The organism is Candidatus Pristimantibacillus lignocellulolyticus (genome assembly GCA_023639215.1).
In the GTDB taxonomy this organism is placed as follows: domain Bacteria; phylum Bacillota; class Bacilli; order Paenibacillales; family Paenibacillaceae; genus Pristimantibacillus; species Pristimantibacillus lignocellulolyticus.
Window position 1 is genome coordinate 2,561,716 of record CP097899.1, and the last position, 115,343, is coordinate 2,677,058.

Sequence of the window (115,343 nt, forward strand, 5' to 3'; positions counted from 1 at the left end):
TTACTAACTGCACTTGAAAATGCTCGACAATTACTACAAGGTGAACCTACACAAGTAGAAATACAAGCTGCCTTATTAGATCTTAAAAATGCAATGAGTAGCCTTAAAGAAAAAGAAGAAGTTGACTCTTCGGTGGATACATCTGGATTAGTAGCTAAAATTAGCGAGATAGAAGAAAAGATCACTAAAGGTGAACTAGTACAAAGTCGCTATACAGCTGCAAGCTGGAATGTTTTACAGACTGCACTTAACAATGCCAAACAATTACTACAAGGTGAACCTACAGAAGTAAGCGTGAAAGATACTTTATTAACTCTTGAGCAAGCATTAATTGGACTACGTCTAGAAGAAAGTGGAAGTAGTGGAGGTTCAACTAATACAGGCACAAATAATCCAACCATCACGATTAATCAAAATGGTACTCAATTAGATCCAGGCAAAATTGACATAACAAAGCCTTCTGTTGTGCTTGAGGTTACTCCAAACAAAGATGGCATCGTATATGTGAATATAGCTGCTAGTACTTTAACAGATATAGAGGGTAAAAACTCTAACTTTGTCTTTGAGGTTAAAGCGCCATATAGTAGCTATCAAGTGCCTGTAAATCTTGCATCCTTGATTCTAGAGTTTGACAGCATGATTGCAGCACACCATTTAAAATCTGAGGATGTATACTTTGCCATAACCTTAACTGATAAATCAAGTGATAAAGATGTTCAAAAAGCACTAAAAGATGCATTGCCAAATGGCAAAGTTATGGGTGCTGTAGTAGACTTTTCAATCGATATCATCAATAAAAAAACAGAGAAGTCTATTGGTAAGGCAGAATCATTTGCAAAAGATATTAAAAGGGTAATAGCAATGCCAGAAGATATGAAAAACATGCCAGAAACATGGGGAGCATTTTATTACAATGAGACCTCTAAAGCTTTAGAATTTGTTCCAGCTAAAGCGACTAAGATAGATGGTGTGTGGGTTGTGACGATTAGTTCAAACACCAATAGTATGTATGTAGTGGCTGAGAATAGTATCAAATTTACAGATGTAAAAGCAGACTATTGGGGAAGGACAACTATCGAAAATGCAGCAGCTAAAGGACTTGTTAGGGGTATTGGAAATGAAATGTATCAGCCTGATAGAATAGTTACTAGGGCTGAGTTTGTACAAATGATTGTCAATGCAATAAAGTTGCCAAATGTACAAGACAATACAAAAATGTACACAGATATAACGCAAAATGCATGGTATTACAATACCATTATGAAGGCAAAATCTGCAGGACTATTGGCACATTTTGAGTACAATAACTTTATGCCCAATGCTCCTATTACTCGAGAGGAAATGGCAAGTATTTTAGCAGAGGTAATAAAGTATGAAAAGATTACTATTACCAAAGATCATATTGATTTAGGGAGTAAGTTTAGTGATTATCATACGATAGATACAAACTTACAAACAGATATTGAGTTAATTTATCAATTGAAGATTATGCAAGGTACATCTGCAACAACATTTGCTCCTAAAGGTATAGCTACAAGAGGACAGGCGGCAGCTGTACTAATTAATTTACTCAAAGCGTTAGATATGATTGATTAGCGATAATAACTTTACCAGTTTACTTGTCTTTTAATTAGAGCTTGTATCAAGTATTGGTTGGTTTCAACAAACTTTAGGGATAACCGTAAAATAACCTTGGACTTATAGTTCAAGGTTATTTTACTATTTCATTAAATTGCCGTTGTTATATTTGGATGGTGTGGATGTTCATTCTGCTCTATTTTCGTTATAATGATAGGTATGTCTGTTTTGAAGTGGCACACAAGCATTGTGGGAATAATCCTTCAATACATGAATGAACTGTTGAAAGGGGAATCATTCCTTGACTAATATAAAAGAACAAACGCTCGTCGCGGAAATCGATCATTTAGATGAAAAAGGCAATGGACTAGCTGTCATTTGGCGTGAGAGTAAAGGTTCCAATCCTAGAAAGTTGAAGTTAACAATTCCACAGACACTCATCGGAGAGTCCATTCAGGTCGTCGTCGATGATCCCGATAAAAAACGAAGAAAAGTAATGGCTGAAGAGATTTTAGTCGCAAGCCCTGAACGGACGGATGCACCTTGTCCTCATTTTGAGCTTTGCGGAGGTTGTGTATGGCAACACTGGACGTATGAAGGTCAATTGAAGCATAAGACGAACCATGTGAAGAGCGCGTTGGAACGTGAAGGAATAGATTCTGAACTGGTACTGAATACGATTGGTATGGACGATCAGTGGCATTACCGGAATAAGATGGAGTTCACATTCTCCCCTGAAGGGGATCTTGGAATGCATGAGCAAGGGAATTTCCGTAAAATTATACCACTGGAAACATGTCTCATTGCAGGGCGGAATATGGTCGATGGCATGTTGGAAGTTGGAGAATGGGTAAAAGAATTCAACCTTAATGGCTATGACAAAGATGCACATGAGGGCCTTCTTCGTCATTTAATGGTACGAGAATCGTTTGCGACTGGCGAGATGATGCTGGCATTATTTGCTACGCAAACGCCTGACAGTGAATTAGCGTCAGCAATTGAAAATCTTGTCGAGCGGATTACGAAAAAGTTCCCGAACGTGAAAAGCCTACTTTGGCTTGTGAACACAGATTGGGCGGATCGCACACAATCCGAGGATACACATTTGTTAGCGGGGCGTGATTTCATCTATGATGAAATGGCAGGTTATCGCTATCGTCTGTGGTTCGATACATTCTTCCAGACGAACCCTGTACAGGCTCAAAAGCTTGTGGATCTTGCGCTTGAGATGGGAAAACCACAAGCAGACGAGAAAATGATCGACCTGTTTTGTGGAGTCGGCACGTTCTCATTACCGTTTGCTGCACGAGTGAAGGAATTGGCAGGAATTGAACTTGTCGAGACATCGATTGAATCCGCAAAACGGAATGCTATCGATAATGATTTGCATAACACGACATTCCTTGCCCGTGATGCACGCAGGGGACTAGATGAGATGCATGAACATTTCGGATTCGCAGATATTCTGTTGATAGACCCACCACGTAGCGGAGCTGGTGGGAAAGTGATGCGTCGTATTGGACGCTCCAAACCAAAACGTATCGTCTATGTATCATGTAACCCTGACACATTCGCAACTGACGTAGCTGAGTTGCTACCATTTGGCTACACGCTTCAAACCGTGCAACCTGTGGATTTATTCCCTCATACTGTGCATGTTGAGTGTGTGGCTTTGATGTCACGGATTGATAAATAGAGGGGCTTTAAAAGCTTATAAATAAAGGGTTTCCAGACATTTCGTTTTTCTTTCAGCTGTTTTTCCGGAGGAGACGATGTCGAGAAACCCTTATTTTTATTGTTTTAGGGAACATATCAAATGCTCTAAAGTTGATAGGGTTGAGTTGACAGTTTAGATAAATTAGTCGGGTTGTGGAGATAGGATTGTTAAAGTAGCACAGTTTTTGCAATTCATATCAATTTATATTAATACCGTTGAATTTCGGGATAATATATGCTAGCAAAAGTGTTGAAAATAGGTGGAGTAGATAAAGGTGTTTATTTTGAAAGACATAAGAAAAATTAAAAGGAGCTATAAAGAAAATCTCACTCAAGAATTATCAACTAAATATATTGACGAAATCATCCTATTTGTGCCATGATATTAAATGGATTTGTAAATCTACTGAACGGAGGGCAGTTCTATGATAAAAAACAATATTGAAAAAGATATTAAAATAAAATGTGTTGAGGCTGATACAACACAAGCTGCTTTGGCTGAAAAAATAGGAAAAACCGTACAGTATGTAAATCGGATTGTAAAGAAAGATGATGGTGTTATAAATAAAACCTTTATCCAAATGATGGAGGGATTAGGTTATGACATTAGACTCACCTACGAAAAACGGGAGGATTATGACGATGAATAAACAACAATTGGCTTCTACGATTTGGCAATCAGCAAATCAGATGCGTTCAAAGATAGAAGCAAACGAATACAAGGATTACATCCTCGGTTTTATGTTTTATAAGTACCTTTCAGAACGTGAAATACAGTTTTTGAAGGACGAAGGATATAAAGATGTAGATATAAAAAAAGTCAGTGAGGAAGATGTTCAACTGGCAAAGCACATTCGCCAGAATATCGGATATTTTATCTCATATAACAATCTGTTCTCTGCATGGCTTGAGATGGGCGATGATTTTAATATCGCCAATGTTCGTGATGCTCTAAATGCATTTGACTTAAACATAGAGGAGACCTATAAGAAGATTTTTGAGAACATCTTTAAGACCCTGCAGTCTGGTCTTTCTAAATTGGGTGATACAGCTCAAAAGCAGACTAAGTCAGTAAAGAGCTTGTTAAAGCTAATTAGACGGATTCCTATGGATGGCAAGCAGGATTATGATATTCTAGGATTTATTTATGAATATCTAATCAGCATGTTTGCAGCCAATGCAGGAAAAAAGGCTGGAGAATTCTACACCCCGCATGAGGTGTCAATTCTGATGTCTGAAATTATAGCTGAAAATTTAAAGAACAAAGAGCACATTAGAATTTATGATCCAACATCTGGTTCTGGATCTCTACTCATCAATATAGGTACATCAATTAGTCGATTTATCTCTGGTGAGAATAAGGTCGATTACTATGCACAGGAGTTGAAGGAAAACACATATAACCTTACTCGTATGAATTTGGTTATGCGTGGTATCAACCCCTCAAACATTAATGTACGAAATGGCGATACCTTAGAGGATGATTGGCCTTTCTTTGAAAATGACCAAAATAGAGATCAGACTTATCGGCTAGTCAAGGTGGATGCTGTAGTTTCTAATCCACCGTACTCTCAAAAATGGGACCCAAAAGATAAAGAATATGACCCTCGTTATAAAGAGTTTGGCGTAGCTCCAAAAGCAAAAGCAGACTATGCATTTTTGCTGCATGAGCTATATCACTTAGAAGATGACGGTATTATGACCATCGTTTTACCACATGGTGTATTATTCCGTGGTGGTGAAGAAGGTAAAATCAGAGAAACGCTTATCGAAAGAAATCACATTGAGGCCATCATCGGTTTGCCTGGAAACATATTCTTTGGAACATCTATTCCTACGATTGTTATGGTGTTGAAAAGAACACGTAAGGATTCTGATGTGTTGATTATTGACGCTTCAAAAGGATTTGAAAAAGCAGGAAAAAATAACAAACTTCGTGCCTGTGATATTAAAAAGATTGCAGATGCTGTGAGACTTAGAAAGCCTATTGAAAAATATGCAGCTCTTGTGACCAAAAAGAAGATTCGTGAAAATGAATATAACCTAAATATTCCTAGATATGTGGATTCTTCTGATGAACCAGAAACTTGGGATATTCGGGCAACTATGTTTGGGGGCATTCCGATGCACGAAGCCACATTACTTAAGGAGTATTGGGATACATTCCCTGGTCTTTTTGATGCGCTATTCAAAGAGATGTCTGAAGGTTATTTAATGATTCCACACGAGGACATCCAAGCTGTCACACTAGAGGTTCCTTCCATCGAAGAATACAGACAGGCTTTTGCTGCGAGTTTTGATGGTTTTTATAAATCCTTGCATGATTCTCTCATCGAAGATATTTTAGATGTAAATGCGCGAGGCAAAAAGGATGAAGTGCGTCAAGAGATTTTTAATCGCATTTCAAAGGTCAAACTCTTGGATAAATATAAAGCCTACCAAATCTTATCGGATAATTGGGACGTTATTACGGTTGATTTGGAAATGATTCAGAGTGAAGGGTTTGAAGCAATTTTCCACGTTGACCCCAATATGGTTATTAAAAAGAAATCAGATGACGATGACGAAGTGCCAGAAGTACAGGAAGGCTGGAAAGGTCGTATTCTTCCTTTTGAATTGGTGCAGAAAGAAATACATACAGATGAACTGAATGAGATTATCGTTCTTGAAAATCGATTGCGTGAAATTGCTTCTATTTATACTGAAGTTTTAGAGTCATTGGAAGATGACGAACTGGAAGGAAGCATAGTGACTGAAGAAAAGGATTCTTTTGTTGCGAAGGAAGTCAAAACTTTTGTAGCAGAGGCATTAAAGGATGTAGATAGTCCGGAAATTGCAGCTCTTCAAAAATATCTATTGATTTCCAAAAAGAAGGATAAGTTGGATTATATAGCTGCAAATGATGCAGTTGCGTGGGATGAGATGAATACAAATAAAGATGGCACTTATGGCAAACCCGCTATTAACAGTCGCATTTCGCAATTGCAGATGGAGTACGATTTCCCTGAAGACTCTTTTGATGCAAAGATGAAGCAAGTGCTTATGTTGATGGAAGAAGAAACACAGAGCAAGCGTGAACTTCGAATCAAAAAGGATGAACTCCATCTAAAAACAAAAGAGACCATTGAACATATGGATGAAGATACTGCATTGAGACTTTTGAATTTAAAATGGATTGAACCGCTTGTAAGTGGAATATTCCAGTTGCCAGAAGACATGATTAATCAGATGATTTCAAAAATCATCACATTGCAGAATAAGTACGCCACTACATTTGCTGATATTGAAAAAGGCATAATTGATATTAGCGAATCCTTGCATAAGATGCTTGGTGATCTTAGTGGAAGTGCACCTGATATGGAAGGTTTAGCGGAATTTAGAAAGAGTTTGGAGGTTTAAGTATGGGCGAAGAAAAATTAACACCTAGAATTAGATTTTCTGAATACAATGATGTTTGGGAACAGCGTAAGCTTGGTGAGTGCTTTAGAGAACGCACCGAAAATATGCCAGACGGTGAGCTGATTTCAGTTACAATAAATGATGGTATAAAGAAATTTTCCGAACTTGGTCGCCACGACAGTTCTAATGAAGATAAGTCAAAATACAAAAAAGTATGTGTTGGAGATATAGCTTACAATTCTATGAGGATGTGGCAAGGTGCAAGTGGTTATTCACCTTATGAGGGTATTGTAAGCCCAGCATATACGGTGCTTTCACCAAATGAAAAAGTTGATTCGAAATGTGTTTCATATCTTTTTAAGAACCTGGATATGATCCATACTTTTCAAATTAATTCTCAGGGAATAACCTCTGATACCTGGAATTTGAAATATCCTGCTTTGAGTGAAATAGAAATAAATCTTGCTAAAGATATTATGGAGCAAAAGGAAATAGCCGCATATTTCTCCTACCTCGATACTCTTATCACCCTACGTCAGAAAGAGTATGATAAGTTGCTGACTGTAAAAAAAGCCATGTTGGAAAAAATGTTCCCTAAAAAAGGAATGAATGTCCCTGAAATTCGATTTAAGGGATTTACCGAACATTGGGAACGGCGTAAGGTTGGAGAAGTAACAGAAGAATTGGAGCAATATACCACGCTTCAATCGGGATTTCCGTTGCTTACATCCTCAAGACGTGGGCTGATGATGCAAAATGAATACCGTGATAATACTTCTACGGATAACCAAGAAACGTTATTTAGCATTGTACCAATGGCGGCTTGTACATATCGGCATATGAGTGACGATGATATTTTTCATTTTAATATCAATGAAATTGTTGAAAATGGACTTGTAAGCCGTGAATATCCCGTTTTTACAGCTTCAAAGGATAATAATCTGTTTGCAATCATTCAGTACTTGAATTCTAGCCCAGAATTCAGAGCTTTTTGTAGAGAGCAAAAAATGGGGGGAACTCGGACAAGGTTATATTACAAAAGCCTTTGTAGATTTGAGCTTTTGCTTCCGACGGAAAAAGAACAGGATCAAATCGCTGCCGTTCTCAAGCATCTCGACAATCTTATCACCCTTCAACAGCGTAAGCTTGAAAAGCTAAAAAATATCAAGGCTAGTTGTTTAGAAAAAATGTTTGTGTAAATCAAGGAGGTGATTGATATGTCTGAAATTATATATACAGAAGAAAAAGACTTTGAAGACGCCGTCATTAAAGCCCTGATTGAATATGGTTGGGAACCGGATATTATACGATATCCTACCGAAAAAGATTTGATTCAAAACTGGGCAGATATTCTTTTCAATAATAACAAGCAGAATACACGTTTAAATGATTGTCCTCTGACTGTAGGTGAAATGGATCAGATTATAAACCAGGTAAAGGCTTTGCAGTCACCTCTTCGCCTGAATGAATTTATCAACGGTAGAAGTATTTCGATCACTCGCGATAACCCCGAAGATCAACTTCATCTTGGTAAAGAAGTTAGTTTGAAAATTTATGACCGCCAAGAAATTGCCTTAGGTCAAAGCCGTTATCAAATTGTGCAGCAGCCACAATTCAAGACTAAGTCTCCCATTCTTAACAATAGACGCGGGGATCTTATGTTGCTTATCAACGGTATGCCAGTAATCCACCTAGAGCTAAAGCGTAGTGGTATCCCGGTCAGCGAAGCATATAACCAGATAGAGAAATATTCTCATGAAGGCGTATTCCGTGGAATCTTCTCTATGGTTCAGATTTTTGTGGCAATGCAGCCAAAGGAATCAGTTTATTTTGCCAATCCAGGTGAAGATGGTGTTTTTAATAAGGCATTCTACTTCCATTGGGCTGACTTTAATAATAACCCCATCAATGATTGGCATACTTTCGTATATAGGTTTTTGTCTATACCCATGGCACATACGTTAATTGGTTTCTATACTATCGCAGATACCGGTGATGGAATTCTTAAGGTAATGCGTAGCTATCAGTATTATGCTGCTGTTGGCATTGCTAACATTGTTGCGGAGAAGAAAAGCCACTGGGGTGATGGTAATCAGCTGGGAGGCCACATTTGGCATACAACGGGCAGTGGTAAAACACTGACCAGTTTTAAGGCGGCTCAGTTGATCGCCAGCAACCATGATGCTGAGAAGGTGGTATTCTTGGTTGACCGTAAAGAGCTAGGTATTCAATCCTTAAAAGAGTACCGTTCTTTCGCATCTGAAAGTGAGTCAGTACAGGCAACTGAAAACACCACAATTCTGACTTCTAAATTAAAAAGTGATGATCTTGATAATACACTAATTGTTACCTCTATTCAAAAACTTAGCAATATTACTGCAGAGGATATTGGTCTAAATGAAGCAGATCTCAAAGCTATACAGAGAAAACGTATGGTGATCATTATTGACGAATGCCATCGTTCTACATTTGGAGATATGCTAATTAATATCAAGAATACTTTTAAGAACGCTATTATTTTTGGTTTCACCGGAACACCAATTCAGGATTTAAATGCCAAGAAAGACAGCACCACACCTACTATTTTTGGCGATGAAATCCATAGATATACATTAGGAGATGGAATTAGAGATAAGAATGTGCTTGGCTTTGATCCATACCTTGTTCGTATCTATGATGACAATGATTTGAGGGAACAAATTGCAAAGGAAAAAGCAAAAGCATCTTCTCAGCAGGAAGCCATGAGCGACCCAAAAAAGAAGAAAATGTTTCTCAAATATATGGATTCATCACAGGTGAAAATGTACGGAGAGCTTGTTAATGGTAAATGGATTAGTGGTATAGAGGATTACATTCCAAACGAGCAGTATCAAACACCTGAATATAAGATGGGAATTATTACTGATATTAAAAAGAAATGGCCCCTTTACAGCCGAGACAGACAATTTCATGCTATTTTTGCAACCAGCAGTATTCCAGAAGCAGTAGAGTACTATCGTCTGATGGTAAAGGAAATGCCGGAACTAACGATTACGGCTATGTTCGATCCGTCTATTGATAACGAGGGTGGGGGCTCTCTTGATAAGGAAGACGGCATTGTAGAAATGTTGGATGCCTATAACAGTAAGTTCTCTCAATCTTTCACCTTTGCTTCTTACGATAAATTTCGTAAAGATGTTAGTTTGCGCATGTCACATAAAAAGCCTTATGAACGCTTGGGCAAAGATGAGCAAATTGACATTTTGATTGTTGTAAATCAAATGCTAACTGGATTTGATTCTAAGTGGGTTAATACGTTATACCTAGATAAAGTTATGGAATACGAAAATCTTATCCAGGCATTTTCTAGAACCAACCGTCTCTATGATATGGCAGAGAAACCTTTCGGAATTATAAAATACTACCGCCGTCCTAACACTATGGAGAAAAATATTGAAGCAGCGGTTAAAGCTTATTCAGGAGATGTTCCTTCTGGACTTTTTGTAGACAAGCTCCCAAACAACCTCAGACATATGAATACTCTGTTTTTGGGTATTGATCAGCTCTTCAAAAATGCTAATATTGAGAGCTTTGAAAAGTTACCAGAGGATTCAGCTACAATAGCAAAATTTGCTAAAGACTTCAAATTGTTTGTAACGCATTTGGAGGCTGCATTGATTCAGGGATTTGTATGGTCTAGAAAATTTTATCCAGACGAGAATCAGGTTGAGGATGCTATTGAAGTAGCACTTGATGAGATGACATTTTTGACCCTCCTTGCCCGATACAAAGAACTTTCTAGAGGCGGTGGCGGAGGCCGAGGCGGAGATGTTCCATACGAGGTGGATATTCATATCACTGAATATGATACTGGGAAAATTGACGCTAACTATATGAATTCCAATTTCGATAAGTATGTCACATTGATAAAGGGCGATACCGATCCCGAAATTGTGGCTGCGGCATTAAAAGAACTACATAGATCATTTTCCATGTTGTCCCAAGAGGAACAACGCTACGCTGAACGATTTGTACATGCTGTAGAGAATGGAAAAGCAGGTTTAGTTCCTGGAAAAACCTTCAGGCAGTATATTGCAGATTACATGAAGGCAGATGAATATGCCAGAATTAATCGTGTAGTTAGGCGACTTGGTTGTAGCTTTAATCTTCTTCGTGAACTGTTGGAGAGAAAAGTTAATAGTAGCACCCTTGATAATTATGGTAAATTTACGGAACTTAAAAATTCGGTGAATAAAACTAAAGCCAGAAAGTTTTTTAAGCTTGTTCTCCGAAATGAGTATGTTGAACTTAGGTTAGCATTATATAGTGAGAAATATCTTCGTTCTTTCTTGTTAAGTGGAGGTCAAGATCCATTTCTATATGTGAATGACGAAGATATGTATACGCAGCCAAAGGTTAAAGAGACAAAATCAGATGTACAAAATATTGGTGTCGCTCTTACAGAAAATGATTATGTTGGAAAAAGGACAGTTTCGACAGTAAAAAGTGAAATGCTAACCAACTGGTATTCTGAAAGTAAAGCAGTAGAAAGCATAGTAAAAACTGATTGCTTTGCCTTTGTGGAAAATAAGGTTTGTCTGGCATCTTATCAATATATTCAACGAACTGACGATGGTCACCTTGAATTAACAGAATATGCAAAAGCCCATGAGGAAGAATGTTTCCTTCAATTCATTGTGGATGAAAATGACGGGAAATTGCACTATGTGAAACTTCCCGCAGCGAAAGCAGATGTGGCATTCAATTATTATGATGAGATAAGTGAAGAATTACTTAATCAATATGGACTAGTAAATGAAATGTCTAAAGAAATGCTGAAAGCTATCGGGGAATCAGAGTTTGGAGATGCATTGACAAAGCTTATGGGTAAACATATTTGCAATTACTCGGGTAGATTGTTGAAAAGTATAACCGGCTTGGACATCAGAACCATCAGTAATATGAAAAAAGGCGAAAACCTTACCAAGCTAAATGTTATTTCTGCTTGTCTCGGAATTCATATTCCATTTAGGGTAAGTGATCGAATGCTGCAATTAGCAGATCTAGGTTTAAGTATGACTTCGCCTGGTAAAATAGGTACGGATAATGAAACTTATGATATGTTGTTACATCTTAAATGGGCTACTGATTATGGGGACGTGTATGATGAACTTAAAGAACAAAGTTTAGACTATCTTATTCATCAGCCGCCGTTATAAGTCGATATTTTACTGATTAGACCGGATTATATGTCTGGTCTTTTTTTTTTGAAATTTTTTGATGAACTTAATTCATCGGATATTTATTTGTCGTTAGTTATAAAAGCGACTTTTATTCTTAAATAAGGAACAGTGTATATGAAAATATGTACTGTTCCTTATTTTTTTGTCTCAAAAACACTATTTGCATGAAAGTGATCTTGCAAAATTAGTGGATTTTCAAAGTTAAGAAATAAAGATTGTCCGTTATTAAGGCTTTTTGATGATGAACTTTATTCAACGGGCAAAAAATCTAGAAATTATAAAATGAAATTACAAAAAAATATCAAATGCCTGATTTGCAATAAGGCAAAGGATACATATTGTTTCGCACTAATCCATCAGGATTGTTGTGTGATGCAATAGAAGTACCTTACCTTGTTGCGCTCATTTTCAGGACAAAGGGTCTGTGTACTTCTGCACAGACCTATTTTTGTGTCCTTTGCCGCCATTGCAGTCCGGCGGAGAGGATGCAAAATGAAAATTACAATTCGCTATAATGACAAGCTAACAAATTTAGAGGTACCGGACGAGGACTTCACATTAATGATTGATGCAGATTATGAGGACAGGCTATCTACTGCCGAGGATAAAGAAACGGTGGCCCGCCGTTTGCCACAGGAGATTATGGACGAGCGTTTCAACAAACCTGAGTATAACAATTTGCACAAGTTTGATAGAAACAGAGGGATGCCAAAGAAGCCATTTCGTAAGGATGCTGAAGCCAAGGATGATACCGATCATATGGACTATTTTCCTGACAAATTAGATAAAAGGGCTCGTGAGAAAAAAGAAGAGTATGAATATTGCTGTGAGATTATTCGTAGCATTCTTAAGCCAAAACATTCAGAACCCTTTATTGCTGTATATCTTGATGGCATGTCAATGACTGACTATGCAAAAAGTGTAGGTGTAAGTAAAAGTGCTATTTCACATCGCTTGGCTACCGCTAAGAAAAATTTGAAAAAAGTTTTTCCGAATTCCTCAACTTTCCCCTCTTGCCACGGCTAATAGGTAGAGGGTTGCACATAAAGGCTCTCGGAAAGAGGTGAACCAAATGCAACACAATTTGAAAATCAGTGTTTCAAAAACTCCACAGTCTGGCGGGATTGTCACTTGCCGTAATGTCACTATAAGGGAACGTTTCCTTCGTTTCTTACTTGGTGATAAGCAGAAACTGACTATCCTTGTTCCGGGTTACACGGTACAGGAACTCGCCATCAGTGAGATTAAGGAGGGGGGATTAAACCATGAGCAAAATCAAACTACTCCTTGATGTGGTTTCTGATATGCGTTCCTTGGCAGACAGCATACAAGCGGTTGCAGAAGTAATGGCGGGTAATGAACCTGTCAAAAAAGAAGAGCCGACTACATCTACAAAAGAGTCTGAGCCGAAGAAAACGGAAAAGCAAAAGAAGAAGGAAATTACGTTAGAGGAAGTCAGAGCGAAACTCGCTGAAAAGAGTCAAGCTGGCCTTACTGCCCAAGTGAGGGAGATTATTGAAAAATACGGAGGCTCTAAGTTAAGCGAAGTTGTCCCAAAACATTATGCAGATATGCTAAAAGATGCGGAGGTACTTGGCAATGAGTGATCATGCAGTACTTTCTGCATCAGGGTCGCATAGGTGGTTGAACTGCCTTCCATCTGCAAGATTGGAACTGGAGTTCGCAAATAAAGAATCCAATGCAGCGGCAGAAGGCACTGCTGCACACAATCTTTGCGAACATAAACTTAAAAAAGCACTTCATATAAGAAACAAGCGTCCTGTTTCGCCTTATAACACCGACGAGATGGAAGAACACAGCGATGCCTATGTGGAATTTGTAATGGAACAGCTTGAATTGGCGAAGCAAAGCTGTACGGACCCGTTAGTACTTATTGAACAACGTCTTGATTTTTCCCGCTATGTACCACATGGGTTCGGAACAGGTGACTGCATCATCATTGCAGATAAAAAACTCCATATTATTGATTTCAAGTATGGCTTGGGTGTGTTGGTAGATGTGGTGGATAATCCTCAGATGAAATTGTACGCACTTGGAGCTTTGGAAATCTACGATAGCCTGTATGACATCGAGGAGGTTTCCATGACTATATTCCAACCGCGTAGAGAGAATGTCAGCACATGGACAATCCCAGTAGATGAGCTAAAAGACTGGGCAGAAAATGAACTGATACCAAAGGCGAAGAAGGCCTATGATGGCGAAGGTGAATATCTTCCGGGTGAGTGGTGTACTTTTTGCCGAGCGGCTGTTAAATGTCGTGCAAGGGCTGAGGAAAAACTGAAACTAGCACAATTGGAGTTTAAATTGCCGCCCCTACTTACGGACTCAGAAATTGAGGAAGTTCTATCTAAACTAACCGACCTTACGAGGTGGGCAAATGAAATCATGGCCTATGCTACGGATGCTGCAGTCAATCACGGTAAGGAGTGGCAAGGATTTAAGATAGTTCAGGGTCGATCTATTCGCAAATATAAGGATGAAGGTGCTGTGGCTGAAGTAGCCAAGGCAAACGGATATAAGGATATTTACCGTCAGAGTCTCATTACCCTTACAGAAATGCAGAAGCTGATGGGCAAGACAAAATTTGAAGAAATCCTTGGTGGTCTCATACATAAGCCGCCAGGAAAGCCGACGCTGGTTCCACTTTCAGATAAGCGGCAAGCTATGAAACTATCAAACGTAAAAAACGAATTTAATGAAGTTATGGAGGAATTGGAAAATGAATAATCAAAATAGAACGAAGGTTGTTACAAGTATGAAAATACGTCTCAGCTACTTTCACGGATGGGAACCGGTATCCATTAATGGCGGAGCGGAAAAGTACAGTGTATCGGTATTGATTCCAAAGACAGACAAGGAAACCATCAATGCAATCAATGCAGCAGTAGATGCAGCTATTGAAGAGGGCATCGCTAAGTTCGGTGGTAAGAAACCAAATAAGGCTGCCATCAAACTGCCACTTAGAGATGGTGATGTAGAACGTGATGATGAGGCTTATAAAGGTCATTATTTTGTAAATGCCAACAGCAATACTCCACCTCAGATTGTAGACAAAGCGGTCAGACCTATCCTGGATCGTAACGAGGTTTACAGCGGTTGCTATGCCAGAGTGTCTCTAAATTTCTATGCTTTCAATTCTAACGGCAATAAGGGTGTGGCTTGCGGACTTGGCAATATACAGAAGGTAAGGGACGGAGAGCCTTTGGGCGGCAGAACCAATGCTGCGGATGATTTCACCACTGTTGAAGATGATGATTTCTTGGCATAACAGCCGAATAACTAACCAAGCGAGGTGGCGGAGGATGTTCTTCTGCCATCTTGTCTGTATTGGAAAGGACGACAATATATGAATTCTATTTCTGTTGATATAGAGACGTTTTCAAGTGTCAATCTTCAAAAGTGCGGAGTTTACCGTTATGTCGAGAGTGATGATTTTGAAATTCTGCTATTTGGATATTCCGTTGATCATGGCGAAGTACAGGTTGTTGATCTTGCATGTGGAGAGGAAATACCGGAGGAAATTATCAATGCCCTCATGGATGATTCCGTTACCAAGTGGGCTTTTAATGCGATGTTCGAGCGTGTCTGTCTATCAAAATGGTTTAACCTTACTGAATATCTTGACCCTGCATCATGGAAATGCTCCATGATATGGTCAGCATATATGGGACTACCTCTTTCTTTAGAGGGTGTTGGTGCTGTTTTAGGGTTGGAAAGACAAAAGCTAATTGGGGGTAAAGATCTTATCAGATACTTCTGTACACCTTGCTCTCCTACAAAGTCAAATGGCGGTCGAGTGCGTAATCTGCCTGAACATGACTCGGATAAATGGGAGCGTTTTAAGGCATATAACCTCCGTGACGTGGAAGCCGAAATGTCCATACAGCAGAGATTATCCAAGTTCCAGATACCGGAGAATATATGGGCGGAATATCATCTCGACCAGGAGATCAATGATCGTGGCATTGCCATTGATATGACTTTTGTCAAACAGGCTGTCGCTATAGATAAACATACTCGTGAAAAGCTAACTGCCCTTATGCAGGACATGACCAATCTAGAGAATCCAAATTCGGTGCAACAAATGAAAGGTTGGCTTTCCGAGAATGGGTTAGAAACAGACACCCTTGGTAAAAAAGCAGTTGCAGAGATGTTAAAGACAGCACCTGAACCACTAGGCAATGTTTTAGAACTTCGTCAGCAGCTTGCAAAATCATCGGTGAAGAAATACACAGCAATGGAAAATGCGGTATGTCATGACAGCCGTGCCAGAGGGATGTTTCAGTTTTATGGAGCAAATAGAACCGGCAGATTTTCTGGCAGATTAATTCAATTACAAAATCTCCCTCAAAACCATATGCCCGATTTGGAACAGGCACGTGCTTTAGTTCGTAGCGGAAACTTTGATGCCCTTATGCTGCTCTACGATTCTGTACCAGAGGTCTTATCCGAACTTATTCGTACTGCTTTCATACCCCGTGATGGAATGAAATTCATCGTTGCAGACTTTTCAGCCATTGAGGCTCGTGTCATTGCCTGGCTTGCGGGTGAAAAATGGAGAACAGAAGTTTCCCAAAAGGGTGGGGACATTTACTGTGCCAGTGCCTCTCAGATGTTTAATGTACCTGTTGAAAAACACGGTGTGAATGGACATCTCCGTCAAAAAGGGAAAATTGCAGAGCTTGCCCTTGGTTACGGCGGTTCTGTTGGAGCTTTAAAATCAATGGGTGCTTTGGAGATGGGGATTAAAGAAGATGAGTTGCAGCCGCTTGTAACCGCTTGGCGACAATCCAATCCCAATATTACAAAACTATGGTGGGATGTTGACCGTGCAGTAAAAACCTGTGTTAAGCAGAAAACTCCCACAGAGACACATGGTATTAAATTCAGATATCAAAGTGGGATGCTCTTTATTGTTCTTCCTTCTGGCAGACGGCTTGCCTATGTGAAACCTCGTATGGGGGTGAATGTGTTCGATGGTGAGTCGGTTACTTATGAAGGTATCGGTGGGACGAAGAAATGGGAAAGAATTGAAAGTTATGGGCCAAAATTTGTCGAGAATATTGTTCAAGCAATCAGCCGTGATATTTTATGTCATGCCATGCAGACATTAAAGGATTGTTCTATTGTAGCTCATGTTCATGATAAAATTATCATCGAGGCGGATATGAATATGTCACTTTCTGCTATCTGTGAACAGGTGGCTAGAACACCAAGCTGGGCAAATGGTCTGTTACTTAGCGCTGATGGCTATGAATGTCAGTTTTATCAAAAAGATTAAATGAATTAGTATTCGGATTATCGTGTGGTAAGAAGATAAAAGACCTTCAAATTTTAAATAATGAAAACGGGATAGCACTTATTTTATGATTAGTACGTGCTATCTCGTTTTTTTTTTGTAAATGTGTTAAATTGTGGAATGGGCATTATTAAATAACTTCAGGTGGTTTCCTTATATATTTGTTTTATGCATAGTGCTTTTTATTTCCCTGTTTCACCAAATTGCTTGATTCGTTCACCAATTTCGTCACGAACACGCTGAAATTCAGACCACTCTTTTCCAGCCGGATCATCGAATCCCCAGTGTTCACGTTTAACATGCGGCGGTGTGATTGGGCATTTATCCGCAGCATCTCCACATAATGTAACTACCAAATCAGCATTATTTAAGATTTCAGGATCAATTATATCTGATGTTTGATTGGAAATATCAATATCTACTTCACTCATTGCTTTAACAGCATTTGGATTTAACCCATGCGCTTCAATTCCGGCACTTTTGACTTCCCATTCAGCACCTAGATTTTTTTTAGCCCAGCCTTCTGCCATTTGGCTTCTGCAAGAGTTTCCAGTACATAAAAAGTAAATTGTTTTTTTAGACATGATGTATATCTCCTTTTAGTTAATTAATAAAGAAAAGTATAGACCTATTAAGGTAATAAGTAGAATTGGGATCGTTAAAACAATACCTGTTTTGAAATAGGTTCCCCATGAAATTTTGACTCCCTTTAGAGATAAAACATGGAGCCATACTAAAGTAGCTAACGATCCGATTGGTGTGATTTTCGGACCTAAGTCAGACCCAATTACATTTGCATAAATAAGAGCTTCCCGAATAGTACCAGATGTGTTGGTTTCAGCAATAGCCAAGGCATCAATCATCACAGTTGGCATATTATTCATCAAAGATGATAAGAAAGCCGCTATAAAGCTCATACTTATCGTGGCAACAAATAAACCTTGTTCAGCAGTTGATTGGATAACGCTAGCTAACGATTCAGTTAGCCAAGCATTTCCTAAACCATTTACGACCACATACATCCCAATCGAGAAAAATACAATATTCCACGGTGCACCTTTTACAACTGTTTTTGTATTAACTGCATTACTCCTTCTTGCCATTAATAAAAAGAAGATGGCAACGACCCCTGCAACAAGTGAAACAGGGATATGAGTGAATTCGCTAGAAAAGTAACCAATCAGTAATATCCCAAGAACATACCAAGAAAGTCGAAACATTTTAAAGTCCTTAATTGCTTCTACAGGTTTTCTTAATTTAGATAAGTCATACGTGTTTGGTATATTATTTCTAAAATAAATTAATAAGACCGTAATCGTTGCTACTATTGAGAAAAGGTTAGTAATAATCATTTTTGAAGCATACTCTACAAATCCAATGTTAAAGAAATCTGCAGATACAATGTTAACTAAGTTACTTACTACGAATGGTAAAGATGTCGTATCTGCAATAAATCCACTCGCCATAATAAATGGAAAGATCATCTTTTCTTTAAATTTCAAATTACGAACCATTGCTAAAACAATTGGCGTCAAAATTAAGGCAGCTCCATCATTTGCAAATAGTGCAGCGACGATGGCTCCTAAAATGCTAATATAGACAAACATTTTAATTCCATTTCCCTTAGCAGCTCTGGCCATATGTAGTGCTGCCCATTCAAATAACCCAATCTCGTCTAAAATCAGTGAAATAAGAATGATTGCTACAAATGATAATGTCGCATTCCAGGTAATTCCGATCACTTCAAGTACATCATTAAATCCAACTACACCTAATAATAAAGCTAAAATAGCCCCGCCACATGCACTCCAACCAATATTTAATCCTTTTGGCTGCCAGATAACGAGAATAAGTGTTGCTAAAAAAATTATTGTTGCTAATATTGCTGTAATCACTAAATTTAACCTCCATCACTCAGAAGTTTTACCTTTCATTGATAGCTTATTTAAAGCGCTTGAAATGGCTGGAGCAAAAATCGTTAGTAAATATGATGAAATACAAGTATTGTATAAAAAGTATACACTCAGTTTGAAATTTAGACTCCCTTGTAAAAAAGTCACATTATCCCCAGAGGATAAAGACTATTCACGTTACAACACATTTAAATATGTAACAATAGGAAAAATAAATGTTGAAGTAGGTTATAAGTTGTCTTGGCGTAAATGGGGCAAGCATGAAAAATTAATAAAACAAACGCAAACTATGACATCTGAAGATTTATTAAGAAAGGTGTTCTTATACATATTTTCGCTTCCGCTAATTATGGATGAAGAAGAAAAGGCACATATCCTAGAGGAAGAAAAAAGATTGATAGAAGAACGGGAGAGGGAATTACTTAGAGAACGGAGAGAAAAAGAGCGTAAAAAAACTGAGGATTTGCTGGCTAACTCAATAAACTATTTTTACTCGAAACTAATAAAGGAATACATTTCTGCCGAGCTGGATGAAACAACAGATGAATATAAATGGGCTATGGATAAGGCAAATTGGATTCAGGATTCTAGTAAACATCCGGATGATTTGTTAACAGAAAAAGACAAAGAAGAATTACTTAACATAAAAACGACGAATAAATACTTTTTATGAAAAAAGATTAATAGTAACAGTTCAAAAATTTTTGAATGGCAGTGAAGAAATGTGATAGAGGTGAATGATTTGCTTGATTTAAGGGAATTGGTAGAGGACTTTTTCCTGTACGTACAGGTTAATGCAGTTGAAATTTATAATGAATTTAGCCTTCAGCATGAGCTGGGGATATTCCTGCGTGAAAGAATTTCAGGGTATCGGATTCAATTTGAAAGGAATGTGTCATATTTCACAACAGACACCAAAACCATTAAAAAGGAAATTGATATTACTATATTTAATGGAGAAAAATCTGAAAGGTATGCTATTGAACTAAAATGTCCATTAAATGACCAGTATCCAGAGCAGATGTATTCATTCGTGAAGGATATTAAATTCATGGAAGAACTTAAAAGTCGGGGATTTACTAAAACAGCTACTGTTACCCTTGTCTCAAATAGGCCTTTCTATGAAGGCCGCAACAATGAGGGCATTTATAGGTTTTTCAGAGAAGAACATTCAGTTTATGGTAGTATTTTCAAACCAACAGGTGTAGGAAAAAATGAAGATTGCATTACCCTATCAGGTAGATATAATTTTATCTGGAAGAACTTAAGCGAGGGGCGTAAATATTACATAATTGAGATTTGAAGTAGTTAGGGGGGATTTAAGGATGGCTCTACTTCAAGATGAATTAAAAATAAAAAAGATTCATGAATTACTTAAAATGAAGTTAGCCTTACCATCATATCAACGTCCATATAGTTGGAGTGTGAAATCTACAAATACGCTTTTTCTTGATACTTTTAACGCTTATCAAGAAAGTGTACAAGAATATAGGATTGGCTCTGTAATTTTACATAAGGACAATGGAAGATACAACGTTGTGGATGGCCAACAGCGACTTACAACCCTTTCGATTCTTCTATACTGTTTAGGTTATGAGGATCAGGGGCTGTTACGAGAAAAATATAGTCAACTATCTAATGATGCAATAGTGACTAATTTTAGTATTTTATCTAAGCGGATAAATGAACTTTCGGAAGATGTACAAAGCAAATACAAAGAATATCTACTCGAACATTGTAGTGCAGTTCAAATTGTCACAGATAGCGAGCAAGAAGCTTTTCAGTTCTTTGATTCACAAAATTCCCGTGGCAAAGAGTTAAAACCACATGATTTGTTGAAATCATACCATTTGCGAGAAATGAATAGTGAAGATGAGAACCAAAAAGTGAAAATCATAAATAGCTGGGAAAACATAAACCAAGATAATTTAGAAGATTTATTTAAAAGCTATTTGTACCCGCTGACTCAATGGTATAAGGGGAAAGAAGGATTAGGTTATTCTTCAAGTAAGATAGATTCATTCAAAGGAATTAAGGGAGCAAATATCTACAATTATGCAATTTACCATAAAGCAAGTAATCTATATGTAGAACAATTTAATACTAATGGTAGTAATGAATTGCTTTCCTCAAAATTATTAAATCAATTTCAATTGACACAACCCTTGATAGCTGGGAAACGATTCTTTAATTACACTCTTAATTACGGAAAATTATTAGAAAAAATACAAAAACAAATTAATCACTTTCATGACCATGATCAAATTCCAAGCAAGCGTTCTGGTGATATTTACATTAAGCAGTTGTATGAATGCTCGTTATTATTCTTTGCGGATAGGTTTGGTCTGGAGAGCTTAACCCAATCTGTGATGCAGCAACTTTATTCATGGAGTTATTCATTACGATTGGCAATGAATGCGGTGTATCCGCAGACTATCAATAAATATGCAAAAGGTCTGCATGAACGAGCAAACTTTGGGATTGATATGTTTTCGGCAATTAGCGAAATGGAGGATCCAGAAGGATTGAAGTTGCTTGCACTTAAACAGCCAGATATTGATGACAATAATCAAGAAAAATATAAAGCAGTGTATGAATTGCTTTGTGAATGGAATGGGTGGTAGGAGATGACTAGTGATTTAAAAATAATACCGGCATCACATGTTTTCGAAAACATCAATTATCTTGTGCCGATTTATCAACGTAATTATGCTTGGACTGAAACGCAAATAGAACAATTGATTGAGGATATTGAAAGCTCTATTGATGATTCTAATAAAAACTACTTCTTAGGGAATTTGATTGTCAATCAAACAGATAACAATGTTTACGAAGTGATTGATGGGCAGCAGCGATTAACAACTTTATATCTTCTTGAGAAGTATTTGGGGCTTGCATTTGCGAAAGAAGCATTGCGATTTGAGGCACGTGAAAAATCAAATCGTACCCTTTCTTATATCAGCGATAGCAGTAATCCAGATTTAATTGAAGAATTATCATCACCAGAAATCTTGTATGGTTTTCAAATCGTTGATAACTACTTCAAGAATAAAAATATCGATAAAAGTAGCTTTGTTCAAAAGTTGAATCGAGTTTTTCTTATTCGGGTCCAAGTCCCGCAGAACATTGATTTAAACCATTACTTTGAAATAATGAATACCCGTGGAGAGCAATTGGAACTTCATGAAATCGCTAAAGCTAAGTTGTTGGAAGTACTGGAAAATGATCATGACAAAAATATAGCATCGCTGATTTGGGAAAAATGTTCTGATATGAATTCGTATGTTCAGATGAATTTTGATGTGAATGTGCGAAGAAATATCTTTACTAAGAACTGGAGCAGTCTATGTCAATCAATTAAGGGCTTTGATTCGATAAAAAGAGAAATTTCGATAGTGGATAAATCAGTAGATAAAAAATCTTTGATTGATATCTTGAGAGATAATAAAATGCTTAATATAACAATCACACAATCGGAAGATGAGAATGAACGTTTTGAATCAACTATTTCATTTCCAAACTTCTTACTACAAGTCAATGCTGTCATGAGAAAACTCGGAGAAGAAGATGCAAGCCTTGATGACAAACACTTCCTTAATAATCTATCTTGGGCATGGTCAACACCCGAAAAAGCCAAGGATTTCTTGTTCCACCTATTGAAGTGTCGGGTGCTATTTGACAAGTATGTGTTAAAACGTGAGTTTGCTAGGGATTATAAAGAAACGGGTAAATGGTCCCTGCAACGTTTAGAAAAATATCGTGATAAAAAGAAAAATAGTGATAAACCTAAATACGTTGGTACATTTGGGGATGAAGGTAATGATAATAAGAAACTAAGAACGCTTCAATCTTGTTTACGTATTACTTATACATCACCTAAAACAATGCACTGGATTACGGTTATTTTATCTAACTTGTTAGAAAACGAAGGAACTGACATTATTGCCTTGTTAGAGAACTATTGTCATAAGAAGGTTGTTGATTCTGATTACCAAAACGTGAGTGGCTTTGGAGTTGAACGAATTGTATTTTCATATCTTGATTATTTAATTTATCGAGATGGTTATTCATATAATGAGAAGGAAATCCTATCACCACTTCAAGATGATTGGCAATTTCAATTTAGAAGCTCCATCGAGCATTTTCAACCGCAAAATCCGGTGGAAGGAGAACGTTGGAAACAAGACGACTTGAACGGATTCGGTAATTTAGCGTTGATAACAGTTTCAGGGAACTCTAAGTTTTCTAACTTGCCACCGGGTGGAAAAATCAATTCATATCCGAGTATCATCAATCAAAGTTTGAAATTGAAAGTCATGGAAAAAATGACAAGACTAGGTGATGGGAAGTGGACAGAAGAAAAGTCAAGTATTCATAAAGATGAAATGTTCGACATTTTGAAAAATAAAGGGTAGAACACTTCAGATAATTAGAAGTAATAAATGGATATGTTTGCAAGAACCTCTAAAACGAGAAACTATCCGAAACACAGGAAATTGCTGAACTTCTTAAGTTTAAGACATGGGGTTAATAAAAAACATACTTGAGATAAGGAGAAAAAGTTTATGACAAAGCATATGGTTACTGAGAATGAGGTTAAGAAAGCACTAGATATCGACAGCTTCAGAAATATGTCTAAAGACAAAATCATGGAGTTCGTTTCTGCAATTCCGAATATGGATAAAGATGTTGCAATTAAAATTATTTAACAGTTTCCTGCTTACACTGAATCAGCAAATAATATGCTTGCTCAGTTAAATACCATGTGCAATAACGCAATGAAGGAAAATGGCGAAAGCCAGAAGGAAGCAATTGAGGCATATAAGAAAATACTAAATGACCTTGGTGAGCTCTTAAAAAAGGACACAATTACTGCTGAAGAAAGAGTACAAATAACTGAACAGATGATCACTGTTGCAGATCGTATTTCAGCAAAGGATACTGAAAACAAGGATTTTCTTAATGGAATAATTAAGTATGGAGTTCCTATCATAGGAGGTGCGCTTGTATTGGGGGCTACAATCTTAGGTGTGAATGTTAAGGGCACTAAGATTCCGGCCTTGAAAAAATAGCAGTAGATATGCTTCCGAGAACTATAGAATTGTTGATATGTTTCCGTCTACCGATAATGAGATAAACGCAGTGGTTATGTTTCCGAGAACGGACACACTCAAATGACATTCATTCTATCCTCTCGAGCCATGTGGAGTGTGTGGCTTTGCTAACATTGGAGGGGCAGGATTAATTCCTACGCTCCTTGCTTAAGATATGGATATATCCGCTCATCCTCAATATTGAGGTGTAGCAAATGCTTTACTTGCTTTTCGAAGACTTGGATGTTTGTGTCCAGGTCTTTTTCTTTTTTAACTTGCGTTTTTTTTGTTTTGTTTTTTCGAAGAGGCGCGTTCCAGTATACAACTCTTTGTCTATCAATTATTTGTTCTGTTCTTTTGGCTCAGCCTTACTTATAATGTCTTCAGCTAGTTTATTTTTATATTTCCTGTATTTTCGTTCTAAATAGATCATAGCGTCTTGATATAAGATAAAGTCGAAAAGCCGCATCAAACAGTCATACTGTTCATGTGGCTTTTCATCGTATGAAATTCAAGTAGAAGGAGTATGGGGACTTAAGCTCAAATTCGCAAAATCTTTAATGGACTGTCAGGTTTAAAGCACAGTGCAGCGAAAATTGCGCTCATGCCGTCTAATAAGTGGAGGTGATAATTCAGTGAAGCTGGCCGGCTCGAATAACAAGGAAAATTTCCCTAAAGATCCCTCTCAAGCTCTAGAGCAGCTGATGGAAAGCTTTGGCTCCACGATCATGCGCACCGCTTATTTTTATACAGGAGATCGGCATTTTGCCGAGGATATCAGTCAGGAGGTATTTCTTCGCGCTTATCGCAACTGGAACTCGTTTCGTGGAGATAGCGCGGTTAAAACCTGGTTGACGACGATCGCTATCAACGTTTGCAGAGACAAGATGGGCGTGCGGATGTTTACGGAACAGCCGACCGATCCAAGCCTGATGGAGCGGGAACGGATATTCAACGTGGAAGAAGAAGCGCTTAAAAGATTGCAGAAAAGCGAGATTTTGCAGCATATGCTGCGTCTGCCTCTGCCGTATCAGGAGGCTTTGTATTTATATTATTATCTGGACTTAAACACTCGGGAAATTGCGAAAGCGACGTCGTCGCCCGAAGGTACCGTGAGAAACAGACTGCACCGGGCGCGCGAGGCGTTGGCTCGGGAAATGCGCAAGGAGGAGACAACTGATGACGGACATGGAGCGTAATTTACGTCAAAATTTGCAAAAGGAGATGGATGATATGTTGTTTTCTACAATGGATTTAAGCGATAGCGATAAACAGAAGATCAGGAAACAAGCCGCAACGGAGCAGAGAAGCCGCCGCCGATTCGTTCTTCCGAAAGCCTGGCTTGGAGGAGCGGCAGCTCTGGTCGCGGCAGTCGTCATAGTGACGCGATTGCCGATGCTGCAAGATCCCGCCACAGTCCCAACTCCAACGGAAAATTCGTCGGTAATCGTGCAGCCCGGAAACGGAGGAGCTGCAGGTTCGGAGTTGTCCCAATTGATTACAACTCCATTCGGAACGGTGGAGGAAGCGAAAGCAGCTTTCGGTTCCGGTGTGCTTGTTCCTCAAGTTGCCCCGGAAGGCTTCGAGCTAGCTGAGATCGTCGGCGTGGGAATGAAGGACCAACCACTCAGAGATTTAAACTTCACATACAGCTTAGGTGATAAGACGGTGACGTTCAGCGCGAGCCGCATGCCGACGGCGTCCCCGACGGACCTGTTCACACAGACCAAAGTGGGCGGTGCGGACGGTATTATTTTCGAGCAAGCCGAGTTCACGGAGCTGTTCTGGGTGGTTGACGGCATTCAGTATGGCGTGTCCGGTCCGATTTCGGGCGATGAAGCCATGAAGGTAGCCGAATCGGTTGAGCCTTAATGAGTTGATGTGGGTATGTTGGTATGGAACGACTAATAGCTGAGAAGTGTTGGAGAGAAAAAGTTAAAGAGGGGCTGCAGCCCCTCTTTTTTGTTTCTTTAAGATGATATGTAATTTAATAAAAGATTCTCTTGCAGAAATTAACTTATGAATGGAGTTAGTTAGTGTTTTTTCTTATAAAGTATTCTCGGGCATCTGTTTGCACCTTTTCAGGTAAAGTATGAGCGAGTTCCTTATTTAACCATGCAAGTGTTTTATTACGAAGGAACTTACGCATATATTCTTCTGCTTCAAGCATCGTTATATTAATCGTACAAGTAGGATTGCCGGAAGTACAGGTACAGGAAGACCAATCTTTATCTGAATACATAAGATTAGTTTTTAATATATTTTTACATTGAAAAATTGGTTTTACTCCTTCAACTGCTTCTATTACATCCCAAAAAGAAATCTCTTCGGGAGACTTAGCTAATTTATAACCACCCTTTACCCCAGGTGTAGAACTTACAATACCTGCCTTAGACAATTTACCTAGAACTTTCGAAAGATACGTTTCTGAGAGTCCTTGAAATTCTGAAAGGTCTTTTATTCCAATGCTTTCCTCTTCAGGTATGTCTATTAAATAGACTAGGCTATGCAAAGCATATTCAACCATAACACTATACTGCATATGAAAAATCACCTACTTTCATCTTATAAAGACTTTAATAAAAATAGTATAGCACCTATTTCCTTTTTGCAAATTTACATAGATTACAACTCGAATTAGTTTGACATAAAAATGGGGGTGATGTATTATGGATTAAGTTAATCGACGATTAAGTTAATCCATAATACAACGGGAATAAATTCATTTAGGAGGATAACATCCATGAGTAAACTACTAATCATAAATGCACATCCAGAATCTGATTCTAAAACCTCAGCAAGTCTGAATGTATTTAATTATTTTTTGAAAGTATATAAAGAGAAGCACCCAAGTGATGAAGTTATTGATCAAATAAATCTATACGACGATGAAGTACCCATGTTAGATAAAACAGTCTTAAGTGCATGGAAGAAACAAACAAAAGGTGAACAATTAACGAGTCAAGAAAAAGAACTAACTGATCGCATGAATGAGATATTAAAGCAATTCAAAAGTGCTAATAAGTATGTAATTGTTTATCCTTTGCATAACTTTAATATTCCTTCAAAACTAAAGGATTATATGGATAATATTATGATTGCAAGGGAAACGTTTAAGTATACCGATACTGGTTCAGTCGGCCTTCTTAAAGATGGAAGAAGTATCGTTGCTATTCAAGCTAGTGGTGCAATTTACACCAATAATGACTGGTATACCGAAGTGGAATACTCACATAAGTATCTTAAGTCGATGTTTAATTTCTTTGGTATTGAGGATTATGAAATTGTTCGAATACAAGGGACTTCTATATTGGATAAAGACGAAGTATTACAAAAGGGATATAAAGAGGCGGAGGAATCCGCTTCTAAATTAGCATTGAAATAAGTTAGCGAAGATTTTTTCAGTGACCGACACCCAACCCGTGTGGAGTGTGTGAGAAGTTACTCTTGCCCACAGAATTGCCACATAATCATCATATACACCAAACCAGTCTTGATATACATCAGGCTGGTTTTTTTTGTTTTTCTGTACTTATCTAATTGGAAAAAAGGTTGAACACAAAAAAGTAGTAAAGAATTTCATACTTATGAACAAATGGTGAACTTAGTATGATGTAATCAGAACCAACAAATACAGAAGAGATAAAGGTGAGGATGCATGATAAACAAACCGACAACTAAGTTCGGGCAACTAGTCGATAAGATTGATGGAAGGGTTTTCTTACTTATATCCCTTATGCTAGGGCTTTTAACTTGGCAACTCGTATCGATGACAAGTGCAGGTGCAGTATTTGCTGGGCCAGTTGAAACGTTTAATGCTTTTATTAAGGAGCTTTCCAATGGGAAATTGCTTGAGCACACGTACGTAAGCTTGTATCGTGTATTAGGAGGATTTATTTTAGCGTTAATTATAGCTATTCCGGTAGCATTCCTGATGGGTTGGTACAAAATATGCCGCATGATTGTAGAACCGTGGATTCAATTTTTGAGAACGATTCCACCAATCGCTTATATCCCTCTAGTAATAGTAGCTCAAGGCGTTGGCGAAAGCGCCAAAATAACTGTAATCTTTGTTGCATCGTTTCTAGTCATGGTCGTATCGATCTATCAAGGGGTTCGCAACGTTGACGTTACTTTGATTAAAGCGTCTCGTGTACTTGGAGCAAGGGATCGAGATATCTTTTTCAGAGTCATTATTCCAGCTTCATTTCCGTTTATTCTAGTTGCGTTGCGTCTAGGTCTTAGTGCAGCATTAACGACTCTTATCGCGGCAGAGCTTACTGGAGCTCAGGTTGGCCTTGGTCAAATGATTCAGGAAGCAAGCCTGTACTTTAGAATGGAAATCGTTATTTTAGGAATTGTCGTTATTGGAATACTTGGTTTTATTTTAGATAAAACACTACTTTATTTAGAAAGGAAGCTGGCAGGATGGCAGGAAGTGCGGAGCGTATAATACTAAGTCAACCAAAGGTCATTGTCGATAAAGTAAGAAAGGTTTATCAATCTAGTCGTGGCGAGGTTATTGCGCTTAATGATACAAATCTTACGATTCATAACAATGAATTTATATGTGTGGTTGGCCCGTCCGGATGCGGAAAAACAACTTTACTTAATATATTGGCGGGGTTAGATGATCCAACTTCAGGGGAAGTCAGAATTGACGGTAAGTTAGTTCATGGACCTAGCAACGAACGCGGGGTCGTATTCCAGCAATATGCCCTTTTCCCATGGTTAACAGTGAAACAAAACGTTGAGTTTGGTTTGAAACTGAAAAAAATGGGTAAAGGCGAGCGTAAGTCGATTGCGGAGAAATATATAGAAACTGTAGGACTTAAAGATTTTGCAAATGCATTCCCAAAGGAATTGTCAGGTGGTATGAAGCAGCGTGTTGCTATTGCAAGAGCTTATGCGGTTAATCCAAAACTACTGTTGCTTGATGAGCCGTTTGGCGCATTGGATGCGCAGACGCGGACACAGCTCCAGGTTGAACTTCTCAAAACATGGGAGCAGGAGCAAAAAACATGCTTCTTCATTACTCATGATGTAGAGGAAGCAGTGCTGTTGGCAAGTAGGGTTGTCGTAATGAGCGCCCGACCAGGACGCATCAAAACGATTATTGATATTGATCTTAAGCATCCACGGACACAGGAAACACGCATGTCCAAGGAGTTTAACGATATAAAGAATGAAATTTGGAGCCAGGTGTATGAAGAGTATTTGGAAGCCAAAAAATAATCGGAATGAGGGATCGTTTTGAAAAAGTGGGTCACTATGATGTTGGCAGTAATTCTTGTGTTTACAGTAGCCGCATGCGGCAAAGCAAATGATGGATCAAGTAAACCGGAAGATGGTACTTCTTCAACAGTAAAGATGGATAAACTGCGCATTGCTTATCATCCCAATATGGGAGGCTCATCAGCCATTATTACAGGTATTAAGAAAGACTTTTTCAAAGAGCAAAATTTAGAAATTGAGCTTGTAAAGTTTACTAGTGGCCCGACGGAAGTAGCTGCAATGGTTTCTGGAGATATTGATTTGGGCTATGTTGGACATGGTGCTCATTTTCTAGCAGTAGAAGGAAAAGTGAAAATTATCTCGCTCGATGTATTGAGTAAGGCTGAAGAGTTAATGGTTCGCACTGGCTCAGATATTAAGTCTGTGAAAGATTTGAAGGGCAAAACCGTGGCGACACAGCTTGGAACATCCGGTGATATTGTACTTGATTTGGCATTGAAAAAAGAAAATATGACACGCGATGATGTGAAGCTTATTAATATGGATATGGCAGGTGCAGTTTCTGCTTTTATCGCTAATAAGGTTGATGCGGTTATTGTATGGGCTCCTTATTCCACAGAAATTAAAAAGGCAGTGGGCAAGGACGATATTACCGTTCTGGCAAACAGCGCAAGCTTCAGCGACGAATTTGTCTTCCCAGCTAGCTGGGTAGTTACACCAGAATATTTGAGTGAAAATGAAGATAAAGTTGTCCGTTTCTTAAAAGCGTTGCATAAAGCGATGGATTATCGTCTTGATAATTTGGATGAGGTCGTTTCATTTGTAGCTGAGCTAAACGATACTCCGAAGGAGTCCGTAGAGCAGGAAGTAGAAACTGGAGTATGGCTACAAGGTAAAGAAGTTCAAAAACTTTTCGAGGACGGAACAGCGAAAAAATGGTATGAACAGCAACAGAAATTGTTTATAGACAGCGGTAAGCTTGAAAAAGGCGCACCTGTTGAAGATTATGTAACGTTTGATCTTATGAAAAAAGTAATAGAATAGATAAAACTTGGAATATGCATGTTAGAATAGTAACGACAGTTACTGTCGTTACTATTCTATAAGGGGTCGGATCAGACGGATGATCATATTTATATTGGCAATCATGTTTATCACTGGAATCGTTCTCATATTGACCAGTATGAAATCGACGTCTACCTGGCTAGCGGGCAGCTTTATTGGCAGCATGCTACTTATTGTTGGGTTTATGTTTTACTTTGCTAAGACCGGTGGACTTCCCTATCGAATGGAAATTATATTTTTTCTTCATTCGGATATTCACCGGTTTTTTCAATACTCAATGATTACAATTGATCAGATGAGTCGTTTACTTAGTATAGGCAGAGCCATATTTCTGTTCTTTTCCGCCGGATTTGTCATTAATGTTAATGATCGCATCGGACAGAAGTATAAAAGACTACTATATGCAGCAGTGTTCTTATTTTCGTTATCAAACTATTTAATCTATGAGCCAGTCATTTATACTTCATTAATGGAGCATGCGACTGATGAGTTTCATTCCTCGATGGCTGTCATCGTGCGTGGATTGAACATTTTCTTTGTACTAGCAACGCTTTACGTTCTTATTCGACAATTGAAACGGATGAAGACGCCTTGGCTTAGAAATAATTTTATGATTGTGCTTATTACGGTTATTAATTTAGAACTTATTTTTTTACTGTTTGGCGTTTTTTCACCTTTACAAGTAAGCTATGCGCTTGCGAGTAATAATTTCTTTATTGGAACACTTTACTATGGACAAACGTTGTCACTTGTACAATGGTATATCATAATTGCTTGCAGTTTTTTGATGACTATCATCGGTACGATGTCTTTGTGGAAATATAACAAGCTGATTGTTCAGATCGGAAAACCTGAAATGTTACTAGAGAAAAAAATTAGCGAGAATAGTATGGGTGTACGCATATTTACTCATGGCATTAAAAATCAGCTTTTAGCTCAGCGCGTCCTTATAAGAAATATGAAGAAAAAGATACTTGAACCTGGAGAGGGAAAATCGTCGCTGGATACAATGAAGGAACAATTGGAGCAACTTTCGCAAAGCAATGATGAGATTTTGCAGCGGATGGATGAGCTATACAGCGCGTTTAAAACGAATCGAATGCAGCTTAAGCCTACAAAACTTAGCATTATTTACGAGGATGTGATGAATAAGCTGGACGATGAGCAGCTTATTCTGCTTACGACAAATGCATTCGAGGATCAGCTTTTATTGGCTGACCGTCCATACATCGTGCAAACAATCTGCAATTTGCTGTTTAATGCTTTTGATGCAGTTGCAGATAACAAGGCGAACGGTCGAGAAGGGGTAGTAGGTCTAGACTGCTATCAGGCGGGAAATCGCATCGTGTTGCAAATTACTGATAACGGTACTGGCATTGAAAAAGGGCAACGGCAGCGAATTTTTGACCCATTCTATACGAGGAAAAACTCCAAAAGCAATTGGGGGATAGGGCTCTCCTACGTACAGCAAACGGTAAAGGCTCATTTTGGATACATTCGCTTTGAAAGTAAATTAGGGGAGGGTACGACATTCTATGTTTACTTACCCATCTACAAACCAAGGCCATAAGATTGATGAGAAACAAGCTTTAATAAAAGTAATTATTGCTGAAGATAACGATATTTTACGGTTGGATTTCTCTGAAATGATTGAAGATTGCTCATCTATGATACTGCTAGGCTCCGCTTCCACTGGTGCTGAGGCGGTTGAGCTTGCACAGCAATGCGATGCGAACATTATACTGATGGACATAGAGATGGAATCGCATCAGGATGGAATAGAAGCGGCCAGCAAATTGTCAACGCTCAGGCCCGATCTGGGCGTCATATTTCTTACTGTACATGAAGATGATGAAACAATCTATCAAGCTTATACGCTTAATAATGCTAGAGATTACTTAGTGAAGTCTGCTGAGCATGAAGAGATTTTGCGTAGCATCGAGGATGCATTCGATGAACAGATATATGGTTCTTCCTCGATGGCCTCAAAGTTGCAAAGTGAATTTTCTCGTCTTAAGCAAACCGAGAGTAGCCTACTATTCTTTATGAGTATATTGTCGCAGCTTACTCAAGCAGAAAAAGAAATTATTAAGCTGCTGCTGGAAAATTACAAAGTAGATGGGATTGCAAAAATAAGGATGGTCGAGCCAGTGACGATTAAATCGCAAATCAACACGTTGCTCAAAAAATTTAATATGCGGCGTACGAGAGAAATTACTAGTTTAATCCGCAAGCTTAATATTTCTTTTTTATTCGAAATTGTCTAATGATTCAGTCATAGGAAGTACGCACAAACTATTTCTTCGAGGTGAGAAAACTTGAGTGAAAAACGCAGACCCAATATTTTATTTATTATGTCTGATGACCATGCATCCCACGCGATGAGTTGCTACGGTAGCCGCATTAACCAAACGCCACAGCTTGACAGGATAGCCAATGAAGGTATCCTATTTGACAATTGCTTTTGTACGAACTCAATCTGTTCACCTAGTCGCGCAGCTATTTTAACAGGTAAATATAATCATTTAAATGGTGTGAAATCGATTGAAGATGAACTGGACGGAAGTCAAATGACTTTCCCTAAGTTGCTTCAGGCTGACGGCTATCAGACAGCGATGATCGGAAAATGGCATCTTGGTCATGGTGGCGATGCTGATCCGACTGGTTTCGATTATTGGAACGTAGTGCCAGGTCAAGGCGAATATCATGATCCTCATTTTTATGAAATGGGTGAGTTAAAGCAATTTAAGGGCTATGCTACGGAATTAATTACTGAGTTCTCTATCGATTGGATGAACAATCGTGACAAGGAACGACCATTCTTGCTTATGTGTCATCATAAAGCGCCTCATCGTCCTTGGCAGCCAGCTGAGAAGTATGCAAATTTGTATGAGGATATCGATATTCCAGAGCCGGAAACGTTTTATGACGATTATGCGACTCGCTCTGAAGCGGTCAAAGAAGCAAAAATGCGTGTAGATACGCATATGAATGATCAGGTTGATTTGAAGGGGTTACCGCCTGCAGGGCTCACTGCACTTGAAGAGAAGAAATGGAGATACCAGCGATATATTAAAGATTATTTGAGATGTGTGGCATCAATAGATGAAAGCATTGGTAACTTGCTTGATTATTTGGAGCAAGAGGGAATAGCTGAAGATACGATCATAGTGTATACATCTGATCAAGGATTTTTCTTAGGCGATCATGGTTGGTATGATAAGCGTTTCATGTACGAGGAGTCATTGCGAATGCCGTTTATCGTTCGTTATCCACGTGCGATCAAGGGTGGATCACGTACAGATGCGATGGCACTTAACGTCGACTTTCCTGCTACCTTTTTAGATTATGCTGGTGTACCTATCCCTGAGGAAATGCAAGGCTACAGCCTACGTTCCATTTGGGAAGGAGAAACACCAACCAATTGGCGTACATCGATGTATTATCGTTATTGGATGCATTTGGATGAGCACCATAATGTCTATTCTCATTACGGTGTCCGTACAGAACGTTATAAGCTAATCTATTATTATGGAGAAGCTCTAGGCACTGCGGGTTCTGTCGAAGAAAACCGTCCACCTGAGTGGGAGCTGTTCGATCTAGAGAAAGACCCGTATGAGCTCAGCAACGTCTATAAAGACGAGCATTATGCGGAAATTGCCAGCGAGCTGAAGCAGGAGCTTCGCCGATTGCAGCAGGAAGTGCTGGATGTGCCGGTCGAGGAAATAGAGTAGCAATCAATTATTGTTACAAGAGGCAAGTCAACCAGCTTCTGGTTGGCTCAGATTGTCGAAAAAAGGCATTTGGAATGTAATATTCCAAATGCCTTTTCCTGTTTATGATGTGTTTTACTTTATGTGCTATTACGATCTCTAACTGTATTGCTCACTAATAGTGGGGAAAGATTAATAACAAGATGTAACGGTGCTCAGAACCTTCCTTTGACTGGAAGGGTTTTTCAGTTATGAGTGGAATGTTTATGTAGAGTGAAAAATGGAGGGACTGTATGGATAACGAATTACAGGTACTTATGAATAACTATCACTGCGTAGATAACACCTTTATACATAAATTGAGCGAAGAATCATTATTTGATTTTCCATTATTTTGGGATTATTACAATAGTGTGAGGAAAGTAATTAAAGGAACTCTTGATAAACCTTTAGATAGAGAAATTTCTAGAGCAATTAGCTACACGCATTCAAAAATCTTAGAACATATCATATGGGAATATTCCGATAATGATCTAGGTCAAATTAAGAACTTTCCTTTTGATAAACAGCATTTAATAATTGAGCGTCTTAGTTTCTTAGTGGATGGATATTTTCAAGGGTATCTAATTGATGAAAGCAACTTTGATGAAGAATTACAAAATCCACTTTTCAATGAAAAAGTTGAATTAGAGCCATCCATAATTCACTTAGGCTTTTTTAAGGAGGGGCTTGATATCCATGCTGTAGGATTCAAAAATAAAGATAGAACTTATGATATATTCTTAGATGAAGAAGATGACAAATTTCTTGTTGATTCAAAGTTAAGCCGTAGAGAAGTACAGGGCACGTTCATTTTTTCTGTATCTGATTCCAGTTCAGCTTATCGAGTATTTCATGAATGGGTCATGAAAAGTTACTCTCCGTATAGTTCAAATAAATTACGTAAAGGAAACTAATATGGCAAATCCATGCTGTGAATCGAGTATTATGGTTGTAAGGTCGAAGCGACTTTATTTCCTGCAAAATTATTAACGTTTCTTATAGAATTATAAAAGAGTGGTTTTTGTGGTAGACTTCACTTTAAGGGCATTCCTTCCTTAGTTGGTGATGTGCTAATTAAACACCATTCATAATTTCAAGGAGGTTTCATTATGATAGATGAAGAACAACGTGAAGGACTATTCAAAAAATTGAAAGCACGGTTTGAAAAAAACATGAACCGTCATGAAGGTTTTGAATGGGCTAAAATACAAGCAAAGTTGGAAGCTAATACTGAAAAACTGTGGTCACTTCATGAAATGGAAAGAACCGGAGGTGAACCGGATCTTGTTGCTCATAATGAAGAGACGGGGGAATATATTTTTTATGACTGCTCAGCGGAAAGCCCTAAAGGACGGAGAAGTGTTTGTTACGACGGTGAAGCCCTGAATTCAAGAAAAGAACATAAACCGGCAAATAGCGCTATTGATATGGTTACTGACATGGGCATTGAAATTTTAACGGAAGAACAGTATCGAGAGCTGCAGAAGCTTGGAAATTTCGATATGAAAACATCAAGTTGGGTGAAAACACCCACCGAGATTAGAACACTCGGTGGTGCTATCTTTTGTGATTTTCGCTATGGCAATGTCTTTGTGTATCATAACGGTGCAGAATCTTACTATGCGGCTAGGGGCTTCCGTGGCTCGCTAAAAGTCTAGATTATGACCACTTTAAGTAAAAATGAGAAGAAGCTCTCTTAGTAAATGAGAGATATTCAATCTTTATCAGCACAGCTTGGATCTAATGGCAATTTGAAAGATTTGAAGATTGTTATTAAAATTGCTAAGCCAAGCGATGAGACGGTTAAAAAAGTAGAAGATACAATTACAGCAAATGGTTTGGCTATTGTTGCGGCTCCATTATCTTTCACGATTTCTGCGAACTATGGAAATGCTTCGATAGACATTAACAATTTCAACTCTTATGTAGAGCGTACAATTACGATTCCAGAAGGTATTGATCCAACCCAAATAACTACAGGAATTGTAATTGAGGCAGATGGAAGTATCCGTCATATACCGACGAATATCGAGAAAATTGATGGTCAGTATATTGCGCGTATTAATAGTTTGACGAACGTTGTGCAAACAGCATATGCATATGGTTTAATTAATGGTTTCCAAGATGGTACATTTGGACCAGAGAAAAGCATTACACGCGAGCAAGCTATGGTTATTATTTCTAAAGCGATGTTGCTAACTGATTTGCCAGGAGTAGCACATGGTAGCAGTGCTGAAAGCATAGTAGGTGCGTATAAGGATGGTAATCAAGTCGCAAGCTGGGCTGTGGTCGGTGTAGCAGATGCGATAAGCGCGGGCATCGTTTCAGGCAAAGTGGATAATAGCTTAGCACCACAAGCAGCGATTACAAGAGCAGAAGTAGCAGTGATTATAGAACGTTTGCTACAAAACTCTGATCTTATTAACAAAGAGCCAGTGAAGTAGAGTTACAGGGAGTTAAATAGTATGTTTACCAATCGAGCACTCATCGCGAGTGCTCGGTTTTTTGTTTTTGCGTTTTAGACACTATTCGGGAAAAGAATTCTATTAAAAAAGATGGATGTAGCGAATGCTAGATCATAGTGACTTTACAGTTCTATGACTTCTATACTTTATATGGTAAAATGTTCAAAATTTTGATAAAATTAAATTTATGGAGGGGAATAAATTGAAAAATAAACTAATCTTATTCATTGTACTTTTGGGTATGTTATCATTGGTAGCCTGCTCAACGGACACTTTAAACACGTTAAGCACTTCAGGTAATTCAAGCACTCCAAAAATAACTAAAGAAGCATTTGGAAAATTAGTGACAGGGATGTCGTATGAAGAAGTGACGGAGATTATTGGATTCGAAGGTGAGTTAATCACTGAGTCTGGCTCTCCAGGAGGCACAGGACTTGATATTCATACGGTAATGTACATGTACGAAGGTAAAGGTAGTCTTGGAGCAAATGCAAATCTAATGTTTCAAGATAATAAATTACTAACGAAAGCACAAGTAGGTTTGAAATAGAAAGATAAAAGTCATGTATACTCAGAACTTTATATTATCAAATAAAACGGGCTCTTTCGAGAGCCCGTTTTATTTTTGCATCATAGATATATCTTTTTTTGATTGTTTTGTTGGTAAGAAAACCAAACACATTGCTTAAGCTGGATCTTCCGCAAGAATATGTTTACCTGCAACGACAAGCGTAACTATTGAACCAACAAGTAATAAACTTAAAATGATAATGTATGCCATTTCTGTATTCACTTCTTTCATTATGTTTTCTTTTGTCATCTAGCATAGCAATCACCCTAGATAGTATTAATTTAATCATAGCAAAATAGATAATACATTGAAATAAGCGCTAGCGCTATATAATAGGAGATATTTGAAGGTTTTATGACTTTAGTTTGACAATTTAGTTGCTTACACGCAAAAATAATAATTTTTGCTAATATTTAATGTAATGGCTAGCTTGTAATACAGAGATCTTACATCATCGAAAAATAGAGGCCAGCCAAGCTCTAGTCAAACCATACATATAATCGTAGAATAGATACTGTTCATGAAATCGTTATAATGGGAACATCACGACAGATCATAAGGGGTACTAGATGATACGTAACTTTAGGAACAGTATAAAAATGAAAATCATGGTTTCATTTCTTGTTGTATTAATTCTACCTACAGCGAGTATCAGCATAAGTTCGAACTTAATTTCCAAAGCTCTATTAAAGGATCGTGTAAGTGAATCTTTCCAGGATAACCTTTCATACCTTGGACAATCACTGGAGTTCGATATGCGGGAATGGGAGCGCATTATCGATTCGTTGCATGTGAACCATACGATTGAATCAATATTTAAACCCGATTATCAAAGTGATGTGGATTACTATTTCGATGTCAAAAATGCTGAGTTAGTGTTTGATGATTGGGCTTATGCCTCTAACATGTTTAAATATATTTCATCACTTGTTCTAATAGGAAGCAATGGAAAAATTATTCGATATGGTGAAGATGTAGGGCATCTGGATGTGGATAAACTCATCCATAAGAATTGGATGTCGCAATTGGAAAGCTCGAATGGAGAACTGGTGTGGTTAGGAATCCACGAAAACTACGCAGAATTTCATTACCGCAATCCCTACGTCATTTCACTTGCGAAACGTTTAAATTATGGGGAAAATAACGTGGTCGTGTATATGAGTTTTAAATCACAGTTCTTTTTTGATAAGTTAAATACTAAGCAAGATTCCAATAACAATTTGTTCTTGTTAGATAATCAAAATAGAATTGTTTACAATAACGAATTAGATAATATCAACCAGCCGTATGAAAATACTCTGAATATTCAAGGTAAGGATTATTCTGTACAGAGAGACAAAAGTGGTCAGGAGGATCTGGTAGCCCAGTTTTCTCTCTACAATACAGGTTGGAGCATTGTTGAGACAATACCTTTAGCAGTATTAACTGAAGGCTCATCGTTAATCTTTAAGGTGACGATCATTGTATTTCTAATATCATTCTTCATTTCAGGAATTATTTGGTTTATTATTGCTTCAAAAATTGTTAATCCGATTCAACAGCTTGCGAAAGTAATGAGAAAAGTTCAAGGGAACGAGGGATCCGTAATTACGTTGACGGATCGAAGAGATGAAATTGGCCAGTTAACCCAAAACTTCAACTATATGATGAGGCGTATCGATCGCATGCATCAAGAGCATTTGCATGAGCAAGCAGAGAAAAACGATGCTGAGTATCGCGCTCTGCAAGCGCAAATTAATCCTCACTTTTTATATAATACATTGAATTCTATTCGCTGGATGGCAATGATTCAGCAGGCGGACAACATTCGAGAAACGGTTGAAGTATTAGGTCGTTTGCTGAGGAATACAATTAAGATGAAAGAAACGATTATACCAATTCATAAAGAACTCGAGTTATTAAGAGATTATATCTATATTCAGAAAATTAGATATAATAATAAATTTGAAGTTATATTCGAAATGGAAGAGTCGATGAAAGATTATCGCTGCTTGAAATTTATATTACAGCCTATTGCTGAGAATGCTATTTTTCATGGGATTGAGCCAAAAGAAGGAAGAGGTACGATCACTATCCATGCATTTCGGGACAAAGATCGGGTCATATTTGAAGTTCATGATAATGGCGTTGGAATTCCGCAGAATATACTGGACAAGCTGTTGTCTGATCATGAAGACAACGACGGTATAGGAGTGCGAAATGTTCATGAGCGAATACAACGAACTTTTGGGTTGAACTACGGTCTGGAGCTTGAAAGTGCTATTGGAGATTATACGATAGTTCGAATCATGCAACCTGTAATTGTTATGCAACAGGAGGAGTAACGTTTTGAATAAAATAATTATTGTTGATGATGAAATGTTGGCTCGGATCGGAATCAAATCATTAATATCTGGGAATGAAAAAGAGTATGTTGTTGTCGGAGAAGCGGAAAATGGAAAAAAAGCTTTGGAAATGATTGAGGAGCTACATCCGGATATAGTAATTACCGACATGAAGATGCCTGTAATGAATGGCATTGATTTGATCAAGCAGGCAAAAGAATTACTGAATCCACCCGATTTTATCGTGCTTAGTTCTTATGATGATTTCGATTATGTGAAACAAGCCTTAGTATTGGGCGCTAAAGATTATTTTCTGAAATTGGAGCTGACACCCGAGCAACTCATATCAACGCTGGATCGGGTAAGTAAAATACGAAGCGAGATAGGTAAAGAAGAGCCGAGTACGAAACAATCTTATGTTGAGCATTTCTCTTCGAAAGATATTGAAATTGTTAAGGGCATGTTTCTAAAAGAAATTATACAAGGAAGTTATTACAAAGAAAATGAAATAGAACAAAAGCTACAAGATCTGGGGGTTACACTCCCGCAGGGTAGAATCCAAGTAGGTGTGATTCTATTGAATGGCACAGAGATTCACAAAAAATATAAAGATAAAGATATAGATTTATTCCAATTTTCAGTACAGAATATTATCTCAGAAATTGTGTCTGACTACAGGTATGCTCATACTGTGTTTACACGGTCTAATGAAATAACAGTAATTTATGGGCAAATGAAAGATGTTGAGATGTCACAAACAATAGAAGACTTGATGTCAACTATGTTGAAAGCGTTGAAAACTTATCTTAACATCACTGGTTTAATCGGAATTTCTGGCATTCATGTAGAATACAACTCGATAAAGATAGGCTATAAAGAAGCTTTGACTAATGCGAGTCAACATCAAATGTCGAATGGACTTGTTGAATCAGTCAATAACTCGGATAGTTTGTTCTTGAATATTAATGACTATATTAAGCAGTTCGATATGATTATAGAAATTTCCGACATCGTTAGAATGGAACAATGCTTAGGAAGTATTATAAAAATTATTAAGGAAAGACACAGTGTCGATAAGCATGTGCTCAAAAGCCTTTGTTCAGCGCTATTATTTTCCTTAAGTTCTTATGTTGCTGAACAGCATCCGACGTTCAAGCTAGAAGAAGAATGGGAGTCTGATCCTTATCATTCATTAGATCATTTATATACAGACTACGATTATATCGTCTGGATTCAACGTTTGATGAAAACAACGGATTTATTGTTTAATGCATTAGGCGAGTCTCGAAAAATAATACACGAGGCGAAAAAATTTATTCAATCGCACTATGCTAAAAATATTTCATTGGAAGCAATCGCAGAGGAACTCAATATTTCTCCGAATTATTTAAGCCATTTATTTCGCAAGGAGACCAAAGAAAGTGTTGTGGAATATATAACACGTTATCGTATTGATCAGGCCAAAAAAATATTGCGTACAACCCACTATAAAGTATATGAAGTTGGACAAATGGTTGGATATGAGAGTGAACAATATTTTAGCCGAGTGTTCAAGAAAGTGGTTGGGATACCACCAGCTAAATATAAAATGTAATTTGGTGATACTATAATCCACGTTGTCTAGTGACAATGTGGATTTTTTATAACTTTTCATAGAAAAGGATAAGAAAAACAATGATGATATTCTAGTTGTTTATATAATGAATTGGATAAGATAAATTTACTGAGTTTCGTGCATTAACATGAAGGAATGAATTTTTTATACTTTCTTAGTAAGCAAGATATTTTAAGTGATGGGGGAATATTGAGCAATGAAAAAACAAAGAAAAATAGTTACTTTGTTACTTGCGTTTGTGATGTTAACTGGATTACTTGCTGCATGCGGTTCAAACAGTTCTAATCAAAATGCGTCATCAGGACAAACATCGAATACAAAGGAGGATTCTGGCGATGCTAAAACTGTAAAAATCTATGTAGATGGTAATCGTGCGAAAGACAGTAACTTTTTGAATGTAGTTGAAGCATTTAAAAAAGATACTGGCATCAATGTAGAATTTAATGTTATTCCTGGGGATGGGGTAGCGATCTTTAAGAAAATCGATATCGATCTAGGAGCAAGAGACGGATCTACAGATATTATTCTTTTCAGTACTCCTATTCAGTTGGATAAATACGTGACAAGCGACTCTTTTCTACCACTTAATGATCTGATCAAAGAAGACAATTACGATGCAGAAGGTATTTATGGGGACTATCTGCAAGAAACTGATGGCAACATTTATAGCCTTCCTGCAGGCGCTGGTAAATGGGCTGTTTACTACAATAAAAAAATATTCGATGATGCAAATGTTCCATATCCTTCTGGATCTTGGACATGGGACGAATATGTTGAAACAGCAAAAAAATTAACAGACAGCAACAAAAAAATCTATGGATCTTACATGCTTGACTATGACGCATATATGTACTTTACTGCACGTCAAAAAGATGTATCAGGGTATAAAGCAGATGGCACATCAAACTTTGATGATCCAGCATTTAGTGAAGCTCTTCAATTCTTTGGAGATCTTGGAAATGTAGACAAAGTTCAACCAAGTTGGATGGAATTCAAAACTAAAAAATTGGCATGGGATGGCTTTATGTCAGGTCAATATGGTATGCACGTAATTGGAACTTGGTATACCAATATGTTCCTTGATAAAGAAAATTATCCACGTAATTGGGAATTCGGCATAACTGAGATTCCAACACCTGCTGATGCAGAAGCGAAAAATAATCTAGCAGTTATTAATGGTTTGGCAATTAATGCTTATTCGAAACAACCAAAAGAAGCATTCGAGTTTGTTAAATATTTCGCTGAAAACAACTACAAATATACAGGTGACCTACCTGCACGTGTTGATCTAACAGATGAGGACATTAATGAGATGTTCCAAAAAATTGCAGATCGTACTGACGGAGAAGTAACTGTAGAAGATCTGAACAAAGCGATTTATCAAAATGATCAAGGATTTGCAGAAGAAAAAATTGTTGGTGCAGCTGCTACTGAGTACAGCAACATTATTTTACAAGAAAGCGAACTGTATCTTATTGGACAGAAGTCGCTGGAAGATACAGTGAAAACGATTAAAGAACGTGTGGACGCAGCAATTCAGGCAGAGCAGTCCAATCAATAGTCAAACAGAACATGTTGTTAGGTTGGGCTGCCTTGGGCAGCCCAATATTATTTAGTGGGGTGAAATAAAATGACATCCATCAGAGAAATGATGAAATCGGGTGAGGCAAAGGCAGGCCTATTGTTTATCCTGCCGTTTTTATTAGGTTTTATAATTTTCAACTTGTTCCCGCTTATTTATGCCTTTTATATAAGCATGGTTGATTACAATACGTTGAAACCAAGTTATAACTTTATCGGTTTTGACAATTTTGTTCGTATTTTTAATGATAATATCGCGATTAAGGCCTATTGGAACAGTTTTCTATACACATTAGTATATGTGCCAGTCTTAATTGTTCTATCATTCTTCTTGGCGATGCTATTAAATCGCAAATTTTTCCTTCGTCCTGTCAGTCGGACAATGATTTTAATTCCTTACGTTGCGAATGTCGTTGCTATTGCAATGGTGTTCTCAGTGATTCTCGATCCTTATGATGGTCCTGTTAATGCGTTCCTTCAAATGATAGGAATCGAAACCCCACCTATGTGGCTAGCCGGAATAGGTACGGCATTACCAACGATTGCATTAATCAATGTATGGCAAAGTTTATCTTTTCAAACCATTGTTTATCTGGCAGCTTTGCAAGGAGTTCCGAATGAATTATATGAGGCAGCAGATCTAGATGGAGCAGGCAAGTGGAGAAAAATGCTAAATGTAACTCTTCCGATTGTATCTCCTACAACCTTTTTCCTTGTCATTACCAGTATTATTGGTTCCTTCCAAAACTATGCATCGGTGCGTGCATTAACAAACGGAGGACCAGGTGTTGCGTCTCGAGTCATTTCACTCAATATATATGAAGAAGCATTTACCTATAATAGATACAGCTATGCAGCAGCACAGGCTATCCTGTTATTTGCTGTCATCTTAGTGATTACAATCATCCAGTGGAAGGGGCAAAAAAGATGGGTTCACAATTAGTTAAAAAGAAATCGGAAACCGAACTTAAACCCTCCACGATTATCAGTTCGATCGTAATCTTCGTGCTGGGTTTAATGATGATTGTCCCATTCCTATTTATGATATCAGCAGCTTTGAAACCAAACGCACTTATTTTTGCTGAACCCTTAAATTTTATTCCACATGAAATTTATTGGGAAAATTTTAAAACGATTTTTCATCATGAATATTTCTTCAAATGGTATGGAAACTCAATCTATATCGTAGTCTTAACTATTATTTTCAGATTCGTAGTCGTAACGATGGCTGCTTATGCATTTGCCAGATTGAATTTTCCTTTCAAAGAGGCAATTTTCTTCCTGTTCATATCTACAATGATGATTCCCGCAGATACGACGGTTATCGCGAGATATATGTTATATAAATCATTGCATATATACAATACAGAATGGGCGTTGATCATTCCTGCCACTTTTGATGTGTTTTTCATTTTCTTGTTAAGACAGTTTTTTGCAGGCTTACCTAAGGAAATTTCTGAGGCAGCTGTTGTAGATGGATGTTCCCAATTTAAAGTTTATTACCGTATCATATTGCCGCTTGCCGTACCGGCACTGGTTACTATGTTGTTGTTCACCTTTATTTGGTCTTGGAATGATTTTGTAAATCCATTTATTTTCATTTCAAGTATAGAAAAGCAAGTTGTAACCGTAGGATTGGAATATTTCCAAGAGCAAGCAGGGACCAACTACGGACTACAGATGGCTGGTGCATGTATTATCGTTATTATTCCTATTATATTATTCGCATTCTCCCAAAGATATTTTGTTGAAGGAATTGCAAGCTCAGGTGTTAAAGGTTAATTCCTATTTCATATAAAAGGAGATGAGAAAAAATGTTGATTTGTATTAAAAACTCGTTGCAACCTCAGTTCTTGGAAGGGCTACACATTCTACAAGAAGAGCTTGGCTACACTTTATCAAAAGATGGGTTATGTATTGAAGTCACGCAAAGACCGGGAAACCTAGTGGTTAGCTTAGAGAATAAGCAAGGGATCATTCAGTTTGAACAACCTGTCCATCTTTATCGTGCCATGGGACTTTTTCTTGAACATGCCAAGGTAGAAGATGCTTTTTATATAGAAGAAACACCTCACTTCCAGACTAGCGGTACTATGGTTGATAACTCCCGAAATGCAGTTATGTCGGTTGATAGCGTTAAGAGGCTTATTCGCATTATGGCAACGATGGGTTTAAATCAACTGATGTTGTATACCGAGGACACGTATGAAATCTCATCGCGGCCGTACTTTGGCTACTTGCGAGGGAGATATAGCTTTGAAGAATTAAAAGAATGCGATGATTACGCTGCAATATTTGGAATTGAGATGGTTGCTTGCATACAGACGCTTGGACATTTGCGTCAGGCACTACAATGGCAACATACAGATGATTATAAAGATACAGATGATATTTTGCTTATCGGATCTGAAGAGACCTATCAATTCATTGATGAGATGATACAGGCTGCAACGGCGCCGCTTCGTAGTAAAAGAATTCATATCGGAATGGATGAAGCCCATACACTTGGTCTAGGGAACTATATCAAGAAAAATGGATATCGTCCTCGATTTGAATTGATGAATGAGCATTTACACCGGGTTCTTCAAATTACCGCTAAGTATCGTTTGCAACCGATGATATGGAGCGACATGTACTTCCGTCTTGGTTCTGAAGTGGGAGACTACTACGATACAACATCAGTCGTCCCAGAGCATGTTATTTCAGAAATGCCGAAAAATGTACAATATGTTTATTGGGATTATTATCATAGCGATCCTGAGTTTTATAGAGATTATGTAAGGAAACATCAACAATTTGGCTCATCACCAATCTTTGCAGGAGGGGCTTGGACTTGGAATGGAATTATTCCAAATCATGGAAAATCATTCCGAACAACAGATGCAGCTCTATCTGTTTGCAAGGAAGAAGGAGTATCCGAGGTTATCGCTACAATATGGGGAGACAATGGTAACGAAGGTAATGTATTTTCAGGATTGCCAACACTCCAGTTGTATGCGGAACATGCCTATTCGAAAGAGTTGGATGAGCAGAAGCTGAAGCGAAGATTTAATACATGTACGGGCGGAGAATGGGATCAATTCATTCAAGCTAAATACATCGATGAGCTTCCTGAAACAGAGGCGGATAATTTAATAGAGGCTAATCCATCAAGGTATTTATTATGGCAAGATCTGTTACTAGGTTTATTCGATAAGCACGTAGATGGACGCAATCTACCGAAACATTATGAGGCTATGGCAGATCAGATGAGGGCAAACGCCAACAATAATCCGAATTGGTCAATGTTATTCAATGTATATGAAAAATTATGTACCGTTCTATCGAGCAAATGCGATATAGGAATTCGTATTAAAAATAGCTATGATTTACAAGATCGGAACGAACTTTATCGCATCGCGAGTGAGGAATTGACTCAGCTGAGGGCTAATGTGAAAGAATTGCATGAAGCACACCGTGCACAATGGATGGCAACTTATAAAATATTCGGCTGGGAGATTATTGATCTTCGGTATGGAGGGCTACTTGCACGTATTGAATCAGCAAAGCAACGCCTTATCGCTTATTTATCTGGAGAAATTCCCAATTTAGAAGAATTAGATATAGCTAAACTTAGCTTTGACGGTGGACCAAGCTGGAATGATAATCAGCTAGGTTTCGTCAATTTATATCATCGTATGATCTCAACCAGTACTACCTTACTATAAATTAGATAATTAAACAGATTGAGTGTTGAGGTGAATATATTGACTATTTTTAGTTACGAGAATGATCAATTTTTATATAATGGGCAACCCACCCACATCATTTCAGGTGCTATTCATTATTTTCGAGTTGTGCCACAATATTGGGAAGATCGACTGAAGAAGTTGCTAGCCTGCGGCTTCAATACGGTGGAAACCTATATTCCATGGAATTTTCACGAGCCTAAGAAAGGACAATTCCAATTTAATGGGATGGCTGATGTCGTTCACTTTATTGAGATTGCTGGGAATTTGGGGCTTCATGTTATCGTACGACCGTCACCCTATATTTGTGCAGAATGGGAATTCGGAGGATTACCAGCCTGGCTACTAGCAGAACAGGGTCTACGTTTGAGATGTGCAGATCCCAACTATTTGAATCATGTAGATGAATACTATGAAGAACTTCTTCCAAAATTAAAGCCATTATTATGCACAAATGGTGGTCCAATAATTGCTATGCAGATCGAGAATGAGTATGGTAGCTACGGGAATGATAAGAAGTACTTGAATCATATCAAGCAGAAGATGCTAGAGCAGGGAATGAATGTACTACTATTCACTTCAGATGGAGCAGAGGATGCAATGCTACAAGGAGGAATGGTACCTGGTGCATTGGCTACGGCTAATTTCGGTTCACGTGCGGAGGAGTCTTTTCTCAAACTTGGTGAATATCAACCTAATGCTCCATACATGTGCATGGAGTATTGGAATGGATGGTTCGATCATTGGGGTAAGCCACATCACTGTCGAGATGCAGATGATGTAGCCAATGTATTAGAGGATATGTTAAAGCTTAACGGATCAGTTAACTTCTATATGTTCCATGGTGGGACGAATTTCGGGTTTTATAATGGAGCCAATTGTATGACAGATCGGTATGATTATCAACCAACCGTAACTAGTTATGATTATGATTCGCTTCTGAACGAATCTGGCGATCCTACTGAAAAGTATTGGAAAGTTCGCGAAGTATTAAGTAAGTTCGGATTTGCTAGTAATGAACTACCGGTTGCAATGCCTAAAAAAAGCTACGGAAAAATACAGATGACTGGACAAGCACTGTTGAGGGATCAATTACTTCAAGTTTCTTCACCGATCGATACGATCTATCCCGAAACGATGGAAAAGCTTGGTCAAGAATACGGCTACTGCCTATATTCGACACATATTAGTGGTCCACGCCCGAGTAAAGAGTTTGTAGTACAGGAAGTACACGATCGAGCACAAGTGTTTGTTAATGGTGAAGATATTGGCATTATTGAGAGATGGAAACCTGAGCAGACACTTTCCTTTGAAGTTCCAGCGGAAGGCGCCCTAATTGAAATATTAGTTGAGAATATGGGGCGTATCAACTACGGTCCTTATCTCGAAGATCGAAAAGGAATAACAGAGGGAGTTCGTCACGGCTTCCAGTTTTTATCGGAATGGACAAGCTATACTTTGCCACTCGATAATTTGTCTGAACTTACGTTTAAACCGATCGAATCAAAACTTACTAATGCTCCTTGCTTCTACCAAGGGAATTTATGCATTGAAGAAATAGCGGATACCTTTGTTCACCTAGAAGGCTGGCAAAAAGGAGTAATCTTCATCAATGGATTTAACCTTGGTCGTTATTGGAATATTGGTCCGCAGCAAACATTATATGTTCCTGCTCCATTATTGAAATTAGGAAATAATGAAATTATCATTTTTGAGCAGCACGGCACGGAAACAAACGAGATCAATTTTAAGGAACATGCAATCTTAGGTTAATCATGTTAAGCAGCTTCTTAGGTTAAGAGAACCTTAAGAGGCTGTTTTTTTGTTTCATAGGATTGAATACATTTATCGATCTCTACTTCAAATGTCACAAGATATTGCCTATTGAGATCGTTTTTCATTTGTTATCTATTATTCATATTCTGTTCAAGAGGAATGCCTGCGGTTGAAACTCTGATTGTATCCTTTTATTCTGGTTGGCATCATAGGTAAGTGGACAGCATGTGGTCAGAATATTATCAGGTTTTCCTGCTTCGCGCTCACCAGCATCAGCCTTGCCCTCGATCCATTGAATTAATCTTGTTTTATCTACAGTAATACGGGAAGTTTGGAACTGAGAAGCATAAGTACAATAAAGATAGTAATAGCAATGGTTTAGGATTATCTATTGTGAAAAAGATTGTTGATTTGCACGCTGGAACGATTAATCTTTCTAGCGAAGTACATAAAGGAACAAGCGTTACTATCCAGTTGCCGCAGCGACTTGCGCATGATCATCGAGTTCTCTTGTTGAAGAGCTTAGTTATACATAGGGAAAAGCTGGAAAGATTGCAAATAAGCTAAATCATATAGAACCACTCACTTACGTTCAATCTTTCTTAAGAATATGTTTGCCTGCAACGAGAAGTAGTACGATTGTACCCACAAGTAATAAACCTAATACTATAATGTATGCCATTTCTTTATTCACTCCGTTCATTATTTTTCTTGATATAAAATTCCAAGCAAGCTATGGGAGTACATGTAATTATCATTTACAACAATTTAGATTTTACTCTGTTAATCATAGTTAAACCGTAAAAAATATCGGATGGTTGATTCTATAATAGAAAAATGGTGATACAGGAGTAGCTCCTTGTATCACCATTTTTTCATGTTTTACAACAATTTTTCAAGAGTGAGCTAGCCCTCTTGCGAAATCTACGTTTGTGATAGCCTCTTTTTGTTTATTTACAATCGTTATTAGGTACTATCTTGCAACAGTTTCTAATGCTACTTCGATCATGTCGTTGAAAGTGGTTTGTCTTTCTTGGGCTGTTGTTTGTTCACCAGTAAGAATATGATCGCTAACTGTTATAAGACTCAAAGCATTAACACCGAATTTGCAGGCCAAATAATATAAAGCTGCTGTCTCCATCTCTACAGCCAATACACCATGCTCACCAAGCTTGTTGACCCCATCTAAATTCTCTGTGTAGAAAATATCAGAAGAAAGTACATTACCAACACGAAGGCTAAGTCCTTTATCTGTTCCAATTTCATAAGCCTTTTTAATTAAATTAAAGGTTCCAATCTGCGGGAAATCAAACCCTGGGAATTGGTTTCGAATGATAGCGGAATCAGTCGCCGCTGCTTGTGCAATAATGACATCACGGATGTTTACCTCATGCTGGATGGCTCCGCATGTGCCAATACGAACGAGATTTTTGACTCCATAATCTTTGATCAATTCATGGATATAAATAGAGGCTGAAGGCATGCCCATTCCTGTTCCTTGAATAGACACGCGATTTCCTTTATAAGTTCCAGTAAAGCCTAACATGCCACGTACATTGTTGTAACAAACAGCATCTTCTAGGAAAGTCTCGGCAATATATTTTGCGCGTAATGGATCTCCTGGCAGTAAAACTGATTCAGCAATTTCGCCAACTTTGGCTTCGATATGAAAACTCATATAATTCCCTCCATTAGTTCGAATGTGACTTCGAGTTAGTTTCACCAAAGATCATAGCACAATACATATTTACAAAATGTATCAAGGATTACTTCAAAAATGTGAAGTAGTTCACACAATATTAGTAAGCTCAGTAACGGAAATAAAGCGCTATCATTTGTTATATTTGATGCATGAATTACCTAACGATTCCACTTGCGAAGAGTTGGGAACTCTTCTGTCTCATTACAAATCGATTCTAGTTTACCCATATCGAGGAGGTATAAAAATTTGTCGCGAATATCGATCAGTCCTTCGCTTTGAAATTCACCTAGTGTCTTGGATATCGATTCTCTAGTGACTCCTAGCATGTTGGCGATCAAGGTTTGACTAATTTTAAGATCAATTTTGTAAACGTTATCAAAAGGGACTCCAAAATTATAATAGAGATCCATAACAATATTAGCAACTTTTCCACGAACGTCATAAAAGGTTAAATAACGAATCATACGATTGAGCATTCTAGTTCGATCTACAAGAATTTTGTAAGCGTTTCGCATTACAGAGGGATATTTATCAACAATGGATAAGAAATCTTGTTTTTGCATAAGCCATACTGACACGTTTTCTAGCGCTTCAATGGATGAGATTCGATGATTGTCGTTAGACAAGGCTTCAACTTCTCCAATGATGTCGCCTGCCATTGTGATGCTTAGAACAATCTCCTTGTCTTCGTATATACGATAAATCTTAACCATACCTGAACGAATGAGATACACTTCATCACTCTCGTCATTCTCGAACATAAGGATGTGATTTTTTTTGAAGTGACGTTCCTTGAGTAAAGGGGTTATATATTGAAATTCATCATTAGGAATATCAGTAAAAATTTTGATATCAGCTAGGTTTGTAATCATTAACATACATCCTTTCAAGGATTATTGTTGCATGATATCACGGGAACAAATGCTTTGCAACATTAGAGCTTACTCTGAAGAATCGAGGAAATGAGATGAAATTCGAACGTATTTGTGTAATTGTGCTAGATAGCGTTGGCATTGGTTCTTTACCGGACGCTCATTATTTTGGCGATGAAGGTAGTCATACGTTAGCCCATATAAGTGAAGCAGTACCTAATATGAAATTGCCGAATTTGTCTGCCCTTGGGCTAGGGAATATTGCACGACTTCCTACAATACCCCCTGTCGAGAGCCCTTTAGCTTTTTATGGAAAGATGGCAGAGATATCGGTAGGAAAAGATACGATGACCGGTCATTGGGAGTTAATGGGACTAAAGGTAGAAGTACCTTTTCAAGTCTATCCAGATGGTTTTCCAGAGGAGTTAATTAAGAAGTTCGAAAATATAACGGGTCGCAAGGTAATTGGAAACAAGCCATCATCGGGAACTGAAATACTTGATGAGTTTGGAGAGGAGCAGCTTCGAACAGGTGCTTGGATTGTTTATACTTCTGCAGATAGTGTCATGCAAATTGCAGCTCATGAGGACATTATTCCGTTAGAGGAATTGTATAGAGCTTGTGAAATCGCTCGGGAAATAACATTAAAAGATCCTTATGTGGTGGGGCGTATTATTGCTAGACCTTACATCGGTAACCCAGGTGCATATATACGAACACCTAATCGACATGACTATGCACTTGAACCTATTGGGAAGACAGTGCTCGATCACATTAAAAATAATGGTTACGATGTCATCTCCGTTGGAAAAATAAATGATATCTTCACAGGTCAAGGAATTAATGAATCCCATCCCACGAAGAGCAATTTGGATGGCATTAAAACAACGATTGATTTGCTTAAAAGACCCTTTAATGGGGTTCTGTTTACCAACTTGGTGGACTTCGATTCTCTGTACGGACACCGTCGTGATCCAAAGGGGTACGCATCTTGTCTTGAAGAATTTGATCATTACCTGCCAGAGCTGATGAATCTTACAGGTGATAAAGATTTATTAATTATTACGGCAGACCATGGTAATGATCCTACATGGCAGGGAACGGATCATACCCGTGAGTATGTACCAATATTGATCTATAATCCATTACTCACTAATAACGCTTGCTCCATCGGTATAAGAGAAACATTCGCGGATGTTGCAGCAACTCTTGCTCATAATTTTAAGGTTACTGAGCCCAAAATTGGGGCAAGCTTTTTAGAAATGATACATGTATAAAGGTAGTAAAAGAATAACAAAAACCATAACAACATTAGGAGGATCTACAATGAAAAAATGGATGAAAACAGCATTACCTTTATTACTAATCTTTACACTAGTTCTAACAGCTTGTGGTCAAACAGGTAACAAAAATAATGCCGGGACTGAAGGTACGAATAACGGTACTTCTACAGGTGAAAATCTAAAGAAGCTTAAAGTCGGGATGGTAACAGACTTAGGTAGTGTAAATGACAAATCATTTAACCAAAGTGCATGGGAAGCATTACAGAAATTAAAAACAGACTATGGTTTTGAAGTGAAATATCAAGAACCGAAAACAGATGCAGATGTTATGCCAAGTCTAAATCAATTTGTAAAAGCAAAGTATGATTTAACTTGGGCAACTGCGTTTACTTTAGCAGATGCGATAACACAACTATCTAAGGAAAATCCTGATTCTAAATTTGGTATTGTTGACTCTGATCTCGTGTTACCTAATGTAGCGTCAGTATCCTTTAAGGAGCAAGAAGGGGCATATCTCGTTGGCGTAATCGCTGGTTTGACAACTAAAACGAACAAAATCGGCTTTGTAGGCGGAATGGATATTCCGGTAATAAAAAGATTTGAAGTTGGTTTCCGTGAAGGCATTAAGGCTGTAAATCCAGATGCAAAATTAATCGTTAACTATACAGGGTTATTCAACCGCGTAGATATGGGAAAATCAGCAGCATCTACCATGTATAACGACGGTGCAGATATTATATTCCATGCAGCTGGCTTAACGGGTAATGGCGTATTCAATGAAGCTAAGGAACGTAATAGCAAGGGCGGAAAAGTATGGGTTATTGGTGTCGATAAAGACCAATCCTTAACCTTTGGTGATGATGTAACGCTTACGTCTATGATCAAAAAAGTAGATGAAGCAGTTTATCAAATTTCTAAGAGCTTAGCTGAAGATAAGTTCCCGGCTGGAGAAGTCACTTGGATGGGACTTAAAGAAAAAGGCGTAGATATTGCACCAACATCTAATAAGAATGTAGCACCTGAGGTGCTTGCCAAAGTGGAAGAATATCGTACGAAAATTATTAATGGGGACATCGTCGTACCTGAAAAATAAATAATGATAATTTCATCTCCCATCATATCTTATGGTTTTGATGGGGGTTGAAATTTTGGGAGGCGTACGCGTGATTAATCAAGATATCGCATTGGAGCTGAAAGGAATAACGAAGCTATTTCCTGGAGTAGTAGCCAACGATTCTATTAGTTTTCAATTAAAGCGCGGAGAAATTCATGCATTGCTTGGAGAAAACGGTGCAGGCAAGTCAACTTTGATGAGCATTGTTTTCGGCTTGTATCAGCCTGATGAAGGTGAAATTTATGTGAATGGTAAACGCGAATTGATAGATAGTCCAAACAAAGCCATAGAGCTAGGTATTGGGATGGTTCACCAGCATTTTAAGTTAGTTGAGCCCTTTACAGTGACGGAAAACATCATTCTTGGGATGGAACCTAAGAAAGGGTTAAAGGTTGATATTAAAGGGGGAAGTAAAAAGGTAAAGGAATTATCCGAACAATATAAGTTGGATGTAGATCCAATGGCTACAATAGAATCGATAAGTGTTGGGATGCAACAACGAGTAGAGATTATTAAAACACTTTATCGCGGTGCAGACATTCTTATTTTCGATGAACCGACAGCGGTTCTTACTCCACAAGAGATTAGCGAATTATTGGAGATCATGAAGCGTCTTGTAGCGGAAGGTAAGTCGATCATTCTTATTACTCATAAACTTAAAGAAATTATGGAGATAGCGGACACTTGTACGATTATTCGTCGAGGTAAAGTAATTGAAAGTGTTGAAGTTGCAAAGACTAATCCACAGGAACTTGCTGAAAAGATGGTGGGGAAAACTGTTAACTTTAAGACTGAAAAGCAAGTTTCTAACCCTGAAGATGTTTTATTAGAAGTGAAAGATTTAATAGTTGCAGGAGCCAATGGCAACAATGCAGTGAATAAGCTCTCTTTCACTGTTCGTGCAGGAGAAATTGTCGGTATAGCGGGTGTAGATGGTAATGGTCAATCGGAGCTAATAGAAGCTATAACGGGCTTGCATAACATTCGTTCAGGAGAAATTTTGTTAAAAGGAAAAAGCATAACAAATCAGTCACCACGTTTCATATCTGAATCCGGAGTTTCACATATACCGCAGGATCGGCACAAACATGGACTAGTATTGGACTTTACGGTTAGTGAAAATACAATACTAAATACGTATTATCAGTCTGATATTAATAAACATGGATTTATTAATATGAAGGCAATGGATGATATGGCGACACGTCTGGTTGAACAGTTCGATATACGCACATCAGGAATTGATACAACAGTTCGCTCCATGTCAGGAGGGAATCAACAAAAGATTATTATCGCACGAGAAATCGATAAGAATCCTCAAGTTATGATAGCGGCCCAACCTACACGTGGACTAGACGTAGGAGCAATAGAATTTGTACATCAACAATTAATAGCGCAGAGAAATCAAGGGAAAGCAGTGCTTTTAGTGTCATTTGAACTGGATGAAATTCTAAATGTAGCGGATCGTATTATTGTACTTTTCGGTGGACGGATTGTTGGAGAGACTACACCTGAGACCACCACTGATCGGGAATTAGGATTAATGATGGCAGGCAAACATGAAGGAGCTGACACGAATGAATAGAATGATGGTGATTTTCAAACGTGAATCTGCGATTATCCCCTTTGTGGCTGTTATTTTAGGGCTTTTATTGGGAGCTCTCATTATGTGGATCGGTGGTTATAATGCCTTGTTAGCCTACCAATCATTAATTTCGAAAATTTTCGGGAGTAGTTATGATATAGGAGAAGCAATCCTTACAATCATACCTCTCATTATGAGTGGTTTAGCTGTAGCAATCGCTTTCCGATCAGGGTTGTTTAATATCGGGGTAGATGGTCAAATTATTATGGGATCATTGGGTGCACTAATCGTAGGTACTCAATTAAATCTTCCTCCCTTCATACATGGCCTAGTAGCTATGATATTTGGGGCATTACTTGGAGGATTTTGGGGTGCACTGGTTGGTTATATTAAGGCGGTTAGAGGGATCAATGAAGTTATTACTAGTATTATGTTAAACTTCATTGCGCTTTATATAAGTCACTATGCTATTAGAAATTTTATGCCACAAGCAGGCACACAACGATCTGCGATGATTAATGACTCTGCAAGTATTCAGATTGGGTGGCTGTCGGATCTAATGGGGGGCGCACGTATCCACTGGGGATTTTTAGTAGCGATCCTTGCCGTGATTTTTTACTACATCTATATGAAGAAGACCAAGTGGGGCTATGAGTTACGTGCGGTAGGGTTTAATAATGATGCTGCAAAATATGCGGGTATGAAAGTGCCAAAGGTTATTATACGTACGATGTTCATCTCAGGAGTATTTGGTGGATTGATTGGTACCTTTGAAGTACTAGGCGTATTCAAATATATCGCAATTAACTCTGTCACCTCTGGAATTGGATTTGACGGAATAGCGGTTGCTCTACTTGGAGCAAATTCTGCAATCGGTGTATTTTTCTCTGCAACGCTAATTGGGGCTCTTACCTATGGTTCACAAGGGATGAGCTTTGGTGCTGATGTACCAGGTGAAATTATTCGAATGGTGATCGCATTCATTATCTTTTTTGTTGCAGCACCAGGTATTGTGAAGTTAATCATTAAACCCATCCTACAAAAGATGAAGAAGAAGGTGTAAGTATGGATCTTATTGGAAATCTACTTAACGGGACGCTCGTATTTTCTACAGCGCTTATCTTTGCTGCACTTGGTGGGCTTATATCTGAACGTTCTGGGGTTATTAATATTGGACTTGAAGGATTTATGATTTCAGGGGCCTTCTTTTCTGCGATCACTGCTTATTATGCGGAATCTGCAGGTTTAAGTTCTTTGTCGCCGTGGATTGGATTAATTGGAGCGTTCGTGTTTACGATAATCTTTTCGAGTATTCATGCTATTGCTTCTATAAAATTTAAAGCGAATCAGGTAGTAAGTGGTGTTGTCATCAATATTCTTGCAGCAAGCTCTACATTTTTTCTAGTGAAAATGATTTTTAATGGATCAGCTGAAACACCAATATTAGTTAATGTTTTTCATAAGATAAGAATTCCATATCTAAGTGACATTCCATTGATAGGTAAAGTATTCTTTAATGCGTATCCAACCACTTATATTGCTATTGCGCTAGTTATTTTGCTTTACTTTATTTTATTTAGGACGTCAACCGGACTTAGATTGCGTGCAGTAGGAGAACATCCAAGTGCTGCTGATACGGTTGGAATCAAAGTAAATCGCACACGCTATATCGCCGTCATTCTTAGTGGTTCAATTGCTGCGATCGGAGGAGCAACTATCGTGCTTACCTCCAACAGTAACTTTGCCTTCAATACAATTTCAGGACAAGGGTATATTGCACTTGCAGCCGTTATATTCGGAAAATGGAATCCAGTAGGTGCGATGCTTGCAGCAATGTTCTTTGGTTTGGCACAAGCAGTAAAGGATCAATTGCAGATCTTTGAATTTGCAGCAAAGATACCTAATGAATTCTTCTATATGCTACCGTATCTTTTAACTCTATTGGTATTAATTGGCGCAGTAGGAAAAGCCCGATCACCTAAAGCATTAGGAGAACCGTATGAGGTAGGGAAAAGATAAGAGGATGAAGCTATATGTTTAAAGGTTTATTTAAGTTATTTCATCTTAAAGAAGAAAAAACAACGATACGTACAGAGGTTGTTGCGGGTCTGACCTCATTTATGACCGTAGCCTATATTATTGCTGTCAACGGGGCTATTTTAAGCTTAGCAGGTATGCCTTACGAAGCTGCAACGATCGTTACCGTAATTTGTTCATTTATCGGTTGTATGTTAATGGCACTATGGGCAAACTCACCTTTAATTCTTGTACCAGGCATGGGAGATAACGCATTTTTTGTTTTTACGTTAGTATTCTCGTTAGGGCTAACTTGGCAGCAAGCACTCGCAGCAGTTTTTATTGCAGGGTTGGTATTTATAGTGACTTCGATAACAAAAGGTGCAGATTATTTATCACGTTCAATTCCGAAGTCTATGATTCATGCCATTACAGCTGGAATTGGTCTCTTTATTGCTTTTTTGGGGCTGAAAAATGGCGGGCTGATTGTTGCCAGTGAAGGTACATTTGTTACGTTAGCAAAGCTAAGTGACCCCTATGCATTAACGACTATATTAACACTTCTTATTTCCTTACCTTTATTCATGCGGCAAGTAAAAGGTAGCTTTCTAATCACTATTATTGTAGGAACTGGAATTGGTGCACTCTTGGGAATAGTTGATTTTTCAGCTTTAAGTGATTTAAGTATCTCCTTAAAAGGATACGGGGAGTTATTTTTCGCACTCGATTTTAGTGGAATAGGTACTCTTAATTTTTGGACCGCTGTTTTTTCATTATCGATGGTTATTATATTTCAGAATATGGGTGCACAGCTTGGGATGCTTCCTAATAAATCGAAATTTAAAAAATCATTTCAGGCAAACGCTATCTCCGTTATCAGTGCGGGTCTTTTGGGTTGTAGTCCAATGACGACAGCCGCTGAATCAGCAACTGGAATAGCATCAGGAGGAAGAACGGGGCTTACCTCTTTTACAACGGGGCTTTTATTTGTTCCAGCATTGTTTCTCATTCCTCTTTTCAAAATCATACCTAATAGTGCGATTGCCCCTGTGCTGATCATTGTAGGTTGTTTGATGGTCACAAGCATTAAGGAAATTTCCTTCAGTGACTTTACTGAAGCTTTTCCAGCTTATTTGATGCTGGCGATCATGCCGTTAAGCTTTAGCATAGCTAATGGAATTGCTTTTGGATTCATTGCATACCCTATTCTGAAAATTGCTGTAGGTCGAAGGAAAGAGATATCTCTCACGATGTACTTCATCGCTTTTTTCTTTATCTTATACTTTATTTTGGGTTCGATATAATTAGGTTTAAAAACCAGCCCTACTTTGACGACAGTTGAAGTAGGGCTGGTTTTATTGTTCATGCGTGTGAATAAATCAATCTAATTAGACTGATGAACATTTTTGTATTCTTTTTGCAATTTTTTTGGGGAAAGATTGTATTCCTTTTTAAAGAGTCTATAGAAACTAGAATAATCAAGAAATCCGCATTTCAAGGCGATTTTTTCTATAGAAATTTGATTTTGTTTAATCATAGTTACTGCATAAGCTAGTCGCTTTAATGATACATAACGGTAAAAGGATAGGTTCATGTTCTTCTTGAAATAATGAGAGAAATAGTATTTATTCAAATGAAAATGATTAGAGACGGATACTAAGCTTAGTTCAGGCTCTGTTAAATATAACTCAATATGTTCCAATATAGATAAGAATCTTTGATCATGTTCATTAGTGTTATTAAGGTTTGGCATGCTACTCGTAGGATCGAAAATTATTTGAATCAACTGATAAAATAAGTACGTTGTTGAGAAGGATAAGTTATCTTTTTCATTTGTTATTTTATCATTAAGTTGCTCAAGTAAAGAAAGAATATCTTGGAATTTTTTGGAGTGTAGATGCAGTACATAAGAGCCCAGTGTTTTTTGATGAACAATATGCTCATTCATAGATGGTGAACTAGAAATAAAGTCATCTAATAAATGTTTGCTAATATTAATAATAATTCGCTCATAGTTATCAAAATCTTTTACAGTAGCTTGATGAACAGCATAAGGAGGGATGATAACTACATCACCTTTTCGGAGTGAATAGGACTTTCCTTCACAAAAAAAATCACACTCCCCCTCTAAAAATACAAGAATCTCCATAACATCATGCCGATGTAATCGAAATAAATTCTCTATTTGAGAGAAGTCATCCCATGTAACGTCTTCTGATTTAAGCCAATTTCGATAAGGATTTTTTTTGATGAAGTAGTTAATTTCAAACCCATTATTTATTACTGGGATTAGAATAGATTGCTTCATATTGGTCATCTCCTTTCAAACAGCAACTTTTACAATATTTTTAGCAATATGCGTCATTTATTTTAGAATTTTTGTTGTTATGATAACAGTATACAGCAACTTAATAAGCGATACCAAATGGCAATATTCAAAACTACAATTCTCAGTCATAAGAGAGAATAAAATGGAAACCTTATGTATAACAGCTAGAAGGAAAATTCAATATTATTCTATAGTTTTATGTGGATGTACATTTAACGGAAGATCAAGTTTGGGAGGCGTATATAATGTTATCAAACAGAGAACAACCTCATTTGGAAGTCAGATCTAAAAACATTATTGATGTTGATGGATTAAAATTTAAAGATTTGAATAACGATGGAAAGCTGGATCCATATGAAGATTGGCGTCTAAGTCCGAAAGAGCGTGCCGAGAATTTAGTCTCCTTGATGAATATCGATGAAAAGGTCGGCATGATGCTTATTAATACACGAGGAATGGGTCTTTCACAAAAAGATAAGAGCAAAACAAGCTTCAATGGTGTTTTAGATGAAGGTATTGTTGAGAAGGGCGAAAGTATTTTTGCTATTACTAAAGTTATGGGTACAACACATACGATAGAGAAAATGAATTTAAGACACTTCATTTTGCGAGATAATTGGAGTCCAGCTCAAATGGCAGAGTGGATTAATGCCATGAATGAAGTATGTGAGGGGACACGACTAGGTATTCCTTGTTTAATCGCATCTAATTCTAGAAATGAAAATACAGAATTCATCTTTGGGATGAATGATGCTGCTGGAATTTTCTCTACATGGCCAGGAACTTTAGGTCTTGCAGCAGCAGCTAAAGGTGATATTAAAAATGGAGGAGATGCATCGCTTATTAGTCAATTTGCTCAAATTGCACATGATGAGTGGGATGCAACTGGTATAAGAAAAGGTTACATGTATATGGCCGATACAGTTACCGATCCTAGATGGCAACGTACTTATGGTACGTTTGGAGAAGATCCAGAGTTTATAGCTGATGCCATCGGACGTATTATCGACGCTTTCCAAGGTGAGAGCATAGGTAACCACAGCATTGCGATGACTACAAAGCATTTCCCTGGTGGAGGTGCACGGGAAAATGGATTCGATCCTCATTATGTGGAAGGGAAATGGAACTTATATCCTACGCCAGGTAGCTTAGAAAAGTATCATTTACCACCATTCCAAGCAGCTGTAGATCATGGTACATCATCGATTATGCCTTATTATTCAATGCCTAGCATCAAAAAGAGTGTGGTCCAACAGTTTGAGGGTGAAGATATCCCATATGAAGAGGTTGGTTTTACATTCAATCATTATTTCCTTAATCATATCCTTAGAGAAAGAATGGGATTTAAAGGTTATGTGAATAGCGATAGTGGTATTACAAGTAAAATGAGCTGGGGCGTTGAAGAGCTAAGTGAGGCGGAACGTTTTGCTAAAGCAATTAATGCTGGTACAGATATGGTTGCTGATACCAATGATGTTGAGAACCTTAAAATTGCGATTAACAGTGGATGGATAAGTGAACAACGTATCGATCAAGCGAATGTACGACTACTTACGGAAATGTTTGCTTTAGGTCTATTCGATGATCGTACGTATGTTTCAACCGAAAAAGCAGCAACAACGGTTAGTAATCCAGATAGCTGGGCAGCTGCTTATGAAGCACATAAAAAATCAGTTACGGTACTTAAAAATCATAATGAGACATTACCTTTAACAGCTGAGAAAATGACAGGTAAGAAGGTCTATGTGGAAGTATTCCACAAGAATGAAGAACGAGCAACTTCTTATACTGAAAAAGCGAGAAAAGAATGTCAACAATTTGGAAAGTTTTCTTTAACAGAAAACTATGAAGAAGCTGATGTAGCTATATTGTTCTTGAATCCACAATCTGGATCATACTTTAATGCGACACCGGGATTGTTGGAACTTGAAATATGCGAGGACAAAACAGAAACTGCTTTAGATGGTTCGACATATCAAGAAACTACGTTGCTTCGTATGGAACATCTTAAGGAAATTACAGAAAGCATTCATACTCGCGGAGGAAAAGCTATTATAAGCGTTAATGTTACGTTGCCGTGGATAGTTGGGAACGTAGAGCCGTTGGCAGATGCATTAATTGCCGGATACGATACCTTCTATAAGGCACAGTTCGAGGTTATGGCAGGCAATAGCCGACCAGTAGGCGTATTACCATTGACATTACCAGCGAGTGAAGCTGTTATCGCAGTTGATGCCAATGGGGATTGTGTATCGAGAAATGATGTTGCTGGCTATGACAAGGACAAATATATGCCTGAAGGATTGCGATATGCATACAAGGATAGTGATGGAAATATCTATACTCTTGGTCATGGACTAACTTACTAAGAAGACAATTCTAATATAGCTTTGCTTTAGTTAACAACGTATTACCACTAAAACCGGAAGGTTTTAGTGGTAATACGTTGTTTTTTTCTATATTTAATAGTTTTGTCTAGTAGTGAGTGAGAGATGGGATCGCTTACAATTATCTCAAATGTTAAGAAGTATATATGGGATTGGAGTTATTATTAATTTTTGTTAACAAAGATGGAGGTGCTCAATGTCTAGCCAGCTAGAGAATAATGTATTGCCAGTGCAGAAGAGAAAATCAGATTCCAAGTTACTTAGATTTTTGGGACAATGGCAAGTCCAGCTTATGATATTTCCAGGGTTACTATTTATTTTTGTATTTAACTATATTCCGATGTATGGAGTATTGATGTCTTTCCAGGATTACAACATTTTCAAAGGGTTTTTCGCTAGTGAGTGGGTTGGATTCAAACACTTCGATGCATTTTTTCATTCTAGAGATTTTGTAACTGTTATTCGTAATACGTTAGTCATTAGTGGTCTTAAGCTATTAATTTGCTTTCCTGCGCCGATCATTTTGGCGTTAATGCTTAATGAGGTTAATAAAATGTTCTTTAAGCGAATCGTACAAACGATAAGCTACTTACCTCACTTTTTGTCTTGGGTTATCGTTGTTGGCTTTGTGAATTCAATTCTTTCTGTAGATAACGGAAGCTTGAACATTTTCCTTCAATCCATTGGTTTAATAGATCAGCCGATTAACTTTCTATCAGAAGCAGAACATTTCTGGACAATTATTATAGGAACCAACTTATGGAAAGAAATAGGGTTCAGCTCTATCGTTTATATCGCTGCAATTGCTGGAATTAATCCTAATTTATATGAAGCGGCAGCTATTGATGGTGCAAGTCGATTGAAGCAGATTTTTCTTATTACGATTCCTTCCATCATGCCAGTTATTATTATTTTCATGATTCTGAATATCGGTAATCTGCTCAATGCTGGATTTGAAGATTTATTACTTCTTGGCTCACATCCTATTTTAAGAGATGTTGCTGAGGTAATTGATACTTATTCATATAAGGTAGGACTTATGAGTCAGCGATACTCTTATGCTACAGCCGTTGGATTATTTAAAGCGGTAATTAGCGTCGCTCTTCTTACACTTGCTAATACTCTTGCAAGGCGTTCAGGTAATAGCTTGTGGTAGAAGTTTAATCATAATGACAGCAATTTCGATAGGGAGGCGCTAGCTGTGAGACTGAGCACAGGAGATAAAGTTGTTAACGTTTTTATATATACTAGCTTAACTATACTAGCTTTTGTTAGCTTTTATCCGTTTTGGAACTCGTTAGTTATTTCATTCAATGTAGGTCAAGATACGTCACTTGGTGGTATAACATTCTGGCCTAGAAAGTTTACACTGGATAACTACTACGTAGTATTACGTGATCAGCGTATTCTAGATTCTTTCTTCATCTCTATATTTCGTACAGTAGCAGGTACTTTTTTATCGATAGCTTTAACCTCGATGTTTGCTTATGGATTAGCGGTTAAAGGAGTTATCGGGAAAAAATATTATATGATTTTTGCGGTTATCACGATGTACTTCAATGGAGGACTAATTCCGTTCTTCCTAGTTAATAGAGAGTTGAATCTCATGAATACTTTTTGGGTGCTGGTTATTCCATTCGCAGTTAGTGTATTTAATATGATTATATTCCGAACATTTTTCCGTGAGATTCCTGGTGAATTAGAGGAATCAGCCAAAATAGATGGATGCGACACATTCGGTATTTTCTTCAGAATTATTTTACCTTTATCAGGACCAGTTTTTGCAACGCTTGGCTTATTCACTGCCGTATTCCATTGGAATGATTGGTTCAATGTCATTATCTTTATTGATAAGACAGAGCTATACCCAATTCAAGCATTATTACAACAAATCTTGAGATCCAACACGATGTCTGAGGCGCTTAATGCTGCAGTAACAGGAAGTTCAGCTGCAGGCGATATATTGAGTCTAAAGAAGAGTGTAACAAGTAAATCTCTAACAATGGCTACGATGATTGTAGCAACATTACCAATCATCGCTGTATATCCTTTTGTTCAAAAGTACTTCGTTAAAGGGGTATTAGTAGGATCTTTGAAAGGATGACTACATCTATTTAAAATTTGCTACCTTTACAAGTTGGCAATTTTTAATAAAAATTAAAGAAAGAAGGGAGCTCACCCTATTATGAAAAGAAATAAATTAGGGGTATTGCTATTAACAACAACGATATTGCTTACATCTATTCTTGCAGGATGCTCAGAAAGTTCTAACAAGCCTGCTAGCACGAACAAACCAACTTCCACTCCAGCAGGTCAGGAGCAAGGAGAAGAAGCCGTAACTACATTCAAATTAGGAGAAGAGCCAGTCAATTTTTCTTACTATGTACACTATGACTGGTGGACAACTGAGCCTTGGGGCGTGAATCCGAACAGTAAGTGGGTAACGGATAATCTGAAAGTAAATGTAACGCCAATTCAATCAGGCGGTGCTGCTGAACAGAAGTTAAGTACGATGATTGTTTCTGGAGAACTTCCAGGTGCAATTATGATGGATCGTGGTCAAGAAGTAGAGCGCTTACGTAGTGCAGGAGTTTTAGTGCCTCTTGATGATTACTTAGATAAATATCCTAATCTTAAGCGTCTTGCTGGGGAAGAAACATTAAACATGCTTCGTTCTGAGGATGGTAAGCTTTATCAGTTCCCTAACTGGTACACATCTGCACCAAACGGAAACGGTGGCTGGGTAGTTAACACTAAAATTTACAAAGAGCTTGGCGAGCCTAAGCTAGAAACATTTGATGACTTATATGAATACTTAAAACTTGTAAAAGCAAATTATAAAAACGTTGTTCCTTTGGAAGTTGGTAGAAAAGCTTCTGGTCTTGATGCTATGTTTGCTGGATTTGCAGAGGATTCTCCTGTATCGTATGCACAAATGAAGGCATATCCAGAAGGTAATGAGTTGAAATCTATTCTTGAAAATGATGCTTGGGTAGAAACAATGGTTTACTCTAATAAGTTATTCCGTGAAGGTCTTATGACTCAAGATGCTTTAACTCAAACAAACGATCAAGTACAAGAGAAGCTTAACTCTGGTCGTGTAGCTGTTATTATTGGAACGAACACAACAAATGAAGGTCGTGAAGGTAATAATGCTTGGAAATCCATTGATCCAGATGGCGGTTATCATATGATCTGGCCAATTCATAAAGAAGGCGTAGACAAAAACAAAGTATATCCTAACGGATATAACACGCTTGGTTGGAATGTTAACGTTATTACAACAAGTGCAGAAAATCCAGAAGGTATCTTCGCTTATTTGGATTGGATGACTGGTGAAGAGGGACAACGTATTATGTTCTTTGGACCTCAAGGTCTATACTATGATGAAATTGATGAAGATGGTAGTCCAATCCCTAACGATGCATGGTATAACACCGCGGATGATGTTAAGGATGAGCAAAAGCTTGAAGCTTATGTATGGGCAGGAAATGCTACTTTTGTAGATACTGCAAAAACAAAAATTGAGTTAGCGCTACCTGAAGATAAACGTAATTGGGGCGTAACAGCTCAAACAAACGTTGCATGGAAAACTTCTAAAAATGTAACTGAATTCAATAATATTGATCCAGCTCCAGACACTGATCTAGGTATTATCCAGAAGCAAGTAGCTGATGGTGAAGCAGGTATTATTACTGAGTATGTGGGAAAAATCTTATTCGCTAAGAGTGAAGCAGATGTTCTTGCATTGATTGAGCAAGCAAAAAAGGAAACTGTACAGCTAGGTTATAATGATGCATTGAAATACCGTACTGAAAAATGGCAGGAGAACGTTAAGCGTACGAATGCCAATTAATAGAAATTGGGGGGGTGCCTATGCATTCCCCCTTCTATTCTATTTAATATAAGGAGGGTGACAGCATGTATAGAGTGGTGCTAGTTGATGATGAACAGATTGATCTCGAAGGATTACATCATTTTGTTCCATGGACATCGCTTAATATGGAAGTTGTTGCAACCTTTCGTGAAGCCTTCTCGGCGCTAGAATATATCGAGCAGAATAGTATTGATATATTAGTTTCAGATATAAGAATGCCTATTATGTCGGGGTTAGAGCTAGCGGAGAAAGCATTGGTCATACAATGCAATCTTAAAATTATTTTCACAACAGGCTACGAGGATTTTCATTATGCCAAAAAAGCTATTTCAATGAATGCTAGCAGCTATGTGCTTAAGCCTGTGGATGATGTTGAACTGCTAGAAGTACTTCGTAAAATTGAAAGAGAACTTACTTCTGTGAACCAGCAACTTAATAAGGTTCAGACAATGGAGCATTCAATGGTCTATGTGAAGCAGGAATTACTTCGGCGTTGCTTCATGGGTGCAAATGAACCACAAATGTTTGAGAGCTTACAGCAGCAATACGATATATTTGTTCATGTGGCAATTGTTGAAATTGATGATATGAAGTGGAAGCTAAGCAGCTATAGTGACGAGGAAAAGACTATACTTACGGAGCAATTGTACCAATATTTAATTGTGATTGGCAGCTTAATGAACATTGAACATTATTGTCAGATGGAACAATTCAGGTTTGCTTTTGTCATTCCTACTCATCAAGTCGATCAGCTTGTGAATTGGATTCATGAGGTTCAATTGAAGTTTGAACTATCCATTACGATCGGTGTTGGATCTCCTGTTATTAATCTGGTGCAGTTACATGAAAGCTATCAGAAGGCTAAGCAGGCACTCGATATGAAAATTAATAGAGGGAAAGGTATGGTTCTCAGGTATGAAGAGAAGGATACATGCTCTCAGCAGCTTTCCCATAATTTAGACAATAAGATGCATCAACTATTTGCAGCGATTTCTAATTACGATTTAGTAGGCATAGTTGATGTGATGGAAGATATTTTTTTACATGCTCATCAATTAAAGCAACAAATTACGGTATATCATTATTCTCTTTATGTCGTCAATAAAGTGGAGCATTATTTAAATGAACATAATGAGAATATACATGAGATGTTAAATATGGATTGGGATCATTGGGGTATTATTATGCAATTCGAAACGATAGATGACATTCATAGCTGGTTCAGAAAAAAAGTTTTCGAAATTTCCGAGACATTGCATTATAAAAAAATGCGTAAAAATATGAAGTTAGTACAAGAAATACAGGCATATGTCATGCTTAATATAGATGGGAGCATTTCATTAAAGGAAGTCGCGCAACACTTTTCCTTTTCACCTAACTATTTGGGACAGCTATTTCGTGCAGAGCTAGGAGAGGGATTTAATGAGTATTTAACGAATGTTCGGATGGAAAAGGCTAAGCAGCTATTAAGAGATCCAAAAGTTAAAGTTTATGAGGTAGCTCAAATGATAGGCTACAAGGATTTAACTTACTTTGGTAAACAGTTCAAGGAATTCACAGGCTTGACCGCAGGTGATTACAGGAAGCAATGTTAACGAAAAAGTATATCCCATTTGGGATAAAGCTGCTTATTTCTTATATCGTATTAATTATTGTACCTGTCGGTATTATTGGCTATGTTTCTTATGTTAAGTCGATCACTGCAGTAAAAGAACAAACAGGATCTACAATGCAAGGAACACTAGTACAAATGAAGGAAAACATAGAATATCAGACGAATAACTTTACTCGCGTTACAGATCAGTTTTATTATGATTACATGTTTCAGCAATATCTAGAGCAGCCTAGTGGCTATGAAGTGTACCAGCTTACGACTGACTACTTTATTCCAAAGCTACAAAATTCAAACAATCTAATTCCTTATCGTGCATTAATACGCTTATACATAGCAAATAGAGACTTTCCCGAGGTTTACCAAATGAATCGAGATGTTATTGATCTGCTTAATCGGCTTAGCGAATATGAAATATATCACTATAGTCGTATTACTGGTCAAGAGTGGTGGAAGGAACCATATAAGAGTAATTCCAAATTTATAGATGATCGATTATTGTGGGGACAATTCCAAGATGATTATCAGAATGATCAGATATCAGTTTTTCGTAAATTGTTTAATCATCATAAGCGGACAAACATTGGTGCTATTAGAGTAACGGCAAAGCTAAACGATGTATTCAGCAGTGTTAATTATGAAAGGTTAACTACAAGTAGTACGATATTAATCGTAGATCAGCAACAACAAGTTGTATATACGAGCTCACATGCAGGTGAACTAGATATAACAGCTTATAAAGCTGCAAATTGGCAGGATTCGCATATGATTATTGAAGAGTCTCTAGATTCTCTGAATTGGAGAATTATAGCACTTATTCCCAAGAAAGACTTTGAGGAAGGAATTGCCGCAGTTAAGTGGGTAACGGTTGGTGTTGGACTTATTGCAATCATTGTCGTAATACTATTTAGTGCAGTTATTTCACATTATTTCTCCAAACGAGTATTTAAAATAATAACATCGCTTCGTCAATTTAGAGAGGATCGTCTAGATAAAAGAATAAATTATTCTGGTCATGATGAATTCAGTGATATTGCGGAAGCCTTTAATGAAATGACCAGTGATATGAATCAATTAATTCAAGAAGTATACGTTGCTAATTTGGCTAAGAAGGAAGCAGAGTTAGAATCTTTACAGGCGCAAATTAATCCTCACTTTTTGTACAATACATTGTCATCGATTAGTCGCTTAGGAAAATTTCAGCAATGGGAAAAGCAGGATCAAGTTGTTCGAGGTCTTGCAAAGTTTTATCGCTTAACTTTGAATCAAGGGAAAATGATTATCCCTATTACGAAGGAAATAGAACAGGCACAGGCTTATCTTGATATTCAGAGCATCAAATTTGGCGATCAATTTACAATCTCATATGATATTGATCCATCCATATATGGTTACGATACGATTAAATTAATATTGCAGCCGTTTCTGGAAAATATATTTGAGCATGCTATATTCCGGGCAGCCCTTCATATTCGAGTGCTTGCTTATCTAGAGGAAAATCATATTGTATTTAAAATTATAGACAATGGTATTGGGATGAAGCGGGAGAGACTATTGCAAATTAATGATGAACATAATTCACAGCGTGGCTATGGCATACATAATGTGCATGAACGAATTAAGCTTCACTTCGGACATCCATATGGAGTGTCTATTTGGAGTGGCTATGGTATCGGGACGGCAGTACAAATCACGATACCGTTATATCAAGAAAAATGGAAAAGCAGCCCGTAAGTATAAATAACCGTTCATGCAAAAGTAGCAAGAAGCCTTCCTCTACATCAGTAGAAGGGCTTCTTTTTATTCTTATCCAAATTATTATTCTGAATATTATTTTAAACATTAAATGAAATTATGCGTAGAAATTCGGCGGAAATATTTTTCATAAATTAGTTTTTGGTGAAATTAATTTACAAAGTATAAAATGTATGATATATTGTTTTTGCCTAATACTATAGACTTCAGGAGGGATTTCAATGAGTTTAGAAAAATTTCATGGGATTATACCAGCGTTTTATGCTTGCTATGATGACGAAGGTAATATCTCGGAAACTCGTACGAAAGCGTTATGCGATTATTTGTATGAAAAGCAAGTTCAAGGTGTTTATGTAGGGGGAAGTTCTGGGGAATGTATTTATCAAAATTTGGATGAACGTAAAGCAGTACTCTCTTATGTAGCGGATAACTTGAAAGGAAAAATGACGCTCATCGCTCATGTTGGAGCACCTTCTACGAGAGATAGTATTGAATTGGCAAAGCATGCAGCAGAACTGGGATATGATGCATTATCTGCAATCCCTCCGATCTACTTCAAGCTACCAGACAATGCTGTATATAAATACTGGAGTGCCATTATTGATGCAACTCCGCTAGATTTCATCATCTATAATATTCCTCAAACTACAGGTTACACGTTAACACCTGCATTGTTTGAGAAGCTTCTAATGAATAAGAAAGTTATTGGTGTTAAAAACTCCTCAATGCCAACGATGGATATTGAACGTTTCAAAAAAGTTGGTGGAGACGATGTGGTTGTATTTAACGGACCAGATGAACAGTATGTTGCGGGTAGACTAATGGGTGCCGATGCTGGTATTGGTGGAACTTATGGAGCAATGCCTGAACTATTCTTATTAGCTAATCAATTTGTTCAACAAGGAAAATTTGAAGAAGCGAAAAGAATGCAAAGTGATATTAACGACATCATTATTGCTTTATGTTCACAACAAGGTTCAATGTACGCGGTTATTAAAGAGGTTTTGAATAGACGTGGAGTTAATGTTGGTAGTGTTAGAGGTCCACTTGAAGGTATAACAAATGATGATATGGCTTCAATTGATGGCATTATTACAATGATTGATGAAACGATCGAACGTTACACTAATTAATTCTAATGAGGAGACAATAAGTACAAGTCTCATCATCTATGAAATATGTTGCTTGAACAAGAAAGTAGATAGTTGTCAGCAAATGACTTTATATAAGGTCAATCTACAGATAATTAAATAGAGGGGTAGATATTAGATGAAAAGAAAACGCTTCCTAACTACTATTATTGCTCTAATCATGTTAACTACAATGCTTGCGGGATGTTCGGGTAACAACAATTCAGGAACTAATACTGGTGGAGACACCTCAGGTAAGAAAGAAAAAGTGGAGCTAAAAGTTTGGCTGACACCTCAATGGAAAGGCGTTTTGGATGCCTCGGAATCTGGTGCGGACTATGATAGCTTTATGAAATATGCAGCTGAGAAATTTACAAAACAATATGACAAATATGATGTAAAAGTGAATGTAGAAGTTATTGCTGGCGATCAACGAGATCAGTTACTCAACGTAAACTTGAGTAGTAGTACTCCTCCAGATGTATTTTTTGAAAGCGTTTTTGCAATGGGCGACTATGTTCACCGTGGCGCAATGGTACCACTTACGGACATTGTAGATGAAGCGGCTAAGTCAGATATTGCTCAAAGCTATTGGGACGCAGTAACTTTTGGAGATGATGTTTATTTCTATCCGTTCCAGCATAATCCAGGTACGTTAGTATATAACGCGGATATGCTGAAAGCAGCTGGCTTAGAAAAATATATCGGTGGCGAAAATGATATTCAGACCTGGACTCTAGCAGAATACGAAGAGATACTAGAAGGTCTAAAAAATAATTTACCTAAAGACAAATATTCAAATGCTTATCCAATGGCGTTATACGCTATGAATACTCAAGGCGATACATGGAACCTTGCTTACATGAGAATGTTTGGCAATACGTTCTTCGATGAAGAAGGTAATGTTGTGCTTGACGATGCTAATGGCGTTAAAGCTGCCTCTTGGTTGAAAAAAATTAAAGATGCAGGATACACGAATCCTGGTCCTGAATCAGTATCTTCTAACGATGTTAATGGTATGTTCCAAAATCAACAGTTAGCTATTAGTTTTACGAACCCGGTATTGTTCAATAATATTAAGGCTGATATGGCAAGTGGCAAAACGAATAAATTCGATATTCGTCTAGCTAACGTACCATCTGAAAGTGGAGATCCACTATCGTTTACCTATGTAGTCGGTGCAAGTGTATTCCAGTCTAACGATGAGAAAAGAGTAGAAGTAGCTAAAGAATTCGTTAAATTCTTCTCGTCTGATCCTGAATTAGTGAAATCATCTAAAAATAGTATTCCAGTAAGAAGTTCTGTAGTTGAAGAGTTCAAAAACGATAATCCATTATTTGCAGCTTATGATGCTAACTCGCAATACTTATTCAACTTCACTGGTAACGTTCCAGGATATAGTCAATTAAGAGAAGTACTATATCCAGAATTGCAAGCACTGTATATTGGTTCAAAAACAGCGGAGCAAGCTGTGAAGGATTATCAAGAAAAAGGAAACAATGTGATTCAAAGCAATAAAGCAAGCTCAATTATCTATCAAAAGTAAATCAACTAACCATGATCGATTATTAGTCTTGAGATCAATATGATCTCAAGACTGGTAATTAGAAAGGAACGAGATATGAAACTGCGTAATCAATCCATTAAAGAAAGTCTTACCGGCTATTTGTTTATCTCGCCTCAAATGTTGATTTTTCTAGTTTTCTTGGTCTATCCGATATTTGAAGGCATAAGGCTCAGCCTGTATCAGATCAATTATACGAGCGAGAAGTTTGTTGGACTGGATAATTACGTCACGTTATTTAATGATCCTATATTCTTCAAAGCACTACTCAATACCGTTGTTTTTGTAGTATTTATTGTTGTCCTTACAGTAGGTTTTGCACTTTTCGTGTCATCTGCTGTATTCGACAAAAATGCAAAGTATGTTTCATTTATTAGAGGTAGTTATTATGTGCCCGTAATGGTATCAATGGTAGTCATGAGTATGGTTTGGAGCTTTTTATTGAATCCTGCTAACGGTTTAATTTCTTATTTTTCTCAAGAAATGAACCTTGGTACAGTCAATCTACTTGGGAAAACAACAACGGTTTTGCCGGTTATTATATTCGTAACATTTGCAACTAATGTTGGGCAAGCCATTATTCTTTATATCGCAGCAATGGTTGGTGTGCCTAAAGATTTGTTTGAGGCAGCAGAAGTGGATGGAGCAAACAGATGGCATGTCATTACAAAAATACTCATTCCTTCAGTAAGTTCAACTACCATTTATATTGCTATTATTAACATCATTGCAGTTTTGAAAATCTTCGTCGTTATTCAACTATTAACGGGCGGCGGACCAAACAATGCCTCTGTAACATTAATGTACTATTTATATAATAACGCATTCAAATATAATCAACTCGGTGTAGCTTCGGCTGTTGGGGTTATTATGTTCCTAATTACGTTATTGTTATCAGTACCTCAGTTACGAGCTTTGATTAAAGATATGTAAAGTGAGGGATAATCAGCATGTCACACGATAATAGCAACAAGAAGAAAAAAATGGAGCTGTTTGATGTTGTAACGAATGTGGTCGTGACCCTCTTCGCGATTATTAACTTGTTTCCATTATATTGGCTGATTACAAGCTCCCTTAAAAATAGTTCGGATGTTGTCAAAATGCCGCCAGACTGGTTGCCAACGACCATTACGTTCTCAAATTATATGGATGTATTCCAAAGTCAACCTGCAGCAAGATGGGCATTTAATAGTGTATTAGTATCTGGAGTAACTACAATTCTAGTTATTGCAGTAGGAGCAATGGCGGCATATGCATTCTCCAAAATTAATTTCAAAGGCAAAAATATAATATTTATTATCTTTATATCGAGTTTAATGATTCCTAAAGAAATTATGATCGTACCATTGTTCCGAATCATCCAAGATTTTGGAATGGTAAATAGCTATCAAGGGATGATATGGCCTAACGTAGCTACTGCATTTGGTGTCTTCCTCTTAAAAGGTTTTTTTGATGCAACGCCTAATGCATTGAGAGAAGCATCTAGAATTGATGGTGCCGGAGAATGGAGAACCTTCCTTCAAATTATGCTACCAATTATAAAGCCAGGTATCGGAGCATTATTTATATTGAACTTTGTTCAAGTATGGAATGATTACTTGTGGCAATTAGTCATTGGACAAGAGAAAAATATGAAAACGTTAATGGTAGGTACTGCGACATTGATGCAAGACCTTAATCCAAACTTTGCTTATAAAATGGCGGGAGCTACTGTTGCCGCAATTCCAATGCTTATTATTTTCTTATTATTCCAAAAGTACTTCACTCAAGGAATGACTGCTGGAGCAGTCAAGGAGTAAGAGAAAAAATAATTAAATGTGGAGTGGAAACCAATGAACATGAAAAGAAACGTACTAGAAAATATAAACAAAAAGTTAATCGTTTCTTGTCAAGCATTACCTAATGAGCCTTTGCATAGTCCTTTTATTATGGGTAGAATGGCATATGCAGCATTTTTAGGAGGAGCGTCAGGAATTCGAGCTAACAGTGTTGTAGATATAAAGGAAATTAAAACGACTGTTAATTTACCAATGATCGGTATAATTAAAGAGGTTTATGGTGAATGCCCTGTATTTATCACACCAACCATTAAAGAAGTCGATGAGCTTTATAGAGAAGGTGTAGACATTATCGCAATGGATGCTACTAATCGAATTAGACCTGATGGTTCTACTATTACTGAACTATTCCCTATCATTAGAGACAAGTACAAAGATCAACTTTTTATGGCGGATTGCTCCACATATGAGGAAGCAGTCACAGCTGTTGAACTAGGATTTGATATTGTAGGTACTACGTTAAGTGGGTATACGGAAGAAACGAAGGGAAATGCTCTTCCTGATTTTGATTTGGTTGAGAAGCTAGTTAATAATTTATCTGTTCCAGTTATAGCAGAAGGCGGAATTTCGACCCCCGAACAATTAAAACGATTATTTGACCTAGGAATCCATACAGCCGTGGTTGGATCTGCCATTACGAGACCTATGGATATTACTAAAAGATTTGCTAAGGTCATTGATTAGACGATGGGTATGAAAATATTAGCGGCTGATATAGGCGGAACAAAAACGAAAATGGGCATTTGCGATGAACAGGGAAATATTCATCAATTTATTGAATACTCAACCGAAGCGCAATTGGGCGGACCCCATCTCATGGAAAAACTTATTCTGAAGATAAAAGAGTACGAAGATTTTGATGCTATTGCTATTAGCACAGCTGGACAAGTGAATGCAGAGGAAGGATACATTTCCTATGCGAATGCTAATATTCCTGATTACACTGGAATGAAAATTAGGGAGATCCTTGAAAATGTATTTCATAAACCTGTAAAGGTAGAGAACGATGTCAATGCTGCTGCACTGGGTGAAACTCACTTTGGTGCAGCTTCATCGTATAATGATTTTATTTGTTTAACCTTCGGTACTGGCATTGGTGGCTCGATCGTAATCAATCGTCAAATCTATCGAGGAGCTAATGGGTCGGCGGCCGAGTTCGGTCATATTTTCACTCATTCACTATCTCGAACTGGTGATAATGTGAGACAATCCTATTATGAATCTTTTGCCTCGACGACAGCATTAGTTCGTATGGCGAATGAAGTTGATCCGGAAGTTGTAGACGGAAAAGTTTTTTTTGATAAAATAGGAATAGGTAATGAACAACTCGATCAAATTCTTGAATGCTGGATAACTGAAGTTTCTTCGGGACTTGCATCACTCATCCATATTTTTAATCCCGCTGCTATTATTGTAGGGGGTGGAGTAATGGAGCGCGAGACATTAGTTGAATTAGTTGAAAAGCAAACAAAAGATTTGATAATGGCAAGCTTTGCGAATGTGAAAATTCTCAAGGCTTCCCTTGGGAACAAAGCTGGTCTGTTAGGCGCAGCTTCATTATTTTTACGTTGAACGTATGAAATAAACGGAGGTGATCGGGTGCGCGCAATGAATATATTTACTACAATCCATTCAAAGTATAATAATCTGACCAAGTCAGAAGTAAAAGTTGCTGACTATATTCTCGATAATGCAAAAGAGGTTGTATATATGTCAATTACTGACCTCGCAGATGCTTGCAATGTAGGAGAATCTAGTATATTTAGATTTTGTAAATCATTAAGTTATAAGGGATATCAAGATTTTAAGATTGCCCTTGCACACAGCATCACTGCAGAGAATGAGATTCCACAACTAACAGATAAGATTTTAATGAATGATACTTTGGGTCAAGTGGCCTCTAAAGTGCTGTCATCAAACATAAGTGCATTGAACGAAACTTATAATTTAATAGATCACAAAAAAATGGAACAAGCGATTGATTATTTTGTTCAGGCAGAAAAAGTTGTTTTTTTTGGAGTAGGTTCTTCATTAATGACGGCAATGGAAGCAAAAATTAAATTTATGCGTATCACTAACAAAACAGAATGTACAATTGACTCTCACCTTCAGATGATGTCCGCAGCTTTGATGACAAAGCGAGATGTAGCTGTAATTATCTCTTACTCGGGTTCGACAAAGGATACGATTGAAGTGGCGATGAAGGCAAAAGAATCTGGAGCGACCGTCATCTCAATAACAAGATTCGAGAAGTCACCACTTACCTCCTATTCCGACCTCACGTTGCTATGTGGCGCAAATGAAGGGCCTCTACAGAGCGGTTCTTTATCAGCGAAGATTTCACAGCTATATTTACTGGACGTATTGTATATTGAATATTTTAAGAGAACATATGAGCAGTCGATAGCAAATAAGGGGCAAACAGCCGAATCAGTAACCGTCAAATTACTTTAATCTATTGTGACGTTTGCAATGCTTCTATATTATAGCGAGATATTCGATATTGGAGGAATAGATTATGATTCTAGGAAGTATGTCATCATGGGATTTTCAAAGTAAATATGAGAATAAAGTCATCGTGCGCGCAATGGAGGAACTTCAAAGAATACTAAAAGATAATCCTCCTCTAGGACGCACTGAGATTAATGGAGATCTTATGTATGTATCCATTATGGAATTCCATGCTAAATCATCTGAAGATCATCTTGCTGAGAAGCATGAAAGCTATATTGATCTGCAATATTTGATTGAAGGTGAAGAGACCATTGGTTACTTTTCACTAAGCGATGGTATTATGGCAGCTAAAGACTATGATAGCGAACAGGATTATGCACTGTATGCACCTGCATCAGATGAAATCTTACTTCATCTTAAGCCTGGTATGTTCGCTATATTTTTCCCGAACGATATTCATAGACCTGGTATGGGACAAGCAGGGACAATTAAAAAAGCGGTAGTTAAAATTCATGTGGATTTATTAAAATTATAAAATGAAATAAGTTTTGTAGTTATTATAAGAAGATACTGATCGATACATGTTCAGAAAAAGACAAAGTGCAGAATTGGGGACTTAACCCAGTTCTATTGATTGCACTTTGTCTTTTTCTATCTAAAGGGACGATAAATTCATTAATTGTGTAACTAGAACTGTTCACTTTCCATTACGTTTCAGTACTTTTTCAACCTTTTGCAGATGAGACATCATAAGCTTACTAGCAAGCAATTGATCTTGAGCAATGATTGCATTACTAATCGCCTGATGCTCATTCAGCAGTAACGTATTAGAAGATTTATCTTCGAAAAACCATAGTTGTCTTGTTTTTCCCATCGTTTCGGTAAGTTTACTCGTTAGTGAGCTCATTAATGTATTGAGCAGTTCGTTATGTGACGCAGCTGCAATGGCAAGATGAAAATCAATATCTGCTTGCTCACTCATTTGTGTATCATCAAGTTCTACAGCTTGCTGCATCGTCGATATAATATGTTGTAACCGAGTTATATCAGCATCATTACGATGTTCCGCAGCTAATGAAGCTGAACCACTTTCAAGCCAAATACGAACTTCCAATATTTCTTTTATATTCTCGGCTCCCTCAAAAGGATCGCGTGAGTTACTTTGTAGTGTAGGAAGTACCTTACTTACAAATGTGCCGCCGCCATGTTTCACATCTATCCATCCCATTGCTTTTAGTGCACTAATCGCTTCGCGAATCGTCGAGCGACCTACTCCGAAGGAGGTGCTTAAGTCTACAACAGACGGTAATTTTTGACCGGGTTGCAAACTGCCATCCTCTATTTGTGAAAGGATTACACGTTGAACAATTTCATGTCCCTTTTCTGCTTCGACCTTTATCGGTTGCATAGCTTTCCTCCAAAAAAATATTGTATTGACTATACTGTACAACGTAATTAAGCTATAATCAACACAAAGTCATCAGATGACCTGTCTACTTTACAATTAGGGGGATTGTTCAATGTTGAATGAAGTTTTAGCCAAACAATTACGAGAAATTGTCGGAGAAAAGTATTTTAGAACGGATCAAGAGGCATTAGTTGCTCATTCCTATGATGGTACGCCCATGCTACAAGCATTACCTGATGGAGTTATCTATCCAGAAACGACAGAGCAAGTGTGTGAAATTATGAAAATTGCAAGCGCTTCTCTTATTCCTATTATTACTAGAGGTTCAGGCTCCAATCTTTGTGGTGGTACTACACCACTGCAGGGTGGAATCGTTATGGTTATGCATCGTATGAACAAAATTCTTGAAATAGATATGGAAAACTTAACAGCAACGGTTCAGCCAGGTGCTATTACCGGAAAGTTTATTGCTCATGTTGAAGGCATGGGACTTTTCTACCCACCAGACCCTAGTAGTATGAAAATCTCAACAATAGGTGGCAATATAGCGGAGTGCTCAGGTGGACTACGAGGACTAAAGTATGGTACGACAAAGGACTATGTACTAGGATTGACTGCTGTATTGCCTAATGGTTCTGTTATTCATACAGGTGGGAAACTTACGAAAGATGTTGCCGGTTACGACTTGACGAAGTTGCTCGTTGGCTCCGAGGGGACATTAGCGGTTATTACTGAAGCTATTCTAAAGCTCATTCCACAGCCAAAAACGAAAAAAACGATGATTGCTATGTATAAAGATATTTATGGTGCAGCCCGTACTGTTTCTAAAATTATTAAGGGGCAGATTATTCCGGCCACATTAGAAATATTGGACAATACGACGATTCGTGTCGTAGATGATTTCGCTAAAATTGGTTTGCCACTAGATATGGCAGCGATACTAATTATTGAACAAGACGGCGAGCCAGAAATGGTCGAGCGTGATATTGATACAATCTTTAACATTTGCAAAGAAGAGCAGGCTGATCGTATTGAGATTGCCGCTACTCGAGAAGAAGCTGAAAAGCTATTAACTGCAAGGCGCAGTGCATTTACAGCTCTTGCCCGCTTGCGTCCGACGACAATACTTGAAGATGCTACTGTGCCACGCTCCAAAATTGCCGACATGATACTGCGCACAAATGCTATTGCACAAAAGCATAATGTAAATATTGCTACGTTTGGACATGCGGGAGATGGAAATCTACATCCTACTGCAACGACAGATGCCAGAGATCATGAAGAAGTACATCGCGTTGAAGAAGCATTTGCTGAAATTTTTGAAGCTGCGATTGAGTTAGGCGGAACAATTACAGGTGAACATGGTGTCGGTGTTGTAAAAGCACCTTATTTGGAATGGAAAGTTGGAGCTGCTGGGATTGAAGTAATGAAAGGAATTAAAGTAGCATTCGATCCGCTTAACATACTCAATCCTGGTAAAGTTTTTGCAAAGGAAACGAAGAAGAGAGTGGTGATACAACATGGCTAGTACTCTAGGTAAACCTACAATCGAACATACGAACCCTCTAGCACGCACATTGTTGGAAAAGCTTGATTATGATCAGCTTACAAATTGTATGCGCTGTGGCTTCTGCTTACCAGCTTGTCCAACTTTTAAGGAAACAGGTATGGAACCAGCATCACCACGCGGGAGAATTGCGCTGATGAAGGCAGCAGTGGATGGACTAATGGTTCCAGATCAACAATTTGAGGATCAGATGAACTTATGCTTAGGCTGCCGTGCATGTGAACCAGCATGTCCTGCTGACGTTAAGTACGGTCAATTAATTGAGCAAACGAAAGAAGCGATAGAAGAGCATGCAAAACATTCATTGCCTGTAAAAGTTATGCGAAAAACAATATTCAGAACGCTATTCCCGAAACGTGGCGCAATGAAATTGCTTGGTGGGTCACTTGCGTTCTATCAGAAGTCAGGACTGCAAAAGGTCGCTAAATCTACTGGAATGATGAAGCTATTTCCAGATCATCTAGCAGAAATGGAAGGGATTTTGCCACCAGCTAGCTCAAAAGGTGTAGTAGAGAGACTTGGAGAGTTTTACCCAGCCAAAGGTGAAGCAATTGCTAAAGTTGCGATGTTCCGTGGCTGTATTATGGATGTCATGTTTGCTAATACGAATGTCAATACAGTAGAACTGTTATCAGCTGCTGGTTTTGATGTATACATTCCAAAGAGTCAAGTATGCTGTGGTGCCCTTCATGCACATAGTGGTGAAATGAATGATGCTCGAGAGCTTGCTGCAGTTAATATTGACACGTTTAAGTCGCTTAATGTCGATTATATTGTATCGAATGCAGGTGGATGCGGAGCAATATTAGTGGAATATGATCATCTGATGAAGGATGATCAGAAGTATAGCGAGAATGCAGCATGGTTTGCTTCTCGTGTTATTGATGTAAGCACATTAGTTGTGGAAAAAGGACGTATTCCAAGATTCGATCAGAAGATAGCAAGTAGCGATCAACAGAAGGTCAAGGTGACTTATCAGGACTCATGTCATTTGCGTAATGTCATGAAGGGATCTAGTGCTCCTCGTACGTTGATGAAGCAGATAGAAAATGCAGAATATATCGAAATGGTCGAATCAGATAGCTGCTGTGGCTCGGCAGGAGTATATAATGTTGTACAGCCTGAAATGGCAGGAACAATATTAGAACATAAAATGGAATATGCTAACCAAACGGCAGCTAGCTATATGTTAACGAGTAATCCCGGTTGTTTATTACAGATGAAGCTTGGTATTGAAAAGCACAAGCCAGAGCAACCGATGACCGCGATGCATATTGTTGACTTTTTGCATGAACGAATGATATTCTCGAAATAGCTATAAAATTACAATTTATGTTATATGTTATTATAGTTGAAATAGGTAATAGATTTTGCTTATTATATGACTATGAATAAAAGTACCTCTATGGGGTCAATAAAAACTAGAGTAGGTAGATTATGAGTCTAAATGACAATATACTAATTAAAATTCGTGAGATGAGAGATAGTCTTACGCCTGTAGAAAGACTGGTTGGAGATTATATTTTGGAGAACACGGAGGAAATTCCTCACCTCTCGATTAAGGAGCTAGCTCAAGGTAGTAAAACGAGCGATGCATCTGTCCTCAGATTTTGTAAAACAATGGGGTATAGTGGATATCGCAATTTTATTGTGAGTATATCGGCTTCTTTAGGCTCTCGTGATGAGGATCCCAAAGCTCAATATACAGATATTCAGCCGGGTGATGATCTATCGACAATTATTTCAAACATCTCTTTGAACAATTGTAAGTCTATTGAAGATACCCTTAGTGTTATTGACCGCAAAGAAATTGCCCGTGCTGTAGACTTATTGTGTCACAGTAAGCGTATCGTATTTTTTGGTGCGGGTGCTTCAGGATTAATTTGCATGGATGGAGAACAGAAGTTTACCCGGATTAATAAGATGTGTCATGCTTACACAGATAGTCATAGTCAGCTTACTGCAGCAACGCTACTTGAGAAGGACGATGTAGCTATTTTCATCTCCAATTCGGGTGCAACAATTGAAATTATTGATGCTCTAGAGATTGCTCTTAAAAACAAAGCGAAGTGTATTGCAATTACTAAATATAATAAAAGTGTCCTCGCTGAACGAGCAGATATTGTATTAAGTATTTCTACTCCTGAGATTACAATTCGAAGCGGTGCTATGGGATCACGTATTGCGATGCTTACAATTATAGATATATTGTTTGCTGGCGTTGCAAGTGCAGAATACGAGCATGTTAAAAAGTATCTAACGAAAACACATAATATATTAACGAATAAACTTAGATATTAATTAAATATTCTAGGTGTTTTAATAGGGATATGCCAAAAGTAGTTTTTTAACTAACTTTTGGCATATCCCTTTTTTATAAGCATTTTAGTGTTGTGGAATTAATTGGATAGCAATGATGTCCGTTTTATTGGTACAGTTTATATAAAGATGATTAGGTGATGTCAGCTTATCTCTATTTTGAAAACGTTTAATTTGACAGTGATGATGTAAAAATTAATGGGAAATTTGGAAGAGAAATTAAAATTAACACACAAAAAATAGATGAAAATTTTAGAAATTGATATGTTATTTTGAAAATCAAGTGATCCAATCGATACAGTAGTGACAATTATGACGTTAAATTAAGATGTTATATATATGCTCTAAAATATTAATTATGCCTGTCTAACACAAGCGGACTACTGCGTATTTACAACTATAAAAACGGTTTAATAAATAATTTTAAAAACCTATTGTAAGCGCTTCACAAATTATGTATAATAACTTTTGAAAGGGATGAAATAAAACATCAGAATATTAATACAAGTTGAAATTTTATTTCAAAAACTATTGACGAGATAAAAATGATGTATTAATATGTGTCTATAAGGTATGTGAATAAAACTAACATTCCTCGTAATTAATATGTCACATTTAACTAGCATGAGGAGGATGACTATGAATGACTACCTTGCGGGATTGACAACAGAAGCGGTTAATCCAGAGACATTCATAATTGATGAATGTACTACGGAGCAAATGGTACAGCTAATGAATCAACAAGATGCTCTGGTGCCCGCAGCTGTAGCCAAAGAAATTCCGTACATTGCAAAGGCGGTAGATATTCTACATCATAAATTATCTAATGATGGCAGAATGTTTTACATAGGAGCAGGTACTTCGGGGAGATTAGGTGTATTAGATGCCTCCGAATGTCCTCCTACCTTTGGTACTGACCCACTCTTGGTTCAGGGGTATATCGCAGGCGGTGATATTGCGCTGCGAAAAGCTGTTGAAGGGTGCGAAGACGATGCTGAAGAAGGTATCGCTTTAATCGAAAGTATTGGAATAACAGAAAAGGATGCAGTAATCGGCATCTCGGCGAGTGGCAGTGCGAACTTTGTAATTGCCGCGTTGACGAGGGCGAAGGAACTTGGAGCAGCAACGATTGGTGTTTGTAACAATAAGGATTCCAAGTTTGAACCGATCGTCGATGTTTGTATCTCACCTGTTGTTGGAGCAGAAGCTATTAGTGGCTCAACTCGATTAAAGGCTGGTACTGCTCAGAAGCTAGTGCTTAATATGCTAACCACATGTACGATGGTCAAATTAGGGAAAACTTATAATAACCTAATGGTTGACCTGAAGGCTAGCAACATTAAGTTAGTAGATCGTTCTGTTCGTATCATTATGAGAACAACTGATGTAGATTCATCAACCGCCACAGAAGTACTTGAAAAGGCATCTATGAATTGTAAGTTAGCAATAATGATGATTAAGACGGGGTTAGATGCACTCGAAGCAGAGAAAGCGCTCAATGAAAATGGAGGCCGCTTAAAACAAGCAATCACATCATTAGCGTATGGTAAGTGAAGTAAGTAGTTAGGCTGTATTGATGCAATTCAAAATTGAGGAGGCTACTATCTATGAAAAAGAGATCGCGTGTTTTAACTCTATTTTTGGCAGTAACAATGCTTGTATCATTATTGGCAGCTTGTAGCGGCAACGGGAACAATGGAAATAATGCTCCTGCTACAAATTCTGGTAACACAAATAGTCCTACTTCTGAACCAGCAGCGGCTAAGGATACGATTACTGCGTTATTACCACCAGCATCAGCTAACTATCAAGCGCGCTTTGCTGACATGGAAAAAGAATTCAATGCATTATATCCGCATCTTACATTAAAAATCGAACCAGCAAGCTGGGAAGATATGACACAAAAGCTAGACACTCAAGTTAATGCAGGTTCTCCACCAGATATCGCATGGGTTGGTTCCACTGCAACATCTAAATATGCTGCACTTGGTATGTTGTTAGATATTAACAACGCTTTAACTGATGAGATGAAAGCAGATTACGATGAAATTCCTATGAAATATTTCCAACTAGAAGGTGCACAATACGGTTTGCCTGCATACATGGCAGTACACTCTATTGGTGGTAACAAGCAATTCCTTGAAGAAGCAGGTATTGATTGGAAAGCTGTTCAACAAAATGGCTGGACATATGATGAATTCCGTGAAGCGATTAAAGCTGGTGTGGTGAAAGATGCTAAAGGCGATACTTCTCGTTACGGTTTCGTGTTTGCAACAGCTGGCGTAACTTCTAAAGACTATTTGAGCATTATGGCTAAGTCTGCAGGTCTTCCTGAATACTTTGATGAAAATCTTAAGTTCTCTTACACAAGTAAAAACTTCTTAGGTCTTCTAACATCTATTCGTCAATTGATTGATGATGGTTCTATGCCAAAAGAGTTAAGCTCTATCGATGCTGGTAAACGTTGGAACATGTTCTTAACAGGCCAAACGATGATTACTGGTAAAGGTCTAGCAAGCTTTGAAAACTCTGCACGCTTGAACAATGAAAAAATTAAAGCTAATGATGGTTCAGCAGTAGCGGAATCTATCGAGGCAGAATACGTTCCACTTCCAGTACCAACATTCAATGGTGCTAGCTACATCCCTACTACTGTTGTTGATGGTTACATCGCATTACGTGGTAAAAAAGATCCTACTGAAGAGCACACGAAAAATATCGCTTTAGCGATGTACTACTTGTCTTCTGGTTCGGTAGCTGCAAACTATAGTAATGAATTGTTCTTATCTCCAATTACTGAAACAGCTAGAAACGCTGAAGTTTTAGAAGTATATCCTCGTAGCGAAGAAAACATTAAAGCAGATGAAGCGATGATGTCTAAAGCAGTTGCTGCTCGTACAGACATTCCTACTGATCTTGCTGCAGAAGCTATCAAAATCGAAACTGAGGTTATCGTTCCGAAGTTGCAAGCTCTACTAGCAAACGAGATTACACCACAAGAAATGTATGATGCAGTTAAAGCAGCTGCAATCAAATCCTTCGGTGAAGAAGGCGTAGTTGTAGACTAATTTTTAATAATAAGAGCTGTACGTCAAAGTACGTACAGCTCTCATTATAACTATGAAGAAGTTTGATTGTTCTAAGAAGAGAGGTGCGTCCTAATGAGTCAAACATTAACTAGAAAAAAGAAATTAAAAATCGAAAGTGATTCAGGATGGGGATATGCTTTTATCGCAGTAGCACTTATTGCATTTTCTTTGTTTACTGCATATCCAGTCATTAACGCTTTCATAATTAGCTTACAAGATTACAGACCATTAGGGTCCACTTATGTAGGATTAGAAAATTTCAAAGAGTCATTCACTGATGGTCTTTTTTGGAAGGCTCTAAAAAATACAGGTGTTTATACGTTATTAACGGTTCCGTTCAATATCTTTTTGTCATTCTTAGTCGCAATATTAATTTTACCGTTTAAGAAAAGAACACAGACGGTGTTTAAGGCAATCTATTATTTACCGGCAGTAGCATCTGGTGTAGCACTAGCTGTAGTATGGCTTTGGATTTTTGATCCTTTGAAATCGGGTATTGCCAATCAGATCGTTATGTTTTTTGGTCTAGAGAATCAAAACTGGCTTGGTTCCAGTGCAACAGCGATGTTTTCACTTGTATTAATGTCGTGGTTATCTAGTCACGGTACAGCAATTATAATCTATCTAGCTGCATTACTTGGTATTGATAACAGCTATTATGAAGCAGCTGAAATTGACGGTGCATCTTTCTTGCAAAAGCTTTGGTTTATCGTCATTCCTTTCCTTAAGCCAACAACGCTATTCTTACTTGTTACAGGTATGATTGGATCTTTCCAAGTGTTCCAAAACGCTTATCTAATGACAGGCGGTGGACCAGACCATGCAACGACAATGGTAGGATTGTTAATATTTAACAATGCGTTCACATATTTCGAATTTGGTGAGGCAGCAGCACAATCTTTAATACTTGCAGTAATTATTGGAATTGTTTCATTCATTCAATTTAAGTTCTTAGGCAAAGACATCGAATACTAGGAAAAGGGGCGAAATAGATGGCTTTATTCAATAACAACTTTAGAAGTGGATGGGCGTTGTTTGTACGGAATGGTCTTATTATTACGTTCCTAGTCCTATTCGCACTAGCAACCATTTTCCCTATTTATTTTATGATTATATCGTCCTTTGGTGATCCAGTAGAAGCTGGTGCAATGAGTTACTCAATTTTCCCAAGTAAAATATCTTTTGAATCTTATAAATTCTTCTTTAATTTCAATGCAAATTCATATAATTGGTTATTAAACTCATTAATTGTAGCAGCTTGTATAACAGTTTCTAACGTATTGTTCGCTACATTGGCTGGTTATGCATTTGCGAAAATGAACTTTAAAGGTAAAAACGTATTGTTTGCAATCTTGTTAGGATCTATGATGATTCCTGGTCAAGTAACACAAGTACCACTTTATATTTTAATTGTTAATGTTTTCGATTTACAAAATACGTATGAAGCATTAATAATGCCGAGTATCGTAACAGTGTACAATATTTTCTTAGTTAAGCAGTTTATGTCCTCTATTCCTAAGGAAATTATAGAGGCAGCTAAAATTGAGGGATGTTCTCAACCGAAAATTTTCTATTACATCATTCTTCCACTATCTAAAACAGTTATGGCTGTTCTAGCAATCCTTACATTTATGGCAGCTTGGAATGATTTCTTCTGGCCGTTCCTAGTAACGAATACGATGGATATGCAAACGATTCAAGTCGGCTTGAAAAACTTCCGTTTTGCTAATACAACCTATTTTGCACCAATGATGGCGGGTGCAACAATTTCAGCAGTACCAATGTTTATTTTATTCTTCAGCCTACAAAAATACTTCCTTGAAGGGGTAACGGTAGGAGCGGTGAAAGGTTAATGGATAATAAAACAAAAGTAGAAGCGAAATACGTAGTTGGCTTGATGTCTGGTACATCGGTAGATGGTATTGATGCAGCGGTAATCGAAATATCTCCAGTTCATGAGGGAGAGCGAGCGATAGCAGTTCGCTTACTAGCTTTTGAGAATACATCTTTTCCTGAAACAGCTAGAAATGAAATATTTGAATTGTTTAATCCTGCCAATGCTACGATAGATCGAGTAGGTGCGATGAATATGTGGCTTGGTGAATTATATGCTGGGGCTGCATTATCTGTTATCGAGCAAAGTGGACTTCATCCTTCACAAATTACAGCTATTGGTTCTCACGGTCAAACGATCTATCATGCACCAGAGGCTAATTGGGTTGATGGCTACAATTTGCACTGCACTGTACAAATTGGTGATGGTGCGGTTATTGCCAATCGCACAGCAATAGCTACCGTATCTGATTTTCGCGTAGCAGATATGGCAATGGGAGGGCAAGGAGCACCATTAGTACCTTTTACAGAGTATTTATTGTATACGAATGAAAAACAAACACAACTTTTGCAAAATATTGGTGGTATAGGAAATATAACTGTTCTGCCAGCGAATGCTTTACCAAGTGATGTATTTGCCTTTGATACAGGCCCAGGCAATATGATTATTGATGGGCTTGTATCAGAGTTATTCCCACCGATGACGATGGATGTAGGTGGAGAGATTGCTGCACGAGGGACCATCATTGATGAGTTGCTGAACTGGCTCAAGCAGGATGAATACTATACGTTGGAGCTACCCAAATCAACAGGTAGGGAACGATTCGGTAACCAATACGTTGCACAAATTATAGCAATGATGAACGAAAAGGGTTGGAGTGCGGTCGATGTCATTGCGACGGTTACTTACTTAACGGCATGGAGTATTTCAGATAGCTATGAGCGATACATCGCACCTAAGCATCGTGCTGGGCAGTTGCTTATTGGCGGCGGAGGTAGTTATAATGCAACGTTATTGAGTAACTTGAAGCAATTGTTTGCAGAGCATGAAGTGGAAGTGTTGACGCAGGAAGATATCGGTGGCAACAGTGATGCTAAGGAAGCTATTGCCTTTGCACTACTTGCTTACTTTACGATGGAAGGGTCAGCGAATAATATTCCACAAGTAACAGGTGCATCAGAGCCTGTTGTTATGGGGAAAATTTCTTTGCCGTATTCGCGGTAATCCATGGGAGGCTAGCGACATGCAAATAAGACCTTTTGATGAAGAAGATAGCTCTGCAGTGGTGGAGCTTTGGAATACAGAAGCAACGAAATATAACTATCAGCCATTTACTGAACTTTCGTTTCGTGAAACTTTCATTGATCATCGCTATTACGATGCTGACTGTTTGTGGGTAGGTTGTAATGGTGAGAAAATAGTTGGCTTTGCAGCTGGTTGTAGCGGAGATGATCTTCCACTAGGTAATATTGCAGGATACATAACTACTGTTATTATTGCCAGTCCTTTCGCTGAAGAAAAACATTATAATGCTTTTCTAAAATGCTTAGAGCAAAGATTTATCGCGCTAGGAAAGAAGCAAGCCGATGTACTATTCTTCAATCCTGTGAAGCTGAAATGGAATATTCCTAGCAATCCTAGTCACGAGCATAATAATGCACCAGGTATAAGTAAAGATCAGCCGTTATATGAAGTGTTGCTCACACGAGGTTATGTTGATCGAGCAACGCAATGCGGAATGTATTTACCGCTTGGTGACTTCACTATTCCTGAGAGTATTCTAGAAAAAGAAAAAAAAGCAATGGGATTCGGTTATCACATTACATTATTTGATCAATCTGTTCATACAAACCTAGAATCACTATTGAGTGCGTTGCAAAACCCTCAATGGGAAAAAGATGTTAAATATTATATGGAGCAGAATGTCCCGATCGTAATAGCTGTACAAGGAACAGAATGTGTTGGATTTGCAGGTCCTATTATCCGTCAGGATAATGCCAGAGCATTCTTTTGTGGTATTGGTGTTCATCCAGAACATGAGGGATATGGTCTAGGAAGCACATTATTCTTCCGTATGGTTGATGCTTTTCAGAAAGCAGACTGTGACTATATTTCACTGTTTACTGGGATCGATAATCCAGCCATTCGAATTTATCAAAAAGCAGGATTTACTGTAGAAAAAGAATTTTCTATACTGCGTAAGGAGCTTGAGCATGAGTGAGAAACTAACGGTTTTGGCAATTGGAGCACATGTAGGTGATGTCGAGCTAGCTTCAGGCGGTGTACTTGCGAGCCATAGCTTAAAAGGAGATCATATTGTAACGTTAGCTTTAACTGCAGGTGAACGCGGTGTTCCAGCAGGGCAGGATATGAAGGAATATCGCGGGCAAAAAGTAAAGGAAGCAGAGCAATTTGCTAGCATGCTTGGCGGAGAAGCAGTAGTATTTGATTATTGCGATGGCGAACTTCCTGATACCCAGCAAATTCGTATGGAGGTCTGTGATGTTATTCGTCGCGTGAAGCCGAACATTATTATTACGCATTGGAAAAATAGTATGCATAAGGACCATGCACTAACACATCATATCGTCAACGATGCTCGATTTTTTGCAAGCCTGCCAACCTTTGAACGAGAGTATGCAGCACATTTTGCAGCAAGATTGTATTACTCGGAAAACTGGGAGGATGCAGTAGATTACGTTCCTTACGTCTATGTAGATTTTGATCAAGCGGCATATGATCTATGGATTGATGCGCTAAGCAAACATTGGTTCGTAACGAATAGCAAATCGTTTAAGTATATGGATTACTATAAAGCTTTGGCGGTTGTACGTGGCTGTGAAGCAAGAAAAACGTATGCGGAAGCATTTATGGTTGCTCCAGAAACGATGAAGGTGAGACAGACTAGTCTTTGGTAGTTTCACGCACATTTATGTAAATTAGAGGGAGTGTTTCTTGTATTCATATAAGAGATATTCCCTCATTCTATACCCTTTCAAGTTCAGAAATTTAGACGCTTTATTTGGAAGTAGATGAAAAGTTTTAGATGATGCTTCCGATGTACTTTTCATCTATAGTTATGATTATCGACAAGCTATGAAAAGTTTTAGGAGGTAGTAAATTATGGTGTTAAATGGAATAGATTCTATTTTGAACTATCGTCATTTGTTTGAAGGTAAACGCGTAGGGCTAATTACTGCTCCAACAGGTCTAACAAAAGATTTCCAGTCTACAATTACTATTTTGCATGAAAACTTTCATCTAGCAGCAATGTTTTCTCCAGAGCATGGAGTACGAGGAGATCTTGATGCTGGTGCTTTAGTAGATACGTATATTGATCCCTTTACTAGTGTTCCTGTTTATAGTTTGTATCGTAAAGATTCCAAGCGCTTAACAACTGAAATGCTAGAGAAAGTAGACATTGTTGTCTATGATATTCAAGATGTTGGTGTACGCTATTATACTTTCATTTATACGATGCTGTATGCACTAGAAGATTGTGCGAAGGCAGGTATACCATTTGTTGTCCTCGATCGTGTTAATCCGTTGAATGGTACAACGGTTGAAGGTAATATTTTGAAGCCTGGCTTTAAATCGTTTGTTGGCAATTATGAGTTAGCTGCTCGGTATGGATTGACAGCAGGGGAAGTAGCGACAATGGCTAACGATCAGATGAATTGGAATGCATCACTACATGTTATTCTTCTAGAGGGCTGGGAACGGAGCATGTCTTTCCCACAGACGGGCTTAACATGGGTTCATCCTTCCTTAGGTATGCCTCGCTACGAAACTGCACTATTATATGTAGGAACATGTTTGTTTGAAGGTACTAATTGCTCGGAAGGGCGCGGCACAACATTCCCCTTTGAAATGATTGGTGCGCCATATATTGGGGCTCAGCAATTATCAGATGAGCTAAATGCGAAAGGTCTCGCAGGGGTTCGCTTCCGTCCCGTACATTTTAAACCTAGTTCATCTAAACATTCAGGTGAATTATGCGGTGGTGTGCAATTATATATTACAGATCTAGGAGCAATTAAACCGCTTGAAGTTGGCGTTACGATGCTGTTTACAGTTAGAGACTTGTACGAGCAGTTTTCATTCCTCCCACCCATAAAGGAAGGATCTCGTCCATTTATTGATTTATTAGGTGGAGATAATATATATCGGACGAAGCATGTTCAAGCGAAAGAGCTACTTGAGCAATTTGCAGAGGAAAGCAACCAGTTTGCTCAAATAAAACAGCAATATCATTTATATAAATAGAGGATGGAGTGGGAACTGATGAAAACAATCGAGCAAATGACACTACGAGAAAAGATAGGACAAATGATTGTTACGGGCTTTCCATCTACCGAGATATCGCAAGAGATGCAGGAAGTAATCGAGCACTATAAAGTCGGGAATGTCATATTATTCTCACATAATATTGAAAATAAATTTCAGCTGGGTGAGCTAGTATCGGAATTACAACAATCATTTACGAAACATACGACTATACCTGGTTTTATTACGATTGATCAAGAAGGTGGCAGAGTTACAAGGATGCCGAAAGATGCGACAAATGTAGCTGGGGCGATGGCGATTGCCTCATCTGGAAGACCAGAAAATGCTTATTCCGCAGGTCGCATAACTGCTCGTGAACTTAAAGCACTAGGAATCAACTTCAACCTTGCGCCTGTTATGGATATTAATAATAATCCACTCAATCCTGTCATCAATGTCCGTTCCTACGGTGATTCAGTAGAAAATGTACAGAATTATGGTATTGCGATGATGAAAGGCTTAATCGATGGTGGAGTGATGTCATCATTGAAGCATTTTCCAGGACATGGCGATACGAATGTAGATTCCCATATTGGGCTACCAACAATTGATAAGTCGCTTGCAGAACTTGAACAATTAGAGCTACTTCCATTTGTGTCAGCAATTGAGCAAGGAGCTCATGCTATAATGAGTGCACATATTTTGTTCCCGCAAATAGAAAAGTCTGGCTTACCTGGTACGATGTCGTATACGATTATTACAGAGATATTAAAAGAAAAGCTTGGGTTTAAAGGGTTAGTCGTATCGGATTGCTTAGAGATGGACGCTATTAAACGTTATTATGGTACGGCGCAAGGAGCATTAGGAGCAATTAAAGCAGGCATCGATCTAATCTTTATTAGTCATTCAGCTGGAATTGTGAAGGAAGCTGTTCAACTTATTGAAGATGCAGTAGCTGCTGGTGATCTAGAAGAAGCAGTGATTGATGCTGCTGTAAGCAAGATTTTAGCTTATAAAGCTCTATATTGCGAGGTAGAAGCACCAAATTATAATATTGTAGGCAGTGATGTACATCGTCGTGCCAATGAGCTGATGCGTACGGAGACGATATGTGTTGTCAAAGGTGAAATTGAGCAAGTACGTGCTAGAGATGAGCAATTACTATTTGTAGGTTCGTATGCCTATCGTAGTGATATGGCATCTAGTAGTGTCAACACAGATGCGAACTTCGCTCAATACTTGAGTGAGCATTTTGAAGCTGCATATGAAATAATTGATATTGATCCTAGTGAAGAGCAAATCGAAGCGACCATGAGTAACGTACAACATTATAATCATGTTGTAATCGGACTATTTAACGGTCGGGAAAATAAAGGACAGCTTGAATTAGTGAAACGAATGATCGCTTCAGGATGCAAGGTAACAGCAATTACACTAGGTAGACCATATGATTTATCGTTAATAGAGGGGCAATTTACTGGAATTGCTGCTTTCGAATATTCTGTTAATGCTTTCCGTTCGCTTATTCCATTACTGAATGGTGAGCAGTCGCCAACTGCACAAATAACGATTCAACTGTAGAGCAACAAGATAACAAGGAGAAATGGAACTATGGCATATGTCGTTGGGATTGATGGTGGCGGTACGAAAACAGCGGTTACGATCGCACATGATACCGGAGAACTTGAATTATCATTTACCGTTGGACCAATTAACATAAACGGTGGAGATCGAGATAATATTAAGGCTTCATTTGTTGTGATGTTTGAGCAAATAATGAGCTGCTGTGGCTCGCTTGAAAATATTGCATATATTTGTATTGGAGCTGCTGGTATTAGTAATCCGCTTGTGAAAAGCTTCCTTGAGCAAAATGTTAGAGATAACGGTTATATGGGGCAATTAACGATTACAGGTGATCAAGAAACGGCATTGTACGGTGCTCAAAATGCAATGAAAGGGATAATTCTTATTGCAGGTACAGGCTCTATTTGCTTTGGAGTTAACGAGCAAGGCGAGCAGCATCGGACAGGTGGCTTTGGTTATCTCATTGATGATGAAGGTAGCGGTTATAGCATTGGCCGTGATCTGCTGTCTACGTTAGTTCAGGCTGAGGATGGACGAATATCGGGTACGATCATTCCAACTTTAGTATACGAACAACTTGGGTTACGTACAGTACAAGAAATTGTTGGCTTCGTCTATGATAAGCAAACGACGAAAAAGGAGATTGCAAATCTAGCACCGATTATGACACTCGCATGTGAACAAGGAGATCAGCATGCTCTTGCTCTTGCTAAGGGATGCGCCGATTCTTTATATGAACTTGTCGTTCCAATTATTAATCGATTAGAATTATTTGATACACCGATTGCGATCGCAGGTAGTGTACTACAGAAATCACCCTTTGTAAGGGAAGCATTAGCGAGTAAGCTTTCACAAAGCTATCCAGATGTGGAGTTAATCATGCCGATAAAGGACGCAGCTTATGGTGCGGTATTAATGGCAATATCTAAATTAGCAGACAATGAAAAAAGATAATAAAAGGGGGTATTCCTATATAGGAATACCCCTTTTTATTCAATACAGATGTATGCTGTTATGGTGTTGCTTAATTGTTAGAAACGATCGGAGAAATAGAAAGTCGCATTCTGCTTAGGGAACAAGGCTTGTAAAATACTAAAGGAGTCTGAATTATCATTAGCTTCATCATATCCCCAAATTATATACTTAATTAATTGAATTTCATCAACGACAAGCGACATATACGTAGTATTCGGCAAGCTTGCTTGGGAAATGGTAAGCTGTTCATGCTTGTAATCTAGGAATAAATGCTCATCTCCACTACAAAGGTCAAGATGGAGTTCTTGCAGAGCAGTTTGCTCACTGTGCTGTAGTCTAGCTTCCAATTCCGGTTGTAACTTGTTAAAAGTAGAAGTGAAATTGATTTTTTTCCACATCGCTATATCTATCTTATGTTCAGTTGCAGCTTGCTCTTTAAAATAAGTAGTGATGCGATGATCTTCAGAAAGCATAGAGAAAATTTGCTCAGCATGAGGACGTCGCTCGCATAATGCCAGGAATAAATCTACAGCATCCTCTTCAGCTTCCTTAAGATAAGCAAATTCATGAATGAAAATGTTATTTTTATCGCTCTTTTCCATAATGCCATATGCAACAATACGATTGTCCTTACGAATAAGTAAGCAATCATTATCTTTCCATAAAGGCCATTTAATTAGATCGTGCCAATATGATTCATCACGAATAACGGTATAAGTACGCTCACTATTAAACTGCTCATAGATAGCGCGCAAATCGTCTAAGTAAGCGGGTTCAAATGGAATAATATCTAAACTACCATTACTTGGCGCTATAGTTGGACGTGGTATAGAATATGCTTTTTCGGTAATAAGCTTCCAGCCGACTTTCTCGTAGAAAGGATGAATGCTAGCAAGTAGCAAACTCAGATCATAATCTTCGTTTTTCATCCACTCTGTCTGAGCGTTAAGTATTTGATGTGCTAGTCCCATTCCTCGAAAGTTTGGGTTTGTTCCAACACTACCCATTGCCCCGATTTTTAGACTAGACTTGCCGACACGAATATGAAGCGGAAATATTTGTACAACGGAAGCAATGGTACCATCGACTGTGGCAAACCACGTTGTCTTGGTATCGTATGACGAATCAAAATCCATTCTTTCTTGAAAAAAAGCACGACCTACTGAAAAAACATCACCTAGTATATCGTAAATATGTTCAATTTGCTCTCTAGTAGGGCTATTAGAAACAAAAATTTCTTTCTTGGATGTTGTCATCTGTCATTTCCCTCCATAATAAAAGTCGATAAATTCATTAAAGTATGCGATCTTATGAGCTATTATAATATAAAGGATATAATATTGTAACAAAATAACTAAAATAATTACCTAAATTATTATAGAAATTGTGAAAATTATTTTCTTTACGAGCAATTCAACATACTTACTGCACATCTTAACGTAATTGTTGAATTCAAGTGGTTTATTACCCTTTATTTTGTGTAAAATGTAACTATACTAATTAAAGGAGCGAACAACATGCAATCGATCGCAGGGAAAGTAGCGTTAATTACAGGAGCAGGGCGTGGTATTGGACGTGCAACAGCAATAGCTTTTGCAGAGGAAGGTGTACACGTAGGTCTTGTTGGACGTACACTTACAAATTTACAACAAGTAGCAGAGGAACTTAAGCAATATGATGTGAAAGTGGCAATAGCCGCAGCCGATATTGCAGATTTGGATTCTATAACATCAGCGGTTCAGTCTATTAGAGATGAACTTGGTGCTATCGATATTTTAGTAAACAATGCAGGTATTGCCAAATTCGGTGGCTTTATGGACTTAACGCCAGATGAATGGACAAATATTATAGACGTGAATGTAAAAGGTGTATACTACACAACACGTGCGGTATTACCTGAAATGATGGAGCGTAATACAGGCGATATTATTAATATCTCATCAACAGCTGGTCAAAGAGGAGCGCCACTTACTAGTGCATACACAGCTTCCAAAGCAGCAGTAATCGGACTTAGTGAGTCATTAATGCTTGAAGTTCGTAAGAAAAATATTCGTGTTACTACGTTGACGCCAAGTACAGTCGCAACGGAAATGGCTGTTGAATTGAACTTAACAGATGGTAACCCAGAAAAAGTGATGCAAGCAGAAGATTTAGCAGACTTAATAGTTGCAGGACTTAAACTTCATCCACGTGTTCTATTGAAACATGCTGGTCTTTGGTCGACGAATCCTTAATATTATTATTGTCTAAAACTTATCTATACAATGATGTGAATAAATAGGCTTTCCAATAGTTCGGGACTGCCCCTTGTCTTATTAACAAGGGGTAGTCCTTCATTGAACTTTTGGGAAGCCTTTTATGATCTATGAATTGATTATTACTGTAAGTGTTACTGGGTGATATGTTGTTTCTGGAATTGTGTAGGTGTAACACCAGTCCATTTCTTAAAGGTATGACTAAAATGCCGTTCATCTTGATAGCCTACCATTCTAGCTACAGCAAAAACTTTGAGTTGATTATGCAGAAGTTGCTTGGACTTTTCAATACGAAATTGATGAAGATAATCTAGAAAGTTAGTCCCCAACTCTTGCTTGAATAACGTACTTAAGTACGTATTCGATACAAATACTTCTTTGGCTATTTGTTCTAAGGAAAGATTACCCTGATATCGTTCATGAATGAGATCAATGGCTGACTGAACCGTCCGATGTAGCACTTGCCGTTCGGATAGAGCCTCGATTAGCTGTTGAATCATTTTCTTCAATAGAACACTGAGCTCATCTAACGTCTCAGCATGGGGTAAATGTTCTACCCAATTGATGATCTGGTTTTTCCACTCGAAGGAACATGTCGCTTGTTTGGACATTAGTTTCTGTAACTCTAACATAAAGCTGCTAATTTTCAGTTGAACCTCATTGCGATCATGATTAGATATGACTCGAAGCTTATCTAGCCATTGCTCGGTAAGATCGAGTGTAGTGGCATACTGTCCATTGCCAATCGAAGAAAGTAGCTCATCCTCGAGCATATTAATTTCGGCATTCACTAAAATAGAATCTTGCTCATTCATCACCGTATTAATTACTTTGTTATAGATGAAGATAGATCCAACACCATTGAAGAAGCGTGATTCTAGCATTTTCATCGCTTGCTGAAAAGAAATGTGAATGTCATTAATATGTTCGACCTCATCGCCAACTCCGATACTAATCGATACTTGAAGATAGTGCTGGATATTTTCTTGAAGCTTACGAAGTTGTTTGATCAATAAGTCATTATTCATTTCGGTGTTTAAATTCGCACACCAAACCATATGCCCCTTATATGCAAAGTACTCCAACTTACTTTGATACAATTCTTCTAATGTTTCGGCTAGTATATTCATAATTGCATATTGAAGTGTATCTCTATCCTCAGGTGTATACTTAGCATCCATTAGCTGCTGATCCATTTGAATCGTACCTACGTGAAGTTGAGTAGGCTGCAGTTTTATTTCGAGTTCCTTCATTGTAATTATACGATTCTCATAGCCTACTTGCCTTTGGTCGATCCATTGTGTTAACTTTTGTTGCTTGGCTAATGTACGGTTTTTTGCCCAGGTCAACTGAAGTTGCTGCAAAGTTTGATCCTGTGATTGTTGTTCTTCCAATTGCTGTTTAGCAGTAAGGACGGCACTTAACAGTTCTTCAGGGCGGCATGGTTTAAGTACATAGTCAACTACTCCGAGTAAAATTCCTTTTCGAGCATAGTTAAAATCATTGTAGCCAGATAGAATGACCGGGATAAAGTTGTAACCCCTAGATCGCGCTTGTTCGATCAAGTCTAATCCGTCGAGTTGTGGCATGCGAATATCGGTTAATAATAGATCTGGTTGATGTATTGGGAAGAGTTCAAGAGCTTCAAGGCCGTTCGTAGCTGAAGCGCAAATATCAATATGATGTGCTTGCCAATCAATCATTTGGAGTATACCTTCACGGATTATTTCTTCATCTTCAACAATCATAAGTTTAACCACAATGTATTCCTCCTTCACTGATTGGAAAAGTCATGGATACAAGTGTACCCTTACCTTCAGTACTTGTAATATGGAATAAGATCTCTGACCCATAAATAATAATTAATCGTTCTTTCACATTGGTTAATGCAAAGAAGGATGAAGAATTCTGATCACGATGTAGATTAGAGTGTTGAAGGAGTGCTTGATTAATCTCATACAATCGTTCTTGTTGAATTCCAACGCCATTGTCCATGACTTCGATATGAAGTTGATGGTTACTATATTGAATCGTAACTTGAATAAATCCATGTTCATGTAGCGGCTCTATACCGTGAATAACTGCATTTTCGATCAATGGTTGCAGTAATAACTTAGGCACATGAAGTGCAAGAGCATCATCAGGGACATGAATTTCAAAATGAAGACGATCTTTGAATCTTTGTTTCTGTAAAAATAAATAGCTTCGAATGAGCTCAAGCTCCTCGTCAAGTGTAATAAAATCTCGACCTTCGCTGAGACTAAGTCGGAATAGATTAGATAACGAATAGACAAGCTCTGAGATATCTTTTTGTCCTCGCTGTTGTGCTGTCCAGCATATCATATCTAGTGTATTGTATAGAAAATGAGGATGGATCTGAGCTTGTAGCGTTTTCAATTCTGCATTTCGTTGCTTCAATTGCATGGCATACACTTCATCAATTAAGTCTTTAATACGAATGACCATATTGTTATAGCCTTCACCTAAGCGCCCGATCTCATCTTGTCCAGAGAAATCGACGCGTTGACTAAAGTCTCCATTCTGTAATCTTCGCATCGAACGAAGTAACTTCTTAAGTGGGTTCGTTATAAGTGAAGCTGCGATCCAAGTAATAATCAAACTTACAACAAAGCAGGCTAACATAATTAATACTGTACTCGTTTGAATCTGTTTTAACTCAGTTAAAAGCTGTTGCTTCTCTTGAACAACAAGAACATGCCAACCCGTTAACCCAGAGGAACTATGACTAACGATCCATTGCTTATTATCAATATGAGTGAGCTTTTCATTATGTAATAAAGCTTCATATCCATCAATAAAAGGTAGCTCAGTAGCATTTTTATGTTGCCACTCTTGGTTGGAAGCGCTTAATATTAATCCATTCTGATCAATGACATAGATTTGATTGTCTTTTCCAACTGTTTTCATATATTGCTCTCTTAATTTTGATTCATTAAATCCGAGTAGCACAATACCTTTAGGTACCAATGTGTTGCTATCTTTAACTACCTTGGATAAGACAATTTTGGTTTGGCGGTCACCATCAAATACTGTTTCGTGTGCACGCATAAGCGTCCATACAGGTTTTCCATCAGCTTCAAGCGTTTGTTGATAAAGGGTAGAATTTGCAAATCGTTCAAAAGGAATAGCGCTTGCAATTCCAGCATGATTAATAGCAAATGGCTTTTGATGATTATTAGGATCTAACGTATACAGAATGACAGATTGCATAGAATGGCGAGTAACCATCAAGGTAGATAGAGAAGAAAAGAGATCCTTTCGAACAACGGGATCATTCTCGGTAGCTAGTAATTGCTGTGTATGCATGGATAGAAATAAGTAATTAGAAAAGTCAATCGCGTCCTGCGCAATATAATCAAATTGATCTAGACTCGTTTTGGCAAGATTGTATTGAGCTTGACCTACATTATTTAGTACAAGTTTGGATGCTATAAAATAGGAGAATCCACCAGTAATAGCAATTGTGACAAGGAAAAAAGGGGCAATCCATAAGAACAGTTTCCAGCGCATTGGATAGGGACGGTTAATCTTGATTTTGGATTGTGTCATTGATAAAAACACCCCTTGTTATAGTGACGTATTAGATGTGTTGACTGTCTACTAAGTATAGCAAATTTACATTCATTGAAAACCATTCTAGTTAGTGAACCTGAAAAATCATAGCATTCATCTAAAATTTCCTACATGTTTTTCGTGGCAAATTGGCTTTAACATTAAGGTCAGACACGAAGGGAATATGACAAACAATAATATTTCATGAAAGGTTGGGGGAACAATGAAAAACAAAAAAACAAATTGGGCAATGTTATTGCTAGTATGTACGATGCTATTTTTAGCAGCATGTAGTAATAACGGAGGAACTAGTACGAATAACGGAGATAAGAATGCAGCTCCTACTCCTACCCCTGCGGAAAGCACAACTAAGGATCCAGAACCAGAACAAATTACGTTGAAGTTCTTTACAGCACTTGCTGATCGTGCGAACGGTTTAGGAAAAGTTGAGCAAGATATTATTGACCAATACATGGTAGAATTTCCGAATGTAAAAATTGAGGTAGAAGCATTACAAGATGAGCCTTATAAGGCAAAAGTAAAAGTATATTCATCTACAAACGATCTACCTGACATCATGCAAGTATGGGGACAACCTTCCTTTATTCAACCACTACTGGATAATAACTTACTTGCAAGCTTAGATGAGTCATCATTTAAAGATTTGGATTTTGTAGAAGGTTCTTTTGACGGTTTTGCTAAAGACGGTAAAATCTATGGGGTACCTCGTGGAGCAGACTACTTAGTTCTTTACTATAACAAAAAGATGTTTGCTGATAACAATCTAACTGCTCCAACTACAACTGAAGAATTAAATAATGTCATTGCTACATTCCGTGGTAAAAACATTAACCCAATTGCAATTAATGGTATGGATGGTTGGACTTTGCCGATCTGGTATGACTATGTTCTTCAACGTCAAACAGGTACGTTTGACACAATGGATCAAGGTCTTCGTGGTGAAAAATCATTTACGGATGAAGAGTTTGTAAAAGGCGCGCAAGCAATGCTAGATTTCGCAAATGCAAAAGGCTTTGCAGATGGATACTTAACAGCTGATTATGGTGCTGCACGTAATCTATTTGGTCAAGAGCAATCTGCGATGTATCTAATGGGTAACTGGGAAGCAAGTCTAGCTACAGATGAGAACTTCTCTGAAGATTTCCGTAACAATGTAGCGGCTGTTCCTTATCCTGCAAGTGATGTAGCTCCAGCTTCCAATCTAGCTTCATGGTATGGCGGTGGATATTCTATTGCTGAAAATTCTAAACATAAAGAAGAAGCTTCGAAATTCCTTAACTACATGTTCCAACCTGACCGTTGGGCGAAAATGATATGGGAAGCGGATGCAGGAACACCTGCTCAAAAGTTTGAACAATTCTTAACTGGTAATGAAACAGCACTACAAAAAGAGCTAGTTCAAATTTTCAATACGGCTACTTCTAGTAGTGGTACTCCAATTCATGACTCTGCTACAGATGAATTTAAGCAGACGGTTATGGATGCACACCAAAGCTTATTAGTAGGTAAAATAACACCAGTACAATTTGCACAAGCGCTTGAAGATGCTGCAAGTAAAACAAGATAAGTAAAAGAGATAGAGAAATCTAAATTAGAAGCAGTGAGAGCTTAGACTCTCCTGCTTCTCTTCAAATCAGGGAGACTGGAGGAGAGAAGTATGCATCAAGTAATGAGCAATAAGAAAACAATATTTCTATTAGTAGTTCCTGGATTTTTGTTTTTCCTGTTTATGGTCTGCGTTCCTATAGTAATGAGTGTCTATTACGGTATGACCGATTGGAAGGGTATTGGCGACTATAACATGGTTGGTTTAGAGAATTATATCAATATATTAATTCATGATAAAGTGTTCTGGAGATCTCTCTGGAATGCCATACTATTAGTAATAGCAACAGTCGTTCTGCAACATCCTATCGCTATATTATTTGCAATTTTGCTAACACATATGGGCAAGTGGGAAAAACTTTATCGAGTGCTTTTCTTTATCCCAGCTGTTATCTCGATCGTAGTAACATCTAAGCTATGGAGTGCAATTTATCATCCTAATTTTGGACTGTTGAATAAAGTACTTGAATCTATAGGACTTACATCTTTGAAGCAAGAATGGTTAGGTAATCCCGATATTGCAATTTGGTCTTTGATTGTAACGATTATGTGGCAAGGGTTTGGTTATGCGTTATTACTTTACTACGCAGGATTACAAGGAATTCCTGAGGATTTATATGAGGCGGCTAAGCTTGATGGGGCCAATTATACTCAACTTTATACGAAAATAATAATTCCATTACTTGCTCCGATGATGAGAGTTGCCATTATCCTTGCTGTAATTACTTGCTTAAAGCAGATGGAAACCGTATTCTTGATGACCAATGGTGGTCCAGGTGAAAGTACGCAGTTTCTAGGTAATTACGTATATAAAGCGGCATTTTCTTCCTCATTGTACGGATATGGTAATGCAATTTCAGTTCTCTTTGTTATCTTCTGCTTAATCTTGACGGTAATAATGAATAAGCTTCTCAAAAAAGATGTAGGCGAATTTTAAGGGGGGAAATAGATGGATACAACAATGCGACGAGGGAGTAAGATCATATTATTTGTTGTCATGTCAGCAATAGCCTTAATACAGATTTTCCCTCTAATTTGGCTAATAAACTTCTCGTTTTTGAAAAGTGGAGACTTCTTTGGATCATCGTTTCTGAAATGGCCGGAAGCCTTTCAATGGAAAAACTATGCTGACGCATTCTCAAATGGACGAGTACCGACGTATTTCATGAATAGTCTATTTGTTACGTTAACGACTGTTATTGTTTCAGCAGTTTTAGCATTAATGATGAGTTACGCGTTCACTAGAATGAACTGGAAGCTAAAGGGTCCTACAATGAATTTTATTATGTTAGGTATGATCATTCCCATTCATGCGACGTTACTTCCCAACTTCATTATGTTCAATAAATTAAATATGCTTGATCATTTAGGGACCTTAATTATTCCGTACATTGCGTTCTCAATTCCAATTAGTATGTTTATTATGACAGGATTTCTAGAAACAATTCCAAGAGTGATTGAGGAATCAGCAATTATTGATGGTGCTGGAGTATTCACCATTTTATTCCGAATTATATTACCGATGACTAAACCGGCAATTGCTACAGTCTCTGTTCTGAACTTCATTACATGGTGGAATGAATTTATTATGGCCAATACGTTTCTCGTATCGGAGGATTTGAAGACGTTACCGTTCTCAATTATGAAATTTACTGGTCAATATTCCTCCAACTATGGCGCGCAATTCGCAGTTATGACTTGTATCGCTATTCCATCTATTCTATTCTATCTTTTGTTTACAGAGCAACTAACGAAGGGTATAACAGCTGGAGCGGTGAAAGGTTAATTATTTTATAGAAGTTAACCGCATCTTCTAATGTACATCCCGTGAGTAACGCGCTCGCAAAGAATAGTCGATGAATTGCTATTATGATATGAAAAGAGACATTATAGAGGAAACTCTAAAATGTCTCTTTTTTTTCATGTTCTATACTTTAATCTAAAAGTATCTTAGTTATAAACTAATCTGAAAATGCGAAAATTATTTTCAATAAACTGTTTAAGATTTTTGGAACTATGTATAGTTTTAAAAAACAATAGCTAATTATCGTGTGTTCGGAAATCGCGAGGATATAACAACTTCTATATGTAACAAGGTTTATTATTGTTTAACTTTTATTTGTAACATTCTTTTTCTTTCTGTAAAGTAATTGAATTATGTTGAAAATTTTTCTCTTACTTGGTATATTAAATATGAAAATAATTTTCGTAGATGAAGGAGCGTGAACCCATTGTTGGTATCCAAAGAGCAAGGTAACCAATTTGCAATCGGAATTGATATTGGTGGAACTAAAATTCTTACAGCTCTTGTAGATAGATCAGGAAGCATTATTCATCAGGTAGAGTTTCCAACACTGCCTGAACAAGGCTCAGATGATGTTATTCGAAGAATTCATGAGGCAGTTCGAGTTTTAATTGATCGTATTCCAGAGTTAGGGCGATTACTTGGTATTGGTGTAATATCAGCAGGGGTTATCGATTCGAAGAAAATGAGTATTGTTTATTCAGCTAATCTCGGATGGAAAGACGTTGAGATCGGAGCAATACTTGAAAAAAGTTTTCAAGTGCCAGTTATGTTAGGTAATGATGCTAATCTAGCTGCTTTAGCGGAATATGTATGGGGTACACGCCAAGAAATTAAGGATTTAATATATATTACAATAAGTACTGGTATTGGTGCGGGTATTGTTAGTGGTGGACAACTAGTGAAAGGTGTATCTGATAGTGCAGGTGAATTTGGGCATATCTCGGTTGATTCGATGGGTCCCAAATGTGGCTGTGGAAACTACGGATGCCTTGAAAACTATTGTTCTGGAACAGCAATTGCCAATATTGCAAATACAAAGCTACCATTAAGATCAAGCGGAGCATGGACAAGCAAAGATGTGTTTGAGGCTGCAAAAGCTGGAAACAATGATGCTATTGAAATTATAAAATTAGGTGGTTTTCACTTAGGAAATGCAATAATAACACTTATTCATTTATTCAATCCATCTCAAATTATTATGGGTGGTGGCGTTATGAGTGGCGAAAGTATGCTACTTCAAGAAGCTAAGAAAATTATTGAAGAAAGATGTTTGCCAGATATGAAGAAGCAATTAGTCATTAGGCGGACTGAGCTTGGTAAAGAGATCGGTGTACTTGGAGCAGCGGGATTGTTCTTTATGGATGATACGATTAGCTAAGTAAGGAGGCGTTATATTGAGTTTATTGCAAGCATTAAAGGAAAGTGGAGAAAACTTATCTCCGCAAGAAAAAAATCTAGTGAATTTTTTTCTTGAGCAGCCAAGAGAGGCCGTTCAAATGTCTATTACAGAATTGGCTAAATTATCGGGAAGTAGTACTTCAACGATTTCAAGATTTTGTAGATTATTTCACGCTGAGAACTTTACAGAATTTAAAGTTAAGCTGGCGATGGAACTTTCTGAGGAACCGACAACAAGTACGTATCAAGATATTGTAGCAGGACAGTCATTAGATCATATCGTTAATGCTATTACAGCCAATCATATTCGCTCCGTTTCAGATACTGCGAAGATACTTGATTATAGTAAGCTTCGTGAAACGATAGATGTATTGCACCATGCGAAACGAATCGATATTTACGGGATTGCTACATCTGGTGTCGTTGCTGAAGATTTTTATCAGAAACTTATTCGTATCGGTAAAGCTGCAGCAGTTTTCGCAGATCCACATATGCAACAAACATCTGCAGCATCACTTGGCAAAGGTGATGTAGCCATCGGATTCTCTTACTCAGGTGAAACACCTGAAACTATTGAAGCACTTATAAGTGCTGCTGAGCAAGGTGCAACAACAATTTCCGTAACGAAATATGGTGCGAATACGCTGTCTGATATTGCAGAGATTAGTCTGTTTATCTCCTCTTCTGAAGCAGGAATGCGCCGCGGAGATATGGCTTCGCGAATGGCTCAGCTTCATCTTGTAGATATATTATTTGTGGGGCTTGTTAGTGAGTATTTTGATGTTTATGTGCCTCGATTAGAACGTTCTTATCAGAATGTGAAACGATTTATTGATAAAAAGGGAGGGTATTAACGATGAAAATTTTAACTTTTGATACAGAAGAGCAAATCAATGAAGCAGGGGCAGCTATAATTGCAAGCGTGGTACAAACAAAAGCTGCGGCAGTTTTAGGATTAGCGACCGGTGGGACACCAGTTGGTATTTATAAGCAATTAGTGCAAACCTATGAGCGTGGTTTAATCAGCTTCAAGGATGTAACAACATTCAATCTTGATGAGTATGTAGGGATTGGACCAGATCATCATCAAAGTTACAATTACTATATGAAAGAAAACTTATTCAATCATGTTGATATTGACGCTGCACGTACAAATATTCCACGAGGTTTAGCTAACGATCTTGATATTGAATGTCGTCGCTATGAGCAAATGATTGATGATGCTGGTAGTATTGATATTCAATTGCTTGGTCTTGGCCATAATGGACATATTGGCTTCAATGAACCTGCTGCTGATTTATCAAGTAGTACTCATGTTGTTAAGTTGGCTGAGGCAACGAAAGCTGCCAATGCACGTTTCTTTACGGCAGAGGAAGAAATGCCAAGTTTAGCAATTACGATGGGTGTTGGAACAATATTAAAAGCTAAGATGTTGCTACTTGTAGTTAAGGGTGAAGATAAGGCGGAAATTGTTAAGCAAGCTTTAACGGGTCCTATTACTACGGATTGCCCAGCTTCTATGTTACAAACGCATTCTAATCTTGTCGTACTTCTGGATAATGCTGCTGGGAGCCTACTATAATGGATAACATAAGAGCATTACTCATTACAAATGCAAATATAGTTTTACCTGATCGTTTAATTGAGGATGGCTGGATATATAGTTGTAATGGTGAAATTGTCGCTTATGGTAACTCCAATGAGTCTTATAATGAACTAATTGGAGAAGAAGCGCAAAAGGTAGATGGTAAAGGTGGATATGTATTACCTGGCTTTATTGATATTCACGTACATGGTGGGGCAAATCATGATTTCATGACTGCGAAAGATGAAGAGCTAGATACGATTACTCGCTTTCATATGGAGAATGGAACAACGACGATGCTAGCAACAACAGTTACTGCATCACGCGATGAGTTAACGGAAGTTATTGACACCGTTGCAAAGTATGAGCGTAAGCCAATGCCTTATGCTCAGCTTATCGGTGTTCATCTTGAAGGCCCATTTGTTAATCCAAAGTGGAAAGGTGCACAGAATGATAATTTCATGGTAGCACCGCAGTTGGAATGGCTTGATGAATGGGTGCAGAAGTATCCAGGAGTAGTTAAAATACAAACCTTAGCTCCTGAGATTGAGGGTGCTCCGCAATATATTCGTGCTCTCAAAGATCACGGTATTGTAGCGGCGTGTGGCCATACGGATGCAACATTTGAAGAAATTGAGTTTGCAGTAGAGCATGGCTTATCGCATGCTGTCCATACGTTCAATGCGATGCGAGCGCTTCATCATAGAGAGCCAGGCACAGTTGGTGCTGTAATGCTCAATGATAATATTACGGCTGAAGTAATAGCTGACGGTCATCATGTTCATCCAGCGGCAATAAAAATTTTATTGCAAGCTAAAGGTGCGGATCTTGTCGTGCTTGTTACTGATGCGATGTCAGCAGCAGGTATGCCTGATGGAGAATATTTGTTAGGTGTGTTACCTGTAATTGTTGAAGATGGAACGGCTCGCTTGAAGGAAGGCGGTAGCTTGGCAGGAAGTACACTTACGATGATAAAAGGTTTCCAATATCTTATTCAAGAGGTTGGTGTATCAATCATCGAGGCGAGTCGAATTGCAAGTCTAAATCCAGCTCGTGTTATTGGAATATCGCAGCAATACGGCAGCCTTGAAGTAGGTAAGCGTGCTGATCTCCTTCTAGTAGATAAAGGACTATCAATTGATGCTGTCTTTATCGCAGGAGAGCAAACGCTATAACTTATTAGCGGTTCTTAAAGCCCGCATTTTGAATAATCAATTAACCTCATCAAAAGAGACTTTCCGTTAGTTCTTTGAACTTTTGGGAAGTCTCTTATTTTGTCAACATGAAAACATTGAGCTAAATGTGCAACAGTTGCATACCATTCCTATGCTATAGTGGGAATCGGGATATTCTATTAACAAATTGTAAAATCGAAGAATATTACCCCTTAAAAAATGGAAATGTAGGTCTTATGCATTATATTAAGGCTTGTTATAATCAACTTGTAAGCGATAACAAGAAAGACTAACAATTAATTGGGAGGTCAAGAAATGAAGAAAATGTTAATGACTGTAATTATGTTTGTCCTTGTATCAACGACTGTACTAGCTGGATGTGGTAACAATGGAGGCAATAATAAACCGGCTGGAACGAATAACGGTAATGAAGCAACTCCAACACCAACTCCAACTACAGAAGTAAAGAAAGCGGAGCCATTTACGGTATCCCTTCGTCACATTCAAATTGGTGAAGCTCAGAAGTTCCGTAAAGCAATTTTGGATGATGTAGTAGCTAAGACAGAAGCAGAAGTAGAAGGTTTAACTTTCGAATTAGATGGCGTTGAAGATAGTGTAAACCGTTTCACTAAGTTACCTGCTGAAATGGCAGCTGGTAACCCACCAAAAATCTTTGACTTATTCGGTGGTGCAGGTGATGCATTGAAATATGGTGCTGCTGGTCGTTTACTTGACTTGGCACCAATTCTTACAGAACTAGGCTTAAGCGATAGCTTCTTGAACCTAGATCAATTTACACAAGATGGTAAAGTGTATGGTTTACCTATCGGTGGTAACACAGAAGGTTTCTACTACAATGAAGACCTATTCGCACAACTTGGAATCGCTGAGCCAACGACGTTTGAAGAGCTAGAAAAAGCAGCTCAAACATTAACTGACAATGGTTACACAGCTTTCGCTATGGGTTCTAAAGGTGCATGGGTACCTGCAATGTTAGTTAATACTTTAATCGGTCGTTATGCTGGACCTGAATCTATTTCTGGATTCCCTGCAGGTACTGCGAAATTCAACTCTCCTGAAGTTGTTGCAGCATTTGCAAAGTATGAAGAGTGGTTGAAAAAAGGTTACTTCACTAAAGGTGAGCTAGGTTTTGAATATGCTGATATGTTGAATGAATTCGTAGGTGGAAAAGCTGGTATGATGTTCGATGGTAGCTGGAGATCTTCTGTATTCAGCGACGAGGCACAAGCTGGAGCACTTACTAACAAAGTTGGATTCTTCTCTATGCCTGCAGTACCTGGTGGCGTTGGCGATCAAACATTCGTTAACGGTAACTACAGTAATGGTTATGGTTTCTCATCTGACTTAACTGAGCAAGAGCTAGTTGCTGTTAAAGCATTCATTAAAAACTTGTATAGTGAAGAAATGCAATTAAGAGGTTTGCTAGAAGATGGACTACTTCCTTCAATCAAACTATCTGCTGATTCGACTAGCAAAGTTGAAGATAAAATTGTGAAAAAAGTAATCAGCATTATGGGTGCATCAGGCGGAGCGTTCTCTCACTTCGACTCAACTGTTACATCTGCAGTATATAAAGAAGCAGAAGATCAAGTGCTTAAGTTGATTGCAGGTAAAGAAACTGCACAATCTGTAGGTGACAAGATCCAAGCTGTTCAAGACACACAATAATTAAACAAAATTAAAAGGGGAGTGCCGCCAGTTAAGTAGGCAGCACTCCCCGTATACTTTAACGAGAAGAGAGGTTAGCTACATGAAGCATCCATTACGTAATCCTTTCGTTTATATCGTCATGATTATACCTACGCTAATATTATATAGCTTATTCTTTATATATCCGATGTTAACGTCTTCATATTATGCTTTCACTGATTGGAACGGCCTAGATGTTTATAAATTTATCGGATTTGATAATTTTATAAAAGTATTTTCAGATTCAGATTTTATTGCGGCTATTAAAAATAATATGTACTTCATCCTCTTCTCAGTAGGACTTCAAGTACCGTTAATTATATTTTTTGCTTTATTGATTGCCAACGTAAAAAGATTCCAACGTTTGTACAAGACTACTGTATTTATTCCTTCTATTCTGTCTACTTCAGTTATAGGTATTTTATGGGGATTTGTTCTTCATCCTAATATTGGTCCAGTTAACAGTTTCCTTGGGATTTTTGGGATTGAACCTATTTTTTGGTTAGCGGATGAGAAATGGGCATTACCTGCTATTCTAGTCGTTAACGCTTGGCAATGGGTTGGTTTTTATATCGTCTTAGTATTAGCTGCAATTTTAGCTTTGCCGAAAGAAATGAATGAAGCAGCGGAAATTGATGGAGCAACTGGATTACAACGTGCTTGGTATTTAACAGTACCATTAATTAAACCAATCATTTCTGTCGTTGTAATGCTTTCTATTGCTGGAGCAATGCGTGTCGTTGATATCGTTCTCGTTATGACTAATGGTGGACCTGTAGGTTCGACTGAAGTTATGGCATCTTATCTAGTTAATGAAGCAATGGGCGTAAATCCTAGTTATGGTTTAGGAACAGCCATTTCACTTATTATCTTTGCATTTGCACTTGTATTAACAGCGATATACCAACTAACATTTGGAAAAACAAAGGAGTGAGAATAAAACAATGAAAATACTAAAAAAGGCATCACCTCATGTTCTTCTTCTGATCTATGTTGCTATTATTTTATTTCCGTTTGTTTTTGTTCTATTCTCTTCCTTAAAAGAAAGTAATCTAGAAATTGCTGAGAATCCATTTGGATTTCCAACGTCACTTTATTTTCAAAATTATGTAGATGCTTGGGTAAAAGCGAAAATTAATGTATACTTTTTTAATAGTGCTTATTTAGCAACAACTTCAGCATTGACAGGCGTATTGCTTTCAGCAGCTACTGCTTATGCATTAGTACGTATGAGATATATGAAAGTAAGTAAAATTATTTATCAATTTGTATTAATTGGTATGCTAATCCCTGGTAACGTACTATTTATCGCTCAATATCTTTTAGTCATGAAGATGGGCATTTTGAATACGCATTGGGCATTATTTTTACCGTATACGGCGGGTGCGCTACCAGTTAGTGTATTATTAATAGCAGCATTTATGAGATCGATTCCTAATGAGCTAGAGGAAGCAGCGGTTGTAGATGGCTTAGGTTCGTTCAAGTTGTTTTATAAAATAATTTTACCGCTTACATTACCTGCATTAGTTACTGTATTTATTGTGAATTTCCTTGGTTCATGGAATGAGTATTTATTGGCAAACTTCTTTATTAGTAAAGATGCTCTAAAAACATTGCCAACAGGTATGGTTGGATTCCGTGATTCATTCCAAACGAACTATGCATTAATTTGTACAGGAATTGTATTCAGTGTAACACCTGTTCTAATTCTCTATGCTTTCTTACAAGAGAAAATTATTGAAGGTGTTTCCGCAGGTGCTGTGAAGGGGTAATGAGGGGATTGTGAATTTGCATGTCGCTTCAACGGAAGTTGATTACAGCTTTTGTATGTTTGATTATCGTACCTTTACTTGTCCTTGGCACAATAGCATATCAGATTATATCTAACATGACGGAGAGTAGTTATTCTGATCAGACAGAGTTAACGCTACGTGCCCTCCTTCGCAATGTGGAGCAAGTATTCAATGAGATGAATAAAGTTACCGATAGTACAATTGCTAGTGATGCAATTCAAGAAGCGTTGCTTAATATGCATAATTCAGAAATCGACGAAATTAATTATTTAGAGTTAAATGAAGTACAACGTAATTTCAGGGAGTTGCTCGTCAACCATCCTTCCGTTAGATATGCTTTTATGTACACTCTGCAGCAAGAAAATGTGCATAAATTATTTTCTAAAGATAGTTTTGCTCCACTTCCTTTTGAAACATTTAAAGAACTAGAAATATATAAAAAGGTTATTGCAAAAGATGGACTTCCAGTGTGGATTGGACCATATGAGCATACCGAATTAACAGGGAATGAACAAGTATTCACACTTGCGCGTGTCGTTAAAGATATTGACACATTAGCCAACAAAGGAATATTGCTAGTTCAAATTCATAATTCTGATCTGGAGTCTATATTTCGGTATTTCCGCTACAAAGAGGAATATACCAATTATATGATTGTAAATGATGAAGGCCTTATTCTTTACGATAGTAATCGAGAATTGGAACAACAATCACTAGATGATTTAATGCCTGCTCAGAACTGGGGTTCGGGGTATGATAGTGGACGTGTTTCTTTTCGTGGTGTAGACTCCATCGTCTCAGCTATTCATTTTGGAAAGTCAGAGAAATGGCGACTCGTCGCAGTTACACCTTGGAATGTTATTGGCGGAGAATTTACGTGGATCGGAATTATTGTTGCTTTATCCATTGGGATTTGTATGATATTTGCTTGTCTGTTCATTCTCATCTTTATTCAAAGAATTTCCAAAGCTATTGTTGAAACCGCACATGTGATGCGAGAAGTTGAACGTGGTAATTTAGATGCGCGTGTGGTCGTTCGAGGTAATGATGAGATTGGATTATTGACACGAGGCTTTAATCGATTACTTTATCGAATGGATCAGTTAATTGAAGAGGTTAAAGAGCAGCATGAACGAAAGCGAGCTGCTGAAATGGCAGTGCTACAGGCTCAAATTAAGCCACATTTCCTATTTAATACACTTGAATCAATCAATATTTTAGCGATTCAAAATCAAGGTAGAAAAGTAAGTCAAATGGTATCTAAGCTAGGGAACATATTGCGAATTAGTATACAACAGCAGGAAGAGATTACGATTGAACAAGAACTTGCCCATGTACGCAGTTATTTAGATATTCAAAGTTATCGATTTGAAGATTTATTTGAATATGAAATTATTGTAGAAGAAAGATTGCTTAACTTTATGACGTTGAAGCTTTCCTTGCAGCCATTAGTTGAGAATAGTATTCAACATGGATTCGAAGGTATTGAATATTTAGGATCGATACGAATAGAGATTACCGATAGCGAAGATAATCTTTATTTTAGAATTCAAGATAATGGACATGGAATTCCCGCCGAACAATTGTGTAAGATTCATTATATGTCTAACGATATGAATGCCTTTGTCAACATACCAGAACTAGGAGAGCGTAGAGGCATAGGGGTTAGTAATGTAGCAGATCGCGTTCGTATGCGATTCGGTGAGCCATATGGCCTTATGATTTGTAGTGCACCTGGACATGGCACGATTATTCAAATGACAATTCCAAAATGAAAGGATGGGGGGAGTTATGAGATTAAAGGCTCTGTTAATTGATGATGAGATTAATATTTTGCGCAATCTGCAGATAATTTTACCTTGGGAACAGTACGACGTTGAAATTGTTGGCTTTGCGAAAAATGGCGTGCAAGCGTTAGAGATGGTTCGTGAGCATAACCCCCATCTTATCTTTTGTGATATACGTATGCCAGTTATGGATGGTATTGAATTTTTACAAAGTCTACGTACATTTAATGAAGAGACAGAAGTTATTATGTTAACTGGATATCAAGAGTTTGAATATGCTCGTTCAGTTCTTCGATACGGCGTCATTGATTATATTTTGAAACCGATAGATTATGATGCCTTGCAAGAATTGTTTGTAAAGGTTATAACGAAAATTCGTCAATCTTTGTTACAACATCAACAAGATGATATGGAACAGGATAGAGTTAAAGATATCGCTTATGAAAAAGTGTTATTAGATCTGATCAATGGCTTCTATGATGGATCTCATCTACAAGATTGGAGCAATAGGTTTCGACTTGAGGAGCAGCAATTTGTGTTAATGGTGCTTGAATGTAAACAACATAGTGCGAGTTTTACTCCTATTGATGATTTATGCGATCAAATCTCTATTCATATAAAAGAAACGTATCAATACGATGTCATTTGTTATATGTTTCAAGTTGAAGTGGGATTTTGGGGGCTAATTGTTGCTGGTGATCTGGAAGGGCTAGAGGAGCATCAGACAACGGAGTTAATGAAATATTGTTACGAGAAACTAGATATGTTTGGCGAGAACAATTATGTCATCGGCACATTTGAAAATGTTATTGAGGCTAAGCAAATTCATCAGACTTGGCAAATGATTATTAAAGAAATATCTTTTGCTAATCAGCCGTGCATTATGGTTCGTGAAGCCAAGCCAATGTTAAGTGGAAATGTTCAAGCGGTATGGAAGCCTACAGAAAAATTGGTTTCCGCAATTAAACATTGGGAGCGGGATTTGGCCAACCAATGTTTAGAAGAGATGATTAGACAACTTAAACTATTATCAGAAGAGTCACTTCAGCAAGTTGAGAAGCTAGCTAACTCAATTACCGTCTATATTATTAAGGAATTACGTCGTTATGATGCAATAAGTTTGGAATATGAGAAAGAAATTTGGAGTCAGTTGAAAGAAACTCGAAAAGTCAAAGAGTTAATCGGGCTGATCAATAAGATGGTAGAGGAAGCTTTCGGGCAACATCAATATAAGCGTCCGCAAGTATCTATTCATGTAGCAGCAGAATATATTGAATCTCATCTTTCTTCGGACCTAGCTGCAGAAGAAGTAGCGAAACATTTAAGTATTAGTCTTAGTTACTTTAGCACGTTATTCAAGCAATTTTACGGCGTTACTTTTATCGAATATGTGACCAATGCGCGGGTAGAACGCGCTAAGTCTATGTTAACGATGACCAAGAAAAGTATTGCAGATATTGCAAAGACCGTTGGTTACAACGAACGTAGATACTTTAATAAAGTATTTCAAAAGCGAGTAGGCGTATTACCTTCTGAATATCGTGAACAAAAAACTAATTGAAATGGGGCTAGTTCGAATGATAGTTGATATTTCTAAATTAACGGTGAAACAAAAGATTGGTCAAATCATGATGTTCGGCTTCGATGGGCATACGATACCTTCACATATTGAGATGTTATTCCGTGATTATCATCTTGGTGGAATTATTTATTTCCGTCGTAATGTAGGGAAAAGTGAACAAATTAAACAATTAAGTGATTCACTTCAGCAACTATCAGCACAGAGCAATAATATCCCTCTATCCATTGCGATTGATCAAGAAGGTGGAATGGTTGCGCGTATCGATCAGGATGTTACATTAATGCCTGGTCAGATGACGCTTGGTGCTACCGGAAATGCCCAGTATGCTTATGAAGCAGGACGCATTTCGGGAATGGAATTGGCTCAAATGGGTATAACCGTTAATTTTGCTCCAGTACTTGATGTTAATAATAATGCGAAAAATCCGGTAATTGGCATTCGTTCATTCGGTGAAAAAGCAGAACTAGTAGCTCAATTAGGGAAATCTATGATTGATGGTTATCAGCAAATCGGGATATCTGCATGTGCAAAGCATTTCCCTGGACATGGAGATACAACGGCTGATTCACATTATGAATTACCTTCTGTAGCACATGACTTGGAGCGTATCCATGCTATAGAGCTAGTCCCATTTAAGGCAGCGATTGAAGCAGAGGTTGATATGATTATGACTGCTCATGTACAGTTTCCGGCCATTGAGCCAGATGGTAAACCTGCGACATTATCTTATCGCGTATTAACTGAATTATTACGTGAAGAGCTGGGTTTCCGTGGTTTAGTTGTTACAGATTGCCTAGAAATGAATGCGATTTCTCAAGGGATTGGTGTAGGTAGAGGTGCTGTTGAATCGTTCAAAGCAGGAGCAGATCTAATTCTAGTAAGTCATAGACTAGAACGTCAACTTGCTGCGTTTCAAGCGATTGAGTTAGCAATTGAAACAGGCGAGATCAGCGAAGCAAGATTGGATGAGTCAGTTGCACGAATACTGAAAGTGAAATATGCACAGCAGCAAAGAATGATTCAAGCGCAAAATCAATGGCACCCTATTGGTGATCCAAATTCGCAAATCATTTGTGATGAAATGATGCAAAGTGCAGCGACTTTAGTACAAGATCAACACAAAAATATCCCATTAGCACCTGAACCTACGTTAGTTATTTGGCCTGAAGTAAGAGAATCTACTCAAGTCGATGAAGTTATTGAACAGGAGATGACATTAGGTTCACAGTTACAACAACAAGGGATTATAGTAGATGAAGTTGTCATTGGAAATATACCTTCGAAAGAAGAGATCGACAATATAATAACTAAGTTATCGTCACAACCGATTCAGCAAGTCGTGATGGGAATGTACAATGCGACGTTTTCTGAGGGGCAGCATAAATTAATTCAACTACTCAAAGCACTTAACCTAGAACATTTGGTATTTATTTCATTGCGTAATCCATATGATATTGAATTATTGTCTAGTGAAGATACGTATATATGTGCCTATGAAAATCGACCTGCAATGATAAGAGCACTTAGTCAAGTATTGGTTGGTAGTAAACCGTTCAAAGGTAAACTACCTGTTCAATTGGACTTTGATAACGGTGTGAAACAGGAAGCTTAATCGTTCTATTGCGTTCCATCTTATCAGCTTATGAAAGTCAATTTTTACAGTTTGTAATTAAAGTTTCTTATATAAGAATAAGACCACTTTGTAACATTTCGATGTTGTTCAATACATCTCGATATGACCATAGTGGTCTTTATAATGTGGAAAATTATGATATTTTTATGTTATTATTGACATAAATTCTCTAGCTAAAGGAGTATGTAACATATGCTAGGTCATAATACATATGTAATCGGAGTTGATATTGGTAAAACTACGACTCTTGTAGCACTAGTTAATGGAAATGGAGAAATATTGCATCAAATTGAGTTTCCGACGTTGCCTGAGCATGGATGGGAGAATACGCTCTCGACAATTGTGGAAGCGGTTACTTCCTTGGAATGTCATATTCCAGAACGTGGTATATGGATTGGCATTGGTATTTCATCCGCTGGAGTTATCAACTGCGAACGTATAAGTATTGTTTATGCCTCTAATCTAGGTTGGCATAATGCGGAAGTAGGAACTATTCTTAAAGA

General features: G+C 37.8%; 95 protein-coding genes and 1 pseudogene (2 of these 96 only partly in view). 86 read left to right on the forward strand and 10 right to left on the reverse strand.

Annotated features, from left to right (window positions below; translation table 11 throughout):
* From NAG76_10770 to NAG76_10820, 11 genes are all read left to right on the forward strand, one after another.
* Positions 1 to 1,596: the end of a beta-N-acetylglucosaminidase domain-containing protein gene (locus tag NAG76_10770; protein URN96667.1), read on the forward strand. It extends 5,466 nt beyond the left edge of the window; 1,596 of the gene's 7,062 nt are visible here — the last part of the coding sequence; its start codon lies off the left edge, out of view; the stop codon is at positions 1,594 to 1,596.
* Positions 1,597 to 1,879: 283 nt separating this feature from the next.
* On the forward strand, positions 1,880 to 3,274 hold the full coding sequence (gene rlmD / locus NAG76_10775) for a 23S rRNA (uracil(1939)-C(5))-methyltransferase RlmD (protein URN96668.1): 1,395 nt from the start codon (positions 1,880 to 1,882) through the stop codon (positions 3,272 to 3,274).
* 445 nt (positions 3,275 to 3,719) lie between these two features.
* Positions 3,720 to 3,944, forward strand: coding sequence for a helix-turn-helix domain-containing protein (locus NAG76_10780; GenBank protein URN96669.1), 225 nt, complete (start codon positions 3,720 to 3,722; stop codon positions 3,942 to 3,944).
* The gene (locus NAG76_10785) at positions 3,937 to 6,693 is read left to right on the forward strand and encodes a type I restriction-modification system subunit M (GenBank protein ID URN96670.1); all 2,757 of its coding nucleotides are present in this window, start codon (positions 3,937 to 3,939) and stop codon (positions 6,691 to 6,693) included. The genes NAG76_10780 and NAG76_10785 overlap by 8 nt, the downstream gene beginning before the upstream one ends.
* Before the next feature lie 2 nt (positions 6,694 to 6,695).
* Positions 6,696 to 7,892, forward strand: coding sequence for a restriction endonuclease subunit S (locus NAG76_10790; protein ID URN96671.1), 1,197 nt, complete (start codon positions 6,696 to 6,698; stop codon positions 7,890 to 7,892).
* A gap of 18 nt (positions 7,893 to 7,910) precedes the next feature.
* Positions 7,911 to 11,891 (forward strand): HsdR family type I site-specific deoxyribonuclease, encoded by a 3,981-nt coding sequence (locus NAG76_10795; protein ID URN96672.1) that lies wholly within the window; start codon positions 7,911 to 7,913, stop codon positions 11,889 to 11,891.
* Positions 11,892 to 12,407: 516 nt separating this feature from the next.
* Entirely contained in the window at positions 12,408 to 12,941 is a 534-nt protein-coding gene (locus tag NAG76_10800) for a sigma-70 family RNA polymerase sigma factor (protein ID URN96673.1), read from the forward strand.
* A gap of 239 nt (positions 12,942 to 13,180) precedes the next feature.
* The gene (locus tag NAG76_10805) at positions 13,181 to 13,522 is read left to right on the forward strand and encodes an rRNA biogenesis protein rrp5 (protein ID URN96674.1); all 342 of its coding nucleotides are present in this window, start codon (positions 13,181 to 13,183) and stop codon (positions 13,520 to 13,522) included.
* Entirely contained in the window at positions 13,515 to 14,663 is a 1,149-nt protein-coding gene (locus NAG76_10810) for a DUF2800 domain-containing protein (protein URN96675.1), read from the forward strand. Before NAG76_10805 ends, NAG76_10810 begins: the two co-directional genes overlap by 8 nt.
* A complete protein-coding gene (locus NAG76_10815; protein URN96676.1) occupies positions 14,656 to 15,204 on the forward strand; it encodes a DUF2815 family protein in 549 nt (182 codons plus the stop codon). The genes NAG76_10810 and NAG76_10815 overlap by 8 nt, the downstream gene beginning before the upstream one ends.
* A 78-nt stretch (positions 15,205 to 15,282) precedes the next feature.
* Positions 15,283 to 17,217: a DNA polymerase gene (locus NAG76_10820; protein ID URN96677.1), complete on the forward strand. Its 1,935-nt coding sequence runs from the start codon at positions 15,283 to 15,285 to the stop codon at positions 17,215 to 17,217.
* Between the two features lie 200 nt (positions 17,218 to 17,417).
* Here NAG76_10820 and arsC read toward each other — a convergent pair whose 3' ends face one another.
* Both arsC and NAG76_10830 read right to left on the reverse strand, forming a co-directional pair.
* Positions 17,418 to 17,819 carry an arsenate reductase (thioredoxin) gene (gene arsC, locus NAG76_10825; protein ID URN96678.1) on the reverse strand — a complete coding sequence of 134 codons (402 nt, stop codon included), beginning with the start codon at positions 17,817 to 17,819 and terminating at the stop codon, positions 17,418 to 17,420.
* A 15-nt stretch (positions 17,820 to 17,834) separates the two neighbouring features.
* On the reverse strand, positions 17,835 to 19,130 hold the full coding sequence (locus NAG76_10830) for an arsenic transporter (GenBank protein ID URN96679.1): 1,296 nt from the start codon (positions 19,128 to 19,130) through the stop codon (positions 17,835 to 17,837).
* A 64-nt stretch (positions 19,131 to 19,194) separates the two neighbouring features.
* Here NAG76_10830 and NAG76_10835 point away from each other — a divergent pair, with 64 nt between their 5' ends.
* From NAG76_10835 to NAG76_10870, 8 genes are all read left to right on the forward strand, one after another.
* A complete protein-coding gene (locus NAG76_10835) occupies positions 19,195 to 19,821 on the forward strand; it encodes a hypothetical protein (protein URN96680.1) in 627 nt (208 codons plus the stop codon).
* 51 nt (positions 19,822 to 19,872) lie between these two features.
* Positions 19,873 to 20,451, forward strand: coding sequence for a hypothetical protein (locus NAG76_10840; GenBank protein ID URN96681.1), 579 nt, complete (start codon positions 19,873 to 19,875; stop codon positions 20,449 to 20,451).
* A gap of 22 nt (positions 20,452 to 20,473) precedes the next feature.
* Complete coding sequence (locus NAG76_10845) at positions 20,474 to 21,772, forward strand: DUF262 domain-containing protein (protein ID URN96682.1); 1,299 nt, start codon at positions 20,474 to 20,476, stop codon at positions 21,770 to 21,772.
* A 3-nt stretch (positions 21,773 to 21,775) separates the two neighbouring features.
* Complete coding sequence (locus NAG76_10850; protein ID URN96683.1) at positions 21,776 to 23,563, forward strand: DUF262 domain-containing HNH endonuclease family protein; 1,788 nt, start codon at positions 21,776 to 21,778, stop codon at positions 23,561 to 23,563.
* A 150-nt stretch (positions 23,564 to 23,713) separates the two neighbouring features.
* Positions 23,714 to 23,857: a hypothetical protein gene (locus tag NAG76_10855; protein ID URN96684.1), complete on the forward strand. Its 144-nt coding sequence runs from the start codon at positions 23,714 to 23,716 to the stop codon at positions 23,855 to 23,857.
* A 69-nt stretch (positions 23,858 to 23,926) separates the two neighbouring features.
* Positions 23,927 to 24,220 carry a hypothetical protein gene (locus NAG76_10860; protein URN96685.1) on the forward strand — a complete coding sequence of 98 codons (294 nt, stop codon included), beginning with the start codon at positions 23,927 to 23,929 and terminating at the stop codon, positions 24,218 to 24,220.
* A 656-nt stretch (positions 24,221 to 24,876) separates the two neighbouring features.
* Complete coding sequence (locus NAG76_10865) at positions 24,877 to 25,440, forward strand: sigma-70 family RNA polymerase sigma factor (GenBank protein URN96686.1); 564 nt, start codon at positions 24,877 to 24,879, stop codon at positions 25,438 to 25,440.
* The gene (locus NAG76_10870; protein URN96687.1) at positions 25,421 to 26,113 is read left to right on the forward strand and encodes a DUF4367 domain-containing protein; all 693 of its coding nucleotides are present in this window, start codon (positions 25,421 to 25,423) and stop codon (positions 26,111 to 26,113) included. Before NAG76_10865 ends, NAG76_10870 begins: the two co-directional genes overlap by 20 nt.
* 157 nt (positions 26,114 to 26,270) lie before the next feature.
* On the opposite strand, the gene NAG76_10875 is transcribed toward NAG76_10870, so the two are convergent.
* The gene (locus tag NAG76_10875; GenBank protein ID URN96688.1) at positions 26,271 to 26,783 is read right to left on the reverse strand and encodes an Rrf2 family transcriptional regulator; all 513 of its coding nucleotides are present in this window, start codon (positions 26,781 to 26,783) and stop codon (positions 26,271 to 26,273) included.
* Between the two features lie 201 nt (positions 26,784 to 26,984).
* Between NAG76_10875 and NAG76_10880 the strand changes: the two genes are divergently transcribed.
* From NAG76_10880 to NAG76_10970, 19 genes and pseudogenes are all read left to right on the forward strand, one after another.
* Complete coding sequence (locus NAG76_10880; protein URN96689.1) at positions 26,985 to 27,626, forward strand: NAD(P)H-dependent oxidoreductase; 642 nt, start codon at positions 26,985 to 26,987, stop codon at positions 27,624 to 27,626.
* A gap of 273 nt (positions 27,627 to 27,899) precedes the next feature.
* A complete protein-coding gene (locus tag NAG76_10885) occupies positions 27,900 to 28,694 on the forward strand; it encodes an ABC transporter permease (protein URN96690.1) in 795 nt (264 codons plus the stop codon).
* A complete protein-coding gene (locus NAG76_10890) occupies positions 28,670 to 29,476 on the forward strand; it encodes an ABC transporter ATP-binding protein (protein URN96691.1) in 807 nt (268 codons plus the stop codon). The genes NAG76_10885 and NAG76_10890 overlap by 25 nt, the downstream gene beginning before the upstream one ends.
* A gap of 18 nt (positions 29,477 to 29,494) precedes the next feature.
* Entirely contained in the window at positions 29,495 to 30,520 is a 1,026-nt protein-coding gene (locus tag NAG76_10895; GenBank protein URN96692.1) for an aliphatic sulfonate ABC transporter substrate-binding protein, read from the forward strand.
* Between the two features lie 79 nt (positions 30,521 to 30,599).
* The gene (locus tag NAG76_10900; GenBank protein ID URN96693.1) at positions 30,600 to 32,111 is read left to right on the forward strand and encodes a HAMP domain-containing histidine kinase; all 1,512 of its coding nucleotides are present in this window, start codon (positions 30,600 to 30,602) and stop codon (positions 32,109 to 32,111) included.
* A complete protein-coding gene (locus NAG76_10905) occupies positions 32,077 to 32,808 on the forward strand; it encodes a response regulator transcription factor (GenBank protein URN96694.1) in 732 nt (243 codons plus the stop codon). Before NAG76_10900 ends, NAG76_10905 begins: the two co-directional genes overlap by 35 nt.
* 51 nt (positions 32,809 to 32,859) lie before the next feature.
* A complete protein-coding gene (locus tag NAG76_10910; protein ID URN96695.1) occupies positions 32,860 to 34,275 on the forward strand; it encodes a sulfatase in 1,416 nt (471 codons plus the stop codon).
* 272 nt (positions 34,276 to 34,547) lie between these two features.
* Positions 34,548 to 35,210 carry an immunity 41 family protein gene (locus NAG76_10915; GenBank protein ID URN96696.1) on the forward strand — a complete coding sequence of 221 codons (663 nt, stop codon included), beginning with the start codon at positions 34,548 to 34,550 and terminating at the stop codon, positions 35,208 to 35,210.
* A gap of 195 nt (positions 35,211 to 35,405) precedes the next feature.
* On the forward strand, positions 35,406 to 35,954 hold the full coding sequence (locus NAG76_10920; GenBank protein URN96697.1) for a DUF4256 domain-containing protein: 549 nt from the start codon (positions 35,406 to 35,408) through the stop codon (positions 35,952 to 35,954).
* 45 nt (positions 35,955 to 35,999) lie between these two features.
* Positions 36,000 to 36,740, forward strand: a complete 741-nt coding sequence (locus NAG76_10925) for an S-layer homology domain-containing protein (protein URN96698.1) — start codon at positions 36,000 to 36,002, stop codon at positions 36,738 to 36,740.
* Positions 36,741 to 36,963: 223 nt separating this feature from the next.
* Positions 36,964 to 37,311, forward strand: coding sequence for a DUF3862 domain-containing protein (locus NAG76_10930; GenBank protein ID URN96699.1), 348 nt, complete (start codon positions 36,964 to 36,966; stop codon positions 37,309 to 37,311).
* A 620-nt stretch (positions 37,312 to 37,931) separates the two neighbouring features.
* Positions 37,932 to 39,656: a sensor histidine kinase gene (locus tag NAG76_10935; GenBank protein ID URN96700.1), complete on the forward strand. Its 1,725-nt coding sequence runs from the start codon at positions 37,932 to 37,934 to the stop codon at positions 39,654 to 39,656.
* Positions 39,657 to 39,660: 4 nt separating this feature from the next.
* Positions 39,661 to 41,250 carry a response regulator gene (locus NAG76_10940; protein ID URN96701.1) on the forward strand — a complete coding sequence of 530 codons (1,590 nt, stop codon included), beginning with the start codon at positions 39,661 to 39,663 and terminating at the stop codon, positions 41,248 to 41,250.
* Between the two features lie 217 nt (positions 41,251 to 41,467).
* The gene (locus tag NAG76_10945) at positions 41,468 to 42,832 is read left to right on the forward strand and encodes an extracellular solute-binding protein (protein URN96702.1); all 1,365 of its coding nucleotides are present in this window, start codon (positions 41,468 to 41,470) and stop codon (positions 42,830 to 42,832) included.
* A 69-nt stretch (positions 42,833 to 42,901) separates the two neighbouring features.
* Positions 42,902 to 43,795 (forward strand): sugar ABC transporter permease, encoded by an 894-nt coding sequence (locus tag NAG76_10950; GenBank protein ID URN96703.1) that lies wholly within the window; start codon positions 42,902 to 42,904, stop codon positions 43,793 to 43,795.
* Entirely contained in the window at positions 43,780 to 44,634 is an 855-nt protein-coding gene (locus tag NAG76_10955) for a carbohydrate ABC transporter permease (GenBank protein URN96704.1), read from the forward strand. The genes NAG76_10950 and NAG76_10955 overlap by 16 nt, the downstream gene beginning before the upstream one ends.
* 32 nt (positions 44,635 to 44,666) lie before the next feature.
* Positions 44,667 to 46,559, forward strand: a complete 1,893-nt coding sequence (locus NAG76_10960) for a beta-N-acetylhexosaminidase (protein URN96705.1) — start codon at positions 44,667 to 44,669, stop codon at positions 46,557 to 46,559.
* A gap of 39 nt (positions 46,560 to 46,598) precedes the next feature.
* Entirely contained in the window at positions 46,599 to 48,353 is a 1,755-nt protein-coding gene (locus tag NAG76_10965; GenBank protein URN96706.1) for a beta-galactosidase, read from the forward strand.
* A gap of 390 nt (positions 48,354 to 48,743) precedes the next feature.
* Positions 48,744 to 48,923, forward strand: a pseudogene (locus tag NAG76_10970) (ATP-binding protein).
* A gap of 406 nt (positions 48,924 to 49,329) precedes the next feature.
* On the opposite strand, the gene deoD reads toward NAG76_10970, so the two are convergent.
* The gene (deoD, locus tag NAG76_10975) at positions 49,330 to 50,034 is read right to left on the reverse strand and encodes a purine-nucleoside phosphorylase (protein URN96707.1); all 705 of its coding nucleotides are present in this window, start codon (positions 50,032 to 50,034) and stop codon (positions 49,330 to 49,332) included.
* A 182-nt stretch (positions 50,035 to 50,216) separates the two neighbouring features.
* Positions 50,217 to 50,930 carry a Crp/Fnr family transcriptional regulator gene (locus NAG76_10980; protein ID URN96708.1) on the reverse strand — a complete coding sequence of 238 codons (714 nt, stop codon included), beginning with the start codon at positions 50,928 to 50,930 and terminating at the stop codon, positions 50,217 to 50,219.
* Positions 50,931 to 51,025: 95 nt separating this feature from the next.
* Here NAG76_10980 and deoB point away from each other — a divergent pair, with 95 nt between their 5' ends.
* Genes deoB through NAG76_11010 form a run of 6 tightly spaced genes read left to right on the forward strand, consistent with a single transcriptional unit; the run spans position 51,026 to position 58,232 of the window.
* A complete protein-coding gene (deoB, locus tag NAG76_10985) occupies positions 51,026 to 52,207 on the forward strand; it encodes a phosphopentomutase (GenBank protein URN96709.1) in 1,182 nt (393 codons plus the stop codon).
* Between the two features lie 49 nt (positions 52,208 to 52,256).
* Entirely contained in the window at positions 52,257 to 53,306 is a 1,050-nt protein-coding gene (locus NAG76_10990) for a BMP family ABC transporter substrate-binding protein (protein ID URN96710.1), read from the forward strand.
* Between the two features lie 40 nt (positions 53,307 to 53,346).
* On the forward strand, positions 53,347 to 54,912 hold the full coding sequence (locus NAG76_10995) for an ABC transporter ATP-binding protein (protein ID URN96711.1): 1,566 nt from the start codon (positions 53,347 to 53,349) through the stop codon (positions 54,910 to 54,912).
* The gene (locus NAG76_11000; protein ID URN96712.1) at positions 54,905 to 55,975 is read left to right on the forward strand and encodes an ABC transporter permease; all 1,071 of its coding nucleotides are present in this window, start codon (positions 54,905 to 54,907) and stop codon (positions 55,973 to 55,975) included. Before NAG76_10995 ends, NAG76_11000 begins: the two co-directional genes overlap by 8 nt.
* Before the next feature lie 2 nt (positions 55,976 to 55,977).
* On the forward strand, positions 55,978 to 56,931 hold the full coding sequence (locus tag NAG76_11005) for an ABC transporter permease (GenBank protein ID URN96713.1): 954 nt from the start codon (positions 55,978 to 55,980) through the stop codon (positions 56,929 to 56,931).
* 14 nt (positions 56,932 to 56,945) lie between these two features.
* Positions 56,946 to 58,232: an NCS2 family permease gene (locus tag NAG76_11010; protein URN96714.1), complete on the forward strand. Its 1,287-nt coding sequence runs from the start codon at positions 56,946 to 56,948 to the stop codon at positions 58,230 to 58,232.
* Positions 58,233 to 58,312: 80 nt separating this feature from the next.
* Here the strand turns inward: NAG76_11010 and NAG76_11015 are convergent, their stop codons facing one another.
* Positions 58,313 to 59,236, reverse strand: coding sequence for an AraC family transcriptional regulator (locus NAG76_11015; protein ID URN96715.1), 924 nt, complete (start codon positions 59,234 to 59,236; stop codon positions 58,313 to 58,315).
* A gap of 266 nt (positions 59,237 to 59,502) precedes the next feature.
* On the opposite strand from NAG76_11015, the gene NAG76_11020 reads away from it, so the two are divergent.
* From NAG76_11020 to NAG76_11085, 14 genes are all read left to right on the forward strand, one after another.
* A complete protein-coding gene (locus NAG76_11020) occupies positions 59,503 to 61,626 on the forward strand; it encodes a glycoside hydrolase family 3 C-terminal domain-containing protein (protein ID URN96716.1) in 2,124 nt (707 codons plus the stop codon).
* Between the two features lie 214 nt (positions 61,627 to 61,840).
* A complete protein-coding gene (locus NAG76_11025) occupies positions 61,841 to 62,800 on the forward strand; it encodes an ABC transporter permease subunit (protein ID URN96717.1) in 960 nt (319 codons plus the stop codon).
* A 45-nt stretch (positions 62,801 to 62,845) separates the two neighbouring features.
* Positions 62,846 to 63,748: a carbohydrate ABC transporter permease gene (locus NAG76_11030; GenBank protein ID URN96718.1), complete on the forward strand. Its 903-nt coding sequence runs from the start codon at positions 62,846 to 62,848 to the stop codon at positions 63,746 to 63,748.
* Between the two features lie 81 nt (positions 63,749 to 63,829).
* Positions 63,830 to 65,500 carry an extracellular solute-binding protein gene (locus NAG76_11035; protein ID URN96719.1) on the forward strand — a complete coding sequence of 557 codons (1,671 nt, stop codon included), beginning with the start codon at positions 63,830 to 63,832 and terminating at the stop codon, positions 65,498 to 65,500.
* Between the two features lie 65 nt (positions 65,501 to 65,565).
* The gene (locus tag NAG76_11040; GenBank protein URN96720.1) at positions 65,566 to 67,116 is read left to right on the forward strand and encodes a helix-turn-helix domain-containing protein; all 1,551 of its coding nucleotides are present in this window, start codon (positions 65,566 to 65,568) and stop codon (positions 67,114 to 67,116) included.
* Positions 67,110 to 68,867, forward strand: coding sequence for a sensor histidine kinase (locus tag NAG76_11045; GenBank protein ID URN96721.1), 1,758 nt, complete (start codon positions 67,110 to 67,112; stop codon positions 68,865 to 68,867). The genes NAG76_11040 and NAG76_11045 overlap by 7 nt, the downstream gene beginning before the upstream one ends.
* Before the next feature lie 242 nt (positions 68,868 to 69,109).
* A complete protein-coding gene (locus NAG76_11050) occupies positions 69,110 to 70,021 on the forward strand; it encodes a dihydrodipicolinate synthase family protein (protein ID URN96722.1) in 912 nt (303 codons plus the stop codon).
* A 136-nt stretch (positions 70,022 to 70,157) separates the two neighbouring features.
* Positions 70,158 to 71,564 (forward strand): extracellular solute-binding protein, encoded by a 1,407-nt coding sequence (locus NAG76_11055; protein ID URN96723.1) that lies wholly within the window; start codon positions 70,158 to 70,160, stop codon positions 71,562 to 71,564.
* A gap of 75 nt (positions 71,565 to 71,639) precedes the next feature.
* Positions 71,640 to 72,515: a sugar ABC transporter permease gene (locus tag NAG76_11060; GenBank protein URN96724.1), complete on the forward strand. Its 876-nt coding sequence runs from the start codon at positions 71,640 to 71,642 to the stop codon at positions 72,513 to 72,515.
* 17 nt (positions 72,516 to 72,532) lie between these two features.
* Positions 72,533 to 73,381: a carbohydrate ABC transporter permease gene (locus NAG76_11065; protein ID URN96725.1), complete on the forward strand. Its 849-nt coding sequence runs from the start codon at positions 72,533 to 72,535 to the stop codon at positions 73,379 to 73,381.
* A 33-nt stretch (positions 73,382 to 73,414) separates the two neighbouring features.
* On the forward strand, positions 73,415 to 74,104 hold the full coding sequence (locus NAG76_11070; GenBank protein ID URN92442.1) for an N-acetylmannosamine-6-phosphate 2-epimerase: 690 nt from the start codon (positions 73,415 to 73,417) through the stop codon (positions 74,102 to 74,104).
* A 9-nt stretch (positions 74,105 to 74,113) separates the two neighbouring features.
* On the forward strand, positions 74,114 to 74,992 hold the full coding sequence (locus NAG76_11075) for an ROK family protein (GenBank protein URN92443.1): 879 nt from the start codon (positions 74,114 to 74,116) through the stop codon (positions 74,990 to 74,992).
* A gap of 27 nt (positions 74,993 to 75,019) precedes the next feature.
* Entirely contained in the window at positions 75,020 to 75,874 is an 855-nt protein-coding gene (locus NAG76_11080) for a MurR/RpiR family transcriptional regulator (protein URN92444.1), read from the forward strand.
* 64 nt (positions 75,875 to 75,938) lie between these two features.
* Positions 75,939 to 76,409 (forward strand): YhcH/YjgK/YiaL family protein, encoded by a 471-nt coding sequence (locus NAG76_11085; protein ID URN92445.1) that lies wholly within the window; start codon positions 75,939 to 75,941, stop codon positions 76,407 to 76,409.
* A 162-nt stretch (positions 76,410 to 76,571) separates the two neighbouring features.
* Here the strand turns inward: NAG76_11085 and NAG76_11090 are convergent, their stop codons facing one another.
* Positions 76,572 to 77,282, reverse strand: coding sequence for a FadR family transcriptional regulator (locus tag NAG76_11090; GenBank protein URN92446.1), 711 nt, complete (start codon positions 77,280 to 77,282; stop codon positions 76,572 to 76,574).
* 112 nt (positions 77,283 to 77,394) lie between these two features.
* Between NAG76_11090 and NAG76_11095 the strand changes: the two genes are divergently transcribed.
* The 13 genes from NAG76_11095 to NAG76_11155 all read left to right on the forward strand — a co-directional run bounded on the left by NAG76_11095 (position 77,395) and on the right by NAG76_11155 (position 92,895).
* Positions 77,395 to 78,810 (forward strand): FAD-binding protein, encoded by a 1,416-nt coding sequence (locus NAG76_11095; protein URN92447.1) that lies wholly within the window; start codon positions 77,395 to 77,397, stop codon positions 78,808 to 78,810.
* On the forward strand, positions 78,803 to 80,164 hold the full coding sequence (locus NAG76_11100) for a (Fe-S)-binding protein (protein URN92448.1): 1,362 nt from the start codon (positions 78,803 to 78,805) through the stop codon (positions 80,162 to 80,164). Before NAG76_11095 ends, NAG76_11100 begins: the two co-directional genes overlap by 8 nt.
* A gap of 122 nt (positions 80,165 to 80,286) precedes the next feature.
* Positions 80,287 to 81,150 (forward strand): MurR/RpiR family transcriptional regulator, encoded by an 864-nt coding sequence (locus NAG76_11105; GenBank protein URN92449.1) that lies wholly within the window; start codon positions 80,287 to 80,289, stop codon positions 81,148 to 81,150.
* A 657-nt stretch (positions 81,151 to 81,807) separates the two neighbouring features.
* Positions 81,808 to 82,722, forward strand: a complete 915-nt coding sequence (gene murQ / locus NAG76_11110) for an N-acetylmuramic acid 6-phosphate etherase (protein URN92450.1) — start codon at positions 81,808 to 81,810, stop codon at positions 82,720 to 82,722.
* 53 nt (positions 82,723 to 82,775) lie between these two features.
* On the forward strand, positions 82,776 to 84,236 hold the full coding sequence (locus tag NAG76_11115) for an extracellular solute-binding protein (protein ID URN92451.1): 1,461 nt from the start codon (positions 82,776 to 82,778) through the stop codon (positions 84,234 to 84,236).
* 93 nt (positions 84,237 to 84,329) lie between these two features.
* Positions 84,330 to 85,232 (forward strand): sugar ABC transporter permease, encoded by a 903-nt coding sequence (locus tag NAG76_11120; protein ID URN92452.1) that lies wholly within the window; start codon positions 84,330 to 84,332, stop codon positions 85,230 to 85,232.
* A gap of 17 nt (positions 85,233 to 85,249) precedes the next feature.
* Entirely contained in the window at positions 85,250 to 86,110 is an 861-nt protein-coding gene (locus NAG76_11125; protein URN92453.1) for a carbohydrate ABC transporter permease, read from the forward strand.
* The gene (locus tag NAG76_11130) at positions 86,110 to 87,315 is read left to right on the forward strand and encodes an anhydro-N-acetylmuramic acid kinase (GenBank protein ID URN92454.1); all 1,206 of its coding nucleotides are present in this window, start codon (positions 86,110 to 86,112) and stop codon (positions 87,313 to 87,315) included. The genes NAG76_11125 and NAG76_11130 overlap by 1 nt, the downstream gene beginning before the upstream one ends.
* Before the next feature lie 19 nt (positions 87,316 to 87,334).
* Complete coding sequence (locus tag NAG76_11135; protein ID URN92455.1) at positions 87,335 to 88,312, forward strand: GNAT family N-acetyltransferase; 978 nt, start codon at positions 87,335 to 87,337, stop codon at positions 88,310 to 88,312.
* Positions 88,305 to 89,009, forward strand: coding sequence for a PIG-L family deacetylase (locus NAG76_11140; protein ID URN92456.1), 705 nt, complete (start codon positions 88,305 to 88,307; stop codon positions 89,007 to 89,009). Before NAG76_11135 ends, NAG76_11140 begins: the two co-directional genes overlap by 8 nt.
* 205 nt (positions 89,010 to 89,214) lie before the next feature.
* A complete protein-coding gene (locus tag NAG76_11145) occupies positions 89,215 to 90,357 on the forward strand; it encodes a DUF1343 domain-containing protein (GenBank protein ID URN92457.1) in 1,143 nt (380 codons plus the stop codon).
* 18 nt (positions 90,358 to 90,375) lie between these two features.
* Positions 90,376 to 91,938 carry a glycoside hydrolase family 3 protein gene (locus NAG76_11150; protein URN92458.1) on the forward strand — a complete coding sequence of 521 codons (1,563 nt, stop codon included), beginning with the start codon at positions 90,376 to 90,378 and terminating at the stop codon, positions 91,936 to 91,938.
* A 30-nt stretch (positions 91,939 to 91,968) separates the two neighbouring features.
* Positions 91,969 to 92,895 (forward strand): ATPase, encoded by a 927-nt coding sequence (locus tag NAG76_11155; GenBank protein ID URN92459.1) that lies wholly within the window; start codon positions 91,969 to 91,971, stop codon positions 92,893 to 92,895.
* A 77-nt stretch (positions 92,896 to 92,972) separates the two neighbouring features.
* Here NAG76_11155 and NAG76_11160 read toward each other — a convergent pair whose 3' ends face one another.
* Positions 92,973 to 94,172 (reverse strand): GNAT family N-acetyltransferase, encoded by a 1,200-nt coding sequence (locus tag NAG76_11160; protein URN92460.1) that lies wholly within the window; start codon positions 94,170 to 94,172, stop codon positions 92,973 to 92,975.
* 261 nt (positions 94,173 to 94,433) lie between these two features.
* On the opposite strand from NAG76_11160, the gene NAG76_11165 reads away from it, so the two are divergent.
* Positions 94,434 to 95,150 (forward strand): 3-ketoacyl-ACP reductase, encoded by a 717-nt coding sequence (locus NAG76_11165; protein ID URN92461.1) that lies wholly within the window; start codon positions 94,434 to 94,436, stop codon positions 95,148 to 95,150.
* 155 nt (positions 95,151 to 95,305) lie between these two features.
* Here NAG76_11165 and NAG76_11170 read toward each other — a convergent pair whose 3' ends face one another.
* Together NAG76_11170 and NAG76_11175 are read right to left on the reverse strand one after the other, a co-directional pair.
* Positions 95,306 to 96,931, reverse strand: coding sequence for a response regulator (locus NAG76_11170; protein ID URN92462.1), 1,626 nt, complete (start codon positions 96,929 to 96,931; stop codon positions 95,306 to 95,308).
* Positions 96,924 to 98,741: a sensor histidine kinase gene (locus NAG76_11175; protein URN92463.1), complete on the reverse strand. Its 1,818-nt coding sequence runs from the start codon at positions 98,739 to 98,741 to the stop codon at positions 96,924 to 96,926. The genes NAG76_11170 and NAG76_11175 overlap by 8 nt, the downstream gene beginning before the upstream one ends.
* A gap of 226 nt (positions 98,742 to 98,967) precedes the next feature.
* On the opposite strand from NAG76_11175, the gene NAG76_11180 reads away from it, so the two are divergent.
* From NAG76_11180 to NAG76_11245, 14 genes are all read left to right on the forward strand, one after another.
* Complete coding sequence (locus NAG76_11180) at positions 98,968 to 100,332, forward strand: extracellular solute-binding protein (GenBank protein ID URN92464.1); 1,365 nt, start codon at positions 98,968 to 98,970, stop codon at positions 100,330 to 100,332.
* 90 nt (positions 100,333 to 100,422) lie between these two features.
* Positions 100,423 to 101,307, forward strand: a complete 885-nt coding sequence (locus tag NAG76_11185) for a sugar ABC transporter permease (protein ID URN92465.1) — start codon at positions 100,423 to 100,425, stop codon at positions 101,305 to 101,307.
* 12 nt (positions 101,308 to 101,319) lie between these two features.
* Positions 101,320 to 102,156, forward strand: a complete 837-nt coding sequence (locus tag NAG76_11190; GenBank protein ID URN92466.1) for a carbohydrate ABC transporter permease — start codon at positions 101,320 to 101,322, stop codon at positions 102,154 to 102,156.
* Positions 102,157 to 102,601: 445 nt separating this feature from the next.
* Positions 102,602 to 103,555, forward strand: a complete 954-nt coding sequence (locus NAG76_11195; GenBank protein URN92467.1) for an ROK family protein — start codon at positions 102,602 to 102,604, stop codon at positions 103,553 to 103,555.
* 13 nt (positions 103,556 to 103,568) lie between these two features.
* The gene (locus NAG76_11200; GenBank protein ID URN96816.1) at positions 103,569 to 104,429 is read left to right on the forward strand and encodes a MurR/RpiR family transcriptional regulator; all 861 of its coding nucleotides are present in this window, start codon (positions 103,569 to 103,571) and stop codon (positions 104,427 to 104,429) included.
* Between the two features lie 2 nt (positions 104,430 to 104,431).
* Entirely contained in the window at positions 104,432 to 105,157 is a 726-nt protein-coding gene (gene nagB, locus NAG76_11205; GenBank protein URN92468.1) for a glucosamine-6-phosphate deaminase, read from the forward strand.
* Positions 105,157 to 106,335: an N-acetylglucosamine-6-phosphate deacetylase gene (gene nagA / locus NAG76_11210; protein ID URN92469.1), complete on the forward strand. Its 1,179-nt coding sequence runs from the start codon at positions 105,157 to 105,159 to the stop codon at positions 106,333 to 106,335. Before nagB ends, nagA begins: the two co-directional genes overlap by 1 nt.
* Before the next feature lie 315 nt (positions 106,336 to 106,650).
* Positions 106,651 to 108,024, forward strand: coding sequence for an extracellular solute-binding protein (locus tag NAG76_11215; GenBank protein ID URN92470.1), 1,374 nt, complete (start codon positions 106,651 to 106,653; stop codon positions 108,022 to 108,024).
* A gap of 82 nt (positions 108,025 to 108,106) precedes the next feature.
* Entirely contained in the window at positions 108,107 to 108,979 is an 873-nt protein-coding gene (locus NAG76_11220; GenBank protein ID URN92471.1) for a sugar ABC transporter permease, read from the forward strand.
* 10 nt (positions 108,980 to 108,989) lie between these two features.
* Entirely contained in the window at positions 108,990 to 109,817 is an 828-nt protein-coding gene (locus NAG76_11225) for a carbohydrate ABC transporter permease (protein URN92472.1), read from the forward strand.
* A 20-nt stretch (positions 109,818 to 109,837) separates the two neighbouring features.
* Positions 109,838 to 111,613: a sensor histidine kinase gene (locus NAG76_11230; GenBank protein URN92473.1), complete on the forward strand. Its 1,776-nt coding sequence runs from the start codon at positions 109,838 to 109,840 to the stop codon at positions 111,611 to 111,613.
* 16 nt (positions 111,614 to 111,629) lie between these two features.
* Entirely contained in the window at positions 111,630 to 113,186 is a 1,557-nt protein-coding gene (locus NAG76_11235) for a response regulator (GenBank protein URN92474.1), read from the forward strand.
* A 16-nt stretch (positions 113,187 to 113,202) separates the two neighbouring features.
* Positions 113,203 to 114,819 (forward strand): beta-N-acetylhexosaminidase, encoded by a 1,617-nt coding sequence (nagZ, locus tag NAG76_11240; GenBank protein ID URN92475.1) that lies wholly within the window; start codon positions 113,203 to 113,205, stop codon positions 114,817 to 114,819.
* A gap of 213 nt (positions 114,820 to 115,032) precedes the next feature.
* Positions 115,033 to 115,343 carry the 5' end (the start) of an ROK family protein gene (locus tag NAG76_11245; GenBank protein URN92476.1) on the forward strand. It continues 634 nt past the right edge of the window, so the window shows 311 of its 945 coding nt (coding positions 1-311); its start codon is at positions 115,033 to 115,035; its stop codon lies beyond the right edge, outside the window.

What these genes read in the sequence shown, in the direction of transcription:
- NAG76_10780 (URN96669.1), top strand. Translation starts at nt 3,720, where the DNA reads ATGATAAAAAACAATATTGAAAAAGATATTAAAATAAAATGTGTTGAG.
- NAG76_10785 (URN96670.1), top strand. Translation starts at nt 3,937, where the DNA reads ATGAATAAACAACAATTGGCTTCTACGATTTGGCAATCAGCAAATCAG.
- NAG76_10790 (URN96671.1), top strand. Translation starts at nt 6,696, where the DNA reads ATGGGCGAAGAAAAATTAACACCTAGAATTAGATTTTCTGAATACAAT.
- NAG76_10795 (URN96672.1), top strand. Translation starts at nt 7,911, where the DNA reads ATGTCTGAAATTATATATACAGAAGAAAAAGACTTTGAAGACGCCGTC.
- NAG76_10800 (URN96673.1), top strand. Translation starts at nt 12,408, where the DNA reads ATGAAAATTACAATTCGCTATAATGACAAGCTAACAAATTTAGAGGTA.
- NAG76_10805 (URN96674.1), top strand. Translation starts at nt 13,181, where the DNA reads ATGAGCAAAATCAAACTACTCCTTGATGTGGTTTCTGATATGCGTTCC.
- NAG76_10810 (URN96675.1), top strand. Translation starts at nt 13,515, where the DNA reads ATGAGTGATCATGCAGTACTTTCTGCATCAGGGTCGCATAGGTGGTTG.
- NAG76_10815 (URN96676.1), top strand. Translation starts at nt 14,656, where the DNA reads ATGAATAATCAAAATAGAACGAAGGTTGTTACAAGTATGAAAATACGT.
- NAG76_10820 (URN96677.1), top strand. Translation starts at nt 15,283, where the DNA reads ATGAATTCTATTTCTGTTGATATAGAGACGTTTTCAAGTGTCAATCTT.
- arsC (URN96678.1), bottom strand. Translation starts at nt 17,819, where the DNA reads ATGTCTAAAAAAACAATTTACTTTTTATGTACTGGAAACTCTTGCAGA.
- NAG76_10835 (URN96680.1), top strand. Translation starts at nt 19,195, where the DNA reads ATGGCTGGAGCAAAAATCGTTAGTAAATATGATGAAATACAAGTATTG.
- NAG76_10845 (URN96682.1), top strand. Translation starts at nt 20,474, where the DNA reads ATGGCTCTACTTCAAGATGAATTAAAAATAAAAAAGATTCATGAATTA.
- NAG76_10850 (URN96683.1), top strand. Translation starts at nt 21,776, where the DNA reads ATGACTAGTGATTTAAAAATAATACCGGCATCACATGTTTTCGAAAAC.
- NAG76_10855 (URN96684.1), top strand. Translation starts at nt 23,714, where the DNA reads ATGACAAAGCATATGGTTACTGAGAATGAGGTTAAGAAAGCACTAGAT.
- NAG76_10860 (URN96685.1), top strand. Translation starts at nt 23,927, where the DNA reads ATGAAGGAAAATGGCGAAAGCCAGAAGGAAGCAATTGAGGCATATAAG.
- NAG76_10870 (URN96687.1), top strand. Translation starts at nt 25,421, where the DNA reads ATGACGGACATGGAGCGTAATTTACGTCAAAATTTGCAAAAGGAGATG.
- NAG76_10875 (URN96688.1), bottom strand. Translation starts at nt 26,783, where the DNA reads ATGCAGTATAGTGTTATGGTTGAATATGCTTTGCATAGCCTAGTCTAT.
- NAG76_10880 (URN96689.1), top strand. Translation starts at nt 26,985, where the DNA reads ATGAGTAAACTACTAATCATAAATGCACATCCAGAATCTGATTCTAAA.
- NAG76_10885 (URN96690.1), top strand. Translation starts at nt 27,900, where the DNA reads ATGATAAACAAACCGACAACTAAGTTCGGGCAACTAGTCGATAAGATT.
- NAG76_10890 (URN96691.1), top strand. Translation starts at nt 28,670, where the DNA reads ATGGCAGGAAGTGCGGAGCGTATAATACTAAGTCAACCAAAGGTCATT.
- NAG76_10900 (URN96693.1), top strand. Translation starts at nt 30,600, where the DNA reads ATGATCATATTTATATTGGCAATCATGTTTATCACTGGAATCGTTCTC.
- NAG76_10905 (URN96694.1), top strand. Translation starts at nt 32,077, where the DNA reads ATGTTTACTTACCCATCTACAAACCAAGGCCATAAGATTGATGAGAAA.
- NAG76_10915 (URN96696.1), top strand. Translation starts at nt 34,548, where the DNA reads ATGGATAACGAATTACAGGTACTTATGAATAACTATCACTGCGTAGAT.
- NAG76_10920 (URN96697.1), top strand. Translation starts at nt 35,406, where the DNA reads ATGATAGATGAAGAACAACGTGAAGGACTATTCAAAAAATTGAAAGCA.
- NAG76_10925 (URN96698.1), top strand. Translation starts at nt 36,000, where the DNA reads ATGAGAGATATTCAATCTTTATCAGCACAGCTTGGATCTAATGGCAAT.
- NAG76_10935 (URN96700.1), top strand. Translation starts at nt 37,932, where the DNA reads ATGAAAATCATGGTTTCATTTCTTGTTGTATTAATTCTACCTACAGCG.
- NAG76_10945 (URN96702.1), top strand. Translation starts at nt 41,468, where the DNA reads ATGAAAAAACAAAGAAAAATAGTTACTTTGTTACTTGCGTTTGTGATG.
- NAG76_10950 (URN96703.1), top strand. Translation starts at nt 42,902, where the DNA reads ATGACATCCATCAGAGAAATGATGAAATCGGGTGAGGCAAAGGCAGGC.
- NAG76_10955 (URN96704.1), top strand. Translation starts at nt 43,780, where the DNA reads ATGGGTTCACAATTAGTTAAAAAGAAATCGGAAACCGAACTTAAACCC.
- NAG76_10960 (URN96705.1), top strand. Translation starts at nt 44,667, where the DNA reads ATGTTGATTTGTATTAAAAACTCGTTGCAACCTCAGTTCTTGGAAGGG.
- deoD (URN96707.1), bottom strand. Translation starts at nt 50,034, where the DNA reads ATGAGTTTTCATATCGAAGCCAAAGTTGGCGAAATTGCTGAATCAGTT.
- NAG76_10980 (URN96708.1), bottom strand. Translation starts at nt 50,930, where the DNA reads ATGATTACAAACCTAGCTGATATCAAAATTTTTACTGATATTCCTAAT.
- deoB (URN96709.1), top strand. Translation starts at nt 51,026, where the DNA reads ATGAAATTCGAACGTATTTGTGTAATTGTGCTAGATAGCGTTGGCATT.
- NAG76_10990 (URN96710.1), top strand. Translation starts at nt 52,257, where the DNA reads ATGAAAAAATGGATGAAAACAGCATTACCTTTATTACTAATCTTTACA.
- NAG76_10995 (URN96711.1), top strand. Translation starts at nt 53,347, where the DNA reads ATGGGGGTTGAAATTTTGGGAGGCGTACGCGTGATTAATCAAGATATC.
- NAG76_11000 (URN96712.1), top strand. Translation starts at nt 54,905, where the DNA reads ATGAATAGAATGATGGTGATTTTCAAACGTGAATCTGCGATTATCCCC.
- NAG76_11005 (URN96713.1), top strand. Translation starts at nt 55,978, where the DNA reads ATGGATCTTATTGGAAATCTACTTAACGGGACGCTCGTATTTTCTACA.
- NAG76_11010 (URN96714.1), top strand. Translation starts at nt 56,946, where the DNA reads ATGTTTAAAGGTTTATTTAAGTTATTTCATCTTAAAGAAGAAAAAACA.
- NAG76_11015 (URN96715.1), bottom strand. Translation starts at nt 59,236, where the DNA reads ATGAAGCAATCTATTCTAATCCCAGTAATAAATAATGGGTTTGAAATT.
- NAG76_11020 (URN96716.1), top strand. Translation starts at nt 59,503, where the DNA reads ATGTTATCAAACAGAGAACAACCTCATTTGGAAGTCAGATCTAAAAAC.
- NAG76_11025 (URN96717.1), top strand. Translation starts at nt 61,841, where the DNA reads ATGTCTAGCCAGCTAGAGAATAATGTATTGCCAGTGCAGAAGAGAAAA.
- NAG76_11035 (URN96719.1), top strand. Translation starts at nt 63,830, where the DNA reads ATGAAAAGAAATAAATTAGGGGTATTGCTATTAACAACAACGATATTG.
- NAG76_11040 (URN96720.1), top strand. Translation starts at nt 65,566, where the DNA reads ATGTATAGAGTGGTGCTAGTTGATGATGAACAGATTGATCTCGAAGGA.
- NAG76_11045 (URN96721.1), top strand. Translation starts at nt 67,110, where the DNA reads ATGTTAACGAAAAAGTATATCCCATTTGGGATAAAGCTGCTTATTTCT.
- NAG76_11050 (URN96722.1), top strand. Translation starts at nt 69,110, where the DNA reads ATGAGTTTAGAAAAATTTCATGGGATTATACCAGCGTTTTATGCTTGC.
- NAG76_11055 (URN96723.1), top strand. Translation starts at nt 70,158, where the DNA reads ATGAAAAGAAAACGCTTCCTAACTACTATTATTGCTCTAATCATGTTA.
- NAG76_11060 (URN96724.1), top strand. Translation starts at nt 71,640, where the DNA reads ATGAAACTGCGTAATCAATCCATTAAAGAAAGTCTTACCGGCTATTTG.
- NAG76_11065 (URN96725.1), top strand. Translation starts at nt 72,533, where the DNA reads ATGTCACACGATAATAGCAACAAGAAGAAAAAAATGGAGCTGTTTGAT.
- NAG76_11070 (URN92442.1), top strand. Translation starts at nt 73,415, where the DNA reads ATGAACATGAAAAGAAACGTACTAGAAAATATAAACAAAAAGTTAATC.
- NAG76_11075 (URN92443.1), top strand. Translation starts at nt 74,114, where the DNA reads ATGAAAATATTAGCGGCTGATATAGGCGGAACAAAAACGAAAATGGGC.
- NAG76_11085 (URN92445.1), top strand. Translation starts at nt 75,939, where the DNA reads ATGATTCTAGGAAGTATGTCATCATGGGATTTTCAAAGTAAATATGAG.
- NAG76_11090 (URN92446.1), bottom strand. Translation starts at nt 77,282, where the DNA reads ATGCAACCGATAAAGGTCGAAGCAGAAAAGGGACATGAAATTGTTCAA.
- NAG76_11095 (URN92447.1), top strand. Translation starts at nt 77,395, where the DNA reads ATGTTGAATGAAGTTTTAGCCAAACAATTACGAGAAATTGTCGGAGAA.
- NAG76_11100 (URN92448.1), top strand. Translation starts at nt 78,803, where the DNA reads ATGGCTAGTACTCTAGGTAAACCTACAATCGAACATACGAACCCTCTA.
- NAG76_11105 (URN92449.1), top strand. Translation starts at nt 80,287, where the DNA reads ATGAGTCTAAATGACAATATACTAATTAAAATTCGTGAGATGAGAGAT.
- murQ (URN92450.1), top strand. Translation starts at nt 81,808, where the DNA reads ATGAATGACTACCTTGCGGGATTGACAACAGAAGCGGTTAATCCAGAG.
- NAG76_11115 (URN92451.1), top strand. Translation starts at nt 82,776, where the DNA reads ATGAAAAAGAGATCGCGTGTTTTAACTCTATTTTTGGCAGTAACAATG.
- NAG76_11120 (URN92452.1), top strand. Translation starts at nt 84,330, where the DNA reads ATGAGTCAAACATTAACTAGAAAAAAGAAATTAAAAATCGAAAGTGAT.
- NAG76_11125 (URN92453.1), top strand. Translation starts at nt 85,250, where the DNA reads ATGGCTTTATTCAATAACAACTTTAGAAGTGGATGGGCGTTGTTTGTA.
- NAG76_11130 (URN92454.1), top strand. Translation starts at nt 86,110, where the DNA reads ATGGATAATAAAACAAAAGTAGAAGCGAAATACGTAGTTGGCTTGATG.
- NAG76_11135 (URN92455.1), top strand. Translation starts at nt 87,335, where the DNA reads ATGCAAATAAGACCTTTTGATGAAGAAGATAGCTCTGCAGTGGTGGAG.
- NAG76_11140 (URN92456.1), top strand. Translation starts at nt 88,305, where the DNA reads ATGAGTGAGAAACTAACGGTTTTGGCAATTGGAGCACATGTAGGTGAT.
- NAG76_11145 (URN92457.1), top strand. Translation starts at nt 89,215, where the DNA reads ATGGTGTTAAATGGAATAGATTCTATTTTGAACTATCGTCATTTGTTT.
- NAG76_11150 (URN92458.1), top strand. Translation starts at nt 90,376, where the DNA reads ATGAAAACAATCGAGCAAATGACACTACGAGAAAAGATAGGACAAATG.
- NAG76_11155 (URN92459.1), top strand. Translation starts at nt 91,969, where the DNA reads ATGGCATATGTCGTTGGGATTGATGGTGGCGGTACGAAAACAGCGGTT.
- NAG76_11160 (URN92460.1), bottom strand. Translation starts at nt 94,172, where the DNA reads ATGACAACATCCAAGAAAGAAATTTTTGTTTCTAATAGCCCTACTAGA.
- NAG76_11165 (URN92461.1), top strand. Translation starts at nt 94,434, where the DNA reads ATGCAATCGATCGCAGGGAAAGTAGCGTTAATTACAGGAGCAGGGCGT.
- NAG76_11175 (URN92463.1), bottom strand. Translation starts at nt 98,741, where the DNA reads ATGACACAATCCAAAATCAAGATTAACCGTCCCTATCCAATGCGCTGG.
- NAG76_11180 (URN92464.1), top strand. Translation starts at nt 98,968, where the DNA reads ATGAAAAACAAAAAAACAAATTGGGCAATGTTATTGCTAGTATGTACG.
- NAG76_11185 (URN92465.1), top strand. Translation starts at nt 100,423, where the DNA reads ATGCATCAAGTAATGAGCAATAAGAAAACAATATTTCTATTAGTAGTT.
- NAG76_11190 (URN92466.1), top strand. Translation starts at nt 101,320, where the DNA reads ATGGATACAACAATGCGACGAGGGAGTAAGATCATATTATTTGTTGTC.
- nagB (URN92468.1), top strand. Translation starts at nt 104,432, where the DNA reads ATGAAAATTTTAACTTTTGATACAGAAGAGCAAATCAATGAAGCAGGG.
- nagA (URN92469.1), top strand. Translation starts at nt 105,157, where the DNA reads ATGGATAACATAAGAGCATTACTCATTACAAATGCAAATATAGTTTTA.
- NAG76_11215 (URN92470.1), top strand. Translation starts at nt 106,651, where the DNA reads ATGAAGAAAATGTTAATGACTGTAATTATGTTTGTCCTTGTATCAACG.
- NAG76_11220 (URN92471.1), top strand. Translation starts at nt 108,107, where the DNA reads ATGAAGCATCCATTACGTAATCCTTTCGTTTATATCGTCATGATTATA.
- NAG76_11225 (URN92472.1), top strand. Translation starts at nt 108,990, where the DNA reads ATGAAAATACTAAAAAAGGCATCACCTCATGTTCTTCTTCTGATCTAT.
- NAG76_11230 (URN92473.1), top strand. Translation starts at nt 109,838, where the DNA reads ATGTCGCTTCAACGGAAGTTGATTACAGCTTTTGTATGTTTGATTATC.
- NAG76_11235 (URN92474.1), top strand. Translation starts at nt 111,630, where the DNA reads ATGAGATTAAAGGCTCTGTTAATTGATGATGAGATTAATATTTTGCGC.
- nagZ (URN92475.1), top strand. Translation starts at nt 113,203, where the DNA reads ATGATAGTTGATATTTCTAAATTAACGGTGAAACAAAAGATTGGTCAA.